The organism is Virgibacillus kimchii (assembly GCF_055379185.1).
The window spans coordinates 1,497,001-1,612,343 of sequence record NZ_AP043951.1 but is presented as its reverse complement, the minus strand read 5'-3'; the positions used below and the strand labels follow the sequence as shown (position 1 = coordinate 1,612,343).

91 protein-coding genes, 4 pseudogenes and 2 riboswitches (2 of these 97 only partly in view) are annotated in these 115,343 nt (G+C 41.5%); of the genes and pseudogenes, 66 read left to right on the top strand and 29 right to left on the bottom strand.

Translation table 11 applies throughout. The features are described from left to right. The 4 genes from ACZ42C_RS08145 to tnpA (ACZ42C_RS08130) all read right to left on the bottom strand — a co-directional run. Positions 1 to 12, bottom strand: the 5' portion of a protein-coding gene (locus ACZ42C_RS08145) for a hypothetical protein (protein ID WP_461183779.1). It extends 195 nt beyond the left edge of the window; 12 of the gene's 207 nt are visible here — the first part of the coding sequence; its start codon is at positions 10 to 12; its stop codon lies off the left edge, out of view. A 276-nt stretch (positions 13 to 288) separates the two neighbouring features. Continuing rightward, on the bottom strand, positions 289 to 1,797 hold the full coding sequence (gene tnpC, locus ACZ42C_RS08140; RefSeq protein ID WP_461183808.1) for an IS66 family transposase: 1,509 nt from the start codon (positions 1,795 to 1,797) through the stop codon (positions 289 to 291). A 136-nt stretch (positions 1,798 to 1,933) separates the two neighbouring features. Beyond that, the gene (gene tnpB, locus ACZ42C_RS08135) at positions 1,934 to 2,290 is read right to left on the bottom strand and encodes an IS66 family insertion sequence element accessory protein TnpB (RefSeq protein ID WP_461183806.1); all 357 of its coding nucleotides are present in this window, start codon (positions 2,288 to 2,290) and stop codon (positions 1,934 to 1,936) included. Next, the gene (gene tnpA / locus ACZ42C_RS08130) at positions 2,284 to 2,610 is read right to left on the bottom strand and encodes an IS66 family insertion sequence element accessory protein TnpA (RefSeq protein ID WP_461183807.1); all 327 of its coding nucleotides are present in this window, start codon (positions 2,608 to 2,610) and stop codon (positions 2,284 to 2,286) included. Before tnpA (ACZ42C_RS08130) ends, tnpB begins: the two co-directional genes overlap by 7 nt. Positions 2,611 to 2,669: 59 nt before the next feature. Here tnpA (ACZ42C_RS08130) and ACZ42C_RS08125 point away from each other — a divergent pair, with 59 nt between their 5' ends. Next, positions 2,670 to 3,074 (top strand): YcaO-like family protein, encoded by a 405-nt coding sequence (locus ACZ42C_RS08125; protein WP_461183843.1) that lies wholly within the window; start codon positions 2,670 to 2,672, stop codon positions 3,072 to 3,074. 20 nt (positions 3,075 to 3,094) lie between these two features. Here ACZ42C_RS08125 and istB read toward each other — a convergent pair whose 3' ends face one another. Together istB and istA are read right to left on the bottom strand one after the other, a co-directional pair. Continuing rightward, entirely contained in the window at positions 3,095 to 3,865 is a 771-nt protein-coding gene (gene istB, locus ACZ42C_RS08120; RefSeq protein ID WP_441163746.1) for an IS21-like element helper ATPase IstB, read from the bottom strand. Beyond that, the gene (istA, locus tag ACZ42C_RS08115; protein WP_464891327.1) at positions 3,862 to 5,448 is read right to left on the bottom strand and encodes an IS21 family transposase; all 1,587 of its coding nucleotides are present in this window, start codon (positions 5,446 to 5,448) and stop codon (positions 3,862 to 3,864) included. The genes istB and istA overlap by 4 nt, the downstream gene beginning before the upstream one ends. 67 nt (positions 5,449 to 5,515) lie before the next feature. Here istA and ACZ42C_RS08110 point away from each other — a divergent pair, with 67 nt between their 5' ends. From ACZ42C_RS08110 to sufB, 11 genes are all read left to right on the top strand, one after another. Continuing rightward, a complete protein-coding gene (locus ACZ42C_RS08110; protein ID WP_464891345.1) occupies positions 5,516 to 6,148 on the top strand; it encodes a hypothetical protein in 633 nt (210 codons plus the stop codon). Between the two features lie 67 nt (positions 6,149 to 6,215). Further along, the gene (locus ACZ42C_RS08105) at positions 6,216 to 7,436 is read left to right on the top strand and encodes a M16 family metallopeptidase (protein ID WP_461183460.1); all 1,221 of its coding nucleotides are present in this window, start codon (positions 6,216 to 6,218) and stop codon (positions 7,434 to 7,436) included. Positions 7,437 to 7,527: 91 nt separating this feature from the next. Next, positions 7,528 to 8,274, top strand: a complete 747-nt coding sequence (locus tag ACZ42C_RS08100; RefSeq protein ID WP_461183459.1) for a hypothetical protein — start codon at positions 7,528 to 7,530, stop codon at positions 8,272 to 8,274. A 59-nt stretch (positions 8,275 to 8,333) separates the two neighbouring features. Beyond that, the gene (locus ACZ42C_RS08095; protein WP_461183458.1) at positions 8,334 to 9,041 is read left to right on the top strand and encodes an ATP-binding cassette domain-containing protein; all 708 of its coding nucleotides are present in this window, start codon (positions 8,334 to 8,336) and stop codon (positions 9,039 to 9,041) included. A gap of 428 nt (positions 9,042 to 9,469) precedes the next feature. Beyond that, positions 9,470 to 11,449 (top strand): excinuclease ABC subunit UvrB, encoded by a 1,980-nt coding sequence (uvrB, locus tag ACZ42C_RS08090; RefSeq protein ID WP_461183457.1) that lies wholly within the window; start codon positions 9,470 to 9,472, stop codon positions 11,447 to 11,449. A 6-nt stretch (positions 11,450 to 11,455) separates the two neighbouring features. After that, a complete protein-coding gene (gene uvrA, locus ACZ42C_RS08085; RefSeq protein WP_461183456.1) occupies positions 11,456 to 14,332 on the top strand; it encodes an excinuclease ABC subunit UvrA in 2,877 nt (958 codons plus the stop codon). 221 nt (positions 14,333 to 14,553) lie between these two features. Next, entirely contained in the window at positions 14,554 to 15,339 is a 786-nt protein-coding gene (gene sufC / locus ACZ42C_RS08080) for a Fe-S cluster assembly ATPase SufC (protein WP_461183455.1), read from the top strand. Between the two features lie 16 nt (positions 15,340 to 15,355). Then, positions 15,356 to 16,663: a Fe-S cluster assembly protein SufD gene (gene sufD, locus ACZ42C_RS08075; protein WP_461183454.1), complete on the top strand. Its 1,308-nt coding sequence runs from the start codon at positions 15,356 to 15,358 to the stop codon at positions 16,661 to 16,663. Further along, positions 16,663 to 17,883, top strand: a complete 1,221-nt coding sequence (locus tag ACZ42C_RS08070; protein ID WP_461183453.1) for a cysteine desulfurase — start codon at positions 16,663 to 16,665, stop codon at positions 17,881 to 17,883. Before sufD ends, ACZ42C_RS08070 begins: the two co-directional genes overlap by 1 nt. Next, positions 17,873 to 18,307, top strand: coding sequence for a Fe-S cluster assembly sulfur transfer protein SufU (sufU, locus tag ACZ42C_RS08065; protein WP_461183452.1), 435 nt, complete (start codon positions 17,873 to 17,875; stop codon positions 18,305 to 18,307). The genes ACZ42C_RS08070 and sufU overlap by 11 nt, the downstream gene beginning before the upstream one ends. Before the next feature lie 40 nt (positions 18,308 to 18,347). Next, on the top strand, positions 18,348 to 19,745 hold the full coding sequence (gene sufB, locus ACZ42C_RS08060; RefSeq protein WP_461183451.1) for a Fe-S cluster assembly protein SufB: 1,398 nt from the start codon (positions 18,348 to 18,350) through the stop codon (positions 19,743 to 19,745). A gap of 126 nt (positions 19,746 to 19,871) precedes the next feature. On the opposite strand, the gene ACZ42C_RS08055 is transcribed toward sufB, so the two are convergent. Together ACZ42C_RS08055 and ACZ42C_RS08050 are read right to left on the bottom strand one after the other, a co-directional pair. Next, a complete protein-coding gene (locus tag ACZ42C_RS08055; RefSeq protein WP_461183450.1) occupies positions 19,872 to 20,900 on the bottom strand; it encodes a DUF3231 family protein in 1,029 nt (342 codons plus the stop codon). Between the two features lie 618 nt (positions 20,901 to 21,518). Next, on the bottom strand, positions 21,519 to 21,815 hold the full coding sequence (locus tag ACZ42C_RS08050; protein ID WP_461183449.1) for a DUF378 domain-containing protein: 297 nt from the start codon (positions 21,813 to 21,815) through the stop codon (positions 21,519 to 21,521). 305 nt (positions 21,816 to 22,120) lie between these two features. Here ACZ42C_RS08050 and ACZ42C_RS08045 point away from each other — a divergent pair, with 305 nt between their 5' ends. The 7 genes from ACZ42C_RS08045 (at position 22,121) to ACZ42C_RS08015 (ending at position 29,198) form a co-directional block, all read left to right on the top strand. Further along, the gene (locus ACZ42C_RS08045) at positions 22,121 to 22,933 is read left to right on the top strand and encodes a sulfite exporter TauE/SafE family protein (RefSeq protein ID WP_461183448.1); all 813 of its coding nucleotides are present in this window, start codon (positions 22,121 to 22,123) and stop codon (positions 22,931 to 22,933) included. A gap of 12 nt (positions 22,934 to 22,945) precedes the next feature. Beyond that, on the top strand, positions 22,946 to 24,343 hold the full coding sequence (locus tag ACZ42C_RS08040) for a bifunctional metallophosphatase/5'-nucleotidase (protein ID WP_461183447.1): 1,398 nt from the start codon (positions 22,946 to 22,948) through the stop codon (positions 24,341 to 24,343). A gap of 73 nt (positions 24,344 to 24,416) precedes the next feature. After that, positions 24,417 to 24,719, top strand: coding sequence for a YunC family protein (locus ACZ42C_RS08035; protein WP_461183446.1), 303 nt, complete (start codon positions 24,417 to 24,419; stop codon positions 24,717 to 24,719). 229 nt (positions 24,720 to 24,948) lie between these two features. Continuing rightward, positions 24,949 to 25,740, top strand: coding sequence for a sporulation protein YunB (gene yunB, locus ACZ42C_RS08030; RefSeq protein ID WP_461183445.1), 792 nt, complete (start codon positions 24,949 to 24,951; stop codon positions 25,738 to 25,740). Positions 25,741 to 26,272: 532 nt separating this feature from the next. Further along, entirely contained in the window at positions 26,273 to 27,268 is a 996-nt protein-coding gene (locus ACZ42C_RS08025) for a sodium-dependent transporter (RefSeq protein ID WP_464891344.1), read from the top strand. A gap of 47 nt (positions 27,269 to 27,315) precedes the next feature. Beyond that, entirely contained in the window at positions 27,316 to 28,554 is a 1,239-nt protein-coding gene (locus ACZ42C_RS08020) for an IS4 family transposase (RefSeq protein ID WP_461183818.1), read from the top strand. Between the two features lie 185 nt (positions 28,555 to 28,739). Next, complete coding sequence (locus ACZ42C_RS08015; protein ID WP_461183010.1) at positions 28,740 to 29,198, top strand: SLC5/6 family protein; 459 nt, start codon at positions 28,740 to 28,742, stop codon at positions 29,196 to 29,198. A 71-nt stretch (positions 29,199 to 29,269) separates the two neighbouring features. Here ACZ42C_RS08015 and ACZ42C_RS08010 read toward each other — a convergent pair whose 3' ends face one another. Continuing rightward, complete coding sequence (locus tag ACZ42C_RS08010) at positions 29,270 to 30,247, bottom strand: M23 family metallopeptidase (protein ID WP_461183009.1); 978 nt, start codon at positions 30,245 to 30,247, stop codon at positions 29,270 to 29,272. 278 nt (positions 30,248 to 30,525) lie between these two features. After that, entirely contained in the window at positions 30,526 to 31,080 is a 555-nt protein-coding gene (locus ACZ42C_RS08005) for a YhcN/YlaJ family sporulation lipoprotein (RefSeq protein WP_461183008.1), read from the bottom strand. A 203-nt stretch (positions 31,081 to 31,283) separates the two neighbouring features. Here ACZ42C_RS08005 and ACZ42C_RS08000 point away from each other — a divergent pair, with 203 nt between their 5' ends. Beyond that, a complete protein-coding gene (locus ACZ42C_RS08000) occupies positions 31,284 to 31,556 on the top strand; it encodes a YutD family protein (protein ID WP_461183007.1) in 273 nt (90 codons plus the stop codon). Positions 31,557 to 31,604: 48 nt separating this feature from the next. Here ACZ42C_RS08000 and ACZ42C_RS07995 read toward each other — a convergent pair whose 3' ends face one another. Continuing rightward, positions 31,605 to 31,895, bottom strand: coding sequence for a hypothetical protein (locus ACZ42C_RS07995; protein ID WP_461183006.1), 291 nt, complete (start codon positions 31,893 to 31,895; stop codon positions 31,605 to 31,607). Positions 31,896 to 31,954: 59 nt separating this feature from the next. Beyond that, positions 31,955 to 33,406, bottom strand: a complete 1,452-nt coding sequence (locus tag ACZ42C_RS07990) for an amidase (protein ID WP_461183005.1) — start codon at positions 33,404 to 33,406, stop codon at positions 31,955 to 31,957. Positions 33,407 to 33,519: 113 nt separating this feature from the next. On the opposite strand from ACZ42C_RS07990, the gene ACZ42C_RS07985 reads away from it, so the two are divergent. From ACZ42C_RS07985 to ACZ42C_RS07975, 3 genes are all read left to right on the top strand, one after another. Beyond that, positions 33,520 to 33,960: a DUF86 domain-containing protein gene (locus ACZ42C_RS07985; protein WP_461183004.1), complete on the top strand. Its 441-nt coding sequence runs from the start codon at positions 33,520 to 33,522 to the stop codon at positions 33,958 to 33,960. Positions 33,961 to 33,972: 12 nt separating this feature from the next. After that, positions 33,973 to 34,611, top strand: a complete 639-nt coding sequence (locus ACZ42C_RS07980) for a helix-turn-helix transcriptional regulator (protein ID WP_461183003.1) — start codon at positions 33,973 to 33,975, stop codon at positions 34,609 to 34,611. Between the two features lie 79 nt (positions 34,612 to 34,690). Beyond that, positions 34,691 to 35,464: a TIGR01457 family HAD-type hydrolase gene (locus ACZ42C_RS07975; RefSeq protein WP_461183002.1), complete on the top strand. Its 774-nt coding sequence runs from the start codon at positions 34,691 to 34,693 to the stop codon at positions 35,462 to 35,464. A gap of 158 nt (positions 35,465 to 35,622) precedes the next feature. Here ACZ42C_RS07975 and ACZ42C_RS07970 read toward each other — a convergent pair whose 3' ends face one another. Continuing rightward, entirely contained in the window at positions 35,623 to 36,135 is a 513-nt protein-coding gene (locus tag ACZ42C_RS07970) for a phosphatidylglycerophosphatase A family protein (RefSeq protein ID WP_461183001.1), read from the bottom strand. 89 nt (positions 36,136 to 36,224) lie between these two features. Between ACZ42C_RS07970 and ACZ42C_RS07965 the strand changes: the two genes are divergently transcribed. Together ACZ42C_RS07965 and ACZ42C_RS07960 are read left to right on the top strand one after the other, a co-directional pair. Next, on the top strand, positions 36,225 to 37,196 hold the full coding sequence (locus tag ACZ42C_RS07965; RefSeq protein WP_461183000.1) for a protein kinase family protein: 972 nt from the start codon (positions 36,225 to 36,227) through the stop codon (positions 37,194 to 37,196). A gap of 82 nt (positions 37,197 to 37,278) precedes the next feature. Next, complete coding sequence (locus tag ACZ42C_RS07960) at positions 37,279 to 38,247, top strand: 2-hydroxyacid dehydrogenase (RefSeq protein ID WP_461182999.1); 969 nt, start codon at positions 37,279 to 37,281, stop codon at positions 38,245 to 38,247. Positions 38,248 to 38,808: 561 nt separating this feature from the next. On the opposite strand, the gene ACZ42C_RS07955 is transcribed toward ACZ42C_RS07960, so the two are convergent. Next, positions 38,809 to 39,033: a NifU family protein gene (locus ACZ42C_RS07955; protein WP_164216677.1), complete on the bottom strand. Its 225-nt coding sequence runs from the start codon at positions 39,031 to 39,033 to the stop codon at positions 38,809 to 38,811. Between the two features lie 373 nt (positions 39,034 to 39,406). Here ACZ42C_RS07955 and ACZ42C_RS07950 point away from each other — a divergent pair, with 373 nt between their 5' ends. Then, the gene (locus ACZ42C_RS07950) at positions 39,407 to 39,763 is read left to right on the top strand and encodes a HesB/IscA family protein (protein WP_461182998.1); all 357 of its coding nucleotides are present in this window, start codon (positions 39,407 to 39,409) and stop codon (positions 39,761 to 39,763) included. A 374-nt stretch (positions 39,764 to 40,137) separates the two neighbouring features. Then, positions 40,138 to 40,845 (top strand): Crp/Fnr family transcriptional regulator, encoded by a 708-nt coding sequence (locus tag ACZ42C_RS07945; protein ID WP_461182997.1) that lies wholly within the window; start codon positions 40,138 to 40,140, stop codon positions 40,843 to 40,845. A 521-nt stretch (positions 40,846 to 41,366) separates the two neighbouring features. On the opposite strand, the gene ACZ42C_RS07940 is transcribed toward ACZ42C_RS07945, so the two are convergent. Together ACZ42C_RS07940 and ACZ42C_RS07935 are read right to left on the bottom strand one after the other, a co-directional pair. Beyond that, entirely contained in the window at positions 41,367 to 41,630 is a 264-nt protein-coding gene (locus ACZ42C_RS07940) for a hypothetical protein (RefSeq protein WP_461182996.1), read from the bottom strand. A gap of 247 nt (positions 41,631 to 41,877) precedes the next feature. Beyond that, entirely contained in the window at positions 41,878 to 42,864 is a 987-nt protein-coding gene (locus ACZ42C_RS07935; RefSeq protein ID WP_461182995.1) for an NAD(P)/FAD-dependent oxidoreductase, read from the bottom strand. 295 nt (positions 42,865 to 43,159) lie between these two features. On the opposite strand from ACZ42C_RS07935, the gene ACZ42C_RS07930 reads away from it, so the two are divergent. After that, positions 43,160 to 44,377 carry an NAD(P)/FAD-dependent oxidoreductase gene (locus tag ACZ42C_RS07930; RefSeq protein WP_461182994.1) on the top strand — a complete coding sequence of 406 codons (1,218 nt, stop codon included), beginning with the start codon at positions 43,160 to 43,162 and terminating at the stop codon, positions 44,375 to 44,377. Between the two features lie 155 nt (positions 44,378 to 44,532). On the opposite strand, the gene ACZ42C_RS07925 is transcribed toward ACZ42C_RS07930, so the two are convergent. After that, positions 44,533 to 46,248 carry an IS1634 family transposase gene (locus tag ACZ42C_RS07925; protein WP_461182985.1) on the bottom strand — a complete coding sequence of 572 codons (1,716 nt, stop codon included), beginning with the start codon at positions 46,246 to 46,248 and terminating at the stop codon, positions 44,533 to 44,535. A gap of 405 nt (positions 46,249 to 46,653) precedes the next feature. On the opposite strand from ACZ42C_RS07925, the gene ACZ42C_RS07920 reads away from it, so the two are divergent. Together ACZ42C_RS07920 and ACZ42C_RS07915 are read left to right on the top strand one after the other, a co-directional pair. Further along, positions 46,654 to 46,965: a YuiB family protein gene (locus tag ACZ42C_RS07920; protein ID WP_461182993.1), complete on the top strand. Its 312-nt coding sequence runs from the start codon at positions 46,654 to 46,656 to the stop codon at positions 46,963 to 46,965. A 60-nt stretch (positions 46,966 to 47,025) separates the two neighbouring features. Continuing rightward, positions 47,026 to 47,718 carry a 3D domain-containing protein gene (locus ACZ42C_RS07915; protein WP_461182992.1) on the top strand — a complete coding sequence of 231 codons (693 nt, stop codon included), beginning with the start codon at positions 47,026 to 47,028 and terminating at the stop codon, positions 47,716 to 47,718. Between the two features lie 112 nt (positions 47,719 to 47,830). Here the strand turns inward: ACZ42C_RS07915 and ACZ42C_RS07910 are convergent, their stop codons facing one another. The 3 genes from ACZ42C_RS07910 to deoD form a co-directional block, all read right to left on the bottom strand. Further along, the gene (locus ACZ42C_RS07910) at positions 47,831 to 48,304 is read right to left on the bottom strand and encodes a divergent PAP2 family protein (protein ID WP_461182991.1); all 474 of its coding nucleotides are present in this window, start codon (positions 48,302 to 48,304) and stop codon (positions 47,831 to 47,833) included. Positions 48,305 to 48,462: 158 nt separating this feature from the next. Beyond that, positions 48,463 to 49,050: a biotin transporter BioY gene (locus ACZ42C_RS07905; RefSeq protein ID WP_461182990.1), complete on the bottom strand. Its 588-nt coding sequence runs from the start codon at positions 49,048 to 49,050 to the stop codon at positions 48,463 to 48,465. Positions 49,051 to 49,465: 415 nt separating this feature from the next. Then, on the bottom strand, positions 49,466 to 50,173 hold the full coding sequence (gene deoD / locus ACZ42C_RS07900) for a purine-nucleoside phosphorylase (RefSeq protein WP_461182989.1): 708 nt from the start codon (positions 50,171 to 50,173) through the stop codon (positions 49,466 to 49,468). 206 nt (positions 50,174 to 50,379) lie between these two features. Here deoD and ACZ42C_RS07895 point away from each other — a divergent pair, with 206 nt between their 5' ends. Beyond that, complete coding sequence (locus tag ACZ42C_RS07895; protein WP_461182988.1) at positions 50,380 to 50,643, top strand: phosphocarrier protein HPr; 264 nt, start codon at positions 50,380 to 50,382, stop codon at positions 50,641 to 50,643. A gap of 85 nt (positions 50,644 to 50,728) precedes the next feature. Continuing rightward, positions 50,729 to 51,280, top strand: a complete 552-nt coding sequence (locus tag ACZ42C_RS07890; RefSeq protein ID WP_461182987.1) for a hypothetical protein — start codon at positions 50,729 to 50,731, stop codon at positions 51,278 to 51,280. A 238-nt stretch (positions 51,281 to 51,518) separates the two neighbouring features. Here the strand turns inward: ACZ42C_RS07890 and kapB are convergent, their stop codons facing one another. Both kapB and ACZ42C_RS07880 read right to left on the bottom strand, forming a co-directional pair. Continuing rightward, complete coding sequence (gene kapB, locus ACZ42C_RS07885; RefSeq protein WP_461182986.1) at positions 51,519 to 51,911, bottom strand: kinase-associated lipoprotein KapB; 393 nt, start codon at positions 51,909 to 51,911, stop codon at positions 51,519 to 51,521. A 222-nt stretch (positions 51,912 to 52,133) separates the two neighbouring features. Continuing rightward, entirely contained in the window at positions 52,134 to 53,849 is a 1,716-nt protein-coding gene (locus tag ACZ42C_RS07880; protein WP_461182985.1) for an IS1634 family transposase, read from the bottom strand. 240 nt (positions 53,850 to 54,089) lie between these two features. On the opposite strand from ACZ42C_RS07880, the gene ACZ42C_RS07875 reads away from it, so the two are divergent. The 6 genes from ACZ42C_RS07875 (at position 54,090) to ACZ42C_RS07850 (ending at position 56,505) form a co-directional block, all read left to right on the top strand. After that, positions 54,090 to 54,275 (top strand): hypothetical protein, encoded by a 186-nt coding sequence (locus ACZ42C_RS07875; RefSeq protein WP_461182984.1) that lies wholly within the window; start codon positions 54,090 to 54,092, stop codon positions 54,273 to 54,275. A gap of 93 nt (positions 54,276 to 54,368) precedes the next feature. Continuing rightward, positions 54,369 to 54,947 (top strand): superoxide dismutase family protein, encoded by a 579-nt coding sequence (locus tag ACZ42C_RS07870; protein ID WP_461182983.1) that lies wholly within the window; start codon positions 54,369 to 54,371, stop codon positions 54,945 to 54,947. Positions 54,948 to 55,153: 206 nt separating this feature from the next. Then, positions 55,154 to 55,528: a hypothetical protein gene (locus tag ACZ42C_RS07865; protein WP_461182982.1), complete on the top strand. Its 375-nt coding sequence runs from the start codon at positions 55,154 to 55,156 to the stop codon at positions 55,526 to 55,528. Positions 55,529 to 55,593: 65 nt separating this feature from the next. Continuing rightward, positions 55,594 to 55,830, top strand: coding sequence for a hypothetical protein (locus ACZ42C_RS07860; protein ID WP_461182981.1), 237 nt, complete (start codon positions 55,594 to 55,596; stop codon positions 55,828 to 55,830). Between the two features lie 81 nt (positions 55,831 to 55,911). Then, positions 55,912 to 56,175 (top strand): hypothetical protein, encoded by a 264-nt coding sequence (locus tag ACZ42C_RS07855; protein WP_461182980.1) that lies wholly within the window; start codon positions 55,912 to 55,914, stop codon positions 56,173 to 56,175. 33 nt (positions 56,176 to 56,208) lie between these two features. After that, on the top strand, positions 56,209 to 56,505 hold the full coding sequence (locus ACZ42C_RS07850) for a TIGR04104 family putative zinc finger protein (protein ID WP_461182979.1): 297 nt from the start codon (positions 56,209 to 56,211) through the stop codon (positions 56,503 to 56,505). Between the two features lie 91 nt (positions 56,506 to 56,596). Here ACZ42C_RS07850 and ACZ42C_RS07845 read toward each other — a convergent pair whose 3' ends face one another. Beyond that, entirely contained in the window at positions 56,597 to 57,775 is a 1,179-nt protein-coding gene (locus ACZ42C_RS07845) for a MalY/PatB family protein (RefSeq protein ID WP_461182978.1), read from the bottom strand. Between the two features lie 268 nt (positions 57,776 to 58,043). On the opposite strand from ACZ42C_RS07845, the gene ACZ42C_RS07840 reads away from it, so the two are divergent. Continuing rightward, on the top strand, positions 58,044 to 58,607 hold the full coding sequence (locus ACZ42C_RS07840; protein ID WP_464891343.1) for an RNA polymerase sigma factor: 564 nt from the start codon (positions 58,044 to 58,046) through the stop codon (positions 58,605 to 58,607). Further along, complete coding sequence (locus ACZ42C_RS07835) at positions 58,585 to 60,162, top strand: hypothetical protein (RefSeq protein ID WP_461182976.1); 1,578 nt, start codon at positions 58,585 to 58,587, stop codon at positions 60,160 to 60,162. Before ACZ42C_RS07840 ends, ACZ42C_RS07835 begins: the two co-directional genes overlap by 23 nt. Before the next feature lie 165 nt (positions 60,163 to 60,327). On the opposite strand, the gene ACZ42C_RS07830 is transcribed toward ACZ42C_RS07835, so the two are convergent. The 4 genes from ACZ42C_RS07830 to ACZ42C_RS07815 form a co-directional block, all read right to left on the bottom strand. Further along, complete coding sequence (locus tag ACZ42C_RS07830) at positions 60,328 to 61,677, bottom strand: glucose-6-phosphate isomerase (protein WP_461182975.1); 1,350 nt, start codon at positions 61,675 to 61,677, stop codon at positions 60,328 to 60,330. A 136-nt stretch (positions 61,678 to 61,813) separates the two neighbouring features. Further along, positions 61,814 to 62,182, bottom strand: a complete 369-nt coding sequence (yugI, locus tag ACZ42C_RS07825; RefSeq protein WP_461182974.1) for a S1 domain-containing post-transcriptional regulator GSP13 — start codon at positions 62,180 to 62,182, stop codon at positions 61,814 to 61,816. 122 nt (positions 62,183 to 62,304) lie between these two features. Beyond that, positions 62,305 to 63,303 carry a potassium channel family protein gene (locus tag ACZ42C_RS07820; protein WP_461182973.1) on the bottom strand — a complete coding sequence of 333 codons (999 nt, stop codon included), beginning with the start codon at positions 63,301 to 63,303 and terminating at the stop codon, positions 62,305 to 62,307. A gap of 642 nt (positions 63,304 to 63,945) precedes the next feature. Then, entirely contained in the window at positions 63,946 to 64,500 is a 555-nt protein-coding gene (locus tag ACZ42C_RS07815) for a thioredoxin family protein (RefSeq protein WP_461182972.1), read from the bottom strand. A gap of 125 nt (positions 64,501 to 64,625) precedes the next feature. Between ACZ42C_RS07815 and ACZ42C_RS07810 the strand changes: the two genes are divergently transcribed. The 21 genes and pseudogenes from ACZ42C_RS07810 to ACZ42C_RS07710 all read left to right on the top strand — a co-directional run bounded on the left by ACZ42C_RS07810 (position 64,626) and on the right by ACZ42C_RS07710 (position 107,963). Next, on the top strand, positions 64,626 to 65,681 hold the full coding sequence (locus ACZ42C_RS07810; RefSeq protein ID WP_461182971.1) for a M20/M25/M40 family metallo-hydrolase: 1,056 nt from the start codon (positions 64,626 to 64,628) through the stop codon (positions 65,679 to 65,681). Between the two features lie 888 nt (positions 65,682 to 66,569). After that, positions 66,570 to 69,230, top strand: coding sequence for a gamma-glutamyltransferase (ggt, locus tag ACZ42C_RS07805; RefSeq protein ID WP_461182970.1), 2,661 nt, complete (start codon positions 66,570 to 66,572; stop codon positions 69,228 to 69,230). Positions 69,231 to 69,295: 65 nt separating this feature from the next. Next, the gene (locus ACZ42C_RS07800) at positions 69,296 to 69,880 is read left to right on the top strand and encodes a TasA family protein (protein ID WP_464891342.1); all 585 of its coding nucleotides are present in this window, start codon (positions 69,296 to 69,298) and stop codon (positions 69,878 to 69,880) included. Between the two features lie 107 nt (positions 69,881 to 69,987). Then, positions 69,988 to 70,875, top strand: coding sequence for a serine hydrolase (locus tag ACZ42C_RS07795; protein WP_461183395.1), 888 nt, complete (start codon positions 69,988 to 69,990; stop codon positions 70,873 to 70,875). A gap of 120 nt (positions 70,876 to 70,995) precedes the next feature. Then, positions 70,996 to 74,505, top strand: coding sequence for an N-acyl-D-amino-acid deacylase family protein (locus tag ACZ42C_RS07790; RefSeq protein WP_461183394.1), 3,510 nt, complete (start codon positions 70,996 to 70,998; stop codon positions 74,503 to 74,505). 98 nt (positions 74,506 to 74,603) lie between these two features. After that, a complete protein-coding gene (locus tag ACZ42C_RS07785; RefSeq protein WP_461183393.1) occupies positions 74,604 to 77,444 on the top strand; it encodes a gamma-glutamyltransferase in 2,841 nt (946 codons plus the stop codon). Positions 77,445 to 77,509: 65 nt separating this feature from the next. Further along, positions 77,510 to 77,923: a hypothetical protein gene (locus ACZ42C_RS07780; protein ID WP_461183392.1), complete on the top strand. Its 414-nt coding sequence runs from the start codon at positions 77,510 to 77,512 to the stop codon at positions 77,921 to 77,923. Between the two features lie 638 nt (positions 77,924 to 78,561). Continuing rightward, a pseudogene (locus ACZ42C_RS07775) lies at positions 78,562 to 81,414 on the top strand (S8 family serine peptidase); the annotation flags it as partial. Positions 81,415 to 81,528: 114 nt separating this feature from the next. Further along, positions 81,529 to 82,179: pseudogene (locus ACZ42C_RS07770) on the top strand (peptidase S8); the annotation flags it as partial. Between the two features lie 9 nt (positions 82,180 to 82,188). Next, entirely contained in the window at positions 82,189 to 82,776 is a 588-nt protein-coding gene (locus ACZ42C_RS07765) for a hypothetical protein (RefSeq protein ID WP_461183397.1), read from the top strand. A gap of 627 nt (positions 82,777 to 83,403) precedes the next feature. Continuing rightward, a pseudogene (locus ACZ42C_RS07760) lies at positions 83,404 to 86,253 on the top strand (S8 family serine peptidase); the annotation flags it as partial. 114 nt (positions 86,254 to 86,367) lie between these two features. Continuing rightward, positions 86,368 to 87,018 (top strand): annotated as a pseudogene (locus ACZ42C_RS07755) (peptidase S8); the annotation flags it as partial. A 9-nt stretch (positions 87,019 to 87,027) separates the two neighbouring features. After that, on the top strand, positions 87,028 to 87,615 hold the full coding sequence (locus ACZ42C_RS07750) for a hypothetical protein (protein WP_461183396.1): 588 nt from the start codon (positions 87,028 to 87,030) through the stop codon (positions 87,613 to 87,615). A 466-nt stretch (positions 87,616 to 88,081) separates the two neighbouring features. After that, the gene (locus ACZ42C_RS07745; RefSeq protein WP_461183391.1) at positions 88,082 to 93,220 is read left to right on the top strand and encodes a S8 family serine peptidase; all 5,139 of its coding nucleotides are present in this window, start codon (positions 88,082 to 88,084) and stop codon (positions 93,218 to 93,220) included. A gap of 215 nt (positions 93,221 to 93,435) precedes the next feature. Continuing rightward, positions 93,436 to 93,906, top strand: a complete 471-nt coding sequence (gene tnpA / locus ACZ42C_RS07740; protein ID WP_461183836.1) for an IS200/IS605 family transposase — start codon at positions 93,436 to 93,438, stop codon at positions 93,904 to 93,906. 618 nt (positions 93,907 to 94,524) lie between these two features. Continuing rightward, on the top strand, positions 94,525 to 97,848 hold the full coding sequence (locus ACZ42C_RS07735; protein WP_461182453.1) for a S8 family serine peptidase: 3,324 nt from the start codon (positions 94,525 to 94,527) through the stop codon (positions 97,846 to 97,848). A gap of 951 nt (positions 97,849 to 98,799) precedes the next feature. Continuing rightward, the gene (locus tag ACZ42C_RS07730; protein WP_461182452.1) at positions 98,800 to 103,008 is read left to right on the top strand and encodes a S8 family serine peptidase; all 4,209 of its coding nucleotides are present in this window, start codon (positions 98,800 to 98,802) and stop codon (positions 103,006 to 103,008) included. An 82-nt stretch (positions 103,009 to 103,090) separates the two neighbouring features. Beyond that, positions 103,091 to 103,240: riboswitch (FMN riboswitch) on the top strand. Positions 103,241 to 103,391: 151 nt separating this feature from the next. Beyond that, complete coding sequence (locus tag ACZ42C_RS07725; protein ID WP_461182451.1) at positions 103,392 to 103,967, top strand: ECF transporter S component; 576 nt, start codon at positions 103,392 to 103,394, stop codon at positions 103,965 to 103,967. Positions 103,968 to 104,086: 119 nt separating this feature from the next. Beyond that, positions 104,087 to 104,271: riboswitch (cobalamin riboswitch) on the top strand. Between the two features lie 160 nt (positions 104,272 to 104,431). Beyond that, a complete protein-coding gene (locus tag ACZ42C_RS07720; protein ID WP_461182450.1) occupies positions 104,432 to 105,409 on the top strand; it encodes an ABC transporter substrate-binding protein in 978 nt (325 codons plus the stop codon). Continuing rightward, entirely contained in the window at positions 105,372 to 106,442 is a 1,071-nt protein-coding gene (locus ACZ42C_RS07715) for a FecCD family ABC transporter permease (protein WP_461182449.1), read from the top strand. Before ACZ42C_RS07720 ends, ACZ42C_RS07715 begins: the two co-directional genes overlap by 38 nt. A gap of 63 nt (positions 106,443 to 106,505) precedes the next feature. Further along, the gene (locus ACZ42C_RS07710; protein WP_461182448.1) at positions 106,506 to 107,963 is read left to right on the top strand and encodes an adenosylcobinamide amidohydrolase; all 1,458 of its coding nucleotides are present in this window, start codon (positions 106,506 to 106,508) and stop codon (positions 107,961 to 107,963) included. 237 nt (positions 107,964 to 108,200) lie between these two features. Here ACZ42C_RS07710 and ACZ42C_RS07705 read toward each other — a convergent pair whose 3' ends face one another. Further along, positions 108,201 to 108,548 carry a TraR/DksA C4-type zinc finger protein gene (locus ACZ42C_RS07705; protein WP_461182447.1) on the bottom strand — a complete coding sequence of 116 codons (348 nt, stop codon included), beginning with the start codon at positions 108,546 to 108,548 and terminating at the stop codon, positions 108,201 to 108,203. 86 nt (positions 108,549 to 108,634) lie between these two features. Next, on the bottom strand, positions 108,635 to 109,570 hold the full coding sequence (locus tag ACZ42C_RS07700) for a 1,4-dihydroxy-2-naphthoate polyprenyltransferase (protein ID WP_461182446.1): 936 nt from the start codon (positions 109,568 to 109,570) through the stop codon (positions 108,635 to 108,637). A gap of 280 nt (positions 109,571 to 109,850) precedes the next feature. Here ACZ42C_RS07700 and ACZ42C_RS07695 point away from each other — a divergent pair, with 280 nt between their 5' ends. From ACZ42C_RS07695 to ACZ42C_RS07675, 5 genes are all read left to right on the top strand, one after another. Further along, complete coding sequence (locus ACZ42C_RS07695) at positions 109,851 to 111,236, top strand: isochorismate synthase (protein ID WP_461182445.1); 1,386 nt, start codon at positions 109,851 to 109,853, stop codon at positions 111,234 to 111,236. 1 nt (position 111,237) lies between these two features. Beyond that, positions 111,238 to 112,980, top strand: coding sequence for a 2-succinyl-5-enolpyruvyl-6-hydroxy-3-cyclohexene-1-carboxylic-acid synthase (gene menD / locus ACZ42C_RS07690; RefSeq protein ID WP_461182444.1), 1,743 nt, complete (start codon positions 111,238 to 111,240; stop codon positions 112,978 to 112,980). Between the two features lie 4 nt (positions 112,981 to 112,984). Beyond that, positions 112,985 to 113,797: a 2-succinyl-6-hydroxy-2,4-cyclohexadiene-1-carboxylate synthase gene (gene menH, locus ACZ42C_RS07685; RefSeq protein WP_461182443.1), complete on the top strand. Its 813-nt coding sequence runs from the start codon at positions 112,985 to 112,987 to the stop codon at positions 113,795 to 113,797. Positions 113,798 to 113,808: 11 nt separating this feature from the next. Beyond that, positions 113,809 to 114,627: a 1,4-dihydroxy-2-naphthoyl-CoA synthase gene (menB, locus tag ACZ42C_RS07680; RefSeq protein ID WP_461182442.1), complete on the top strand. Its 819-nt coding sequence runs from the start codon at positions 113,809 to 113,811 to the stop codon at positions 114,625 to 114,627. A gap of 114 nt (positions 114,628 to 114,741) precedes the next feature. Continuing rightward, positions 114,742 to 115,343, top strand: the start of a protein-coding gene (locus ACZ42C_RS07675; protein ID WP_461182441.1) for an o-succinylbenzoate--CoA ligase. 853 nt of this gene lie beyond the right edge of the window; 602 of the gene's 1,455 nt are visible here — the first part of the coding sequence; it begins with the start codon at positions 114,742 to 114,744; its stop codon lies beyond the right edge, outside the window.

The window sequence follows — 115,343 nt, the reverse complement described above, 5'->3', positions numbered from 1 at the left end:
TGTGTTACTCATTTTTTCTTCCTCCCTCGTGTATTAACTTTAGAAAGCTAATATTCTCTACTAAGTCAACCCATGGTTGCTTATAAATCGTATAACTAGCTGGCATTTTTCTTCATTTGCGAGGCACCACCGCCTCCACTAGAACTGCAGCAACTGCAACAGCAACATAGAGTAAGATCTGAAGGTACCACTGGTTCATCACCATAGTTAATTTCTTGATTTCCGGTAAGTATTCGTAAGCGTAAAATAGTCCACACCTATTTTTCAGATGTGGACTACTGTTATAATTTATTTAGATTTATTAGGAACGCGGCATTCATCAGGGAGTGAAGCGGACCACGGCAGAAGTCGAGTCAACTGCACTTCATCAGTCGTATCTATATTGGGAAGTTCCTCAAACAGGTAGCTGAGGTAGTTAAATGGATTCAGTCCATTTTCCTTGGCCGTCTCCACAACACTATAAATGATCGCACTGGATTTTGCTCCTTTTGCGGTATTGCTAAAAAGCCAATTTTTCCTTCCGATCACAAAAGGCTTGATGGACCGTTCAGCTCGATTGTTATCAATCTCCAATCGGCCATCCTCCAAAAATGCCTCTAAACGTTCCCATTGGTTACGACAATATTTGATGGCTTGACCAAGCGCACTTTTTGGCAGTACGCGTGGTGTTTGCTCTTTCAACCATGCCAAAAAAGCCTCCAGCACTGGCTGGCTGCGTTCCAAACGCTTTTCATAGCGTTCTTGCGGACTTTTGTCCTTTAAATCTCGTTCAATATCAAAAAGCTTATTACAGAAGTCCAAGCCTTCGTTTGCCTTCACAGCCGTAGTGGCTGCGGATTCAGGAAGAGCCTTGAGTGCTTCTGTGAATTTGCGCCGTGCGTGCGCCCAACACCCAACAAGGACAACGTCAGGAAGCCCATTGTAGCCGGGATAACCGTCTACATGCAGGTAGCCCTGGAAGCCTTTCAGAAATCGGCGTGGATGTTTGGCCGCCCGTGTTTGCTGATAATCGTAAAGAACGATGGGTACATCAGTATGCCCTGAGCGATATAGCCACATGTAGGAGGTGGATGTTGCCGGCCGTTCCGGCTCGGATAAAACTTGCAGTGTCGTCTCATCCGCGTGCATCGTATCCAATTCCAATAGTTGGGCGTGCATTTTGTTATAAATGAGCTCCAGCCATGTGATGGCACCGTATACCATCCAATTGGCCAGTGTCTGCCGTGGAATGGATACACCGAAGCGTTCCAGGTGTTTCTCTTGCCGGTAAAGTGGCATGCCCTCTACATATTTTTGTGTCATGGTGTAAGCCATGGCGGATGGAGAGGCGAGGCTCCCAGGAAATACTGGCTCCGGCATCTTCGCTGTCACAATAGGTGTTTCAATTTCATGGCGTTCGCAATGCCGGCAGCTATATACGTGGCGCACGTGTTCAACGACTTTTACTTGCGCAGGAATGATTTTTAATTCTTTACGCACTTCCGTGCTCATATCGTGAAGATTTCCTCCACAGCACGAACAGACCTGTTCCTCATCGGATAAACGATATTCGATCGTTTCCGTAGGCAGGTTTTCCAGCTTTTGTTCACGCTGACCACGCTGTTTCTTGCGTTTATATGTAATCGTTTCGACAGTTGGTTCTTCCACCGTCGTGTCAGTAGTATCTTCGGCCTCATTGAAAAGAGAGAGCTGACCTGAATCGGTCTTCTCACTGGAAGATCCAAATCTGCGTTGTTGGCTCAAACGAAATTGTTCTTCGTACCATTTTAATTTTGCCTCCAACGCTTCTTTTTCCATCTCAAGCTTTTCATTTTGCGCTTTATAATATTCAATTGACTGGGTTGATGTATGCGCTGTTTTTTCCATAAAATAAGTATACGATAAAGAATTCGACTTGCCTAGTCGAATTCCCGTATTCCTATATTTCAATCTTTTAAATAATGGTACGCGCTTTCACCTCACGGTGTGCCTGCCTTTGTTCAATTGGCAAACCATCCAGCAGCCAGCGAAGCTGACGAGGACTGATATTCATAGGTGCTGTGTCCTTTTCTGATGGCCAATGGAATGTTCCCTTTTCCAACCTGCGATAATGCAGCCAAAACCCATTGTGCTCCCACTGCAGGATTTTTAACTTGTCACGTTTCCGATTACAGAACACGAACAAACAAGGAGAAAAGGGATCGAGGTCAAAGCATTCTTGAACAATCACCGCCAGACCGTCAATAGACTTACGAAGGTCTGTGCTTCCGCGGGCCAGGTAGACACGCTCAAATTGTAAGTTTGTCAACATTGATTTCGCAGGACATGGATGATATCGGATAGTAATCCAACATTGGCTCCTGGTCGCACTTCGACAGAAAGAGCATCAAAGTGGATAAAGATAGGTCCTTCTCCTTTGGAAGAAATATTTTCCTCTTCCACCTGGACGGCGAGCCATTGTGTTGGTTCCTGTTCAGAAAGATTTTCCTGGTTCTCGAATCGCTGGATCCAATAATACATCTGGTGGGCTTTGATTTCATGATCCCGACACCATTCGGCTACACTTTGCCCGCTATCTTTCCAAGCATCATACCGCGCTTCCCATTCTATTCTCTTGTCTTTTAGAGTCATCGCATAACCTCCTGAATTCATTTCTAAGAAGATTATCGCATGGATGACTTTCTGATTCTATGTGTGTTTTATTTGACGCTTACAGATATACGGAAGATGAAAAACTCTTATCATTCAACCTAACTGATGGAAAAATTCAAAAAACCAATGCCGATAGGATATTCCTTTTAGATGGTGCTATCTTTAATGATACTTGTGGTGTAGCTTCCCATTTATCATCAGAAAAAGTAATCGAATCAGCCTTCTATGAATTTTTTGAACGACAATGTCTTGTTTACCGCTGGTTAACAAAAACACCTGGAAAAAAAGTCGATATCTATTTAATTAACAATAAACAAATAGATCATTTATATAATAAAGCCTTTAACTTTGTAGACGATTTGTACATCATAGATATCTCTTTACATCATTCTGTAAAAGTAATACTAACTATAGGTATTGGGGAATATGTAACCGTCAAGTGAAAATGGACACTTTTTGCTAATTAATTCTGGACACTTTTTTCCATAAAAATGGAAGAACGATGTTTCATCCGATAACTGTCATCATTTTGAAAATGAAGTACTTCTGCACGGTGTAAAAGTCTGTCCAGGATGGCTGTTGTTAGTCCGGGATCTCCTAATAATTCTCCCCATTCATTCGGCCCTTTATTTGATGTTAATATCACGGAAGCCTTGTCATAAAGGTCGTTGATCAGGTGAAAAAATAGATTTGCTTCCCGTGTATCCATGGCCATGAACATTAAGTCATCAATGATGACGAGATTGGCGCCCCGGATGCGTTTCATCCTTGTCTGGGACTTTCTTGTAACTTCCTCCGTCTTTAACGTATGAATAAGTTGACCCATGGATATGAAGGCAACCTTATAACCCTGATGGATTGCTTCTATTCCCAATCCCGTTGCCAAGTGAGTTTTCCCCACGCCCGGAGGGCCCAAAATAATTAAATTGTACAGCTGGTCCAGCCATGTAAACTCGGTTAGTTGCTGGAGCTGTTTCTTGCTTAAGGATTGTTGTTCATCCAACTCAAACGCCTCTATCGTTTTGTAAGTAGGGAATGCTGCCCATTTCAAACGTTTTTCAATTTGTTTCTCTTCGCGGCGTTTCTGTTCATATGCAGTTAGATGATGTAAGAAAGTCCGGTATGTCCAATCTTCTGATTCAGCTTGCTGAATCAGAGAAGGCAAATGTGCTGCCGTCTCTGATAGCCTTAAAGAACGAAGTTGTTGTTGTAACTGTTCAAGAGAATATTTCATACCGTTACACCTTCTTTTAACACATTTAGATAACGATCCAATTCCCTTGTCTCTGCCTTTGTGTTTAATAATGCCGGATCAACGTAATGCAGTGTTTTGATTTCCTCACTTGCAGCTGTTTGGTCGGAATCGGATGGATGCTGCCGCTGAACGAATGCCACCACATCACGAAACTCTGTTGCGCTGTACAATCCGCGCTTTACACATTCTGATAACGCTTCGTTTCGGATGGCTTGATCCACCGACTGAGAAGCTTTTAATACCATCTTTAACTGATCTCTCACATAACGCGGATATCTTTGATGAATCTCCTCCAGGAAAGCCGTGGCTGTTTCCTTATCCTCAAACCCTTCGGAAACAGTGGCAATATAAGCTGGAATGCCTTTGGAACGATCCCGCATATGTTGGGTAGCCTGTATAAGTTTCCCTTTTTCAGTAGAAATGAGATGATCTGCAATAATCGGCCCATCCGATTGCTCTCGTATAACTAAACGGTTTCCATCTGTTACCTCGATAATGACCTCTTTATTTATTTCATAGGTACCAAGAGGAACCGAGTAGCGATTGGATTCATACATAATCGTATTGTCCTTTCGCACCGTTCTTGTTATACTTGAGGCAATACTTGTTATAGAAATTTTTTTGGTGATCGGTCTGAGGTGTTGCTTCTCTAATTTGAACACTTCAGCCGGTCTCTTTTTTGTTGTATTATGCACGTTCCCATTTCCTGTTCTCTCCAGCCATGCTAAACAATCATCATTCCATTTGTCTATGTGTTGAAATACTCGGTTTCTAGCGAAATTTTTCTTTACAAAGCCAACCACATTTTCAATTCTCCCTTTGCTCTCCGGATCGGCTTTCCTACAGATAAAAAATTTAAGTTTACGCTCATCGCGATAAGCCTGAAACTCACTTGTCAGTATTAAATCACCTGCATTCTCACTCACCACGAGCAGGGAATCCTGGTCATAGACAAGTTCATAGGGGATGCCGCCATAATATTGAAATACATGTTCATGCGCTTGAATCACATCTTTTGTGGTAAATGGCCTGTCCAACCACTCTACATATTTATATCTGGAGTGCGAAAGCACGAAACTGATAAAGTATAGCTTGATTACCTTTCCTTGAGACGTTTTCTGTTTTGTTTCCCCAAAATCAACTTGCGCCTGTTCGCCCATTGGCGGATCAGGAATAGCCTGATAGACACGTTTAGGCTCTGTTTTAGGAATACCATATTTATCTCTAAGGTCTTTGACATAACTTCTCACTGTGCTGTCTCCAACAACTAACTTGGGAAATCTCTCCTTCAGCCAGTCATGGATCTGTGATGCCGATAGGTCAGGATGTTCACTAAGCCACGTGTGAATGAGCATTTCATATGGATCCAATTTCCTGGCTCGCGTTTTGGTGGATGCCATCCACTCCGTAATTTCCTCCGGTGACTTCTCCAAATATTTATACACTGTTGTCCTTGATACCCCCAGCTTTCTGGCAATTCGTCGTATCTTAAATCCCTGTTCTTTTAATTGCTTGATCTTCATGTACATTTCTAGAATTTCCACCTTTTCTCTTTCCCCCATTACATATAATCAACATAAATGATTATATCCTAATGAAGCGAATTTTTATTGGGCAACGGCCGCCGCGATGCATTTGAGAGATGCTGCCCCTCCCCGGGGCAGCATCTCTCAAATGCAAATACTCCCCCAAAAAAGTGTCCATTCTTATCTAGCAGAAATGGTCTATTATAGTTTAGCAGTTACAGAATACTATAAAGCGATTGGATTAAGTGCTAATAAATGTATTGTTAATGCAACAATTGGTTCTTTAGAAGAATTATTTCAAAGTTTTTCGGATGATTGGACTAAACAACATTTTGAAAGTAAAGATCATTTTGATAAATTTTCCAAAAATATATTTGATGACGGTCTTGATATTTATAAAGATTACTATTTTAAAATCTCTCCTGATGATTTTTATAAGGAATATGAATTTCTTATTAAAAATAGTCCAAAACAAAATATTAATAATTCTAGATCTTATGATACAGCTTTTAAAAACATAGTTAAAGTTATTTCTGAAGAGTTAAGTTTAGAAGTATTTTGTTGCTTTATACCATGCACACTAAATCATTTAAAGACTAAAATTGTAAAAGTATACTCACCTGATGGATATCCTCATATGTTACCTAAATATTTTACAGAAGAAGAAACTAAAATAAAGTTTAATCACGATACAGTATTATTTCCTAATCAATATAGACAAATTCCTTTTCCATAAATTATAATTTTAATAGATTAAAAATATAAAGATAGAAATAAATAGTGTTAAGTGAGGGGAGGAGAATATGGAAATTATTACGCTAGATAATGGAATAAGAGTTGTTGTTGACCCAGTTAGCCATTTTAAAACTTTTTCAGTGGGCTTTTTTATAAAAATTGGTTCAAAATATGAGAATAAAGATGAGCATGGGATTACACATTTAATTGAACATATGTTATTAAAAAGTAATTTGTACCAAAGCAAAAGTAGTATTCAAAGCTATTTTGACAGCATTGGTGCAGAACTAAATGCCTTTACAACTAAGGAATATGTTTGTATATTTGCTAGATCGTTAAAACAGTTTTCCGAAGAAATTATACAACAACTTTATAATATGGTGATGTTTCCATTATTTGATAATGATGAAATTGAAAATGAAAAAAAGGTTATTTATAAGGAAATAAGTCAGCATAATAATAACTATTCAAATCTGGCAACGAATAACATAGTAAAGTGTTCTTTTAATAAGCATCCTTTATCACAGAATATTATAGGAACTAAATATTCTGTATCCAGTTTAAATAGGCAGGATCTTATGAATTATTATAAAAAAAGGCTTAACCATGAAAACCTCGTTATTTCAATGTCAGGTAATATAAATACTGATATCATAGAGGGTTTACAAAAATTGGATTTTATAAATAATAGTTGTTTTACAGAAAGACAGCTGGAGGATGTAACTTTTCATTCAGGTAAACAAATTGAGAAAAAAGAAGGATTATCTCATGCTTACATAAATATCGCATATCCTGGTGTACCTTTAAACAGTGATAAATTAACTAGTTTAAATTTAGTTAGTAGTGTCATTGGCCATGGATATAGTTCATTATTATATAATAAGTTTAGAGATGAAAAAAACCTTGTTTATTCAATATATTCTAGACCATTAATTTATAAAGAAGGTGGACTTTTAATTATTCATACATCCACTGTAAATTCTTTTTCTAATGATTTACCTAGAATGATAAATCAGGAAATTAAGAAGAAGGTCTGGGAGGGGATAAGCAGTGATGAACTAAATAAAAGTATAGCTATTTTAAAGACCAAAATATCTATAGGCTTAGAGGATTCTAAAATGCGGATGCTTGAATTAGGAAAGAAGGTTATTTTGGATATTAATAATAGTTTAAGTATTAATGATTATGAAAAACTATTAAATCAGATCAGTATTGATGATTTAAACAAATTCTTAACAGTGTTTTTATTAGAGGAACCATCCGTATCAATTGTAAAAGGGATAACTTGAAGAAAATAAAAGTTAAAATTTTCGAATGTTGTTTAAATGGGTTTTTAAGTTAATGCAACACTAGTAAAGCTAAAAAGGAATGACCATAAAAATGAAGCCGACTATTGGAATGTTTTTACTAAATATAAAGATCCTTTCATCAGAAAAGATTGTTTTCATTTGGAGCATTGTTTTGCCAACATTTATCTTTATTATGTTCGCTTTTCGATATTCTTTATCTAGCTTAAACACCGTAGAAACAATTGAATTCTTAAGTTATTTTTGGGCATTTATTATCATTAGTTCGACAAGTAATGGTATAGGAATTCATCTTTCTAAGTTGAGGAATTATGGGTTATTAAAGACATATACGTTAATTGCTGGTGGAAAACGACCTATAGTTTATGGAGTTATAATTACACAATTAGTATTTTCAGCAATTAGTTTAGGAACATTTACCGTGTTTGTCAGCATTTTATATCAATTAAACGCTCTAGTGTTAACATCAGCGGGTATATTACTATTACTGATTACTTTTATCCCATTAACGCTATTTTCTTTTATTTTAACTTATCCTCCGATGAAAGACACATCATTATCAACTATTTTTAATTTTTTACTTTACATCTTATTCTTTTTATCATTTTCAAATGGTAACATAATTATTGATATTATAAATTATATTAATCCTTTTGTGTTTGTAATGAGTATAGGCGAAATCATGTTATCTGCTAATCAATTTTCAGTTACTATAGGGTCGTTTAATTATACTAACCTAATTTTTATTTTATTATTAAGCCTGATAGGAGTTTATTGTTATAAAAAGCTTAACTTGGTATCAGAGGAATATCGTTCTTAAAAGTGTATATTAGTATGTTTAGAGATCTTTTTAAATTACTCAACCGAGGTGTAATTTTTATGTATAGTGTGGAGAACTTAAGCTTTTCTTATAAAAAGGCGAATTATGATGTCTTAAAGGATATCTCTTTTGATCTTAAAAAGGATAAAGTAAACGCAATTGTAGGAGTAAATGGTGCTGGAAAAACTACTCTGTTTGACTGTATAACAGGTATCCTACCCGCTAAAAAAGGGATCATAAATATACCACCTACCAAAGAAGTTCTGTATCAAACTCAGTCCCTTTTCTTTTCACCAGCAATAAAAACAAAGGATTTTGTAAATTTTCTCCGTCGTTTGGACAGTAAACCAGGAATCAAAAACAGTGATGAATTTGGTGAGATTTATACTGGGAAGGATTTTATACGGATCCAAGATTTGTGGAATGTCAAATTAGGTACTATGTCCGTTGGGGAGAGAAAATGGGTGTTTATGGTTATGCTTAGTGGATTAGAACGATCACTCTATCTTTTTGATGAACCGATGAGTGGTGTAGATCCATCATCTAGATTAAGGATGACAAAAAGGATAAAGGAATTAATATATGAAAGAGGAAAAATCTGTGTTATTTCAACGCATCAACTGCATGATTTGTCTTCAATGGATTGCCATATTATTATTTTACATAATGGTATGATTAAATATGAAGGGGATTTCAAAGATTGGTTAAAGGAAAGTGGTACTGATAATCCTGATCAAGCATTTGATCTTATTTGTGGTAGTGGATAGTCTATTAGAATTAAGAAAAATACAGTGGTATAAATCATTACATTATTCAAGACACGTACTTCCAATTAATAAACCAAAATCTGTTATAATAAATCTAATCAACTCTACTGCCCTTATTACCAGAATGAAAATATAAATGGAAGCAGAAAGCTAATACTACCTAAAGACTGTTGAATTAGCTAATTTAAGAATTCATACATCCTCTTATTCATCCGTTTTACAATCAACACATGTAAATATATAATAAACTGGAAAGCATTAGCCTGGGGGACGCTAATGTTTTTTCGTGCGTAATCAATGATTCCATCATCAGAAATAAGGGTAAAATAATACCAAGCGAAATCAATAGAATATTTGTTCGTTTTTTGTTAAAATAGATGTGTTGTTATGTTATAATCATAGCAGGAAAAAGAACGGAGGCATAAGCAGTGGAGAAATTTGAACTTATATCACCTTATAAGCCCGCAGGTGATCAGCCTCATGCGATAAAGGAAATTACGAAAAAAATTCTTGACGGTCAGCGTCACCAGACATTGCTTGGTGCGACAGGGACCGGGAAGACATTTACGATGTCCAACGTCGTGAAGGAAATTAACCGGCCCACCCTTGTCATGGCCCATAATAAAACACTGGCAGGACAGCTGTACAGTGAATTTAAAGAGTTTTTTCCCAATAATGCTGTTGAATATTTTGTCAGCTATTATGATTATTATCAGCCGGAAGCCTATGTGCCTTCCACGGATACGTTTATTGAAAAAGACGCAAGCATCAATGATGAGATTGATAAACTGCGCCACTCGGCAACCTCTGCCCTCTTTGAGCGGAACGATGTCCTTATTGTTGCCAGTGTATCCTGTATTTATGGGTTGGGTTCACCGGAAGAATATAAGAGTCAGGTTTTATCACTGAGAATGGGTATGGAAAAAGACCGGGATCAGCTGTTAAGGGATCTCGTTGATATACAATATGCAAGAAATGATCTCAACTTCGTTCGCGGTACCTTTCGTGTCCGCGGGGATTCGGTTGAAGTCATCCCTGCCTCCCGGGAGGAACATTGTATCCGTATTGAGTTTTTCGGAGATGAAATTGACCGGATTCGTGAAGTCGATGCATTAACAGGAGAAATCATCGGAGACAGAGAACATGTGGCTATTTTCCCTGCCTCCCACTTCGTTACCCGTGAGGAAAAAATGAAAAAAGCCATTAAAAATATTAAAAATGAGCTGGATGAAAGGCTGGAGGAGCTGCGGGGCCAGAATAAACTGCTGGAAGCCCAGCGTTTGGAGCAACGGACGAATTATGACCTGGAAATGATGGAGGAAATGGGCTTTTGTTCGGGGATCGAAAACTATTCCCGGCATTTAACTTTCCGAAATGAAGGAGATACACCGTACACACTCCTCGATTTCTTTCCGGAAGATTACCTCGTTATTGTGGATGAGTCCCACGTCACCCTGCCACAGGTAAGAGGAATGTATAATGGGGACAGGGCTCGCAAGCAAGTGTTGGTGGACCACGGATTCCGTTTGCCGTCCGCCCTGGATAACCGTCCTTTAAAATTTGAGGAATTTGAGAAGAAAACGAACCAGCTGGTTTATATATCCGCTACACCGGGACCGTACGAACTGGAACATTCCCCAAGAATGACCGAACAGATTATCCGGCCAACCGGGCTGCTTGATCCAAAAGTGGATGTCCGTCCGATTGAAGGCCAGATTGATGACTTGATCGGGGAAATTAATACACGGACGGAGCGAAATGAACGGGTGCTGGTAACCACGTTGACGAAGAAAATGTCGGAGGATTTAACCGACTATTTAAAGGAATTGGGAATCAAGGTTGCTTATTTGCATTCGGAAATAAAAACACTGGAGCGAATAGAAATTATTCGTGACTTGCGTGTAGGTAAATATGATGTGCTTATCGGGATTAACCTGCTCAGGGAGGGGCTGGATATTCCTGAAGTGTCACTTGTTGCTATATTGGATGCGGATAAAGAAGGCTTTCTCCGCTCCGAGCGTTCGCTTATTCAGACGATGGGAAGGGCAGCGAGGAACGAAAACGGGGAAGTCGTCATGTATGCCGACAATATCACCGGGTCGATGCGGGTGGCGATTGATGAAACGAACCGGCGCCGGCAAATCCAAATGGAATTTAATAAGAAACATAATATTACACCAACGACGATTAAGAAAGATGTCCGGGATGTTATCCGCGCAACAGTAGCCGCAGAGGAACAGGAAGAATATAAGGAAACAACAAAGAGTCTGACAGAGCTGTCGAAAAAGGAAAAGACAAAGGTGATCGAAAAAATGGAAAAAGAAATGAAGGAAGCGGCCAAAGCACTGGATTTCGAGAAGGCTGCCGAGCTTCGTGATATTATACTTGAACTCAAAGCTGAAGGATGATGAAGCATGCCTGCTAAAAATATACAAATACAAGGTGCACGCGCACACAATTTAAAAGACGTGAATGTGACCATTCCGAAAAATAATCTTGTTGTTGTGACGGGGTTGTCAGGATCAGGGAAATCCTCCCTGGCATTTGATACGATTTATGCAGAGGGACAGCGTCGTTATGTTGAATCTCTGTCCGCCTATGCAAGACAATTTCTCGGACAGATGGACAAGCCGGATGTGGATGCGATTGACGGTCTTTCCCCAGCCATAGCCATTGATCAGAAAACAACTAGTAAAAATCCCCGTTCCACTGTTGGGACGGTTACGGAAATTTACGATTATCTGCGCCTTTTATATGCGCGGGTCGGCCGCCCAACCTGTCCGAAGCACGACATAGAAATCAGCTCTCAGACGGTTCAGCAAATGGTGGACCGCATCATGGAATACCCGGAACGAACCAAGATGCAGATTCTTGCGCCTGTCGTATCAGGGAGAAAAGGAGAGCATGTCAAAGTATTCGAGAAGCTGAAACAGGAAGGCTATGTCCGTATTCGTGTTGATAAAGAAATGCGGGAAGTATCCGAAGAGATTAAACTGGAGAAGAACAAAAAACATTCCATTGAAGTGGTGGTTGACAGAATTGTTGTCAAGGGTGGAATTGCCGGCCGTTTGAGTGATTCAATCGAAACAGCGCTGGAGCTGGGCGGGGGAAATATTATTGTGGACGTGATTGGGGAAGAAGAATTGACTTTCAGCGAAAACCACGCCTGTCCGATTTGCGGTTTTTCCATCAGTGATCTGGAACCGCGTCTCTTTTCCTTTAACAGCCCGTTTGGTGCTTGTTCGACGTGTGATGGACTTGGTTCCAATCTGGAAGTGGATCTCGATCTTGTTATTCCTGATTGGGACCTGACCCTGAATGAACATGCCATCGATGCCTGGAAGCCGATCAGCTCCCAATATTACCCCCAGCTGCTCAAAAGTGTCTGCAGCCACTATGGCATTGATATGGATATCCCGGTTAAGGATATTCCGAAAGAGCAAATGGATGTCATTTTATACGGAAGCGGCAAGGAGAAAATACATTTCTATTATAAGAACGACTTCGGGAAAATCCGTGATACCGATATTCTTTTTGAAGGGGTAATGAACAATATTTCAAGACGATATCATGAGACAAGCTCTGACTTTATCCGCGAAACTCTGGGGAAATTTATGGCACAGAAAGCATGCCCTTCATGTTCCGGGTACAGGCTGAAAGAGGAAGCATTGGCTGTATTGATAAAAGGTCTTCATATCAGCAAAGTAACCGATTTTTCCATTGTGGAAGCAAAGGAATTCTTTGCTGATCTTCCTTTGACGGAAAAAGAAAGACAGATTGCCAAAATGATATTAAAGGAAATCGATAATCGGCTTGAATTTTTGAATAATGTCGGTTTGGATTACCTCACTTTATCAAGGGCAGCAGGGACTCTTTCCGGAGGGGAAGCCCAGCGGATCCGGCTGGCAACACAGATTGGTTCCGCATTAACCGGTGTTTTGTACGTACTGGATGAACCATCCATAGGCCTGCACCAACGGGATAACGACCGTCTGCTCAATACACTGAAGAAAATGCGCGATCTCGATAATACGCTTATTGTTGTGGAACATGATGAAGATACGATGATGGCCGCTGACTGGCTGATAGATATCGGGCCGGGCGCCGGGGAACACGGGGGCGAAATTGTTGCAAGCGGCCCGCCGGAAGAAGTGATGAAAAACAAGCAGTCATTGACTGGAAAATACCTGGCAGGCGATAAATTCATTCCGGTGCCAACCAAACGAAGAAAGAAAGGGAAAAAGAATATTGAAGTGCTCGGTGCTGCAGAAAACAATCTGAAGAATGTCCGGACCAAATTTCCGATTGGTTTATTAACTGTAGTAACCGGGGTTTCCGGTTCAGGAAAGAGTACACTTGTCAATGACATATTGTATAAATCATTATCCAAAGAGCTGTACAAGAGCAAGCTGAAACCCGGGAAGCATAAAAAAATTAAAGGGATGGAGCACATTGATAAGGTGATTGATATTGATCAGTCCCCGATAGGAAGAACACCGCGATCAAACCCGGCAACATATACGGGAGTATTTGATAATATCAGAGACGTGTTTGCCCAGACAAATGAAGCAAAAGTCCGGGGTTATAAAAAAGGGCGTTTCAGTTTTAATGTGAAAGGCGGTCGCTGTGAAGCATGCCGTGGCGATGGGATCATTAAAATAGAAATGCATTTTCTTCCGGATGTGTATGTGCCATGTGAAGTTTGCCAGGGTAAACGCTATAACAGAGAGACATTGGAAGTTAAATATAAAGGTAAGAACATTGCTGATGTGCTTGATTTAACAATAGAAGAAGCATTGGACTTTTTCGAGAACATTCCTAAAATAAAGCGTAAAATGCAGACCATTTATGATGTAGGGCTTGGTTATGTTAGACTTGGACAATCAGCAACAACTCTTTCCGGCGGAGAGGCACAGCGGGTAAAACTGGCAAGTGAACTGCACCGCCGTTCCAATGGCAAATCCTTCTATATATTGGATGAACCGACGACAGGGCTGCATGCTGATGATATCGGGCGTCTCCTTCAAGTATTACAGCGACTGGTGGATAATGGAGACAGTGTTTTGATCATTGAGCATAACCTGGATGTAATTAAAACGGCGGATCATATTATTGACCTCGGCCCGGAAGGCGGAGAACGGGGCGGCGAAATAATTGCCAGCGGGACGCCCGAACAGATTGCTGAAACGGCAAACTCTTACACCGGTCATTATTTGAAAAAAGTGTTGGAGCGTGATAAAAAGCGTATGGAAAACACACTGGAGAAGAAGGAGCGAGCTTTAACAAACTAAAGGTAAAAAGGAAAGGGATAAAGGCGGGTAAAACTTCCGTTTACATGTTTTTCACACATTGGACAGGGGAGTCCGCAGTCATTTTGCACGTTTATAACAAGGTGTATTCACAAGAGTTGATATTACTTTTGAAATGATTTAAGATTGTAATGAGAATAGATTGAGAATGAAAGGCTTCATTCATAAATCAAATATATAAATAAGTATTTGGAGGTATCGACATGGCAGGATCAACACTGGAAATCAAGAATCTTCATGTTACGATTGAAGACAAAGAGATATTAAAGGGAGTAGACCTTACAATAAAGGGTGGAGAATTCCACGCAGTAATGGGACCAAACGGTACAGGGAAGTCCACTTTGGCTTCCGCGGTAATGGGACATCCGAAATATGAAATTACAGAAGGAAGCATCCACTTGGATGGGAAAGATGTGCTCGAAATGGAAGTGGATGAACGTGCACGTGCTGGACTTTTCCTGGCAATGCAATATCCAAGTGAAATCAGCGGTGTAACTACTTCGGATTTTCTGCGTTCTTCCATTAATGCAAAGCGTGAAGAAGGCGATGAGATTCCACTTATGCAGTTCATTAAAGAAATGGATAAAACTTTGGACTCCCTGGAAATCGATAAAAATATGGCACAGCGTTACTTAAATGAAGGGTTCTCAGGCGGGGAGAAGAAGCGTAATGAAATTCTTCAATTAATGCTGTTAAAACCTGAAATTGCCATCCTGGATGAAATTGACTCCGGATTGGATATTGATGCTTTGAAAGTTGTTTCCAAAGGAATTAACCAAATGCGCAGCGAAAACTTTGGCTGCTTGATCATTACTCACTATCAGCGTTTGCTGAACTATATCGAACCGGATTTTGTTCATGTTATGATGCAGGGACGTGTTGTGAAATCAGGCGGACCTGAGTTGGCACAGCGTCTGGAATCGGAAGGCTATGAATGGATCAAGGAAGAATTGGGTATCGAAGACGAAACAGTAGGGCAAAACGCGTAAAGCAAGGAGGGATATAATGACTGTAGTAACAAAGCTGCCATACGACAAAGATTATATCGACCAGTTTTCTAAAGATAAAAATGAACCGGAATGGATGCGTGAATTCCGCCTGGAAGCTTTGGAGCAGGCTGAATCACTGAATATGCCTGAGCCGGATAAAACCAAAATTGGGAGATGGAATTTCAGCAAATTTAAACATACAGCAACAGGAGAGGCAGTAAATGCTTTAGAGGATCTGCCAAATGAACTTCAGGAGTTTTTTGATGCTGAAAAGAAGCCGGAAAACCTGCTTGTTCAGCGCAACCACTCTGTAGCCTATGCATCTCTCAGTGATGATCTAAAAGAAAAAGGTGTTATTTTTACGGATATCTTTACAGCACTCCGCGAACATGGAGACTTAGTAAAGAAATATTATATGACCGATGCTGTTTCCGTGGATGAACACCGTCTGACTGCACTTCATGCAGCATTGATGAATGGCGGAGCATTTGTGTATGTTCCGAAAAATGTCCAGGTGGATGTGCCGCTTCAGGCTATTTACTGGCAGGAAGACCCGGAAGTATCCATGTTTAATCATGTGCTTGTTGTAGCAGAAGAAAACAGTTCATTAACGTATGTGGAAAACTATCTTTCACATAATGAAAATGAAGAAACTGTAGCTAATGTTGTAGCAGAAGTGATTGCAAAAGAAAATGCAAATATTGACTTTGGTGCAGTGGATAACTTTGCGGCAGGTACAACGGCTTACAACAACCGCCGTGGTGTTGCTTACCGTAATGGTGTTGTTGACTGGGCACTCGGTGCCATGAATGACGGGAATACTGTTAATGAGAATATCACTCATTTAATCGGTGACAATTCTGTTTCCAATGCAAAAACAGTAAGTGTTGGACGTGGAAAGCAAACACAGAATTTCACATCAAAAATTGTAAACCATGGCTTGGATTCTGATGGGTATATTCTTCAGCACGGTGTTATGAAGGAAGCAGCTTCAGCTATATTCAATGGTATCGGAAAAATTGAACATGGAGCTACAAGAGCAAATGCCGAGCAGGAATCACGTGTATTGATGCTCAGTGAAAAAGCACGTGGAGACGCAAACCCAATTCTTTTAATTGATGAAGATGATGTAACTGCAGGCCACGCTGCATCTGTTGGACGTGTGGATCCTATGCAGCTTTACTATTTGATGAGCCGCGGTATTACCGAGGAGGAAGCGGAACGTCTTATTATTCATGGGTTCCTGGCACCTGTTGTTAATCAGCTGCCGATTGAATCCGTCAAGCAGCAACTGACAGAAGTAATTGAAAGGAAGGTATACTAATGGATGTGCAAGCCATACGGCAGCAATTTCCGATCTTACATCAGGAAGTAAACGGACATCCTTTAGTTTATCTTGATTCTTCTGCGACATCGCAAAAGCCACAGGCTGTAATTGATGCAGTGGAAAACTATTACCGACATGATAATTCGAACGTTCACCGTGGTGTGCATACACTCGGAACCCGGGCCACCGAAAATTATGAGGGGGCAAGGGAAAAGGTTCGACGCTTCATCAATGCAGCCAGTACGCAGGAGGTTATTTTTACAAGAGGTACGACAACAGCAATTAATACGGTTGCATACAGTTACGGAAGAGAGAAATTAACTGCGGGGGATGAGATTGTCATTACCCCGATGGAACATCACAGTAATATTATTCCCTGGCAGCAGGTTGCAAAAGTAACTGGTGCAACATTGAAATATTTGCCATTACAGCCGGATGGCACGATAAAGCTTGAAGATGTGGAAAAAACGATTACCGGCAATACAAAAATCGTAGCCATCACCCATGTTTCCAATGTACTGGGTACGATCAACCCTGTGAAGGAAATCGCAGCCATCGCCCATAAAAATGGTGCAGTGATTATGGTCGATGGCGCACAGGGGGCACCCCATTTAACACTTGATGTGGCAGAATTGGATTGTGATTTCTACGCCTTTTCCGGCCATAAAATGGGGGCGCCTACCGGGATTGGTGTGCTGTATGGAAAAAAACAGCTTTTGGAAAACATGGAGCCATTTGAGTTTGGCGGAGAAATGATTGACTTTGTAAACCTTTATGATTCCACCTGGAAAGAACTTCCGTGGAAATTTGAAGGTGGTACTCCGATTATAGCCGGTGCCATTGGCTTAGGTGCTGCGATTGATTTTCTGAACGAAGTCGGCATGGATGCCATTACTGCACATGAGGAAAAATTAGCCGATTATGCCATGCAGCAGCTGCGAAGTATTGATGGAATAACAATCTACGGACCTGAGAAACGTGCAGCGCTTGTTACATTCAATCTGGATGATGTCCACCCGCATGACACTGCCACTGCTTTGGATGCAGAAGGGATTGCAGTCCGCGCAGGTCATCATTGTGCACAGCCATTAATGAGATGGCTGGATGTCACAGCGACAGCACGAGCCAGTTTTTATCTATACAACACAAAAGAAGATGTGGATCGTCTGGTTGAAGGACTTATAAAGACGAAGGAGTATTTTGGTGATGTCTTTTAATAATTTGGATACACTATATAGACAAGTAATCATGGATCATTATAAAAATCCGCGCAACAAAGGTAAAATTGATGGTGATGTTTTAACCGTAGATATGAATAATCCGACATGTGGGGATCGTATCAAGCTGCAAATGCAAGTGGAAGAAGGTACGGTAAAGGATGCCAAATTTGAAGGGGAAGGCTGCTCTATCAGCATGTCTTCCGCTTCGATGATGACCCAGGCTATAAAAGGGAAACGCATAGAGGATGCGTTGAAGATGTCCGATATTTTTTCTCAAATGATAATGGGAGAGGACATTGATTCAGAAGGATTGGATTTAGGTGACATTGAAGCTTTGCAAGGAGTATCCAAATTTCCTGCACGTATTAAATGTGCTACACTTGCATGGAAGGCAATGGAAAAAGGTGTGAAGGAATCGTAGTTGAAACTGTCATTGGCAAACACCTAAAGGAGGTTTTATCATGGCAAAAAATTTGCCTGAAATAGAAGATTATAAGTATGGGTTTCAAGATAAGGACGTATCTGTTTTCCGCTCCGGTAAAGGATTAACCCGTGAAATAGTTGAAGAAATTTCCAGAATGAAGAACGAGCCGCAATGGATGCTGGATTACCGCCTGAAAGCGCTGGAGCATTTTTATGAGCGTCCAATGCCGCAATGGGGTGGAGATCTTTCCGAGTTGGATTTTGACGAAATTGTTTACTATGTTAAACCATCGGAAAGGCAAGAAAGATCATGGGATGAAGTGCCTGAAGAGATTAAACAGACTTTTGATAGACTTGGTATCCCTGAAGCAGAGCAAAAATATCTGGCAGGGGTTTCTGCACAATATGAATCCGAGGTTGTTTATCAGAGTCTGGAAGAAGATCTGGAAAAAATGGGTATTATTTTCAAAGATACCGATACAGCACTGCAAGAGCATGAAGAACTATTTAAGGAATACTTCGGAAAAGTTGTACCGGCAACTGATAACAAATTCTCGGCCTTAAACTCTGCGGTATGGTCAGGTGGTTCGTTTATCTATGTACCAAAAGGAGTTCAAACCACCGCCCCATTACAAGCTTATTTCCGTATTAACTCGGAAAATATGGGGCAGTTTGAGAGAACGCTGATCATCGTTGACGAAGGTGCATCTGTTCATTATGTGGAAGGCTGTACTGCACCGATCTATACGACAAACTCCCTGCATAGTGCAGTAGTTGAGATTTTCGTTAAAAAAGATGCGTATTGCCGTTACACAACAATCCAGAACTGGGCAAATAATGTGTATAACCTGGTTACAAAACGTGCAACAGTGGATGCGAACGGTACGATGGAATGGATCGACGGTAACCTTGGTTCCAAATTAACGATGAAATATCCATCAATCCTGCTGCGTGGAGAAGGTGCACGCGGAAACACACTTTCCATTGCGTTGGCAGGTAAAGGCCAGCTGCAGCACGCTGGGGCTAAAATGCATCACTTGGCACCAAACACCTCTTCATCTATTGTATCCAAGTCCATTTCCAGAGGTGGCGGAAAAGTATCCTACCTGGGACTGGTACACTTCGGAAGAAAAGCAGACGGAGCCCGTTCCAACATCGAGTGCGATACGTTAATTATGGATAATCAATCCACATCGGATACAATTCCGTATAATGAAATTTACAATGACAATATTTCTCTGGAACATGAAGCAAAAGTTTCCAAAGTTTCCGAAGAGCAGCTATTCTATCTGATGAGCAGAGGTCTGGATGAACAGGAAGCAACTGAAATGATTGTTATGGGCTTCATCGAGCCGTTTACAAAAGAACTGCCAATGGAGTATGCAGTAGAAATGAACCGTCTAATCAGCTTTGAAATGGAAGGCTCTATTGGTTAATAAGTTAAAAACCCTGTCACTACTTAGTGGCAGGGTTTTTACTTCCTCAAATAATTTAATTTCCGGAGCAGGCTTACTTAACATATTTATAGGAATAGGAGGGGAGTACCTCCCCTGTTTCAATGTTTATTTTCCTTTTTTTGCACCTTTAGCCAGCATTTTTCGGTCGATCGCTTGCGGTTGTTCTTCCAGCCAATGATTTTTAACCAAAATATTGTAAGAAAGTGCGCCGGCTTCCATGGCATGGACAAATACCTTGGAATAGTTTAGGGTGATATCTGATCTAAAGCTGGATCCAATGGAGGCACCATAATAACTCAGTGCGGCATTTACTAAAAAACCTGCATGAAACATCATTAATTTATCGGAAAAAGGACTTATGGTAGAGTCAGTAATCTCTATATCCCATTTTTCAGGGATTGTTAAATTATCGTCTTGTAATATAACATCAAAACTCTCCGCATCTTTCCTCGCCAGCTTCACATTCTTTACCATGAAATTACGCACCTCTTCTTTTTCTGCCACCTGACTGAACGCTATACTTAAACTGCTGATAAATCCGGTTTTCATGGAATTAAAAAAAAGTGTACTTATTTCTGAGCTGTATAATGGTCTCTTGTCGCCAATTAAATTGGAAACAAACCCTGGTGATTCTACGAAATTTGCCGTCCTGGGTGAAGGTATGGAGGGTACATTTTTAAATTTAGGATGTTTTTTTCCTGCTTGTCTTATTGATTGAAATAATGTTTTGGATGTTTTTGTACATTCAAAAAAATAATCTTGAATATCCTGTCTCTCGGTGTTTGTAATAGCAAGGCTATAAGCGGTTAACCCATGTATAGTCATAATATAGGCATAAAATAGTATAAATTGATCGGAAAAAAGACGGGGAGCATGCACATTTACATCCTTTTCTGTAAACCCGATTGGAATCTGGAAATTTGCTTGTCTTAAAAAACCGGTAATTTCTTTTACATGCTGTTCGGATAATTGAATGGAGCGTTCCAAAATGGATTGGATCTCTTTATCTTTTACGGTTGCAAGAAAATATCTGTATATACAAATAGCCATCGTATCACCCATATATTGGAGCCAAAGACTGGATACTTCAGCAGATGTTAACGTGTTATCTTTTGCTTTATCAAAAATTCCCAATGAAATACCTCCATTTTTCATTTGCCACTTTAGGAATTATTTTACGGTTTTTCATTAAAAACTATACAGCCTCTCGAAAAAAATAAATACCTTATGGTAAAACTGATACGTGAGTGCTATGCTTTTACAATACGCTTACTTCATATTTAATGGATGATTATAAGAGGGAAACAAGTATAAGTCACCGGAAAAGAGTATAGTATGAAGAAGCAGGCCGGAAATTGGATCAGAGATTAGTTGGACAACTACAGGAAAAACAAAAAAAGCACCTTATGAATCAAGCGGTGAAACCATTCCTGTTATTCCTGAACATCGGTGTTAACCCCTAAGAGCAGGCAATATTGCACTTATGCTGGGAGCCAATCCATTCTTAAGTCCCAATGATGTGAAAAGCATTCTGTAAACAGATGCGCCACCAAAGCCAGATGATCCTTGGGGTTATTTTGATGCAAATAAAGCTCTCACAATGACAAGAGATTATTTAAATCATAGGCAACCCAATCAATAGAGACCAGTTTATTATTGCTGTGATACAAAAATTTTTGTGTATAAAAAGAAAAGAGACTGTCTTGAAGCTCCATATAAAAATGGGACAGGTGACGGCCTGTCCCACCGTTCTTACAGATCTCTATCACGTTCTCTTTCCACGTCTGTTTCTTCACCCATCTCGGTACCGTAATTCAGCCTGCCTGTGTGACCCTGGCGTTCTGTGTTCCTTTCATCCATTGGTTCAAATAAGATGGTTAGACAATATAAACCGCTTAAACCGACAAGGGCATAAACAAGCCTGGATAGAGCAGCTTCTTGGCCACCAAAAATGGATGCGACTAAATCAAATTGAAAAAAACCAATCAGGCCCCAGTTTATGGCTCCTATAATAACCAGTGCAAGTGCTATACGTCTTAACGTTTCCATTTCTTCACCTCCTGATAAAATAGCAATGACGATAACTATTCATTTTACATTCAGCTCTATCCCATTCGCAGGAATTACTTTGAGCTGTGGAGTTCAATCCCTTTTATAAAGTTCTATAAGTCTCCGGATGAATGGAACCCAAGCTTATCTTTTGTAATGGGAGAAATATTTATCCGTATTTGACAAAAAAATTCATAACAAATGGCAACTACGTATAAAAAAATGATATAAAAGTCTTAATTAGGATTTTCCATCCAATAATGATAATATAGAAAAAGAATACATTATGTTGGAAGGCGAAATAATTGGTATTGTTCATATGTTTAGTGATTGGGATAGTTACTGCTTTTATGGGCAGTTTAATGGGATTGGGCGGAGGCGTTATTCTTGTGCCCACCCTTTTGCTTCTGCATGAGTTTTTTGATGCTTTTGCATGGGCAACCCCTCAAACAATAGTAGGGATATCCTTGATTGTCATGATTTTTACAGCTTTATCCTCTACCATCTCTTATTCAAAAGCGGGACGAGTGGATTATAAAACAGGAGCGCTTTTTTTGGTTGGGAGCATTCCAGGCAGTATGTTTGGATCGTGGCTTAACCAGTTTTTTAATACAGACGCATTTTTATTGTATTTTGGGTTTGTTATTATTTTAATATCCATGCTGTTTTTCATTAAACCGGACAGGAAGAAGGTTACCCCTCACGAAAAAGGTGTTCGTTCGTTTGACATAAATGGGGAAATATATTATTACCGGATCTCCATTCCTGCTGTAGTGGTTGTTTCTCTTATGGTAGGTATGTTTTCGGGTTTGTTTGGTATTGGCGGCGGTTCAATCATGGTGCCTGCCATGATTCTGTTATTTGGTTTTCCAATCCATATTGCAACAGCTACGTCCATGTTTATGATTTTCTTTGTCAGTATCATAGGGGCTTCCACACATATTGCGTTGGGGCATATTGCATGGGAATATGTTTTCTCTTTCATACCCGGAGCATGGATAGGCGGTAAGCTTGGAGCTATGGTTAATCAGCGTTTAACAGGCAATATATTGGAATGGGTGCTGCGAATATTACTGGTTATTATTGGTGTTCGAATGATTTTCCAGGGCTTGGCGTAAGGAGTATCAGATATGCAGGAAAAACTTTACTTATATTATACAAATGATTTACACAGCAACTTTGAACAATGGCCTCGGGTTGCTTCATTTTTAAAACGGGAGAAAGCAATGAAGGATGCTGCCAAAGATTCTTATTGGCTGATAGATATTGGAGATCATGTAGATCGTGTGAATCCTATTGCGGAAGCTTTTATGGGTAAAGCCAATGTTGCACTGTTGAATGATCTTGATTATGACATAGTGACGATGGGGAATAATGAAGGGATTACACTTCCTCATGAGGATTTGTTTCATTTATATGATGAAGCCGGTTTTCATGTTGTTTGTGCCAATTTGGAGAGCCTGGATAAAAAAGAGCCGCACTGGCTGCAGCATACGGTTCATTTAAAATCCATTCAAGGGGTAAGGGTAGGGTTTATTGGATTGACTGCGCCTTTTAATGCTTTTTATGAACTGCTGGGCTGGCATGTCTCGTCTCCGTATCGCGTGCTGGATTCTTATATTCAAGGGTTAAAGGATAAAACAGACGTCATTGTTTTATTATCTCATTTAGGGATTAGCGAAGATCAGGAAATAGCCAGAAGATTTCCGGAAATCGATGTTATTATTGGTGGACATACACATCACTTGCTGCGTACAGGCGAGTATGTGAATAATACCATGATCACCGCAGCGGGTAAGCATTGTTTCCATGTTGGGGAAGTGGTTTTAACATGGGATCATGAGGATAAAAGATTAGTCCATAAAGAAGCATACGCAACGGATATTTCACATTTGGCAAAGGATTTGCGCACGGAGCAGAGTCTGAAACAGCTGAATGACAAAGCTGCAGAAATTTTGGGAGAAGTGGTCGTTCATACGGAATCAACCGTTGAGGTTGGCTGGTTTAAGGAAACCAAAATCATGCGGGAGTTGACACGCACACTAAAAGATTGGACGGAAACGGATGTGGCCATGCTTAATGCAGGACTTCTGCTTGATGAATTTCCTGCAGGTGATATAACGTATTCAGACATTCACCGGGTATGTCCTCATCAAATCAACCCTTGTGTCGTACAATTAAATGGAGATGAATTGCTGGAAGTAGTTCGGGGTTCCCTTGCTAAATCCTTTACGGAATTAAAGTTAAAGGGGTTCGGCTTTCGAGGAGAAGTGCTCGGGAGAATGGTGTTTTCCGGTTTGACGGTGGAAACCACAATACGTGAAGATGGAGAAGAACATGTGGAAAACGTATTACTTCATAATGAACCATTGGATCCGGAGGCAATTTACTCGGTAGCAACTGCAGATACATTTACCTTTGGTCGTCTGCTGCCTGAAATAGCAAAGTCCGAATCGAAGCAATATTTTTTACCGGAGTTTTTGCGTGACCTTTTGGCTGATACTTTGCGCAGCCGTTTTTCGGCCTGATTTATCCCGGTGTGACATTGTCTTTTTTAACTGCATACATTATTACTGTACAGTTGAAGGAGGCATTGTATTCATGTTAACCGTAAATCCCCTGGAAGTGGAAGGAATGCATTTTACAGCGATTCGCGTGGAATTGCCTAAAACTAATTTACTGATGATCAGCAATGAAAAAGGCTACATTATGTGTGCAGCATTGGACGTGGATGTATTAAACGAAAAGTTGAAAGACCGGAACGTGATTGCCGGAAGAGCTTCCGGAGTAAGGACAATTGATGAATTATTATATGCTCCGTTGGAGAAGGTTACGGAAGCCTCGAGGACCTATGGATGGAGAGAAGGAATGTCCGGAAAAGAAGCACTTTTGAAAATATCCTAATGGAAAAACCTCCTTTCATAACCAGTTTTAGTTGAGGGCTTGCGATATATTGGATGCGTAACGGATAAATGTATCACAAGGATGAGAAACCAATATATTACATGAATTGCAACAGGAATCTTTGCGCTTTCTTTTTGGTAAAACAAACTTAATAAAATAATGAAGTGTATAATTTTCCCTTCTACCCCCCTTGGAACAAGCATATTCTTGATGTAAGGGGGGTTTAAGATTGATAAAAAAGAAACGCTACCGCAAGAAATTTGCATCACCTCCGGGCAAAAATATTTTCCTGATAACCATGATTGTATTTGCCTTATTTTGCGGGTTAAGTATTTGGATCGTCGACCATGGCATTAAACCGGTTCTAATGGATATTGCCGAAAGAAAAATTGATGAAATTGCTACAAGAGCCATTAATTCAGCTGTGCGATTTGCAGAAGGCTATGATTTCTCTGAAGTGTTAAATATTACGTATAATGCAGATGGAAATGTAGCTACGTATAATCATAATCCTGCAGTTGTCAGTGAAATAAATAGAGTAGCAACAGACCGGGTGGAGGAGTTTCTCCTGAACGTCAATCGTGGTGATCCGATTACATATGATTATTCCCTGCATGAACCGTATGATTATCAGGAAGGGGCAGAGGACAGGGCGATGCAGGATCCGACCCTTGTGGAAATACCGTTGGGGCAAGTAACCGGAAATACAGTCCTGGCAAATTTAGGCCCTCGTGTTCCTGTAAACCTCGAATTAATTGGGAACGTACGAACAAACATTACTCGTGAGACAGAACCTCTGGGAATTAATGGTTCCTGGGTGTCATTGTATGTGAATGTGGAAGCTGATGTTCAAATTATCATTCCTTTCTCGTCTGAAGTAACAACAGTTCAAACGGAAATTTATATTGATGGGGGAGCAATAATGGGTGATGTGCCGGACTTTTACAGTGGAGATGGTGAAGACCCGTCCATCGCGATACCAAGGGAGAATTTTGAGGATGAAAATGAACAGAATGAATAGATGATGCTCCCTGGCGAATAGAGTTGTAAAGACAATGATGGGTTATATTCCATCATTGTCTTTCTTTATTTTTACAGTAGTCTGAATAGATGGGTTGTCTTAAAGTTGAATATTCTTTGACAACGACAGAAACTCCCTTTATAATACAAGCATAAATATCTGAAAAAAATAAATTTTGTAATCCATCTTTGTAACCGGACATACATATAGGTTATGAGGAGACTTGGGGGGTGCTTGAAAGAATAAATATTAACTTCAGTGTGTTAGCCAGTTACGTTAATTTCTCAGCATTGTAGCAGGATGGTGTAAATTGTATTTACGAAATTCTCAAATAGAAAGAAAAAAGAGAAAGCCAGTGCTATTCCGGTTTTGTTTCTTTTTCCAGGTAAAAACCGGAAAAAGAGAACTGAACTTTTGGAAAGGTAATTTATTCTTTAATACTGGTATTTTTCGGAATATTATTGACGTTCCAACAAATCTTGCTTACAATTACAATGGTATTAAAAATTTTATAAATTAGGGGGTTTATGGAATGAATGGAAGAGAGCAATGGGCCACACGGACCGGTTTCATATTGGCTGCTGTCGGCTCTGCGGTTGGTTTAGGTAATATTTGGCGCTTTCCTTATATTACCGGGGAATATGGAGGCGCATCTTTTTTACTCGTCTATGTGATATGTATTTTCATTATCGGCTTGCCAACGATGATTGCGGAGTTTTCAATCGGGAAACGGGGACAGCTGGATGCAGTTGGATCTTTTGCGAAAACAGCACCTGCAAAACCATGGGTGATAGGTGGCTGGCTGGGTGTTATTACATCTTTCCTCATCGTATCATTTTATGCAGTTATTTGCGGTTGGGTCCTGTATTACATGTTCAGTTATATGATCGGAAGCATTCAGCAGGTGGAAGCTGGAGGCGTTGAAGAATATTTCGGCGGCTTCATTGGTGATGCATTCCTGCCGGTACTGTGGCAGATTATTGTTATGGCTATTATTGTTGGTATTTTATATTTCGGTGTTAAAAAAGGGATCGAGCTCAGCAGTAAAATTTTTATGCCGTTACTTGCTGTTATTCTAGTGGTGCTTGCCGTATACGGATTAACATTGGATGGAGCCGCTGAAGGGCTTGCATTTTTATTTGTTCCTGACTGGAGCGCTCTGGGTGATCCTTCTCTGTACTTAGCCGCCATCGGGCAGGCGTTCTTTACATTATCCCTTGGGATGGGGATTATGGTAACATACGGCGGTTATCTCTCAAAACAAGTTGGGAGCCGTTTACCCGGTACTGCAACAAGAATTGTACTGTTGGATACTTTATTCGCCATTGTAGTTGGAATAGTCATTTTCACTGCGGTATTCAGCATAGGGATGGATGCTGCGCAAGGACCGGGATTAGTGTTTGTCGTATTACCTGAAGTCATTAGCATTGCATTAATTTATCAACCATTTTGTCAAGCATTACATCTAGTAAAAAATATTCCCAATATAGGTAATAATACTTACAATTGCATAAAAAAAGCCTTATAATTAGGGTAGTAGTTCTTGTCCAAATCCCTAATTATAAGGAGCATCACATGGACAAGGATAACACAAAAACAACAATAAATGAATTATTAAAGATAATAAACGAACAAACTTTTACGAAATTAATCAATGTGATCGATCTTGATAAGTACGTTAAAAAACTGACAGCTCATAAATTTTTACAGTTGCTTATCATAGCCCACATAAATGAGGTTGATAGTTTAGCGCACCTTACCCAAAAGGTGAAAGATGATGACAAATTAAACCGCCATATGGGATTTGATATTAGCACCTCTCAACTTTCAAGGAAGCTGGGAGCTTTATCACCAAAAGTTTTTGAGAAGGTCTTTCACCATCTTGTTTTTAACATCCATGCTCGGCAGAAAGGGCAGCCTATTTCTCAACAAATCTCAAGACTTCATGTCATTGATTCGACAACGATGAGTATGTCCCTGACGCAATATCCATGGGCAACATTCCGTAAAACAAAAGCCGGCGTTCGGCTTCATCTTCAGGTAGTTGTTACAAAAGACATGGTATTGCCTGATAGTGGTGTACTTACACCAGCCAAGCATGCAGATCGAACACAGATGAATGAACTTATTGAAATCGTACCTGATGCTGTCTATCTATTTGATCGGGGTTACAACGATTACAAACAATTTGATAAGCTTTGCATGGAAAAAGTTCGTTTTATTACACGGTTGAAAAAGAACGCTGAAGTAAAAGTACTTCAAGAATATGAGGCAAATCCAGACTCTCTCATATTTAAGGACCAGAAAGTTATCTTAGGAAAAGGAAAAAACCAAATGACTAGATCATTAAGGTTAATTGAAACAGAAGATAGTGAAGGTAATACGGTTATCATTATCACAAACTGCTTCCATCTTTCCGCTAATGAGATTGGTGACTTGTATCGCTACCGATGGAAAATAGAGACCTTTTTCAAATGGATGAAACAGCATTTACACCTGAAAACATTCTACGGAAAAAGCGAGAATGCCGTTTACAATCAAATCTGGATTGCGCTCATTACATACTGTTTAGAACTTTTAATGCAGCGAAACTTACATCATAAAGGATCATTATTAGACGTACACCGAAAGTTGCAAACCAACTTATTTGAAGGACTGGATAAATTCATTCGTTCCCTCTTTAGAAAGCCTGAACGCACGTCAAAAGGACGGCGAGCAAATCGTTGGGAGAGAGAATTTAAGTTCATAGAGCGTCAATTTGCACTTGAGGAGGTGAGTCATTTAAACGATTTAACGTTTGATCCTTTATTTTAATTACTTTTTAATATAATTCAAATTATCTGACAAGGACTACACTTATTCCTGTATTAACTTTTTTTCACTGTTCGGAATGAGGTGCAGTCAGAATATTGCATCATATTAATGTTACTTATGAAATCTTTGCTTGACTTTAATTTTTAGGTTTTATGCAATGCTAATGACCTGAAGTATTTAATCAGATGGCCGGAGCAGGAACATTCTTTGCGATCTTTTTCTTCTTTCTTGTGTTTATCGCAGGTCTATCATCGGCTATTTCACTGTCGGAAGTCAGTGTATCTTTTGCGATGCGCCAAGTGAATTTGACCAGAAGAAAAGCGGTACTTATTGTAGGTGGACTGATCACCCTATTTGGTATTCCGTCTGCCTTAAGCCAAGGCGGACCGCTCGGTGATTTTCTCATCTTCGGTTATCCGTTCCTGGATTTCGTTGACGTTTTGACGGATAGCTATTTCCTTCCTATTGGCGGGTTAATTGTTGTTCTGTTTGTCGGCTGGGGATGGGGAAGCAAAGTTGCCCTGGAAGAAGCTGATTTCAAAAATCCGGGGCTTGCCAAAGCCTGGCTGTTTATGATTCGCTTTATTGCACCAATCATGATTATCATTATTTTACTCGCTAATCTGTTTGGCATTGAAGCATAAATATTTGGCGATGTATTTCAAAAAGTAAAGGAAGAAACCTTCACACATTGTTGTGCGGGTCTCTTCCTTTTTTAATTTTCCATCCGCTCCCATTTTCTTAAATATGGGTAAGGGTCAAAGGACCAGTCAGTATGTCCGTTATCCTTATACATGCCATAATGGAGATGCGGCGGAAATTTGCCCGAAGTTCCGGGCGGACCATAGCCGGTCGAGCCGACACTTCCGAGTACATCACCGGGTTTTACTACCTGTCCGATCTCTATATCATCTTCATATCCGCTCATATGCGCATAATAATGATAAATATTAAATATATCACGGATGCCAATTCGCCAACCGCCATATAAATTCCAGCCCATCATTTCAATGACACCGTATGTTGTTGACTTAACCGGGGTTCCATAATCGGCAAAAATATCCGTTCCTTCATGAATACGTAAGCCGCCAAAGCCACGACGGTCTCCCCAGGTATTATGAAAAGTGTAATTGTATTCTGTTGCCAACGGAAACGAACGGTCTGTCAGATGGATGTCTTGAAATTTATCAAATACCTTTGCTGTATTCATGATGGTTTGTACCGTTAAATCCCGCTTATAATAATTCCATAAAGCAATTTTTATTTCATCCCTTGTATTGCCGTACTCCAATAGAATTTGAGCCATTGTGTACAAAACATCTTCCGGATCCTCGGGGTCAGCATGTCCATTGCCGTTTCCATCTTTTCCGATACCATTATGGACCGAGATGACATGTTCATCTGTCAATTTGGAGATATTTCCTGCGCCAAACCAGACCGACGGCTCAAACTCTATGTTTATCACTTGTTCTTCATCTTCTTCTTTATTTATATTGCGCTCATAATTTTCAATAGCAGCAAAATAATACCACGGAATTTGTGTCAGTGCCTCCGTTTTTTTAAATAAAGCCATTCGTTCCTTATGCACCAATGTTTCATCTTCTTCGGCAATCACTTTGTCGGAAATACCGGCCAATGAAATAAATAATACTGGCAACAAGGCAAAAATGAAAATGTATTTGTTAGGATTCAATTTATTTCACCCTTTAATTGTTGTAACGATACGTAGTTTTTGTAAAAAATAATGCTTTATAAATAACATTTTATTCCATATAGAAAAGTGTAGGACCAGGAATATAGCAACCAGGGAAAGGGAAATCGAATTACAGGACAGCACCGCTTAAAGTTTTGCACCAGTTTACATCGTAATAAAGCTGATAAAGTGGGGTGTTTGTCTTCTATAAAATTCAGCTTCCCGGTCCTAAACGCTTACTTGAAATAGCAGCTGCTGGTCTGTCTAAATAAAATTCATTAATTATCACCCTGTGGCGAATTCTCCATTTCCTCAATGATTTTATCAATTGTGTTTTGATAGTTCGGATGAGTGGTTTCGGAGATGTGCAGACTTTGTATATCGGGAATAAGAGATGGGTTGTCTGATACAACGATATCAAAGTATCTTGGCATCACCGATTCCGCCGTTTTTCTGGCAATTTCAGCTGCATTATCTTCATCCATGCTACCCTCTATTTCATAGGCAATTAAAACTTCATCATCGGAGACGAGTGTCGCTACTTGTTCAAACTCCTCGTTATTCAGAATAATACCCGTGATCATACTGGCCATTTCGTTTCTGTCCATTGTTACAACCTTGTCTTCATCCTGGTTCCTTTCAAATTGTTCCTGTGTATAATGGACATAACCAAGTTGATCGTTTATTTCCTGATTCCCGGGTGTCTGCAGCTCTTCTCTGTTTGGGTTCAGTTCATTCACACGCTGTTCTCTTTCATCCAATGTATTATTGGCTCTATCACAACCGGCAACGAACAACAGCAAAATACATATAGTTAACATTATTTTCTTCATATGTTTCATCCTTTTTGCAGTATTTTCTCTGTTAGCTTATGTTTTTCGGTAAAATTCATACGCGAATTAATTTGTATTGCTGTCATTTTTTCCCGATAATTCGTTCATTATATCCATCAATGGGGGAAGAGCTGAAAAATATTTTCTGGTTTTCACTGCCCGGTGTATGGTAAACTGGATGCAGCAAAAGCGGAGGGATAAGCATGATTGAACTACAGGGTAAACAATATGATCTCATCGAAAATAAAAAAGATGGATTTCAAAAAGAAGCAATTGAGGAACGGTATTCCGAAGTGCTCGCAAAATATGATTACATTGTTGGAGATTGGGGTTATGACCAATTAAGGCTTAAAGGCTTTTACCGGGATGATCATAAAAAGGCTCCGATTGATTCCAGAATCGGCACACTGGATGATTATTTATACGAATACTGTAACTTCGGCTGTGCTTACTTTGTAATTAAGAAAAAAGTGTAAACATCACCTGGTTGCCTGATAAATTAAATAAGGGCAGCAGATTGACTGCTACCCTTCAAATTCTTCGTGCTGCGGATGGACATCCCCGGATTCATCATGGATTACATGCGCACCGGGAGTCTGACGCGGCAGATCCTCATGCATTTCTTTATATGGGTACACAAATGCACTTTCGCGGCGCTGTCCTTTTTCCCATGGCGTGGACTTGCCGTAAACAGCTTCCTCCTGATCGATTGGAGAACCAAATGAGCCTTCCGGAAATTCTTCCGGGATAATGCTGTTTTTTATATCATGCACATTGGAAAAGTCAGAGAACTTTTTAACATTTCTGCGCGACATAATCCCATCCCCCTTTCTCTCTATAGTCTATCCAGAAGAGAAAGGAATATCCTCACCATTCACTGGTGTTCATTTTCAATAATCGCCCGTTCATAACCGCTGAATTTTCGTTCGAGCATTTTCCCCAGGCGAAATAGGGCGTCCTCACTTCCAATATTTCCTATCACCTGAATAGCAATAGGCATATTGTTTTCGTCTCGACCTACAGGAATGGTCAGGGAAGGTAATCCCCATACATTTGCATAGGCCGCATAAGGCATATACTTCAAAAAAGTTTTGCGGATGGAGAATATTTCTTGAAATACCTTACCGTGTTCCAATGCTCCTGTATGATAGACAGGGAAAATAAGTATACGTTGGTCTAAAAAGTCCTTTAATACCTGGTCACCTTCTGCGAGAATACGATGTATTTCCCGCACCCTGCTTTTGGACGGTTTAAACAGTTTCGCACCAATGATTGCCCAGGATAAATAGGGATGGATGGCCGTTTTTTGTGTCAGCCTTTCTTTCGTGTATGCTTTCCACACATGGGATCGGTCATGATTAAAAGCTTCCTTTTCAATTAGTTTGCTGCCATCACTGGACATGATTTCCTGCCATAATAACGCACTGTCTTCAAAAAAAGGAGGCATACGCCGATTTGTCAAAAAGGAATCCATTAAAAAATTGTCGATCTTATCCAGTATTTCCTTCGTTTTTTCTGATAAAGGATAATTCAGATTGCCCGGCAAAATATCGATTTTGAACCCCTGTAATGTACTGACCCGGTTTTTTTCAGCCGAGAGGAGATGATATATAAGCTCGATATCCCGCACGGATTTTCCCATCGGTCCTGCAGTTAGCATTCTTTTCTGCAGCTCTGTGCCTGCTTTCGGAAAATGTCCTTCCATGGAAACGCGGTTCATTCCCGGTTTGAAACCGACAATACCATTAAAATGACTCGGAAAACGGATGGATCCGCCAATATCAGATCCAATACCGGCTGCAGCTCCTCCTGCAGCGAGAAGTGCTCCTTCACCGCCGGTGGACCCGCCGGCAGTCCGGTAAATGTCCCACGGGTTATTTGTTCTCCCGTATAATTTATTGTCTGTCTCCTGACAGAAACTTAAGGCAGGTGTATTTGTTTTTCCGAGTATAATCGCACCGGCCTCTTTTAAACGGGCAACCACTGCGGCATCTGTCCGGGATACCAGGTCATGCCGGTGTACAAGGCCTCCGGTTGTTCTCATGGAAGAGACATGAAAAGATTCTTTAATGCTGATGGGTACGCCAAATAAAGGTCCATCCGGCTGACGATGCTTCAGTGTTTCATCCTTTTCCCTGGCTTCCTTCAACGCTTCGGTAAATCGGGTTTCCACCATGGCATTGAGGGATGGGTTTATTCGTTTAATATGATCAATGTAAATAGAAACTGCTTCATATACCGATATTTTTCCTTTTTTAATAAAGGATGCAATATCGGTTGCATCCATCGCGAGAACATCATTTTTATGAATGGATTTTATACTCATTTTTCGCGCTCCCCTTGGAATTATTCCTTTTTCCCAACTATACCATGTTTATATGAAATACACATGCCAAATGTGGTATAATAGCATTGTAGCAAGTTATTGGGGGTAACATAATGTATTTTGTTGACCGAAGTAAAATAGAAGAGATACTGTTGTATATGGAGGAAATATTAGAGGAAGTAAAGGGAAAAAACTTTAGTTCCTCTTTGGATCAATTAGCCTTGGAGCGAGCGGTGCATGTATTAATTGAAAGCATACTTGACGTCGGCAACATGATGATTGATGGATTTATCATGCGTGACCCGGGAAGCTATGAGGATATTATAGATATTTTAATGGATGAAAAGGTATTGCCTTCCGGGGAAGAAAAGGCTTACAAACATTTTATTCAATTGAGGAAAAAGCTTGTAAATGAATATACTGCTGTGGATCATGCGTTTCTGGGAAATGCAATGTCCGAGCATCAGATGGTACTGGAAGCATTCAGTACGCATATCCGCAACTATTTAAATAATGAACTGGGAGTAGCGAATGCATTTTCAAAAGAGATATGAAGGTGAGAGGAAATGAAAAAAATTACTTCCACGAAGCAAAAACTGTTAAATATACTGAAAAAGAGCGGAGTTTGTACGATAGGCGAAATCATGGATAGTTTCACCATATCGGAAATTGCGGTCAGAAAACATATCCATGAGCTGGAACAACAAGGTTTTATTCAAAAAAACTCGGTGAAACAGCGTTTGGGCCGGCCATACCATACCTATGAACTGACCGGAAAAGGTCATGACACCTTTCCGAACCAGTATGAACAATTGCCTCTGGAGCTCCTGCAGGATCTGGAAGAACTGCAGGGAAAAGAAGCGGTGGATGCCCTTTTGGCCAAACGGATGGAAAGAGAAAAGAATGAAATGGAAAAAGAAGTTGGGAAATCCATTTTTGATGAGAAAGTAAGCAAGGTAGCAGATATACAAAACGAAAAAGGATATATGGTTGAACTTGACCAATCCGAAGATGGCAGTTATATTATCACCAATTATCATTGCCCGATCGTAAATCTTGCAACGGCCTACAATCAGGTTTGCAGAAATGAAAAAAAAGTGTTTGAAAAAGTTTTTAACACAAAGGATGTTGTTTCCGAAACATGTATTACTAAGGGGGATAATTTCTGCAAATGGTTGATTAAAAAGCCAAAGGGAACAGTCTAATGTTCCTTTTGGTTTTTTTAGCTGGGATAGAGCAGCATGTTAAATAGAAATAGATCATGGCAGAAAAAGAGGGATAAGCATGAAAAAGTATAAGGGATATTTAATTGATCTGGATGGTACGATGTATCGGGGCACTGAGCCGATTGAATCAGCGGTTGAGTTTGTAAATGAATTACATAATAGAGAAATTCCATATATGTTTATTACGAATAATTCTTCAAAGACCCGGGAAGCGATATCGCAAAAACTGAATGATATGGGAGTGCCTTCCACTGCGGAACAGGTGGTCACGTCAAGCGTTGCAGCAGCAATGTATTTAAAAGGATTAAATCAGGGAGCCAGCTGTTATTTAATTGGGGAAGAGGGGCTGCATGAGTCATTGAAGGAGGAAGGGTTTGTTATTACAGAAGACGACAATTGTGATTTTGTTGTCGTTGGGATCGACAGAAATATTACATATGAGAAATATGCCAAAGCCTGCCTGGCAATCCGAAAAGGTGCTGCTTTTCTTATTACAAACAGTGATAAAGCAATACCAACGGAAAGAGGACTATTGCCCGGAAATGGAGCTTTGTCTTCTGTGATTACCGTGAGTACAGGTGTGAAGCCGATGGCTGTCGGAAAGCCGGAATCAGTAATTATGGAAGCGGCGATAAGTAAGCTTGGTATGAATAAAGAAAATATCGCCATGATCGGGGATAATTATGATACGGATATCCAAGCTGGAATCAGGGCTGGCATTGATACGATTATGGTATTTACCGGGGTGACACAGGAGGAGGAACTTCCCGGACTGGTGGAGATGCCGACATATCATGTGGAGGACTTACGGGAGTGGGTTCATTTTATTTAGCTTGTATTACTGAAACAGCAGGAAAACTGCGTGTATTCGCCGGATAAACCATCACAACCGCATAACAATCAGTAGCCATTGCTCCCATAAAAAGACATGCTCCCAAAGCCAATGGAAGGCATGTCTTTCTTATTTCCTGTTTCTGCCGCTACAGCGGTTTAATCATCAAGCATCGCATCATCTGCGGTAGCATGGGCTAGTCTGCTTGAAGCCGCTGCTGCAATGGCACCGACAATATCATCAAGGAATGTATGACATTCGCCGGTTGACTTATCATTTAATCGCTTCAGAATGCCGGGCTTTTGTTTGTCAATGTAGCCATAATTGGTCAACCCTATGGAACCGTATACGTTTACAATGGACAATGCAATAACTTCATCAATACCGTAGAGACTTTCATCGGTATCAATTGTTTTTTGCAAAGGCTGCTTCAATTTTTTCTGTTCTGCCAGTTCGTCCAGTTGAATTCCCGTCAGGATCGCATTTTGCACCTCGCGTTTGGTAAGCACGCGTTCCACATTATATTTACAGTCTTCCATTTTTAAGTGGTCATGATATTTGGATTGCAGGTAAAAAACGAGTTCTGCAATATCATCCAACTCCACGCCGCGGTCTTTCAGCCATTTTCTTGCTGTTTGCTCCAGTTCACTTTGTTTTGTATTTTCTTCCATATAATCACCTCTATTTAAAATTTCAGTTAAAAATACTATCCATCCCTCATATACATTAATAGTAATGCAAACAAAAAGGGGGAATCCAATTGCCTTTTCGAAATATGCTTCTTGCACATTATGAAATTCAGACAGAGGATAAACGGCAGATAAACGGGAAAGAGGGATACAAACAGTCGGAATATATTTATTTTATCATTCCGGCAGACGATAGGGAAATTTTATACATGGAACAGGCCGCCTTAGCCTATTATTTGACGGAAAACGAGTATGATCAAACGGCAGTTCCGGTTCAAAATATTCATGGGGAATGGTTCACGAGCTACCAGGATAGAACGTACATGGTGATTAGGGCAAATCAGTACTCGCGGGTAGCAGAAGGATCCCCTGGTGAAACACTTGCGCATTTTCATCAGATTGGGTCCAAATATCAATTTGAACCACAGCATGTTTCCAGTTACGGACAGTGGAAACAATTGTGGATTCACAAATTAACGCAATTCGAACACAGCGCGGAGGAAAATGCCGCAAAAAACCCTACTCCATTCAATATACTTGTTATCGACAGTTTACCCTATATCATCGGTATAAGTGAAAATGCTATTCAATTTCTCCAGGAAAGCGAAAAAGATTATCGTTTTCATGAATCTGACGAAGGAACCATTGCCTTCAGCAGATACATCAATCAATTGCACCAGTCATTTATTTGGCCGCATGACCTTGTATATGATCATCCGGTAAGGGATTTGGCTGAAACTATACGTTACAGCATAACACATCGTGAACAGAAAGGAAATATTTATCAGTTTTTGCAGGACTATCAAACCGTTCGGCCGCTGTCCGTATTCAGCTGGCGGCTATTATACGCCAGACTGCTGTTCCCCGCTCATTTTTTCGATGCGGTTTACACACCTCCCGCCAATGACCCGGAAGAGAAATATTTGCATTTTAAACATCTCATCGAACAGCAGGGGACGTATGAAAAAACACTCCGAAACTTTTTTGCGGATGCCGGGATGGAAAGAGAACCATTGGGCATCCCTACCTTGCATTGGCTGTGATTTTGCACGGGTATAACATGAGAATACTGTCGGCACTGTGTTACACTGTGTGTAACAGAAGAAGTTGAATGGAGGAGGAAATATGGCAAAACCGCGTATTTATATTACAAGAAAAATTCCGGATACTCTTTTGGAACCGTATGAAGCAGCGTTCGACTTTCGTCTTTGGGAAAAAGAAGATGAGGCGGTGCCCAGGGAAATACTAAAAAAAGAAGCCGACGAGGCGGATGGTTTACTATGTGTCCTTACAGATCAAATTGATGAGGATTTCCTGAAGGAGGCACCTCATTTGAAAATCGTTGCCAATATGGCAGTTGGCTATGATAATATTGATGTTTCTGCAGCCAGGGAATATGGTGTCACCATTACAAACACGCCTGATGTATTAACAGAAACTACGGCCGACCTGGGTTTTGCGCTATTGATGGCTACAGCGAGAAGAATGATAGAAGCAAATCAGTATATTAAAAATGACCAATGGAAAAATTGGTCTCCTTATTTACTTGCAGGAGCGGATGTTCATCACAAAACAATAGGCATTGCAGGCATGGGAAGGATTGGAAGAGCCATCGCGAGACGTGCTAAAGGCTTTGGCATGAATGTGCTGTATTATAACCGGTCACGCAAGCCCCGGGCAGAAGAAGAGCTGGGAGCCTTGTATACTGATCTCGCTACACTTCTGAAGGAATCTGATTTTGTTGTCTCCGTACTTCCGCTTACAACGGAGACGAAACATATGTTTAATGCAGCCGCATTTCAGAAAATGAAAGAATCCGCCATCTTTATTAATATTTCCCGTGGCGGGGTAGTAAATGAAGCAGACTTGGCAGCGGCGATCAAGAAAAAGCAAATAAAAGGAGCGGGATTGGACGTGTTTGAAAATGAGCCGATTGCAGCGGACCATCCTTTTATGCAGCTGGAGGAAATCGTCTGTATGCCGCATATCGGGTCTGCCAGTGAAGAAACAAGGTCAGCCATGCTGAACCTATGCCTGGAAAATATTCATGGTTTATTCAGAGGAGACGGGCCAAAAACCCCGGTGGAGGAATAATGAAGACAACTGATTTTAATAAAAAAATATATTTTACAATTTGCTGAATCAGGGAACTATCTCGAAGCCCACCTGTCTAGGTTAAAAGCAGAAAATGTCTTTGACAGGGGTTCTCGAGGCCCCTCATGACAGGTAAAAAGCAGAAGATGTCCTTGAGAGTGTTTCTCACCGCCCCTCAGGCCAGGTAGAAAGCAGAAAATGTCTTCGAGCGGTATTCTCGAGGCCCCTCAGGCCAGGTAAAAAGCAGAAGATGTCTTTGAGAGTGTTTCTCACCGCCCCTCATGACAGGTTAAAAGCAGAAAATGTCTTCGAGAGTGTTTCTCGCCGCCCCTCCAGGATAGGTAAAAAGCAGAAAATGTCCTCAACAGGGATTCTCGACACCCAAACGCAATGATACTCACCAGTAAAACTCCTGGAGGAGAGTTCCAGGAGTCCAAAAGAACCGTTTATTCCTTTATAATAAACACGAGAAGTTACAGTACCCAAAATGCCCGGAAAGTTTACCGAGTAAAAAGCTGTGTACTATATTCAGTACACAGCCTTCTGTATATGTTATGTTTTTTAAAATACCTGTTCGATTTCTGTTACTCCCGGAACTTCTGTCATTAAGGCACGCTCAATGCCGGCCTTTAATGTAATGGTTGAACTTGGACAGTTGCCGCAAGCTCCCATCAAGCGAAGAAGCACAATGCCGTCTTCATCAACATCTACCAGTTCCACATCTCCACCATCACGAAGTAAGAATGGGCGCAGCTTGTTTAATACTTCCTGTACTTGCTCTTGCATCATCCATCTTCTCCTTTCTTATTTCTTATTATAAAACGAATGCTGGTAAAAATCTATCCATATACAAACATTTTCTATTTGGTTACATACATTTTATCTTTTACCAAAGATTTTGTAAAATAAAAGAGACCAGCCTTTTGAGAAAGCAAAATTAGTGTGGGCGATAAAAAGGAAAGATTATGATGACAGAATAGGCCAATTTGTGCAAGCTTTGTCGGGTACCGGATCACAAGCATCCGTAACAATGGGTGCAGGCTGTAAGGCCAAATGGTTGAATGATTGATGTCACATTAGTATACTATATATACTATAGAGAGAAATGTACTTATTCTGAAAAATGATGAATACATTTTTAGATTAGGAGGGTCCGATCATGACCATTACCATTACGGATAATGCAAGCAGACAAATTCAGGAAATGATGAAAGACGAATCAGAAGGTGTCCGCCTGCGCTTTGGAATTGAGGGTGGCGGCTGCAGCGGATTATCCTATAAATTAGGATTTGAATATGATTTTAACGATGAGCTGGAGACATTGGATGAGATAAATGACATACCGGTTGTATTGAGTAACCAGGATATTCCGATAATTGAAGGCACAACGATAGACTTTAAGCAAAACATGATGGGCGGGGGTTTTAGTATAGATAACCCGAACGCCATTGTATCATGCGGGTGTGGGTCTTCATTCCGTACGAAAGATAAGGTTGGTTCACCCGGGGACTGTTAAAGCAATACAAAGGTAAATGAAATAGAGTACCTGCGGGTGCTCTATTTTGTTTTTATCAAAAACAAATATATTCCCCTGAGCGCTTACAAATTGTCCCTGAACCCTGATAAACTTCTAAAAGTAACCCCGGATAACTATTTCAATCCAAAAAAGAGTTTCCAATCGAAAGTTTAGCATGAATCAAGTATCATGATAAGTTAATCCCAGTATTTTATAATTGTTAACCATCGAGCTGGTACTGAGCAGAGAATGTTATTGTAACTCCCCGAGATAAACATGTTAAAATGGATATGGAGAACTGAGAAAGGATTAACAATGTTACGATTTATATATAGTGCTTTAATATATAAACAGAAATAACGGGAGGGATTTACATGAGTGAAATATCTGATCGGCATAAAGAACTTATCGACAGTAAGGAATTATGTGTAGCGAAAGTGCCTTTCTTTAATCATCTGAATACAGAGGAAATGCTGGAAATTGTCATGGTGAGCAGACATTTGAACTTTAAAAAAGGGGAAGTCATTTTCGGTGATGGAGACCCTTTGGAGTATTTATATATTGTTCATTTGGGGAGAGTTAAAAATTACCAGTTATTTGAATCGGGAAAAGAACAGCTTTTACGAATATTGGAGCCGGGTGAATTTATGGGCGAACTTGCCTTATTTACGGAAAAGACGCTTGACAGCTATGCAGAAGCGATGGAAAAAACACAAATCTGTGCCATCCACCGGGATGATATGCAGGAATTGATGCGGACACATCCGTCCATTGCCGTGAAAATATTAGAGCAGTTCAGCAACCGGCTGGATGAGACGGAGCGTTTGGTAGGACAGCTCAGTTCAAAAGATGTGGAAATGAGAACAGCCGGCTATTTATTAAGACTTGCTGATGAAAAAGAATCTGCAGAAATTGTGCTTCCCATGAGTAAAAAGGATCTGGCATCCTACCTAGGTACAACTCAGGAGACGATCAGCAGAAGATTATCCAGTTTTCAGACAAACGGCTGGATTGAGCAAAAGGGCCACAGGAATATAAAAATACTGGATAGGGAGTCGCTTTCCGAATTGGCTGCGGGATAATGCAATAGCATTATTTGGAGACAAATAGCCAGATAAGGTTTTGCAGTCTGTAAACGGATTTGCCAATAATAAGGATAAATTTCCTTTACTCTGGCAAATCCTTTTTTTGATATCGGGTTTTCCAGTTAAAATAAAAATGCTTCAAATCAGGGTATGAATTAAATCCACATTGAAAACCTATCCACTTCTACCTGCATTAATACTCCTTTTTCTTTCACTGATTCAAATAATCTTCATAGGATATGATGATGTCTCATACTGGGCGTCTTCCTTGATACGACAAAATCAATATACAAAATAATGGGTGAAAAACGGGTTAAGGGAATAAAAAAGGAATGTTTAAATGCCGACGAATCGTTACATTCATTGGTGCAGACCCGGAATCTACAGGTGACATTATTTTGAGTTTCTTAAAATTGCAAAGCTTGTAAGGTGGTTCAGAAGTTTTCCGAAAAAGATCGTGAGATAGGCAATTTTATCATGTGTTTTTGTAAAGAATCGAAAAACGTTATGTTTTTTGACTAAAAAGGGAAATCTTTTCTATTCATGAAAGATGACCCTTGACTTATCTTGTAGGAAATGGATTCGGGAGAGGTACCTTCTCCAATGAAAGTAAAATTAAATACAGCTTCTATAACCCCATCTTCATTGGATATTTCAGAATAGGTGATTTTCCAGCTATCACTTGTAACCTCGATGGTATCCATTTCCCGAGCTTCACATGTAAACAGGAGTACTACCAAAAATAATAAAGTTACTTTGAGAATTTCCCAACCTCCTAACATTTTGATGACTCCATTTATTGTTTATTATAGGTAATTATAACACATTTTGTATTTACATAAATTGAATTATTTAAATATAGTGAAGATAGAATGGGGATGAATACAAAAAAACGGGGCAATTCGTGATGTGTTCTGCCCCGCTAAACATGGGGAGGTGGCTGCAACGAATGCTCGTCCTACCGTAAAGGTTGGGCTGCAATACGTACAGTGATTCCCCCATCTCTTAATAAAAAGTTGATTCATGTTATTAAAACATTGCTGTCGAATGCTTTGGCTGAATACGTGCTTTCGGATCGATATACTGTTTGGCGTTATTAATGGCTGTCGGCCCTTCGCCAAAGCCGGTGGCAATCAGCTTCACTTTGCCTTCATAAGTAGTGATATCTCCAGCTGCATAAATTCCCGGAATGTTTGTTTCCATCTTCGTATTGACTACAATACTGTTTTTTTCGATCTCCAGTCCCCAATCCTTGATTGGTCCCAGTGTAGAGACAAATCCGTAGTTACATAATACGGAGTCCACATCCAGTTCTAATTTTTTATCACCTTTTACTTCTTCCAGAATGATTTGGTTGATCTTATCGCTCGCAACGATATCTGTGGGAACATACGGCGTGAGCACATCAACTGAAGAATTCATCAGTTTTTCCACACTGTGCTCATGTGCCCGAAACTTATCTCTGCGATGGACAAGGGTTACTTTTTTGGCGATGGGCTCAAGCATCAGCGCCCAATCTACTGCAGAGTCACCTCCGCCAAGCAGCACAATATTTTGATCCTTATATTGATTCATATCATTGACATGGTAATGAAGGTTGATACCCTCAAATTGGTCACAGCCTTCAATGCCGAGTCGTCGCGGCTGAAATGCTCCGTTCCCTGCTGTAATAATAATTGTCCTGGTGAAATGGGTTTCGTTTGTATTCGACGTCAGTTTAAAAGTATCATCTTCCAGGCGTTCCAACTTTTCAATGGCCTGTCCGAGTACAATAGTCGAATCAAAAATATTTAACTGCTCTTCCAGATTATCCACTAAATCCTGTGCTCGCACCTTCGGAAATCCTGCAACATCATATATATATTTCTCCGGATAAAGGGCCGTTAATTGCCCTCCGGTATGTGGTAAGCTTTCAATAATCTTTACACTTGCCTGGCGCATGCCACCGTAAAAGGCTGTGAACAAGCCTGCAGGCCCGGCGCCAATAATAGTGACGTCATATATTTTTTCGTCCATGGAAATACCTCCGAAAATCTATTGTTAAAAAATTCACCTCTTACATCGTATCACATCAAGCTGATATTTGAATAATAATGCACTTTACGAGTAATATACAAGTTTTAAAATCCGGGGTTGAAAAATAAACTTAAAAAAGCTATGATGATGGGTGGGTATATTACAATCAGATAACAAAACTGTAATTATTTTATTACAGTTTTTGGGAGGCGAACTGTTACGCCTGTCGAAAGTTGACAACCGGATAATAGGATATTCGGTTAATATTGGAATTTTAAATGAAAGTGGTGGCACCATGAACAGGCCAAACATTGTCATTTTGGGAGCCGGATATGGCGGCATTATGACAACGCTAAAGCTGCAAAAAATGTTGAAAATAAGCGAGGCTAATATAACGCTTGTAAATATAAATGATTATCACTATCAAACAACGTGGCTGCATGAAAGTGCAGCGGGAACATTACACCATGATCAGATAAGGATCCCAATACGGAATATTATCGATTTAAATAAAGTTAACTTTGCACTGGATAAAGTTATATCCATTAAACCGGAGGAAAAAAAAGTCAAGCTTGAATCTAGTGAACTGGCATATGATATTTTGGTGGTCAGTTTGGGATTTGAAGCAGCTACTTTTGGCATAACAGGCTTGAAAGAGCATGCATTAACCATTGACAATATAAATAATGCAAGATTGATCAGGGATCATCTGAATTATAACTTTGCCATGTACCGCAAGGAAAACAAAGAAAATCAGGCCAGACTGAATATTGTAGTAGGCGGCGGTGGTTTCACAGGGGTGGAATTTCTCGGTGAATTGGCTAATCGTATTCCGGAAATGTGTGAGGAGTATGATATTGATAAGAATTTAGTGAGGATTATTAATATTGAAGCTGCGCCTGGCATTCTTCCAGGGCTTGACCCATCCCTCGTTGAATATGCGATGAATTCATTGGAAGCAAGAGGAGTGGAATTCATTACCGGGGCTAAATTGATGGCATGTCATCCGGAAAGTGTTGAATATGAAAGAAATGGGGAACATTTTGAAATCCCAACGATGAATACGATATGGACTGCCGGGGTACGTGCCAATTCGATTGTGGAAAAATCAGGGTTTGAAACGTGCAGCGGCAAGGTAGAAGTACGTGATGATTTACGGACACAGGAATTTGATGATGTGTTTGTTATCGGGGATTGTGCTTTAGTGAAAAATGCCAAAAGTGAAAAGCCGTATCCTCCAACCGCCCAAATAGCGATTCAACAGGCCGCAACAACAGCTAATAACGTTAAGGCGCTGGTGCATGATAGGGAACTGGAAGCTTTTGTGCCAAAAATGGCCGGAACAGTTGCATCCCTTGGAAGTAATGATGCTATTGGTGTTTTAATGAATGATCAAAAGCTGCTCGGCTGGAAGGCAACTTTCCTGAAAAAAATGATAGACAATCGGTATTTATTCAAGCTTGGTGGTATTAACCTCGTAATGAAAAACGGGAAATTCAATTTCTTTTATTAGTGATTTGTCAATATCGTGAAAAAAATGCAAAGGTGTTTATTTGCCTTTGCATTTTTCTGTTTTTCATTTAAAATCTCATCTTTGACACTAAAAACCGCCATAAACATTGTGATTTCAACGTTTATGGCGGTTTTAAAACACCCAAAAACTGCGTACTATTTTCCTTTTTTGGTTTGCTTTAAAATTTTTTTCATGTTTTTTTGAGTAACAATTTCAAAGTCGGTTCTGAAGCCAAATGCATCATGTAACGCATCCGTGATTTCTGTTCGGGTATATACAGGTATGTATCCTTCTCCATCCAATTCCCACATATTCATATTCCTCAATGTATTGATTATTTCCGGGCATGTAAAGCGTTCATCTAATTTTTTCTCTAAAATGCGATAAATTAATAGGGATAGGAAACATGTTAAAAAATGTGCTTTTATCCGTGAATCTCTCCGTAAATAAACAGGCCGGGCCTGAAATTCACTCTTTAATATTCGAAACGTCTCCTCGATCTCCCATCTCCTTCGATTAATCTTGATAATCTCCTCGATAGTGGATTCCAGATTGGTACATACCGCATAAAATCCGTCATACATGGATTCATTATCGATCTGCTTTTGATTCAGGGTTGCCTGGGTTTTGTCTGCAATTTCACCATCATCTGTCACATGTGTTGCTTTGATGAATCGCTTTGGGTCATTCTGATTATGCTTATTCAACGAGCTTGGATTTTCCACTTTCTTCTTCGCGCGTTCTACTTGTTTTTCCCGAATAGATGCTTGATATCGCTGGTAAACGGGGGAGTACGTGACAATTAACTTTTGTTCCAATCCATTTTCTTTTATCCAACGCTCCTTGTAATACGTTCTCTGGTCATTTTTGAGCTTGCGGACATCTTCTAAATTTACTTTTTTATTGCTTCCCGGTATTCGCCACCCCTTAGAATCCAGCGCCCACTCCTTCAAAAACTTCTTCAGTTTTTTGATTGACTGTGTGGTGACAAATGCGCGTTGTCCTTTCGTGTTATATATCCGATTCTTATTCGAAGATAGTCCGGCATCTGTACATACCACAAATTTCGAAAGGTTAAAGTCTTTTAGAATACGGCGTTCCAACGGTTTCAAGGTGGTTTGTTCATTTCTGTTTCCAGGTGTCATACTAAAGGCAAGTGGCAGTCCTGATCCATCCATGAATAGTCCCATTTGAACAATTGGGCTGGGCCGATTTTCTTTAGAAACCCCATATTGTTTCATACCGTCTTCTTCCTCGATTTCAAAGAAAAAATTGGTGCAGTCATAATATAAAACCTGCGTGTTTCGATCAACCACCTGGAGGCTGTTTTTATAGACCATTTCTTCAATGAAATCAGATTGTTCCGCAAGTACTTCAAGTGCCCGGTACATTTGATGCTCCTTAAAATGTGGGGGCTCAAGTAAGTCCTTCGAATGTTCAAACGTCCCCTTTTTAGAAGTGGGATGTAGAATGCGCAAATACAGAAGACGTGAAAGAATTTCATTAAGATCATATTCAAATTCATATTTCTGAGAGATTTTCTGACAGATTTGATCTAATTTTAGTTTATGATAAAGGGATTGTAAAAAAAGATAACCGGAATTAAACAACGTTTGTTTATTCAATTCTATCTGCTTGGCTGGACTGTATCTGGCAATGATTTTATAGTTACTCTCTTTTTCTTCCTGTGTTAATTTTTTGGCATATTCTTTTGCCCAGGTATAGGGATCTACACCGGGATGCTTTTCTAAAATTTCCTCATCGTTTCCTAAAGCCTCAACGACTTTTGAGGTTTTCTTTCCGTTCCGATAAACATCTTTAATAACAGAATAGGACGTTGACCCTTTGGAAACACTTTTTTTAATGCGCACACACATCTCCTCCGTACTGTGTTTATACTTTATATTATACAATAGTACGAAATAGTACGCAATTATTTAAAGCGGAATTTGACAAAAAAATATAAGCCTGCACTGGCTTATGATCACTTTTTATTTAATTTAGGTGTCAAACTCCCGTAATGATGCTATTGGTGTTTTAATGAATGATCAAAAGCTGCTCGGCTGGAAGGCAACTTTCCTGAAAAAAATGATAGACAATCGGTATTTATTCAAGCTTGGTGGTATTAACCTCGTAATGAAAAACGGGAAATTCAATTTCTTTTATTAGTGATTTGTCAATATCGTGAAAAAAATGCAAAGGTGTTTATTTGCCTTTGCATTTTTCTGTTTTTCATTTAAAATGAAAGCTGTATGTAATGGAGAGGAGTTTCATCATTGATCCAATTATTTGTTTCTGTATTACTTTATTTTGTTATTTTCTTTGGCATCGCCTTTATATTAAATATGCTTCTTAGAACCACCTGGCTCATGGCATTTATATATCCCGTTGTTGTACTTTTGATCGTGGATAACTTGCCTGTTACGGCATATTTTACAAGCCCGTTATCCTCTTTTTCGGAGGCGTTTTCGAGAATCATCGAGATTACTCTTGTGGATTGGGTCATTTTGTCGTCCGGTTTAGCCGGTGCGATTGTGTCCGGAATTGTTATTAAACTACTACGGAAAAGCGGTTATCAAATGTTTTAGCTAGTTTTATGAATAAAATTCTCTTAAACAGGGTATCATGACATCCAGTGAGGTGTTTAGATGAATTTAAGGAATTTTATTCAAAGAACGACAATGTTCATGTGCATTACAGCTGCTCTTTTTGTAACGTTATCATCCATTTCCAATGTTTCGTTTACACATATCGAGGCATGGGCACAGGAAACTTCATTTGGAGGGTTTTCTCCATCTGATGGTGAGGAAGCACATAGACAGATAGCATTAAATGAAAAAAGGCTTAATCATATGAAAGAAGATAAAAAGCTCATTTCCAGTGAAGATATTGAAGGTCCGCAGACACTGGAGGAAGCAGTGGCGATGGAGGATTATCCAAGTGATACTGTTGTTGCCACCGGTTATACTGCAGGAGTGGAATCCACCGGAAAGTCACCGGATCATCCACAATATGGAATAACCTATTCCGGTGTGGAAGTTACCAGAGACTTGTATTCTACTATAGCAGCTGACCTGGATGTGTATCCTCTTGGGACAGTACTCTATATCCCCGGATATGGATATGGCGTAGTTGCTGATATAGGCAGTGCCATTACAGGGAATAAAATTGATTTATATTACGAAACGGTGGAAGATGTATTTTCCCAGTGGGGGAAAAGGGAAGTTGACGTATATATAGTGGAAATGGGTGATGGAAGTATAACTGAAGAGGATTTACTTGCATTAAACGAGGATGAATCCATGCAGGTATTCCGACAGCAGGTTATTGAAGAATATTAAAGAGCTGATGTAAAAAATCCCGGGGCACAAAATGAATTGTGTCACCGGGATTTTTCATCAAAGAAATAGAAGTAAGGTAAAGCATTTTCCAAGCCTGGGTTTAACCGGAACGTTAATATAACGGATACAGTAAAAAGGCGATGGCTATACCGGTTAAACCGCCAAAGAACACTTCAATCGGCTGATGGCCAAGCAGTTCTTTTAAGTCCTGTCTGATTTCTTCTTCCTCTTTTTTATTCCAATCTTTTGATGTTTCCACCAAAAGCTGAAAATCCTTTCTCAGCTGGTTCAGTACTACTGCCTGTTCTCCGGCCTGTCTTCTCACACCAGAGGCATCAAACATGATAATGACTGCAAATACGACAGATATTCCAAACATTGTGGAGGTAACACCTTCCACGATACCGACCGCGGTAGAAAGCGCAGCAACAGCTGCTGAGTGGCTGCTTGGCATACCGCCGGTACTGAAGGCAAGCCCCGGTTTAAATTCTTTGGTAACGATTAAACGGAGCGGTACTTTGATTGCCTGGGCAAAAACAATAGCTGACAGAGCAGCCCAAAGTGGAAAATTGAGGAAAATTTCCATGGCTTGCGACATCCTTCCTGCTGAGCAACATTGATGTCATTTTATCATATTTGAGATGGAAAAGCATGCTGTTATCAAGAATCACAGCATGTTTTCAGTGGGGATAAAAAATAGGACTCATCTTTGAAAAGGTGCTCCTATTTTTTAATCCCTGCAGGCTATGCCCTGGACAGACTCGCTGAAATCCGCTTTGCCGCACCCGTCATAAACATGGCAGCTAATCCGGCCATAGCAGCATCTTTTACAAGAAATGGGACCATACTTCCCCATGCCAATCCATAGCTAATCGGGAGTTCAAGCCACATATTCATGGCCATATACATATAGCTTACACCAATACCGTAGTTGAGAATAAGACCAATTGCTGAAGCTCCAAGATAATGGGAAAAAGAGCCGTTTTTCACTTTGTCTGCAATGAACCCGGTGAAAAAAGCAATAAAAACAAAGGATATGATAAAACCACCAGTTGGGCTGACAAATGCCATAGGTCCGCCCGTGAGTCCGGCAAAAACCGGTACGCCTGCAAATCCTACAAAGATATATGTAATAATTGAAATAGTCCCCAACTTTCTTCCCAGCATAAGACCTGCTAAAATGGAAAAAAAGGTTTGCAGGGAAAGCGGCACACTTGCCCCGCCAATAGGCACAGCCAAAAATGGAAACCAAACGGTAATGTTTGCGCCGATGGCCATCAGACAGACAAATACTGCCCCATAAGTCAGATCAATTGCACGTAATTTATTCATGTTTTATTTTCTCCTCCTTGACATGATAATAAAGGGTAGCCTCTTTATTGTCAACCTATTTTATTTTTGGTTGACAATAGGGGTGAGAAGCAACTTATATGCCGCAGGCTGGAACTAAGATTATTCGAAAGTCGGGGGATGTGAAGGGGAAACAGATATTGTGCTGTCATCCTTATTTTGCGTAGTGTTTCATAAACGTAGAGAAAATCCGATGTAAATAATTTACTTTAAGAATGAAGGGGAAAGTAAGAGAAGATTGCATAAAAAGGCCATTACCCATTGTTGCAGGAGCTTCATGAAGTTAATGGACAAAAGCTGCGGAAGGGTAATTGAAGTATTTTTCGGAGACAGATTTATTCTTTAATAACATTTCCGGATAGAATAATTAAGAGGCTGAGATCAGCCTCTCCGCGATTTATTTAATAGCTGTTTCCAAAGCAATCTCCATCATTTCGTTAAAGGTTGTCTGTCTTTCTTCTGCTGTCGTCTCTTCTCCGGTTAGAATATGGTCGGAAACCGTCAGAACGGACAAGGCCTGCCGATCAAATTTCTGTGCCAGTGTGTAAAGTGCTGTTGTTTCCATTTCTACAGCCAGTACATTATATTTAGCCAGTAATTCATTTACCTCTTTGGCATCATCACGATAAAATGTATCGCTTGTGAAGACATTTCCAACACGGAGGTTTAACCCTTTATCCGTACCAGCATCGTAGGCCGCCTTCAGTAAATCAAAATCCGCTAATGGAGCATAATCAATTCCTCCAAAAATTAATCGATTCATCTGAGAATCCGTGGTGGACCCCTGAGCCAAAATGACGTCCCTCACACGGACATCTTTCTGTATCGCACCGCAAGTGCCTACACGGATCATTTTTTTGACATCATAGCTTTGGATTAACTCATTTACATAAATGGAGATGGATGGCACTCCCATTCCCGTTCCTTGAACTGAGATACGTTCTCCCTTGTATGTCCCGGTAAACCCAAGCATGCCGCGAACGTTATTGTATTGGGATACATCTTCCAAAAAGGTTTCTGCAATAAATTTTGCCCTTAAAGGATCACCGGGCAGTAATATCTTATCTGCAATTTCTCCTTCTTTTGCACCGATATGAACACTCATGATTTTAGCCTCCTTTTTAAAATTAAGTTATCATACGACATAGCTAAAAACAAATGATTGCTTTATTCTGTCTCTGGTTGTCAAAGAATGACCCTTTTTATTTCAAAAAAGATATTTTATTGTATATAATAGGTGTGATTCAGTGATAAACTACTATATAGAAGTTGTAGGATCAAATAAATTTTTTAAAAAAGGATGAGATTTTAATGAAGGAACAAACGTATAAAATCACTGCTGATACAGGGGTTCACGCCCGTCCGGCAACATTGCTCGTTAATAAAGCAGGTCAGTATGAAGCCGAACTGGAACTAACATATAAAGAAAAGACGGTAAATCTTAAATCAATTATGGGTGTTATGTCCCTGGGCATTCCAAAAGATGCGGAAGTGAAAATTACAGCAACCGGTGGCGATGAGGAAGAAGCTTTAGCCGGAGTAGATGCAGTTATTAAAGAACATCTTGGAGAATAAACGTTTGTCAAAAGAAGGCTGGGAAATAGTGTATATTTCTTATCCTTCTTTTTTAGAACGGTTTTTCAGTGAAGGAGCATAACTTATGAATAAAGAAATAGAGCAGTATTTCCATGATTTGGAGTCTGAGAAAAAAGACGTCCAATACGAGGCTTACCGAAGCATTATTGCCGAAATGGAGGATGAAGTTGATTGGGCTTACGAGGTGTGGGATCAACTGCTGGAAGATGTGAATGATACGGATAACCATAAGCGTTCCAGAGCAGCACAGTTCCTTGCACATTTGGCCATCAGTGATCCGGAAAAAAGAATCATACATGACTTTCCTGAAATATGGAAAGTAACCTATGATGAGAAGTTTGTTACTGCAAGACACACGCTTCAGGCGATTTGGAGAGTTGGTCTAGCCGGAGAAGAGCAAATGGATATGGTACTGAAGCATCTCAAAGACCGATTTAAAAACTGCGAAGACGAAAAAAATTACACACTTATCCGATTCGATATTCTTCAGGGGCTTAGGTATTTATATGATAGAGAGGAAAAGCCAATAATTAAATCTCTGGCACTGGAATTAATTGATGTGGAGGAAAATCAAAAATATAGAAAAAAGTATGCTGGATTGTGGAGGAATACATGACTTTTGGAGAGGGAGCAGGACGATTACTTTGAATCCACATATAGCGATAGATCAAGTTTCTATTAACAGCAATAGACCTAAAAACCTAAGGGTAAGTTAGGTTTTCCATAGAGGATAAGCTTTGAAATAGTGATTGGGTTATGTAATAGTAAAAGCCCATGAGTTAAAATATCATGGGCTGTTGTCTAAAAGAATGGATTAACAGTATTTAACTGCAATCTCGTCAACTAAACTTGATTTAGTAATACTTTTTTCTATATATTTTTTCTTCCAGTCCTTCGAGCCTTTGCAGTGCTGCTCTATTGAATTCGTTGTCCTTTTCCTGAAGCTTTTCTCTATATGTTTCGACAGCCTGCTTTAACGATGGACCGTATTCCGGGATGTCTTCATCATATGGGTGCACTGCAGGTTTTTTGACATTCATTTTTTCGTGGTGGGCAAGTGCTTTTCGTTCGTGAAAGAAAACACCATCGACTTGACCCGGGTTATGGATGTCACCTTGCATCGGGTGTTTATGCACAGCAAGAACCTCTATTAAGTAGCGTTCTCCTCTGTCCTCTTTTACTTCTCCTATGTACGTTCCGGATTTATAATGCGCACGAACGATATCACCAATATTCACCTCTGCCATAAAAACAACCTCCTTAGAATCATTGTGCCAAAAATGGCCAATATATGCGAATAATACACACCAATACTTTAACGCTTTAAAGGGGTGGGGGTCAGACCCCAAGATTCGTTTCTTTATAAGTTATGGTTATTTTGATATAATCTCATCTTTGACACTAAAAACCGCCATAAACATTGTGATTTCAACGTTTATGGCGGTTTTAAAACACCCAAAAACTGCGTACTATTTTCCTTTTTTGGTTTGCTTTAAAATTTTTTTCATGTTTTTTTGAGTAACAATTTCAAAGTCGGTTCTGAAGCCAAATGCATCATGTAACGCATCCGTGATTTCTGTTCGGGTATATACAGGTATGTATCCTTCTCCATCCAATTCCCACATATTCATATTCCTCAATGTATTGATTATTTCCGGGCATGTAAAGCGTTCATCTAATTTTTTCTCTAAAATGCGATAAATTAATAGGGATAGGAAACATGTTAAAAAATGTGCTTTTATCCGTGAATCTCTCCGTAAATAAACAGGCCGGGCCTGAAATTCACTCTTTAATATTCGAAACGTCTCCTCGATCTCCCATCTCCTTCGATTAATCTTGATAATCTCCTCGATAGTGGATTCCAGATTGGTACATACCGCATAAAATCCGTCATACATGGATTCATTATCGATCTGCTTTTGATTCAGGGTTGCCTGGGTTTTGTCTGCAATTTCACCATCATCTGTCACATGTGTTGCTTTGATGAATCGCTTTGGGTCATTCTGATTATGCTTATTCAACGAGCTTGGATTTTCCACTTTCTTCTTCGCGCGTTCTACTTGTTTTTCCCGAATAGATGCTTGATATCGCTGGTAAACGGGGGAGTACGTGACAATTAACTTTTGTTCCAATCCATTTTCTTTTATCCAACGCTCCTTGTAATACGTTCTCTGGTCATTTTTGAGCTTGCGGACATCTTCTAAATTTACTTTTTTATTGCTTCCCGGTATTCGCCACCCCTTAGAATCCAGCGCCCACTCCTTCAAAAACTTCTTCAGTTTTTTGATTGACTGTGTGGTGACAAATGCGCGTTGTCCTTTCGTGTTATATATCCGATTCTTATTCGAAGATAGTCCGGCATCTGTACATACCACAAATTTCGAAAGGTTAAAGTCTTTTAGAATACGGCGTTCCAACGGTTTCAAGGTGGTTTGTTCATTTCTGTTTCCAGGTGTCATACTAAAGGCAAGTGGCAGTCCTGATCCATCCATGAATAGTCCCATTTGAACAATTGGGCTGGGCCGATTTTCTTTAGAAACCCCATATTGTTTCATACCGTCTTCTTCCTCGATTTCAAAGAAAAAATTGGTGCAGTCATAATATAAAACCTGCGTGTTTCGATCAACCACCTGGAGGCTGTTTTTATAGACCATTTCTTCAATGAAATCAGATTGTTCCGCAAGTACTTCAAGTGCCCGGTACATTTGATGCTCCTTAAAATGTGGGGGCTCAAGTAAGTCCTTCGAATGTTCAAACGTCCCCTTTTTAGAAGTGGGATGTAGAATGCGCAAATACAGAAGACGTGAAAGAATTTCATTAAGATCATATTCAAATTCATATTTCTGAGAGATTTTCTGACAGATTTGATCTAATTTTAGTTTATGATAAAGGGATTGTAAAAAAAGATAACCGGAATTAAACAACGTTTGTTTATTCAATTCTATCTGCTTGGCTGGACTGTATCTGGCAATGATTTTATAGTTACTCTCTTTTTCTTCCTGTGTTAATTTTTTGGCATATTCTTTTGCCCAGGTATAGGGATCTACACCGGGATGCTTTTCTAAAATTTCCTCATCGTTTCCTAAAGCCTCAACGACTTTTGAGGTTTTCTTTCCGTTCCGATAAACATCTTTAATAACAGAATAGGACGTTGACCCTTTGGAAACACTTTTTTTAATGCGCACACACATCTCCTCCGTACTGTGTTTATACTTTATATTATACAATAGTACGAAATAGTACGCAATTATTTAAAGCGGAATTTGACAAAAAAATATAAGCCTGCACTGGCTTATGATCACTTTTTATTTAATTTAGGTGTCAAACTCCCGCGCTTTAAAGGGGTGGGGGTCAGACCCCAAGATTCGTTTCTTTATAAGTTATGGTTATTTTGATATAATGTTCGGTGAAGGATGTGAGTGAATATGATGCCGTTTCTCTATTTTCCGGAAGATAAATCGGAGTACTTGCCGGCAATTATTGTATTAATCATCTTTACCATATTGGCAGGGGTAGCAATGTACCTGGTTATAAAGAAGTCCAAAAAGGATGAACAAAAATTTAAAGAGCAATTTGATCAGCGCATTAAAGAAGCGGAAGATCAAAATTAAGAAAAAAACCTCCTCTATTTGAGAGGTTTTTTTGATTAGCAAGACTTTATTTGTAAATACTAACAGGAAAAGTACTGTAAAGGAGAAAGTGTTATGCGTCTTATTTTTTTCCTTAGTGTTCTTTTCCTGGCTTCCTGTCAGATGGACGACCAGACGGCAAGAACAGTGGAAATGTATAATACCTCTGGAGATATGGTTGGAACGGCCAATTTATCAGAGCAGCCTGATGGTGTACAGGTTGAACTTGAACTAGAAGGTCTGGAGCCCGGATTTCACGGAATACATGTGCATGAAAACCCAGTATGCGAACCACCGGATTTTACAAGTGCAGGTAATCATTTGAACCCGGAAGGCAATGAACATGGGTTGATGCATCCGGAAGGGAATCACCTTGGTGATTTGCCGAATATTGAAGCGGACGATGGAGGGCTTGTGGAAGCGGAGTTAATGCTGGCCGAAGCTACGATGCTGGATGGTTCCAATTCCATTTTGGAAGGGGAAGGGAGTTCTTTGGTTATTCATGCTGGGCAGGATGATGGTGTCAGCCAGCCTGGCGGAGATGCTGGCGAGCGGATTATTTGCGGTGAAATCCTGGCTGATCCGGACGCAGAAGAAGAAGCAGATGATGAACCGACAGACCCGACACAGTTTAATGAGGATCAGGGCGAGTAAAGGATATTGCAGGACTTTTGAGAAGCTCGGGTTTATCTGCAAAACTTAATGATAAATTGCCCCATATTGTAAGCTTAATACGGCATACGATAAATTCTGAATAGGGAGTTGTATGTATTTCAACAAGACGATTATTAAAGTAATCGTCTTTTTTAAAAAGTTCAATACATTTTCGGAATATTATGTTAGTATGGAGTGTAATGATATTGAACTATAGTTTAGTGGACTTCAACTTATGCAATAATGAACCGGGCGGTGATAAGTTGAAAATGGTAAGCAAGACCCAAGAAAAATATAGGAAAAGTAATAAGTTAATTTTAGGTTTGAAAGCACTTTTTAGTGTTTTAACCATTTATTTTGCGGGTCGAGTTATTTTTATTACTATTTCCGGATTAATGGGTTCTGGTCCTGCGCCTGCAGTTTCGGGTAATTTATTTTTTGGTATGATGTTTTTTCTGGGGTTATCCAATGTTGTTTACCTTGTCGAAATGTACGTTAACGGGAAAAAGAAACATTTCAGGTTATTACTTATAACGACCAGCTTTCTTCTGATAGGCTCCGCATATATGTTGCTGGCGTGAGCTCTATCTTAAATAATCGATTCAATACATCCGAAGAAATGACGCACTTGGGGGAGGCTTTTTGAATGACTTCCTGGGTTTCCTGGGTTTCCGTAGGACTTATCATTGCTGTATTTCTTTATGCCATATTTAGTGTATTTTTAAGGAAACCGACAGGCTTGTATATTGCTGCAGCTTTCCATATTGTTTTGGGGGTTTTGTCACTGCCCTCCATTGGATTATATGTATTAGGATTAGCCATTCTTGAGGTGATCGTTGGGATAAAAATGACGGTAAAATATCGCACTTCAAGGCGCTATTAATGGAGTAAAAGCCGAGCTTATTATGTTAATGGCTGCTTTAACTGGATTAATTGTTGGGCAGTTTTCGCGGAGGTATACAAAATGGTACTGGATATTTTATATATAATACTTTTAGTCGCTATTTTCATTGCGATACCAATTGCCATCAGGAGAAGAAAAAAGGCAGGTGTTACCGGAATAAAAAGTGCGCTAACTCCTATTTGTTTCTTTCTTTTAGCTATAACCAACCTGTTGGCTTATTGGCTTGATTTAATGGGATTGATAAGTTGGGCAATTAGTGTTGCACTGTTAATTGCTGCCGGTTATTTCACAAAATATATGCCAGTACTACAAAGCAGGGGTTAACCGGAGCAAAAATAAAAACGAGGAGTGATTTAAATGCCGATCTGTCAGAACTGTCATCATAAGTGGACCTGGAAACAAACTTTTAAAAAATCTTTTACTTTAGATACTGGTATGAAATGTCCGAATTGTGATATAAAACAATATATGACTTCGCGTGCGAGAAAAAGAAGCACATCAATTCCTTTTATCGTTCCCTTAATCATGCTTGGTAATCTTATCTTCGGTACTACCTACTTTGCCTTAATCGCTCTTATAATCTTAATCCCAGTCATTTTCGGAATTTATCCCTTCATTATAGAACTATCTAACAAAGAAGAAGCCCTTTGGTGATTTTTTTCAATCAGACAAAAATCTGTAGAAAGCCCAGATTGAAAGCTGAGCTTTCTACAGTTCGTTAAACACATGAGGATATTTAATTAATTTAGTTTCCTCGACGTACAGCTACAGCATCAACTATTCTCCTTACCCCTTCTTCCACCGTAGCTTTCGGACAGCCTAAATTCATGCGCATGAACTGTCCGCCTTCATCGCCGTATTCAGCACCGGCGTTCAGCCCGACTTTTGCTTCTTCAATCATAAACTTTTTCAATTCCTTGTTATCCATGTTTAAACCGCTGCAGTCAATCCAAAGCAGGTAAGTGCCTTCCGCGTTGATTACTTTTAATTCCGGCGTATTTTTTGCAAACATATCCATGACGTATTTTTTATTTTCATCAATGACAGTGAGCAACTCATCCAGCCATGCTTCTCCATGGTTATAGGCCGCTTCAATTGCCGCATTTCCCATGGTGTTAAGGAAGTGGAATCCCTGCTTGCCTAAGAAATCTTTTAATTTTAATCGCATATCCTTGTTTTTTGTAACGATAAATGAAGCCTGCAATCCGGCCAAATTAAATGTTTTGGAAGGCGCCATCGTTGTAATGGTGTTTTCCGCAATTTCCTCGGATAAAGTTGCGATCGGAATATGCTTATTCCCTGGTAAAACAAGGTCAGCATGAATTTCATCTGATATAATGAGCACATCGTATTTTAAACAGAGTCGGGCCATTTCCTCCAATTCCTCTTGTTTCCAGACACGTCCGACCGGATTATGCGGGGAACAGAGTATAAATGCTTTTACGCCTGTTTTTAATTTTTCTTCAAAATCCTGAAAATCAATCGTGTAGTACGCGTCTTTATATACAAGTTCGTTTTTTACCAGCTCACGTTCATGACTCTCGATCACTGAATAAAAAGGACCATAGACCGGTGTTTGCACAAGGACTTTATCCTGCGGTTCTGTAAATGCCTGTATCGCCATGTGCAGGCTGGTTACCACACCTGGAGAAAACGTCAGCCAATTTTGGTCAATTTTCCAGTTATGGCGCCGGTTCAGCCAGTTTACGATGGCATTTTTCACATCATCGTCAATGATGGTGTATCCGTAAATACCGTGCTCAGCTCGTTGAATGAGGGCATTATTTACCGCTTCCGGTGCCTTGAAGTCCATATCGGCGACCCACATCGGTAGTACATCGGAGGTCTGGAAAACCGGTTCCAGCATGTCCCATTTGACGGAGCGTGTATTTTTTCTATCATGTAATTCTGAAAATATACTCATTTTTATCACCCTGCCTTTCTCTACTTCAGCTATTATATCAAATTATCGGAAAGGCATGCAGAATAAGGCACGGGAAAAATGGCAAAAAAAAAGCAAAGCGTTATACGCCTTGCTTACAGGGGGAATACGAGAAAGTCTTACAGTTATAGTTATACCCCGGTAAACAAAATATAAACATGTTTTTATAATTTTTTTTATAAAACTTGAAACAAATTGATCAACAGGTGGCGTTTTATATATGAAAGGCGGTTTGGAAGGGGGGTTCCATGTGGAAAAAGAAGTAATTCTGCGTGCCAAAGAAAAAGATGAAGCTGCTTTTGAACAAATTATTAATACATACCAACCGACGGTAGAACGGTTTGCTTTTCAGTTTGGAATAGATCAGAGCAATCTTGGAGATATCGTGCAGGAAACCTTTATTAAAATTTACCGGAAACTGCATCAGTATCAACGAGGAAAATTTTCTACATGGATCTATCAGATTACCTTAAATACGACAAGAGATTTTTACCGAAAGCAGAAGAGGGAACAAGCACTGGTTCAAAAATCCATGGAACGGGAAAAAGAAAATCTTCCTGAAGGATATTTTTTTGAGAGAGAAGAGCATTTACTTTTGCATGAATGCATGCAAAAGCTGGAAATGAAATATAGAGAACCTTTAATCCTATTTTATTTTCACGATAGATCCTATGAGGAAATAGGAGTGATTTTACAGATTAAACTGGCATCCGTTAAAACACGAATACACCGGGCGAAACAAAAATTAAAAGAGCTGTATGAAAATGAAAATGGAAAGGAGGAAATAGGCAATGAGCGACAAAAATATGGATGAATTGCTCACCGGATTAAAGAAGGAGTACGAAAGAATGCCTGAACAGGTGGATAAGCGAACAGTCATGCAGCGTATATTCCGCAAAGAAAAGAAACCGCATTTTGGAAAAGCAATGCCGCTTGTTGCAATTGCCGCCGGGTTATTCTTTTTTATGCTTGTAATTCTTCCTTATGTTGGTGACTATGATCAGGCAGACAATAATCCAAACTATTTGGAAATGTATTACTCGAATGCGTTGGAAGACTTTAAGGAATCGCTTGGAATGGAAGATGTAGAGGATTTTAACGAGGTGATACAGGCGGAGTCGGTTGTAGAGAACTACAGTTCATCATCTGGTTCAGCGGACTATGAGGCTGCCAAAGAGCAAATCGATCATTATTTAACGACGCCTAAAGAAATGGTCGAGGAAGCGAAAAGTGAGGGTGAATTTTTCGCTGATGATGAGCAATTTAACAGGAAAATGACACAAATGCTTTATTCATTTCAGTCTTATTTTTCTGATTTGCTGGTGGAATATGGCATACAACGAAAAGATCAAGATGCGCTTTTAGACGCACGGGAACATCCAGAGACATATCAGGGGCCGCAGGAAATAAAGGATTTTCTTATCGTACTGGGTGAGCAGGGCTATACGGTGGTGAGACAAGAAGGTGTTGATCGATTAAGTGTAGGATTGGATTTTTCCTGGCAGCTTGAGCAGAGTGAGGGATTAGCCGGAAGAGAAGGATATATGCATTATCTGAAGCTGATGGATGATATGTCAGAAAACTATTATGATATAGAATGGCATGAATTAGATGCCATACTTTTGGAAGTGGAGGAAATATATGATGCGTATCCGGACGAACGGGAAGCTATTTTTGAAAATACATCTCTTCTTACACATGTAAACAATTTTTTAAGAGAATATTTAGCTTTATCTTTAGTTGACGGTGAAATTGATCAGGAAGTGATGCTAGCAGAATACTACAGCTTTTTGGAAGCGCATGAGAATTCCCGTTTCTGGGAAATTGTAAAAGCCAGAGCCGATTCGCTGGAAGGGAGCTCAACGATCTATACGAATCTTCATCTGGACAGAGAAATACATCTACTGTTTAAAGAAGAATTTGAGGGCATTTCGTTTAATGATATTGTGAATTTAAACTATGATGAACGCTACCCGGCTCGGGGGATACAGGAAAACTATGTGGAGTACAGTGAAAAGGAAGGCGAAAAGGTGCTGGGAGATCTGGATCCTGCTGAAATGGTGCTGTTATACAAATATGCATTTGAAAGAAGTAATGGAGAGCTTTATTCCAGACTTTATGCAGCTGAAAGCCAATGGATGGAACATAACCCAGAAGAATTACATCAAATGTTACTGGAAGAACACTGGATGGATATTTTTGATCATTCCGGACACATGGTAATACAGGAAGAAAGAGGCAGGTTTACTGTTACTTTCATCGCTCACAATGAAGCAAGTGCAAAAATGGAATGGCAGAAGGAAGAAGGTACCTGGAAATTGCTGGATCAGTCGGTGGAAGATATCCCGCATATGGAAATGAGTTTTTAAAAAATTATCATGATCATTAACGGACTATCCTTATCCTTGAAGTCTTGCTGGGAGGCTAAGGTGTTTCCATGATTAAGCGAGCCGGCTGAAAAAATAAGCATGTGAAATCCATCGTTTCACATGCTTATCATTGTCAATTCAGTCCTAAACAGACCACCAGGTCATTTATTCAAGCCGCTTCTTTAAAGATTCCTGCTCTGCTTCAAACCCGGGTTTCCCCAGCAAAGCAAACATATTCTTCTTATACGCCTCGACTCCCGGCTGGTCAAAAGGATTCACGCCGAGTAAATAGCCGCTCATGGCACATGCTTTTTCAAAAAAGTAGACAAGGTAGCCGAATGTATAGGTGTCCAGTTTTGGGATTTCAATAATCAGGTTCGGCACGTCTCCATCTGTATGTGCCAGCAGCGTACCCTGATAGGCCATATCGTTAATTTCATGCATTGTCTTCCCTGATAAGTAGTTTAATCCATCAGCATCCTCAGCTGTTTCTTCCATGACTACATCTCTATTCGCTTCACCCACATGCAGCACCGTCTCAAACAGGTTGCGGCGGCCGTCCTGAATATACTGACCGAGGGAATGCAAATCAGTCGTAAAGTTGGCCGAAGCGGGAAAGATACCTTTTCCGTCTTTGCCATCACTTTCTCCAAATAATTGCTTCCACCACTCGGAAAAATAATGGAATTTTGGATCATAATTTACAAGCAGCTCCGTTGTTTTCCCTTTTTCGTATAAAATATTCCGAACAGCGGCATATTGATAAGCCGGGTTATCAGTAAGCGAAGGAGCAGCCAGTTCTTTTTTTGCCCGTTGTGCACCTTCCATCATTTCCTCAATCGAAATACCGCTGACAGCGATTGGAAGCAAACCGACTGCTGTAAGAACGGAATAACGCCCGCCGACATTGTCCGGAATCACGAAGGTTTCGTATCCAGCCTGGTCACTGGCAGTTCTCAATGCACCTTTTTCCTTATCCGTTGTGGCGTAGATTCGTTTTGCCGCTTCTTTTTCTCCGTATTTCTCCTCAAGCCATTTCTTAAAAATACGAAAAGCAATCGCCGGTTCCGTCGTAGTACCACTTTTGGAGATGACATTGATGGAAACATCTTTATCTTCCAACACATCAAGCAGGTCCCGGATATAGTCGGAGCTTAAATGATGCCCGGCAAAAATAACGTGTGGTGAATTTCTCTCATTTTTGGAAAGCATGTCCGAAAATGAATGGGTAAGCATCTCTATCGCGGCTCTTGCACCAAGATATGATCCTCCGATTCCGATTACCAGCAGTACATCCGAATCCTTTCTGATCTTTTCCGCGGCTTTTTTAATTCTGGAAAACTCTTCTTTGTCATACGTTTCAGGCAAATCCAGCCAGCCAAGAAAATCGTTTCCTGGTCCACTTTGTTCGTGCAGTTCTGCCTGTGCAGTGCGCACGTAGGGGGCTATATGTTCCAGCTCATGTTTCTGAATAAAAGATAACGCTTTGCTATAGGAAAAATCAATATATGTCATTGGGATCCTCCTTTATATCACTCTTTTCATTATTATATTATCCCTTTCAAATTATACTGGCAAAAGAAAAGGGGTGATTTTAAATAAAAATAAAGAAACAGCAAACCCAAATCGTTTACTGTTTCTTTATGACAACCTATTTTTTTGATTGTTCAATCCATTCTTCCAGCTTGTCTTTCAGTGTGTTAAAGCCTGTGGACTGATTATCCTGCTGTTGTTTGGCAGCCGGCTTTCTTTGCGGCTGGGCGGTTTTTTTAGGGGCTTCTTCTGTTGCGCGGATGGATAAAGACACCTTATTTTGCTCCGCATCCACATTGAGTACTTTTACCTTTACATCATCTCCGACAGCTAAATGCTCATTAATATCTTTAACATAGCCGTGTGTAACTTCTGAGATATGAACTAATCCTTGCGTGTCTTCATCTAAAGCGACAAATGCGCCGTATGGCTGAATTCCGGTTACTTTTCCTTCCAATATCTGACCAGCCTCGTAATTGCTTGTCATGGTGACCAACTCCTATTAACATATATTCGATTCTTTTTACACAATTAACTATTTTAGCATATAAGATATGATGAAGCAAAAGATATATTTGCTTTTTATATTGTACATACCCTGTAATGGAATCAAATATTTATAAATGAGAGTAATATATCACCTTTTTTTACCCGGAAACTGGACGGTGGATTTATATGATATTGTTCATTTCTAATGACACCGATCAAAATCTGGTCCTTTTCCGCATGAAGCCGGGATAGATCGTGAAAAGGGGTATGATCCATTTCGTCCGGCAGCTTTGTATGATAAAATTGCTGCGTTTTGAGCAACTGATAAATATCTTCAAATGGTGTGGCATTTTTTAAATGGGAAAGTTCGTGAAACAGTAATTCACTCATAAAATCATTCGGGCGGACAATCGTGGTTGCTCCCGCCCGCAGTGCATTGTCGATTTGTATCTTGGAAAAAATTTCAGCAATAATTGGTATTTTTTTATTGTTGCCCCGAATGGCCACCGTCGTAAGAATAGTCATATTATCTGCCTGACGTTCGCTTTCCGAAACATCAGCTGTGATCAGCACCCGGTCTGCCAATTTTATATTTGCCTTTTCCAGTGTTTGGTCCTCTGTCGGGTTTCCTTGGATAAAATGAACCGGAAAGTCCCGAAAGGAAATATGCCGGAGAGACTGGTCAATTAAAACAATTCGATATGAGGGCTTGTTTTCCAGCATAATTTCAATGAGCTGTCTTGTTCTCTCATTCCACCCAATCATAATAATATGGCTGTTTCCTTTAAAAGCCAGCTTCCCTTTCTCCAGATCGTGTTCATGCTGTACGGCAGCGGATGATAAAGAAGAAATATAAAATGCAATAAATGCACCGCCGGTCAAGATGAGTAAAATGGCAACAATTTTTCCAGTCATGCTTAAAGGAACATAGTCACCATAGCCTACGGTTGCCCCGGTAACAAATGCCCACCAAATACCATCAAATATAGTGGGAAATTGTGCAGGTTCAACTAAATGAATAATTACGCCAAACAAGAGCATCAGGAGGCTGATCGTAAAAAGCAGACGAATAATAATCGGGAGACGGTAGTAAATTTGTTTCGCATATCTTATGTTCATACGTTCACCTTGAATGTTTTTTACCTAGTATGGACATAGAATTAAGAAAACTATACAAAAAAGCTCTTACTCTTATAAGATGCTATCTGTCATGTTAAACAAATTAGTATTAGACTCTGCTTTCCCGTGTATCCTATTTACTTTAGCATTTTTACGGTACCTCATTTTGCTTAAAGTCTCGGATGAGCTACCATTGATTTCTTCTATGGTACTTCATTTTGCTTAAAGTCTCGGATGAGCTACCATTGATTTCTTCTATGGTACTTCATTTTGCTTAAAGTCTCGGATGAGCTACCATTGACGTATTCTATAGTACTTCATTTTGCTTAAAGCCCCGGATGAGCTACCATTGATTTCTTCTATGGTACTTCATTTTGCTTAAAGCCTCGGATGAGCTACCATTGATGCTTTTCATTATAAGATAGGAACGTTTATCGTTTCGAGGGGATTTCAGCTGTTAAAAAGTTTTGCCAATCTGATTCCTTTGTGCCTGAATGCAAGAGGTCATCCTATTTGGGAATCAACGCAAAAAAAGACCGGAACTGCTCAGTGCCGGCCGTTATTTATTAATTAAATCACTGTTTACTCCCAATCTGGCTTCCTGCTTCTGACTTCTAAAAGTCGTGGTCTCAGCCAAGTTTTTTATATATTCTGCAATGTCTGTTTCAGGCTTTGATACACATCATTCCAGAAGTCTGTGTTATCTCTGAATGATTTCGTTATAAAGAAAAGCATTTCCTTGAATTTTTCATCGTAGTCATCCGCATCTTTATCCGGCAGCTTTGCTTTGGCATCTTCAAAAAATTTCTGGAGTTCTTCTGCACGCGGACCCCATTTTGCTGCTTCATTTCCATCCTGATCTATAAATATAAAAATAGGGATGGACCGGGATTTTCCGTTTGTTAAGTACTGATCCATTAATTCGAGATTATCATCCCTGAGCAGCATGCGTACATCCATATTGCCGGCCTCTGCCAATCTCAGCAGGATGGGAATGTTGAGCATCGCGTCTCCGCACCAATCTTCAGTAAGGACAATTACTCTTAAGTTATCCTCCTGCAGTTTTTGAAAAAAAGCGTCGTCTGAAGGAAGTTTAAATTCGTCATAAATATGAAGCAGATTTTCTTTATGTTTTTCCATGGATTCAATATAAACATCCGGGGACATCGCTTTTTCAAACCATTGATTTAATTCCATTGATCACTGGCTCCTTTTATACTTACTTTAATCAGATTTTACCAACTAACCTTTTATCCGTAAACAAAAGTGTATTACACTATGGTAAGATAGGAAAGGATATTCATGCATGAGGAGGAGTGTATATGGCTGATATAAACAGAGATTTTTTAACGGAGCTTTTGAAAACCCCATCTCCATCGAGTGATGAAGTTTTAATTCAGAAAAAATGGATTAATTATGTGAAGGATTTTGCTGATGAGATCCGAACGGATAATGCAGGAAATGCCATTGGTGTTCTCAACCCTGAAGCACCATTTAAAGTATTGCTGGCAGGACATTGTGATGAGATAGCTCTTGTTATAAATCGCATTGATGAGGAAGGATTTTTGCATTTTGATAAAATGGGCGGCATTAATCCGAAAGCGGCTGTTGGCATGAAAGTGACAGTGTTGGGACATAACGGAAGTGTTACTGGTGTAATTGGTGTGAATGCCCAGCATCACGGTGGGCTGAAAGGTGATTTTGGCCTGGAGGATTTATTTATTGATTGTGGATATAAAACAAAAGGAGAAGCGGAAGAGTACGTGCAGATTGGTGATCTGGCTGTTTATAAAACAGACCCGGAGATTCTATCTGACCGCTATATTGCCGGAAGAGGGCTGGACAATCGAACAGGTGCCTTTATTGTGGCTGAAGTGTTGAAGCGGCTTAGTGAGCAAGGGACTGCCGTAGGTGTGTATGCGGCAAGTACAGTAAATGAAGAAACAAATATGGGAGGCGCCTATTTTGCTGCGGCGGGGATTGAACCGACGATGGCTATCGCATGCGATGTTACCTTTGCTACGGATTATCCGGGTGTAAATAAAAACAAACACGGAGATGTCCGATTGGAAGGTGGACCAGTTTTGGCAAAAGGAGCACCAATCAATAGTAAGATGAATAAACTGCTGGAAAATACGGCCAAAAAATTAAAAATGGACGTGCAGTACGAATTAACACCAAGAATGACAGGGACAGACGCAGATAAAATGCGCCTCACCGGCCGCGGTGTTCCCATTTCCCTCGTATCCCTGCCATTACGCTACATGCACTCGCCGGTAGAAACAGCAAGCTTTAAAGACATAGAAGAGGAAATAGAACTCCTTACCACCATGATCAGTGAATTAACAGGAAAAGAAAGTTTGAACCCGCTCGAGTAAAACAGTGAGCGGTTCCCCTGCTGCAAGAAGTTTATATATGAAATTAGGATACAGAGGCTACCCCAGATGTCTCTGTATCTTTTTTTAGCTGGTATGAAAGAACAGCTTTTTAACTTGCATAAAGCTTGAACTTCATATAATGAGACTTTTGGAAATACAACAATACACCCTATGGCAAGCCGGGTTTTTTAGTAAGCCAAAAGGAGTGTTCTTCTTCGTTGAGAGTGTGAAAAAGTGATTAAATAGCTTGCTTTTCGTGAGGAATTTTGTTTATTTTTTGTCCTGTGGAACTGAAATTTGTGGATTATTTGCCGTGATTGTAAAAAAACTTTCTGTTATCGGTCTTATTAATCATTTTCATGATCGGGGTTATAAAAATGAATATATAGTACTTTTTTAGCTGCCGGGATGTCAGCTTTTTTTATTTCCGCTCCTTATCTACAGCGTTTCTGTTCAAAATGCTTGAGTAAGATAAAAGAAGCTGAGGGAATCAATTAAAAAAATGGTAAATCAGTCTAATAATAGTATGGCATATTTCCGCGACCTTTGTAACTGATATAAAAATTTTGTTGGGGAAAAAGAATTACTAGTTATCTTTTAATTTATAATATTTTAATGTTTGTAAGATTTCACTGTTTTACTAATACTTAATCAACGTTTATAATCTGAAATAAACCATTGATGTATCTATTAGGTCAGGGCAACGTCTCTCCAATTTCTATTGCACTATGGAAATGTTCCATTCTATTTCATTTGTTTTATAGATTCACAGCGTGATGGAGAAATAAGAGATTTTAATAATATATCGGGATGGGGGTGACAAAAATTTAAATAGAAAGGGAACTAGTGGATAATTTTTAACAAATTATAAAATTGAGGAGGTATAAAATGAAGGGAAAAGTGAAGCTGTTATCCGTCTTGTTTTCTATTATGCTTTTATTCCAGATAACTGTGCCGGCTGCATTAGCTGATAATACTGGCAGTGAACCGGATAACCCGGGGATCAAGGATGAACAAACGGATGAAGGAGATCTTGGCATGGTAGTAAGTGCACATCCAGCTGCCTCCGAAGTCGGTGCGGAAGTATTGGAGAATGGAGGAAACGCTGTGGATGCTGCTGTAGCAATGCAGCTTGCCTTAAATGTGGTCGAACCACAGATGTCAGGTATTGGCGGTGGAGGTTTCATGATGTATTATGATGCCGAAACACAGGATGTTTCAGTAATTAACAGCAGGGAACGTGCTCCTGCTGGTGCTGAGCCTGACATGTTCATTGATAAGAGTAATACTGTTACCGGGGAAGGAACTTTTCTGCTCGGTGCAAATGAACTGAATAATGATGGGGGCGGCGAATTCCATATTGATGAAGTAAGTGTTTTTCATGTGGATGCAAGCGATGAGGAGCCTGCTTTTCATTATGATTTTACCGGGGAGGAAGGCGCAAGCTGGGATGCTGAAAAATTCGCCCTGGATGAGCGTGGAACAACCTTTACTATTGCTGAAGAAGGGGGGAAAGTTACATTTGGTCCGCCAGTCGGAAATAATAGTACATCATTTGGAAGGACAACTTCCACAATGGAAGAAATGGAAAATGGTGAATTGCACATGCGTTTTCGTACAGATGATCCGGGCGATGATCGGCGCTTGCGTATATGGCTGCGGGCAGATGATTTCAGGCCGGGAAGTACTTTTGCCCAAAATGGGTATGGTGTGGAAATAGAAACAAGATCTAATACGGTGAAGCTGATCCAATCAAAGGATTCCAGTACTTCCACTCTGTCTACATTTAATTATGATAGTACGACAGATTGGCAGTCATTGCGTTTTCAAGTAAACGGAGACGAACTAAAAGTTAAATTATGGGAAGATGCAATCGACGAACCTGATCAATGGAATATCGATACTATAGCCGGAAGTGTGATGCCATTTCAAGAACGGGTGCGCAGCGGTTTATCCGTTGGAATCCCCGGTACATTAAAAGGACTGGAAACAGCCTTGGATGAATGGGGTACGCTACCATTGGAAGAATTAATAGAACCTTCCATTATATTGGCGGAAGATGGAGTAGAAGTAAACTGGGCAGTAGCCAACTCGATTGCCAGTAATGCTGATAAATTATCCCAAACAGCTGCAGCAGATGTGTTTCTTCCTGAGGGAGAACCTTTGGAAGAAGGGGATCTGCTCGTTCAGGAGGATTTTGCCAATACGCTTCGATTAATCGCTGAACAAGGTACATCAGCTTTTTATGAAGGTGAAATTGGTGAAGCACTCGCTGAAGTAGTACAGGAAAATGACGGCAGTATGATACTTGATGACCTCGCAGGTTATGATATAACACATGATGAGCCGGTCTGGGGAGATTATCTCGGTTATGACATTGCTTCCATGCCGCCCCCAAGTTCAGGTGGGTTAACAATGCTGCAAATGCTTAAAATGTTTGAAGAGCTCGATCTAACCCAGTATGACATCAAGTCTGCTGAAAAATATCATTACATGGCTGAAGCAATGCACCTTGCTTATGCAGACAGAGGAGAGTACATGGGTGATCCGGAACATGTGGAGGTTCCCGGGGAAGGACTGCTTCATCCGGATTATATCAGCGAGCGGGTAGATCTTATCGATCCTGAACAGGCCAATCCAAATGTACAGCCCGGTAACCCATGGGATTACCAGGATGGCGAACCTTTCCAAGGTGTGGAACAAATGGATGATAAAGTGGATGGGGAAACTACACACTTTACGGTAGCAGATCAATGGGGGAATCTTGTATCCTATACAACAACGATTGAACAGGTGTTTGGTTCCGGTATCATGGTCCCGGAATATGGCATTATGCTGAATAATGAACTGACGGATTTTGATGCGATACCAGGCGGGGCCAATGAAGTGCAGCCGAATAAGCGCCCATTAAGCAGTATGACACCAACCATTGTACTGAAAGATAATCAGCCATTCCTGACAGTCGGGTCTCCTGGCGGCACAACAATTATTACTTCCGTCCTGCAGACCATTGTCAATGTAATTGGTTATGAAATGGGCTTAAAAGATGCTATAGAGGAGCCGCGCATTTTCAGCAGTGCTTATCCATCGATCCGGTGGGAGTATGGCATTCCCGGTGATGTAAGATCACAGCTTGAAGAGATGGGGCATGTCTGGGAGTCCAGTTCACGAGAAATAGGAAATGTAAACAGTATTTTGCTGGATGAGGAATCAGGTATATATTATGGTGCTGCAGATTCAACAAGGGAAGGGTCCGCCATAGGAATATCTACATTGGAAGAAACCCTGGATCAAATGCTCATACTCGTTGAGGAGTATCGGGAAGATGGAAATATCACAGATGAAAATGTTGCTCGCCATTTCCAAACGCACCTGATGGCAGTAGACATCTATGAAAATGCAGGTCAGCTGGATAAAGCGACCCGCCATATGGAAAGCTTCCAATTGCTGCTCCAGTTTCAATTGGACAATGAAGCCATATCTGAACAGGCTTTTAACACATTGGATTCTATTGCTGAGGCGCTAATTAAGGAATGGAGTAATAACTAATTGATTTTCTCTGACAAGAGCGATCTTGTCAGAGGTTAAAAAATATTAAAATGGGAGGAATAAACGTGAATATTAAAAAACAATTAAGTATGGGAATTATGTCAGCGGCTTTGGGGATTTCACTCATCGGCGGAGGAACTTTTGCCTATTTCAGTGACACGGTAACAACGGAAAATACGTTTGCTGCGGGTACATTGGATCTTTCAGCAGAGCCGACGACCATTATTGATGTAGAAAATATGAAACCGGGTGATTCCATGACACGCACGTTTGAACTGCAAAATAACGGATCACTCGATATTGATCGGGTTTATCTCGATACCGAATATACCGTGGATGACGCGGAAGGAAATAATACCGAAGACTTTGGCGAGCACATCGAAGTGGAGTTTTTATACAACGTGGACAAGCTTGATGAAGTGGTTTTCAGCACGACGCTTGCTGAATTACGGGATATGACACCGGAAGCAGTTGGAGAACACGCATTGGATCCAATTCTTGGTGAAGGTTTGCCGGTTGATGACTATGACGATCTGGTAGTGAAATTTAACTTTGTGGACAATGGCGAAGATCAAAACCAGTTCCAGGGAGATGCACTGAATCTCGAATGGACATTTACTGCAACACAAACAGATGGTGAAGATTTGTAAAAAGTAAATAATGCGTTCTCCCATAACACCTCAGTGGCACAGACATTGTTTTTACCACTGGGGTGTTTTTATCTACCAAATAAAAATACTGAAAAGAGGTTTTTCATATGACTTACAAGCCTTTAAAAAATAAATTATTGCTTGTATTTTCAGCAGTCTTGTTTAGTTTAATTTTAGGATTGTCAATAAATTCCTTTGCAGACGGAGAAGGTAACAGCTTCTCATCCCTGGAAGAAGAAATTAAAACAATTGTAGATGAAGACGAAAACATCTCAGTGTATGTCAGCACCATTGATGGTGATATAGGTATTGGGGAAGAAGAAGTTTATTCTTCTGCAAGCACTATTAAGGTACCGATTTTAATAGAAGCTTTGCGCCAGGGAGAGCAAGGAATTCTAAATTTGGATGAAAAAGTTACAGTGACCGATTCCGATATTACTTCCGGCGGAGGGATCATTCGTCATATGTCTGATCATCAGTTGTTGTCGATAAGAGATTTACTTTTTTTAATGATCACCTTATCAGATAATACAACAACAAATATGGCTATTGAACGAGTTGGAATGGGTTCTGTAAATAATGCCATGGAAGAAATGGGAGCAGAAAATTCAATACTTCAAAGATATATGCTTGAATCCGTTACACAGGGAGATAATCTAACTACAGCTAAAGATATGGTTCAGATGATGAAAGAAGCGTATGAAGGAGATATTTTAAGTGCTGAAAGCAAAGAGGAATTTATTAGAATCATGGGAGAGCAAAAACTTACCGGAAATTTACCGTCCTATCTTGACACCACACTTCATAGTGGTGTGAGTACACACACGAAAGGAGGAAGCTTAGGGAGTACGGGAGTGAGACATGATGTCGGTTTTTTCACTCATAATGATGAAGTGGCATTTGTATCTGTCATGACACAGGACGTAACGAAGAAAACATCTCAAACGACCATGGCTGAAATCGGCGAACATATTGCTGAATATTTAATTGATTAAAGAATAAGTTTTGCGTGTTATTGACAAGAGGGACGGGTTCAGCAACGCCCTTGAAAGATTGTCCCAAACTAAAATGGGAGAAGCTAGCTGTTCCTCTGTATCATAAAAGGAGGGTTAAAAATGGTTAAAAAGACAAAAAGATATTTGCATATGTTTGTTATTTTCACTTTGCTGATAAGTTTTGGGATTATTGATCTTCATCCAGTCAATGCGCTTACAAGTGATAGCTTTGACACTATTATACGAAATGGAACAGTAATAGATGGTTCAGGATTGGAAAAGTATGAAGCCGATGTAGCAATTAAAGATGGGTATATAGCAGAAATTGGTGATTTATCAAATACTAGCGCAGATCAAGAAATCAATGCAGAGGGAAATTACGTAGCGCCTGGATTTATCGATGTACACAGTCACGCTAACCTGTCTGCATTAAGGCAAGCCGAAAGCTCATTGTCACAAGGTGTTACGATGGAAGTATTAAGTCCTGATGGTGGTGGGCCAGTTGATCTCCAGTCTCGTATTGACCTGGAAGACGGAGGTTTAGGAATAAATATTGGGTCCTATATTGGATTTAATTCTGTTTGGAGCAATGTAGTTGGCAATGAAGACAGAAGAGCAACGGATGCTGAAATTGAGGAAATGAAACATCTAATTACAGAAGCGATGGAATTGGGAGCTGCAGGTGTTTCCGCAGGTTTGTTCTATAGACCGGCTTACTTTGCGGACACAGATGAAGTGATTGATGTGGTCAGTGCAGCCCGGGAATGGAGAACGAATTTCCCCAACCACCAAAGAAATGAAAACAATGAAGTAATTGAAGCTACAGAAGAAACAATTGAAATTGGTGAAGAATCAGGATTAGCCCCGGTGATTACCCACATTAAAACGATGGGACCAAATAACTGGGGGAAATCGGAAGAAATGATGCAGCTAATCAATGAAGCAAATGACAGAGGTGTTTATACAGCTGCGGATATTTATCCGTATCTCAGAAGCCAGACCGGACTGACAGCTATTGTTCCGCCATGGGCGGAAGAAGGCGGAAGAGAGGCTATGCTTGATAGGTTCGCAGATCCTGAACTCCGGGATATTATTGAACAAGAAATTGAGGATATCATGTACAGCCGGGTCCAAGGGCCTGAAGGCGTTTACTTCCCAACAAAAAGGATGACACTTGCTGATTATATGGAAACGGGAGTTGGTAATCCCCGAAGCAGATCTTTACTATCTTTTTTAAACTTGAACTATGAACAGGAATTTGATGTTGACATCGAGGAGATCACCGTTAAAAACGCAAGTGAAGATGTAGTTTGGAATTATGAATTTCAAGGGGAGGATGGAGAAGAATGGGACAGATCCATTTTTGATGAATTGCATTCTTATCCATCAGACGCAGTAAGCCATACAATCAATAACAACACAGGACATATAAATATTGAACCAAGAATAAGTGGAAACTCAAGTGCTTACAGCAGGGTTACTCCCTCTATGCCTGATGTGGGAGATGAAAGTGAAACCTTTATGCGTTTTAAAGTAGGAGATACGATGGGGGCCAATCAAATTATACGTGTATGGATTAATTCCGATAATTTTGGCTCAGGCAGCTCCTTCGCAATGAATGGTTACGGTGTAGCGGTACGCCTTGATCAGGATCGGATTCAAGTATATGAAAGGGAAAATAGTTCATCCACCATTCATGAAACCGTTTCCAATGCCGGGCTTGAACCGGATACATGGCAAGATTTAAAAGTAAAATTGGAAAACGATACGTTATTAGTAAAAATGTGGCCATCCGATGAAGAGGAACCGGAGGAATGGGATTCCAGTATAGACGTCTCCAAAGAAGAAGTGGTGGAAGATCAAAAAGCAATGGTAAGTGTTACAAATCTTGATTCTGCCGGTAACACCTTCTACTTCGATGATTTCAAGGTGGAATCGGCATCCGGAGAGGAAGTTTATTATGAATATAACTTTGAAGGGAGTGACGGCGATAACTGGGATGAAGAGAAGTTTACCGAAATCCATCCCTTTCCGGAAGGCAGTGTCGAATTTACCATTCAGGATAATACGGGAAGATTAGGTCTTGATGGATATAATCCCGATTTATGCTGCAGTACGTATGGCAAATTTACTCCTGACATGGAAGATGTGAAAAACAGTGATGTTTTATTACGCTTTAAAGCTGATGAAATTGGTGGAGATCAGCAACTGAGAATTTTTACTAAAGCGGATGAAATCAAATCCGGTATGGCTTTGCCTGCAAATGGATTTGGAATTGAAATAGACATGAAAGACAATGAAATGTCATTCATTAATAGAAATGACAGTACTACACAGGTGCTTGACACAGCTGAAGCTAATTTGGATACGGGGTGGCATACGATAAGAATTCATGCTGAAGACGAGGAAGTCAGCACCCGTATCTGGAAAGATACTGAGGAAGAGCCCGAAGAATGGGATTTCACTTATGTGGAGGAAGAAAGAGAATTAACGATTGGGGAAACAACAATGCAAATTCTGGAAACGGAAGGAAGCTTGCGAACCATTTATGACTTTGGGCACGAAGATGACTTTAGGAGATTTATTGAATCTCCGGTAGTTGCGATAGCTTCTGATGGTGGAGCAAGTACATCCAATGAAGTTCATCCGAGACGTTATGGCACACAACCAAGGGTTTTAGGCCATTATGTAAGGGAAGAAGGACTCCTTGACTGGGAAGAAGCAGTACAAAAAATGACTTCATTACCTGCTGCATTGATTGGTCTGTCTGACAGGGGATATGTTGCAAAGGGAATGAAAGCCGATATTACTATTTTTGACCCTGAAACGGTAATAGATAATGCAACATTCGAGGAACCGAGACAACTTGCTGACGGTATTGAACAAGTTCTGGTGAACGGTGAATTAGCCTGGAACAATGGGGAACTGCCTGGAATTCAACCTGGAGAGTTTGTAAAAGTGGAAGCAAATATGCCAACTCGTCCTGTGACCCAGGGTGTAAACGTGGAAGTAAGTGAAAACCGTGAAATACTGGCATTGGATGGCTCAGAGACGGGGTCTGCCATTTTCTTCGATTTGGAGCAAGGAGAAAGCGATTATGATGCTTTGGGGAGTATGACCTTTACCAGTGATGGAATAGAGTTAATGGCCGATGAGTTTGGCAGAATCCAGACTTTCGATGGTTGGATAAGCTTTACCGGAACTGGAATATTAAATGGCAAATTTACAAGTTTCCGAGTAACCGTGGATGAAAACGATCCAACTATAGATGATGATAGACCGGTCTTAACGATGGATATTCCTGGAGAGGACCAAATACAGGGGTTATTGGGTGAAGAAGCTTCTGAACCTCCTTCAGAGCCAATAAGTATTGAAGAAATCAAGCTTCTCATTGAAGAATTCAAAGAGACGGAAGACATAGCCGATGATGAAACGGTAAGAGTGTTACAAACTCACCTGACTGCTGTTCATCAATATGAAGAAAATGATGAATTGGACAAAGCTATTAGTCATATGAACAGCTTTAAAGATGAATTGCTTGTTCATTATAAGGGAGATGGATTGATCTCTGATGAAGCAGCTGCCACATTAACTTCCCATGCAGAAAATCTGATTGAGTTTTGGGAATGATTTGAGCTTGGATGAAGACTAGTTTAACAGAAGCCTGACACTCCCTGTGACACAATAGTCGGTCACAGGGAGTGTATAAAAGTGAGAGGGGAACTATCATGCAACGAAAACGAATGAGACAATTATCTTCAGTATTTTTCATCATCCTTTTAACTATGACCATGCCAATGACTGGGTTTGCAGGAGATTCAGGAGATCCAAGACAAACGCCTACAGCTGTTGGTGATGGTGGAGCTGTGTCTACAGAGCATCCGGAAGCCTCGAATGCAGCCATTGAGATACTTAAAGCAGGCGGTAATGCAGTGGATGCAGCAGTTGCAGCAGCAGCGGCACAGGGTGTTACCCGCCCGTTTTCCGGAGGAGTTGGCGGTGGCGGCTTTATGAATATTTACCTTGCTGATGAAGCCAGATCTGTGATTTTGGATCATGTTACTGAGACAAGTGAAAACTTTGGGCCGGATTCCTATATTGATCCGGAGACAGGAGAACTGTATCCTGCAAATGTCCGGAGTGCAAGTGGAATGGCCACAGGTAAACCCGGCATGGTGAAAGCCTGGGAGGAAGCATTGGAAGAACACGGAACAATGAGCCTGGATGAAGTACTGCAGCCGGCAATTAAAGTTGCGGAAGAAGGATTTCCGGCCGATTCTAATTTCATTCGAGAGTTAGAAGAACACAGAGATAAATTTCGCCTCTTTGATAGCTCAACAGAACTTTATCTTGACGAAAATGGAGAGGTGCCGGAACCGGGGACAGTTATGAAAAACCCTGATCTTGCTGAAACATATCGTCTAATTGGGGAACATGGCAGTGCAATTTTCTACGAAGGGGAGATTGCTGAGGCAATTATTGACACCATTCATAACCCGCCAGTTGTGGATAATCCAGAAAGGGAAGTTTTGCCGGGAAATATGTCCATGGATGATCTGAAAAATTATGAAGTAATCCATAAAGAACCGACTCATACGGCATACCGTGATTTTGACATTTATAGTGTGCCTCCTACATCAAGTGGTGTAACGATCAGTGAGATATTAAATATATTGGAGGCTTATGACCTGGGTGATATGTCTAAAGCTGAAGCCTATCATTACTTTTTGGAAGCTTCCCGATATGCATTTGCCGATCGCAGTATGTACATGGGGGACCCTGCACATACCCTAATTCCGGTAGATGGCTTAATGTCAAAAGGTTATGCTGCTGAGCGAAGATACAACATATCTGATGATCATGCAACGATAGGCCAAGTTGCACCAGGAAACCCATGGCCATATGATGAAGATCCGGAGAAGCAGCCGGAGCCGCCGGAAGAAGGCATTGCTTTCCATCATGATTTTGAAGGAAATAATGGAGAAGGATGGGACTCGACTGCTTTTGCAAATCTCCATTCATGGCCGGGAACACCTCCTGGAGCAACATTTAGCATCCAGGGTAACACTGGGCAGGTAGTAATGGATGAGCGGCTTCAGGGCAATGGCAGTGCTTACGGGTTGATTACGCCGGATATGGGGGCTGTGAATGAGAGTGAGCTATTGGTAAAGTTCCGGTTTAATGAACTTGGTAACGATCAGCGTTTACGTCTTTGGATTCAGGCGGATCGGTTCAGTTCCGGAAGTTCCATGGCGGAAAATGGGTATGGAATTGAATTGAGAGCTAATAATCAAAATTTGATTTTACGGGGAAGAGAGGATGGCAGCTCTACCACATTTGGTAGTGTGAATACGGATTTATCCACTGACTGGCATTGGTTAAGACTCAGAGCGGAAGGTGATCACCTTGGCGTTCGCCTTTGGAATGATGATATGGAGGAGCCGGATGACTGGGATGTTGCGCATGAATTTTCTGAAGATGAGAAAGAAAATAATGCTCTAGGGAGAGCACTATTGAGTATTATTAATTTTGATCACGATAGTGGCAACACAGTTCAATTTGATCAGATTACTGTCAATGATTTGGCTGATGATACACAATTGATGACCTTGCAACAAAATGCTGCAGCACCGTTGACACTACTGGAGCAGGATGCAGCTGATTCCCAGGAAGCGGAAGAAGAAATACCAACAGAAACCATCCATTTATCTGTTGCTGATGGTGATGGTAATGTTGTGAGCTATACGAAAACAATTAACAGTATTGCAGGAAATGGTATGGTTGTTCCAGGTTATGGGTTTATTTTAAACAACGGTTTTTCCGGAAGAACACCAATGCAGGATCCGGATCATCCAAATGCACCTAGACCGAATCTTCGCATGTTGAGTGCCATGACTCCTACAATTGTGGCAAAAGATGGAGACCCGGTAATGACGATTGGTTCACCTGGCAGCAACCGAATTATTACAACAAATTTACAGATTATTATCAGTCTGCTTGATTTTAATATGACATTGCCTGAAGCAATTGACGAGCCCCGTTTGTCCCAGCGTAATTTAAGTCATGCCAGTACGCAATATGAAGGGGTTTATCTGGATAAGTATGGAATGCTCCTCGACGAGTTGGAAAATATGGGACATACTTTTATTGCAGATAATGCTGTACAGGGAATTAGTGCAGCAAATGGTCTTGAATTCTTGGAGGATGGAAATATCCGGGCAGCTTCAGAGCCGGAAAGAAGAGGTGGAGGGAGCGCCATGGCAATAGATAAGGATGACATAGAAGATCCAAGTCCTCCAGAAGAATCCAGTGTTGCTTTGATGAAGGAACTGGTTGAAGCGTATGAAACGAATGGGGAAATTACTGATGAGGAAACAGCCCGATTGCTTAGTACACATTTGACTGCGATAGAGCAATATGAACATGCTGGAACAATAGATAAAGCTATTAAGCATATGAAAAGCTTTATACTACTGGTGGACCATCAGCAAGAGAAAGGTTTAATTGCTGGAGGTGCTGCCGAGGAGTTGAAGATGCATGCGGATCATTTGCTTGATGTGTGGGAGTAGATTAATAGATTAATTTATCCTTATACCTTGGCGGCAGGTATAAGGAGAATCGATTGTAGGAAGAATTGTTTTCAGAAAAGGCTTATAACGCTATAGAGACTGAAGCAGATATGTTACTAAAAATAAAGTATGCTTACTATCATAATTTTAAAGGAGGAGCATCATGGTGCTCCTCCTTTTTTTCCAATCTTCATACATGGCCAAGCAATCCGGCTGGAGCAATCTACAGCATAGAAGACAATATTGGTAAAGTCATGATCGCCGAACGAATGCAGGGTAATGGAAGTGCATTTGGCCGTGCTACACCGGTTATGAGGGATTGGATCAATAAGAAGTTTGCTCCCTGTGACAGTTTTTGCATCACAGGGAGTATCTCTTTAATAACAATATGGACATTCTTCAAAACAGTTCTCGTCCTGTGTGTCAAAAAATCCAAACCCCTCCAAAGCACTGTTATCTTTTTTAATATTCATGGTTAGAAGATGTCGGATGGGTAAATATTCGTTTATCTATTAATCGAATGGTGCTAAATGGGTTGAAAGTTGAATTGCATGACTAAATTGCTTTTGTTGCACTAGAAGAACCGTTCCGGTGTTAAATTTGTGATTCGTGATTCTTTCATCCTGTTTTCTTTTATTACTGATAGAAAAGTATTATTGAATCTAGCCGGTTTGGTGGTAATTAACGTGTAAATTAACCCAGTTTAAACTTCCATTAGTAATTCTTTGTAAATATTTAGTCATTTACTCTCATTTTAAACTTTCTTATATATTCTCATATAATTTTCATATTCTGACTTCCAGTGAAAAAACCAGTAATGACGCTTTCTAACTAAAATGGTCTTCCTGCTTCCTTCCTATTTTTCAGTAATTTAAAACTAGTACTTACTTATCAATTTGGAATCATTAGAAAATTATAGGCATATTTCGACACATCCTTACTGCTTTTTTTATTATATTGAAACTAGCATCAGGACAACCTGGCAGATTGCCAGAGTTGAAATAAATTGGAAAAGGAGGGCAGGTCAGTTTCAAGGGGTTCATAATCGAAGGGAGGATAAAGTTTGAGAAAAAAACAAAGACAGGTTCGGGCATTTAGTATTTTTGCATCGCTCATCATGATTTTTTCATTAATAACACCAGGTTTAGGCTTTGCGGAATCAAATGGAAAAGTGAGTCAGTCACTGAATGATTCAAAAGTAAATGTTCAAAATAAAATGTCTGGCAGCCTGCAAAATCAATTTGAAAATGAAGACAAAGTAACATTTCTAATTAAGTTTGCGGAAACAGCAGATGTTATGGAAGCAGCTCAAGAAGCGAGAGAGCGTGCCCAAAATGCAAATCTTTCCGCGCTGAGCCAGGAACATGTACAGCGTTCTGCGGTGATTTCCGAATTAAAATCTACTGCAATGGAATCACAGCAAAAGGTAAAGCAGTTCCTGGAAGATCAAGAGAAAATAGGTAATGCAGCGGACATTCGTTCCTACCATATTGTGAACGGTATGGCCGTTACTGCGACGAAAGAAGTTGCTGATAAATTGGCTTCTTTCTCCGATGTAGAAAAGCTTTTGCCTAATGAGAAGCGGGAATTGATCGAAGTGGCTGATGCCGATGCGGATGTACCGCAAAATGACCCAGCGGAAATTGAATGGAACATTGACCGCGTTGGTGCACCGGCTGTATGGGATATGGGCGTAGATGGTCAGGGAACGGTAGTAGCGAGCATTGATACCGGCGCTGACTGGGAACATCCTGCACTGCAGGACAAATACCGCGGCTATGACCCTGCAACCGGAGAAGTAGATCATACGTACAGCTTCTATGATCCAGTTAATGGAGAAGAGGAGCCGTATGATGATCAGGATCATGGTACGCACGTGACCGGTATAATGGTCGGAAGTGAAGCGGATGGTTCGAATCAGGTAGGTGTAGCACCTGGTGCTCAGTGGATTTCTGTCCAGGCATTTACCCCTTCTGGAGCCTATGATGCGGATTTGCTCGATGCAGCGCAGTGGATACTGGCACCTGGTGATGATGTAACAAAAGCACCGGATGTTGTCAATAATTCCTGGGGCGGCGGACCGGGACTGGATGAATGGTACCGTGATGCGGTTACTGCATGGAGAGCAGCGGAAATTTTCCCTGCATTTGCAGCCGGGAATACAACGCTGACCAATCCGGGAGGACCTGGGTCCGTTGCAGTTCCTGCAAATTATCCGGAATCATTTGCAACTGGTTCCACCAACTCAAGTGATGCACTTTCCAGTTTTTCATTAGAGGGGCCATCTCCTTATGATGAAATTAAGCCGGATATCTCGGCTCCTGGTGAAGGTATACGTTCTACATTGCCGGGTGGCGGATATGGTGGCATGAGTGGTACTTCCATGGCCTCACCAGCGGTTGCCGGCGTAGTAGCACTCTTGAGGTCAGCTAACGCAGGTCTTGATGTGGACACAATGGAAGAAATTTTAATGGAAATGGCAGATTCTGAAACAGGAACAGATGATTCATTCCCTGAGTCTCCGAATAACGGGTATGGATACGGGCTGGTTGATGCGTATGCAGCTGTGTCATCTGTAATTTCCGGATTGGGTACGATTGAAGGTCAGGTGACGATGGACGGGGAGGACACTGAACCTCCGACCTATAACCATGATGCGCCCGCCGAAACCTATGAAGGCATGGACTTGGATCTAGTCATCGAAGCAAGTGATAATATAAGTGTTACTTCTGTTGAACTGCATTATGATGACGAAGTGGTTGACATGCCGAGAATTTCCGGGGATTTCCGATCCGGTGAATATGCTGTGACGGTACCTGGAGAGGATATTGCTGGCGATGAATTCACGTATCATTTTGTCATAAATGATTTTGGAGACAATGAAGTTACGACAGAAGAATATGTCGTAAATGTAGAGCCGGGGATTACGGTTGGCTACTTTGAAGACTTTGAAGGAAGCAGTCCACCAACTGGATGGACGTCCTATGGAGATATTAACACTTGGGAATGGGGCATACCGACTTCGACTTATGGACCGGATTCAGCTTACTCAGGTGAAAATGTGTATGCCACTATTCTGGACGGAGATCATGGTCCGAATAGCGATGCGATGTTAGAAATGCCTCCGATTGATTTGCCTGAGGGTGATTCGTATCTGCAGTTTATGCATTGGCATAATACGCATGCAAGTTGGGATTATGGACAGGTGATGATCTCCACTGATCAGGAGAATTGGGAAGAGCTTGCGCTTGTTGAAGGAGAAAGTGATGGTTGGGAAGCTTTTGAATTAGATTTAGGCGATTATGCTGAACAACGTGTATATATTGCTTTTTATTTCTACAGCACTGCAGTTGTTCATTATGATGGATGGTATATAGACGATGTAGCTCTATCCGATGAATCATTGGACCAGGACGCCGCAAATATCGGATTATTCAATGCTACCGGTGAAATGACGGATGAAAGAAGCAAGGCAAAAAGTGAATCTGAAAGTACTTCTGCTGTAGAGACTGCAGTTACAACAGAATTATCTAATCAGAGCGGACTTCCATTGGAGGCACAGGTAAGTGTACTTGAAACTGGTCGCTCCACCAACACGGATCCACAGGATGGTTCCTATTCATTAATGAATGCTGCAGGTGAGTTTACTGTAGTAGCTGAAGCATACGGATTCTATTCTGAAGAGCAAACAGTAACAGTGGAAGAAGATCGTACGACCGAAGCAAACTTTACATTAGAAGAGCTTCCGGAAGGTACTGTAAGCGGAACTGTTACAAGTGAAAATTCTGGTAATCCGATTGAAGGAGCCACACTGCTTCTTGTAGAAGATGCCAATGTGGAGCCTGTAGAAACGGATGCTGATGGAAATTATGACATTACCGGATATGAAGGCGACTACACATTGAGAGTGATTGCTCAGGACTTCTACTCTAAAGATGTAGAAGTAACAATTGACGGGGATGTATCCCTTGATATTGAGCTGGAGCCATTCTTTACTGTACCGGGCGGGGAAATCTATTATGATGATGGTACAGCGGAAAACGCACGTGCATTCTTTGACGCAGGCAACAAATGGGCAGTAAAAATGAGCTTGCCTGAAGACAGGGATTCTGCACTTGTAACAGATGGCGTTTTCCAATTCCATGATACAGACTTCCCTTCACCGGGCGGTACACCATTCGCGGTTGAGGTTTGGTCAGCCGGCGATGACGGTATGCCAGATGAAATACTGGCAGGACCGGTCGAAGCAGAGGCAATCCGTGATCTGGATGAATGGACTGTTGTTGATCTGCGTGAAGAAAGTATTCAAGTCGACGGTGACTTCTTCATGGTCTATCATCAATTACAGGACAACACGGGCTCACCTGGACTGGCGACAGATGAAGATGGACCGAATGCCGAAAGAAGCTATCAGGAAGTCGGCGGCGTATGGTCACAATCTCCGCTTGATGAAGGTAACTATATGATCCGTGCCCGGGTAGCTTATGAAGTGGAAACGCCTGAAATCACTTCTCCGGAAGATGGATTGGTTACCAATGAAGCAGAGGTCACTGTAGAAGGTGATGCAACTCCGGAAACAACGGTAGAAGTACTGCATGATGGAGAAGAAGCCGGTACTGTGGAAATCGGTGAAGATGGAACATTTGCTGTAGATGCGGAATTGACAGAAGGTGAAAATGAATTCACCGCTGTAACGTATGTTAACGGAGAACAGGCTGATGAATCCGATCCGGTAACAGTAACGCTGGATACCGAAGCACCGGATCTGACAGTTACCAGTCCGGAAGACGGTGAAAATACGAACCGTGAAACCGCAACAGTGGAAGGAATGGTAAGTGATGACCACCTTGACACCGTTACGGTGAATGGCCAGGAAACAGCTGTTTCCAACGGTGAGTTCTCACAACGTATCCTGCTTGATGAAGGGGAAAATGTGATTGAAGTTGAAGCTACTGACCTGGCTGGAAATACAACAACCGAAACAATGACGGTGTACGCAGACTACACAGCACCGGAAATTTTCAACTTAACACCGAATGAAGACAAAGATCTTGAAACCGGTCAAACTGTGACGGTGGAATTTGAAAGTGAGCCTGGCCTTACTGCAAGCTTTGTCGTTCACATGCCATTAACAAACTTTGGTATACAAGCAGACAATGCTACCGAATTACCGATGATGGAAACAACAGAAGGAAAATATGAAGGTTACTGGACCATTCCACGCAATGCTTATGCTGACGGAGCAGTAATCGAAGTGATAGCAAAAGACAGTTTTGGCAACGAAACCCGTGAAAAGGCAGATGGCAAATTGTTTATAAACCTTGAAGATTAACCTGAAAGAGGTTTTTGTGTTGGGGCATGGTTACAGGAAGAATGCAGGGACATTGCTTTATGTCTCTGCATTCTTTTTTGCGTCTTAGCAGGAAACTATTCCGCCTTTCCAACTGGGCCTTATCTAATGATGATTCTTTTATCCCGGTTTCTTTGTTATATGATAAAAAAGTATGAATTAATTCAGAGGGTTCTATACTGTTTTATCATAATCACTAAATTATTTGTAATTAATTGTATATGTTTAGTAATTTATAATCATTTTTTTATCCCAAATACCTACGTAAAAATAATTTTAATTTTAAAAAAATCTGCCAAAACCTTTGTTGCCGGAATTCTACAATACTTCAAAACTAAAATGTGGTTATTCTTTCCTATTATAAGATTAGTACTAATTATTCAATTTTGAATTATTGAATTTTTATCGACATAATTCGACATCATTCTACTAGCATCTCTACTATAGTGAAACTAGCAACGCAGACCAACCTGATAGATTAAAGGATTGGTAAATGAGGTTGGGAAAGGAGGATCAAATCTTTTAAAGGGTTTAAAATCGAAGGGAGGAAAAAGTTTGAGAAAAAAACAAAGACAGGTTCGGGCATTTAGTATTCTTGCCACGATCATCATGATATTTTCATTAATTACACCAGGATTGACTTTTGCAGAAACAAATGGGAAGGTGAGTCAATCTCTTAACGATTCAAAAGTGAAAGTGCAGAATAAAGTCACGAGTAGCTTACAAGATCAACTGGAGAACGAAGAGAAGGTAACGTTCTTAATCAAGTTTACGGAAAAAGCAGATGTAATGGGGGTTGCCCAGGAAGCGAAAGAAAGTGCACAAAAAGCAAATCTTTCTGCCATGGGCCAGGAACATGCTCAGCGTTCTGCCGTGGTTTCCGAGTTGAAATCAACAGCGATGGAATCACAAAAGAAAGTAAAGCAGTTCCTTGAAGAACAGAAAGAAATAGGGAATGCTGAAGATATTCGTTCCTATCATATTGTTAACGGAATGGCAGTTACCGCCACAAAAGAAGTAGCTGAAAAATTAGTATCCTTCTCTGACGTGGAAAAGCTATTGCCGAATGAACAGCGTGAATTAATTAAAGCGGTAGATACAAATGTGGAGGTTCCACAAAACGATACAGATGAAATTGAGTGGAATGTGGACCGTGTAAGTGCACCGGATGTCTGGGACATGGGTATTGACGGTCAGGGAACGGTAGTAGCGAGCATCGATACCGGTGCTGATTGGGAGCATCCTGCACTGCAGGACAAATACCGTGGTTATGACCCTGCAACCGGAGAGGTTGACCATACGTACAGCTTCTTCGATCCGGTAAATGAAGAAGAAGTACCATATGATAACCAGGGACATGGTACACACGTAACCGGAACCATGGTTGGAAGCGAAGCGGACGGATCTAACCAGGTAGGTGTGGCTCCGGGTGCACAGTGGATTTCCGTACAGGCGTTTACTGATTCAGGTGCTTATGATACAGACCTGCTGGCTGCAGCCCAGTGGATTTTGGCACCGGGTGACGACGTAACAAAGGCGCCTGACGTAGTAAATAACTCCTGGGGCGGCGGACCGGGACTGGATGAATGGTACCGTGATGCGGTTACTGCATGGAGAGCAGCAGATATTTTCCCTGCCTTTGCAGCTGGAAATACAACGCTGACCAATCCGGGTGGCCCGGGATCTGTAGCCGTACCTGCAAACTATCCGGAATCATTTGCTGCAGGTTCCACCAACAACAGTGACAATAAATCAAGCTTTTCATTGGAAGGACCTTCTCCTTATGATGAGATCAAGCCGGATATAGCAGCACCGGGTGAAGGAATTCGATCTACCGTGCCCGGCGGTGGATATGATGGTATGAGTGGTACTTCCATGGCATCTCCGGCAGTTGCTGGGGTAGTAGCATTATTAAGGTCTGCAAATGCAAGCCTGGATGTTGATACGATGGAAGATATTTTAATGGAAATGGCTGATTCGGAAGCCGGGACAGATGATTCTTTTCCTGAGTCTCCAAATAACGGTTATGGACATGGAATTGTTGACGCATATGCAGCAGTTTCCACTGTTATCTCAGGGCTTGGTACGATTGAAGGTCAGGTGACCATGGATGGGGAAGATAATGAAGCTCCGACCTATGAACATGAAGCACCTGCAGAAACATACGAAGGTATGGATCTGGATCTGACTATTCATGCAAGTGATAACGTAAGTGTAACTTCCGTGGAACTACATTATGGCGACGAAGTAGTGGAAGCCAATCGTATTTCCGGCGATTTCCGTTCCGGTGAATATGCTGTAACTGTTCCTGGAGAGGATATTGATGGTGACGAATTCACTTATCACTTTGTAATTAATGACTTCGGAGGGCATGAAGTTACAACCGAAGAATATACAGTAGACGTACACCAAGGTATTACAGTTGGGTATGAAGAGGATTTTGAATCCTATCCTGCAGGCTGGACTTCATTTGGTGAAAATGACAGCTGGGAATGGGGCGAACCTACTTCCGGTCCTGGTGAAGCAGCTTCAGGAGATAACGTGTATGCCACGAATCTGGATGGCGAATATCCGAACGACTCTGATGCGATATTAATGATGCCACCAGTGGACTTGCCTGAAGGAGAGGCATATTTACAGTTCAATAATTGGCATGACATCGAGAACAGCTGGGATAATGGATATGTCGTAATTTCCACAGACCAGGAAGATTGGGTGGATTTAATGACATTTACTGGTGCAACGAATGGTTGGGAAACAGCCGAAGTGGATCTATCTGATTATAGCGATCAGCGCGTATATATCGGTTTCCACTTTGATTCCGATTTTTCCGTCACCTACCCAGGTTGGTATATTGACGATGTGGCACTGTCTGATGAGTCTTTAAATCTTGATTCACAGAAAGTGGATCTTACTAAACAGCCAGCACCAAAAGAAAAAGAGAATTTAAATAGCGAATCTGCAAATGCGGAAACTGCTGAAAAAGCAGAGGCTGCTGATGAAGTGGCTGATGGTATACAGGATGCCGGAGGACTTCCGTTGGCTGCACAGGTTAGTGTGCTGGAAAGCGGTCGTTCTACGAATACAAATCCACAGGATGGTTCCTATTCATTAATGAATGCTGCAGGTGAGTTTACTGTAGTAGCTGAAGCATACGGATTCTATTCTGAAGAGCAAACAGTAACAGTGGAAGAAGATCGTACGACCGAAGCAAACTTTACATTAGAAGAGCTTCCGGAAGGTACTGTAAGCGGAACTGTTACAAGTGAAAATTCCGGTAATCCGATTGAAGGAGCAACGATTCTGCTGGTGGAAGATGCAAACGTTGATCCAGTAGAAACGGATGCTGATGGAAATTATGACATTACCGGATATGAAGGCGACTACACATTGAGAGTGATTGCTCAGGACTTCTACTCTAAAGATGTAGAAGTAACAATTGACGGGGATGTATCCCTTGATATTGAGCTGGAGCCATTCTTTACTGTACCGGGCGGGGAAATCTATTATGATGATGGTACAGCGGAAAACGCACGTGCATTCTTTGACGCAGGCAACAAATGGGCAGTAAAAATGAGCTTGCCTGAAGACAGGGATTCTGCACTTGTAACAGATGGCGTTTTCCAATTCCATGATACAGACTTCCCTTCACCGGGCGGTACACCATTCGCGGTTGAGGTTTGGTCAGCCGGCGATGACGGTATGCCAGATGAAATACTGGCAGGACCGGTCGAAGCAGAGGCAATCCGTGATCTGGATGAATGGACTGTTGTTGATCTGCGTGAAGAAAGTATTCAAGTCGACGGTGACTTCTTCATGGTCTATCATCAATTACAGGACAACACGGGCTCACCTGGACTGGCGACAGATGAAGATGGACCGAATGCCGAAAGAAGCTATCAGGAAGTCGGCGGCGTATGGTCACAATCTCCGCTTGATGAAGGTAACTACATGATCCGTGCCCGGGTAGCTTATGAAGTGGAAACGCCTGAAATCACTTCTCCGGAAGATGGATTGGTTACCAATGAAGCAGAGGTCACTGTAGAAGGTGATGCAACTCCGGAAACAACGGTAGAAGTACTGCATGATGGAGAAGAAGCCGGTACTGTGGAAATCGGTGAAGAAGGCACATTTTCCGTGGATGCTACGTTAACTGAAGGTGAAAATGAATTCACTGCTGTAACGTATGTAAATGGAGAACAGGCTGATGAATCCGACCCGGTAACAGTAACGCTGGATACCGAAGCACCGGATCTGACAGTTACCAGTCCGGAAGACGGTGAAAATACGAACCGTGAAACCGCAACAGTGGAAGGAACGGTAAGTGATGACCATCTTGATACAGTTACTGTAAACGGTCAGGAAACAGCTGTTTCCAACGGCGAGTTCTCACAACGTATCCTGCTTGATGAAGGGGAAAATGTGATTGAAGTTGAAGCTACTGACCTGGCTGGAAATACAACAACCGAAACGGTTACTGTATATGCTGATTATACTGCACCGGAAATTTTCAACTTAACACCGGATGAACATGTAGAGCTTGAAACAGGTCAATCCGTGATGATAGAGTTTGAAAGTGATCCGGGACTGCGTACCAGCTTTGTGGTGCATATGCCATTAACGGACTTTGGTATGGGTATCATGAATGCCACAGAATTACCAATGATGGAAACCACACCTGGTAATTATGTAGGCTACTGGACGGTACCACGCAATGCTTATGCTGACGGAGCAGTAATCGAAGTAATCGCCAAAGACAGCTTTGGCAATGAAAGCCGAAAACAGGCAGAAGGTAAACTATTTATTAATCTTGAAGATTAATTCAAACATGGAACGGTTTACCTTTTACTAAAAGAATAAATAAACAAAAGTTGCAGAGACACTGATTAGTCTCTGCAACTTTTTTGATTCGTGAAATACTAAATGAGTGGCAGTTGATCAGTTAGTTGTGTTTTGCAAATTATAGCTGGTACAAATGTATCATTTTTTATTTTATCTTTATTATATTATTCAAAGTCATATGGATAAACTCCTGTTTTTTGCATTTTATCAGATGATCAGTGGTTCCGGGGAACTATTTTTCTGACCGGCGCTAATTGGAAAAGCGATACTTCCTGCTCAATTTTTAATTGCAGGTTTAATTGTGACAATATTCGCCATTATTTTCACTCTCTATCTAATATAGTTATATATAGCAGCCAAGATTTTCCTGGTAGATTTTTAGAAAAATAGCAGGAAAGGAGGCCGGGAGCTTTAGTTTAAAGGTGTCATATCGAAGGGAGGATAAATGTTGAGAAAAAAGCAAAGGCAGGTCCGTATGTTTAGTATTTTGGCAACGATTGTTATGATATTCTCATTGATTGCACCGGGAATTACTATCGCCGAAACGAATAATGGGAAAGTAAGTCATTCTCTCCGTGATTCAAAGACGAATGTACAAGCAAAAGTAAATAGCAGTTTGCAGGATCAATTGGAGAAGGAAGACAAGGTTACGTTTTTAATCAAGTTCAAAGAAAAAACAGATACGATGGAGGTCGCCCGGGAAGCAAGAGAGACTGCGCAAAAAGCAAATCTTTCTTCTATGGCTCAGGAGCATGCACAGCGATCGGCTGTTATTTCAGCATTGAAGCAGACGGCAATGGAATCTCAGCAACCTGTGCTGGAGTTTCTTGAAGAAGCTGAACGGGAAGGGAAGGCAGAGGATATTCAAGCTTATCACATCGTAAATGGGGTAGCTGTAACTGCTACAAAAGAAGTGGCTGAAAAGCTGATTTCATTTCCTGAAGTGGAAAAGCTGCTACCAAATGAACAGCGTGAATTGATTAGAGCGGTGGATACGGATGTGGAAGTTCCGCAAAATGAAACAATGGATATTGAATGGAACGTAGACCGTGTTGGAGCCCCGGCTGTGTGGGATATGGGTATTGACGGTCAGGGAGCGGTCGTAGCAAGTATCGATACAGGAGCAGAATGGGAGCATCCTGCGTTAAAAGATAAATATCGTGGGTACGATCCGGCAACCGGGGAAGTTGATCACACGTATAGTTTTTTTGATCCGGTAAACGGGGAAGAAGAGCCGTATGATGATGATAGCCACGGCACACATGTAACCGGAACCATGGTAGGAAGTGAACCGGATGGATCCAACCAGGTAGGTGTTGCTCCGGGTGCACAGTGGATTTCTGTGCAGGCCTTTACAGCAGCAGGGGCATATGATACAGACCTGCTGGCTGCAGCCCAGTGGATTTTGGCACCGGGTGATGACGTAACAAAAGCACCGGATGTGGTGAATAACTCCTGGGGCGGCGGACCGGGACTGGATGAATGGTATCGTGATGCGGTTACTGCATGGAGAGCAGCAGATATTTTCCCTGCTTTTGCAGCTGGAAATACAACGCTGACCAATCCGGGTGGCCCGGGATCTGTAGCCGTACCGGCAAACTATCCGGAATCGTTTGCAGCAGGATCCACGAACAGCAGTGATAATAAATCATCCTTCTCATTAGAAGGGCCTTCACCATATGATGAGATTAAGCCGGATATTGCAGCTCCGGGTGAAGGAGTCCGCTCTGCCATTCCTGGAGGCGGATATGGCGGGAAAAGCGGTACTTCCATGGCTTCTCCGGCAATCGCGGGGGTTGTGGCGTTATTGAAATCTGCGAATGCCGGGTTGGATGTGGATACTGCTGAAGAAATTATTATGGAAATGGCAGATTCGGAAGCCGGAACAGACAGTTCTTTTCCTGAATCACCAAACAATGGATATGGATATGGTATTGTCGATGCCTATGCTGCGGTGTCCTCTGTTGTTTCCGGTCTTGGTACAATTGAAGGACAGGTAACGATGGACGGAGAAGATACGGAGCCTCCAACGTATGAACATACAGCACCTGCGGAAACTTATTCTAATATGGATCTGGATTTAACGATTCATGCAGCAGATAATGTAAGTGTGACTTCTGTAGAGCTGCATTATGGGGATGAAGTGGTGGAAGCCAACCGCACTTCTGGAGATTTCCGGTCCGGCGAGTACACCGCTACTGTACCTGGTGATGCTGTAGAGGAAGGAACATTCACGTATCATTGGGTTGTTAATGATTTTGGTAATAATGAGGTTACAACGGAAGAATATCATGTTGAAGTAATGTCCGGCATTTCAATTGGTTACTTTGAAGATTTTGAAGGAGATCAAGAACCGGCCGGTTGGGATCAAACCGGAACGAATAATGTATGGGAATGGGGAGAACCAACCTCGGGTCCAAATGCAGCATTTTCCGGTGAGAATGTGTATGCTACTAATCTGGCTGGGGATTATGTGAACAATATGGATGCAGAGTTAGTGATGCCACCTATCGACATGCCGGAAGAAGGAGAAGCTTATTTGCAATTTAAGAGCTGGCATAACTTTGAACAAGGCTCATCAACCGGAACCAATTTTGATTATGGACACTTAGTAATATCCACGGACTTGGAAGAATGGACTATTGTCCGTGATTTCTATGGGGAAGAGGAATACTGGTCCAGCGAGGAAGTGGACTTAAGTGACTACCTTGGTGAACGAATCTATGTCGGATATTACACGTATTCCGATGGCAGTGTTACAAGACCAGGCTGGTATATCGACGATGTGGCATTAACGGATGAATCCCAGTATGCCGATGATGATGTACCTCCTACGTATGAACATGAGTCACCGCTGGAAACGTATGCGGGAATGCCATTATTTTTGAGCATTGACGTCTATGATGACTTACTGATAGGTGATGCTGTCTTGCATTATTTGGATGAAAATGATGACTGGCAGGATCTTGAAACAGAATTGGCAGAGGATAATGCTACACATGGTCTATTTACAGTAACCGTACCGAGTGACGTAATTACCGGCGATACCTTTACGTATAAATGGACGGTTAGTGACTATGCCGGCAATGAAGTGGAAACAGCTGAATATGCAGTTGAAGTAAGCGAGCCAATTACAGTCGGCTATTTTGAGGATTTTGAAGACACACCTGCAGGTTGGACAACCTTTGGTGATAATGACGTCTGGGAAAGAGGTGTGCCGACTTCCGGTCCGGATGAAGCTGTATCTGGGGAAAATGTATATGCAACCAATCTTTCCGGCGATTATCCTAATAATATGGATGCGACGCTTCTTATGCCGGCAATCTCGCTGCCTGAAGGGGAGTCCTATTTACAATTTAAAAGCTGGCATAACTTTGAACAGTCTTCTTTGGGTACGGCCTGGGATTATGGGCATGTAGTTATTTCCACCGATATGGAGGAATGGACTGAACTGCAGGCATTTGAGGGAGAAGAAGAATACTGGCAGGATGTTGAAATTGACTTGTCAGCATATGCAGGTCAGCAAGTTTATGTCGGATTTTATGCTTATTCAGACGGAAGCATTACAAGGCCGGGGTGGTATATTGATGCTGTTGCACTTTCCGATACAATGCTTGGTGATGAACCAACAAATATGAAACCGGAAGAAATTCAGCAGAATATCCCGGATCAAACGAAGGATGAACTGGAAAAGAAAGTGGCGGAGAAAGCTATGGTAACGCAAGCATCTGCTGCAGCCGATCAAGCCGGCAGCAAATCAGATGAAGCAGAAGGAAATGCGGAAGTCCAGTCAAGCGGAATTCCACTGGACGCACAGGTCAGTGTACTGGAAACCGGCCGTTCCACGAGCACTAATCCGCAGGACGGGTCGTACACGCTGATGCATGCAGCTGGAACATACACTGTGTTAGCAGAAGCATATGGCTTTTCTTCCGGAGAACAGACTGTGGAAGTAGAGGCTGATGAAAGTGTTACAGCTAATTTTGTACTTGATGAGCTGCCACAGGGAACGATCAGCGGAACAGTAACAAATGAGCGCACGGGAGAACCGGTTGAAGGGGCTACTTTACTGCTGGCAGAGGATGCAAATGTAAGCCCGGTGGAAACGGATGAAAATGGGAGTTATGAGCTGACCGGTTATGAAGGAACGTATACCTTGAAAATCGTTGCAACAGACTATCATTCCAAAGATATTGAACTTGAACTGGATGGAGATATGACACTGGACATTGATCTGGAACCATTCTTTACGGTACCCGGGGATGAAATTTACTATGATGACGGTACAGCGGAAAATGCCCGGGCTTACTATGATGCGGGGAACAAATGGGCAGTCAAAATGTCTCTGCCTGAAGACAGGGAGACGGCTCTGGTCACAGATGGGGTCTTCCAGTTTCATGGAACAGATTGGCCTGTGCCTGGTGATACACCATTTGCTGTAGAAGTATGGTCCGCAGGTGATGATGGCATGCCTGATGAAAAACTGGCAGGTCCAATCGAATCAGAGGCAATCAGGGACCTGAATGAATGGACTGTGGTAGACCTGCGCGGAGAAAGCATCCAGGTGAATGGAGACTTTTTCATGGTGTATGTGCAGACCCAGGACAACCCGAATGTTCCTGGTCTGGCTACAGATGAGAGCAGCCCAAATGCCGGCAGAAGCTATCAGGAAGTCGGCGGAGTTTGGTCATCATCCCCTGCTGACGAAGGTAACTATATGATCCGTGCCCGGGTGGCTTATGCGGTAGATGCACCTGTTATCACCACACCGGATAGCGGGTTAATTACCAATGAAAGCGAAATTATTGTAGAGGGAACTGCGACACCTGAGACGAGTGTGGAATTGCAGCAAAATGGAGAAACCATTGGTACCGAGGAAATTGACGGAGATGGAAGCTTTGCCATAGAAGCAGAACTGGAAGAAGGAGAGAATGAGTTTCTTGCAGTAACGTATGTAGATGGGCAAGACGCTGCAGACTCCGAACCTGTTACCGTCACGCTCGATACCGAAGCACCGGAACTGACGATTGCCAGTCCTGAAGATGGCGAAATGACCAATCGTGAAACAGCGACGGTGGAAGGAACGGTATGGGATGCCAACCTTGATTCAGTTACTGTCAACGGGCAGGAAACAGCTGTCACGGATGGAGCGTTTTCACAACGTATACTGCTGGATGAAGGCGAAAATGTAATAAACGTTGTGGCTACCGATTTGGCAGGCAATATAACGGAGGAAACAATTACCATTTATGCCAAATATACTGCACCGGAAATAATGAATTTGACGCCGGCAGAAGATCAGCACCTGGAGACAGGTCAATCGGTAAAAATTGAATTTGAAAGTGAGCCTGGATTGCGTACCAGCTTTATGATCCATATGCCGCTGACCGACTTCGGCATGCAGATGGCCAATGCTACCGAATTGCCGATGATGGAAACAACGCCAGGAAACTATGTGGGATACTATACAGTCCCGCGCAACACTTATGCAGACGGAGCGGTAATTGAAGTCAAAGCTATAGATGAATTCAGAAACGAAACAAGACAGCAGGCAGAAGGAAGATTGTTTATAAACCTGGAATAAACAGAGGGGGGTTTCTTCTGTTGCAGATTGGTTAAACGTGAAAGAGTGCAGAGATTTTACAGTCTCTGCACTCTTTTTATGATCTTTGAAAACCCCCGGCTATGCCGGGGGTTCCAGAGAGCTTCTAGCGTGGGGTCAAAAAAAGCCTCGCTTCATGGTAAGATTAGGTAGGTTTCCCGACCACCAAAATCTCACCATAGAAGGAGGCACGTCCAATGAAGGACAAGAATAGTTTAGCACACACGCAGTGGAGATGTAAGTACCATATAGTTTTTGCACCAAAATATAGAAGACAAATCATATATGGAAAATATAAAAGAAGTATAGGAGAAATAATCAGAGAACTCTGCGAAAGAAAAGGCGTTGAAATACACGAAGCAAATGCATGCAAAGACCACATTCATATGTTAGTTAGTATACCACCAAAATTGAGTGTGTCTCAATTCATGGGATACTTAAAAGGTAAAAGTAGTTTAATGATCTTTGACCGTCATGCGAATTTAAAGTATAGATATGGTAATCGAAAATTCTGGTGTCGAGGATTCTTTGTGGATACGGTGGGAAGAAATAAAAATCAAATTCAAGAGTATATACGAAATCAGCTTAGGGAGGATTACATGAGCGATCAATTAACATTATTTGAAGAATTTGATCCGTTCACCGGTAAGAAAAATAAAAAGAAATAAGAGATTCTTTAAGAATCAGTGAGTAAGTGTGGTGCAAAAGGGAAACCCATTCAGTGGGCCTTTTAGGCCGAGGCCGGTAACATAGGCTTTCAGCCGCAGAGCAAACCACCAGTTCACACTGGTGGTTTTGATTAATAATGATAGAAAACTGTTCTGAAATGATTTCATAAAAACGAAAAACTGCAACTTTTCACCCATTAATTTTTCTTGCTGATAGGAAAGTAATGTCTAAGAGAGAATTACATCAGAATGATCTGAGGAATTTCTATCAAAATTAATTGCAGGCTTCCATACATTGTAAATGTATGAATACTATTTCCTGTTTTTATTTTTATTTAAAACAAACATATATTTTAAGTGCGGTTAAATGCTGAATGTTTATCTATCAATCTCACTTTATACCTAACTTTTACATAGTACTAATTTATCATTTTGTTATTAATGGATTTTTGTCGACGTAAATCGACACTACTGCAATGACCTATCTACTATAGTAGTGATAGGTAAGTCAAGGGGCGTCTATGCTTTTTCACCATTTGAACAGTCCCTGGATTTCAAAAAGGAGGAGATTATTTGGGAACGAAGGGGTTATATCGTATAAAGTTTTTAAGTTTTTTGATGATCGCACTAATGATTTTTTCAGTTATTACACCAGGCTTTGCAGAGGAAGTGCAAGAGAAACGGAATGTGTTGCATGAGTCGAATAAAACTCCGGCAGCAAAAATGGATGAACGCTTATTGACTCAATGGAATGACCAGGAAGAAGTGACTTTTCTTGTTAAGTTTCAAGAAAAAGCAGATACAAATAAAGCAGTAAAAGATGCAAGAAATCATGCTCAAGTAAATCAGCTGTCGGCTCATGAAGCAGAATTTCAGCAACGCTCCTCTGTTGTTAATGCGTTAAAAGAAACTGCATTAAAAGAACAGAAAAATGTACGTAGCTTTTTGGAGGAAGAGGGCTCAAGCGGAAATGCTGAACACATCCGCTCTTATTTTATTGTAAATGCAATGGCTGTAACGGCAACGAAAGAAGTTGCAGAAAAAATTGCCGGCTTTTCAGAAGTAGAGAAGCTGGTGCCGAATGAAACAAGGTATTTGACTGTACCGGTGACCGATCCAGAACTCCTCTCGCTGTCTGAAGGTGAACCACAAGCGATACTGGAGGATGTGGAATGGAATATTGAAAGAGTGAACGCCCCATATGTATGGGAAATGGGCTATGATGGTTCAGGAACCGTGGTAGCAAGTATTGATACCGGTGTTCAATGGAATCACCCTGCATTAAAAGATAAGTATCGTGGGTATGACGAAGAAACAGGAGAAGCGGATCACGATTATAACTGGTTTGATGCCACTGAAGCAGTACCGGAACCCTATGATGATCAAGGACATGGTACCCATGTAACAGGAACAATGGTTGGCAGTGAAAAAGATGGCAGCAATCAAATTGGGGTATCTCCCGGAGCAAAGTGGATTGGTGTTAAAGCATTCGCGTCAGATGGCACAGCTACTGATGCTGACCTACTCGCTGCGGCGGAATGGATTTTAGCACCAACAGATGGAGATGGAAATACCCGGGTGGATCTTGCGCCGGATATTGTTAATAACTCTTGGGGCGGAGGACCTGGACTGGATGAATGGTATCGTGATGTTGTAACTGAATGGCGAAATGCAAATATTTTCCCTGTATTTGCTGCTGGAAATGTAGACAATAATAACAGCGGGGGACCTGGTTCCATCGCAACGCCGGCTAATTATCCGGAGTCTTTTGCTGTTGGTGCACTGGATGTCGGTGATGACGTGGCGAGCTTCTCACTTCGGGGACCGTCTCCATATGAGGAAATCAAACCGGACGTAACGGCACCCGGACAGGGAATCAGATCCTCCATTCCCGGCGGGGAATATACGGATAACAGCGGTACCTCCATGGCAGCACCTGCCGTATCCGGTGCAGCTGCATTATTGCTGCAGGCAAATAGCAATCTTAGTGTTGATGACATAGAGGAAATTTTATTGGATACTGCATTGCCTTTGACAGATGAAGAATATCCTGATACTCCAAATGATGGGTATGGTTATGGAATGATAGATGCAGAAAATGCAGTACTGGCTGTAGATGCAGGTGTATCAACGGTAGAAGGCAATGTTACTGATCAAGGCTCGGAGCTTCCGCTTCAAGCTGAGGTGAGTGTTATGGGAAAGAACCGTTCGGTGAAAACAGATCCGGATGATGGCTCCTATTTGATCAGATATGCAGCAGGTGAACATGTTCTGCAGGTAGGATCATATGGTTATTACACGGTGGAGCAGGAGATAAACCTTATTGAGGATGAAAGTTTGGAATTAGATTTTTCATTGGAAGAAATCCCAGAGGAAACAGTTACTGGAACAGTGACAGACGCCAGGAATGATGAAGCTGTTGATGGAGCTTATGTACTATTGGTCGAGGATGCCAATATTGAGCCTGTTCAAACAAATGAAGATGGAGAATATGAATTTACAGCTTACGAAGGTGACTATACACTGCGGGTTTCTGCTGGAGGATATGTCACGAAAGAAATAGAAGTGACAGTTTCAGGCGATAGCAATATATTTAATGTGCAGCTTGATCCATTTTTCAGTTATCCCGGCAGTGAACTTGCTTATGACGATGGTACTGGCGAGGGGGGGAGCTGGTTTTTGGAAGCAGGCAACGCCTGGGGGGTAAGAATGTCACTGGATGATGGACAGGAAAGGGCATTGGTATCGGAAGGTAAATTCCTCTTTTCTGCAGGTGGCGGTGATCAATTTCAAGTTGCAGTATTCGATGCGAACGGTCCAAACGGAGAACCGGGAGAAATGATTGCCGGACCATTTGATGCAACTGCAGTAAAAAATGGGGAATGGACTACTGTGGATTTGAGAGATTATGGGATTATGGTAGATGAAGAGTTCTACATGGTCTATATTCAATCTGAAGACCGGGAGACAGCGCCAAGACTGCAAAATGACAAGGATGAGTTTACGTATCGAAGCTGGGAAATGTACAAAGGATTTTGGTATCAATTGGAACCGGATTTTCTGACAGGTAATAAGATGATACGTTCTGTTGTCGAATATGAGGTGGATGATCCGGTTATTACCTCTCCGAAAGACGGATTGATTACGAATGAAACGGAAACAGCTGTCGAAGGCACCGCTACTCCGGAAATGAGTGTAAGTGTATTGAATAATGGAGAGGAAGTTGGAACTGCTGAGATTGGTGAAGATGCTGCTTTTTCCATAAACACCGGACTGACGGAAGGTGACAATGAAATTACTGCCATTACGTTGGTAGATGGTGAAGAAGCTAAACAATCCGAACCTGTTACCGTCACGCTCGATACCGAAGCACCGGAACTGACGATTGCCAGTCCTGAAGATGGCGAAATGACCAATCGTGAAACAGCGACGGTGGAAGGAACGGTATGGGATGCCAACCTTGATACAGTTACTGTCAACGGACAGGAGACAGCAGTGACGGATGGAGCGTTTTCGCATCGCATACTGCTGGATGAGGGCGAAAATGTCATTGAGGTTGTGGCGACGGATTTGGCAGGCAATATAATGGAGGAAACAATTACCATCTATGCCAAATATACTGCACCGGAAATAATGAATTTGACGCCGGCAGAAGACCAGCACCTGGAGACAGGTCAATCGGTAAAAATTGAATTTGAAAGTGAGCCGGGATTACGTACCAGCTTTATGATCCACATGCCGCTGACCGACTTCGGCATGCAGATGGCCAATGCTACCGAATTGCCGATGAAGGAAACAACGCCAGGAAATTATGTGGGATACTATACAGTCCCGCGCAGCACTTATGCAGACGGAGCGGTAATTGAAGTTAAAGCTATAGATGAATTCAGAAACGAAACAAGACAGCAGGCAGAAGGAAGATTGTTTATAAACCTGGAATAAACAGAGGGGTGTTTCTTCTGTTGCAGATTGGTTAAATGTGAAAGAGTGCAGAGATTTTACAGTCTCTGCACTCTTTTTAATATTTAGCGATCCAACACCGAACAGCTCCACTAGGGTTAAAGCATACTTGGTGATTGATGAAATCAGAGCCTTAGTGGCACTTATACCATATAAGTGAACATCAACATCGGCTGAGTAGTTGAAGAAAGGGCGGTTATAACATCCTCAATGTTCGACAACTTCGTTCCATCTGTCATGACACAGTTTGTGAGTTGCTAAGTTGGAACTTACACCTTTTTTATTGATATAGAAATGAGAATATTCTTTCCGTATTATTTCAAGACCAAAGCGCTAATACCAATAGATTCAGATTGGTTGTAATGAAATCTGGAACTTTTACCAAATTGTATTCTTCTAAATTCTTAAATCTAACGACCTTCCGATAACCGAAATTACTTCGAGACTGACTGCAAAAATGATTCCATTGACCTGGTGCAAAAATTTTCTAATAGGAAAGTTCCAAGGGCCCAAAGATTTTTCATAGGAATATTATCCCCATATTTATTCTTCATTCTATTTGTTGTAAAAAAATAGTAGTAAATAATCATTTTATTTTTTTGATAGTCTGATTAAGTTTTATAGTGTATAACACTTAACTTGTTGGTAATGCATTTAGTAAATTTTCTACATACTTTTTACCTATTAAACTCTACTAAAAAAAGTAGTACTTATTAATTATTTTGAATTATTAAGTATTTATTGATATATTTCGACACAACCTGATTTGGTTTTCTACTATAGTTAAACTAGTAAACTGGAAGATTGCCAGTGTGAAAAAGTAAAAAAAGGGGGAGTTTTTCGATTGTAGTGTTTCAAAATCGAAGGGAGGATAAAGTTTTGAGAAAGAAACAAAGACAGGTTCGTGTTCTTAGTATTTTGGCAGCCTTCGTCATGATTTTCTCGTTGATTGCACCGGGGATATCTTTTGCGGAACCTAATTGGAAAATAAGTCAATCTCAAAATGCAAAGAAAGACCTTCAGCATAAAGTGAGCAATGGTTTACAGGATCAATTAGAAAATGAAGAGAAGGTAACATTTTTAATCAAGTTTAAGGCAACAGCAGACATAAGGGAGACAGCACGGGAAGCGAGAGATCGTGCAGAAAAAGCAAATTTATCAGTGATGGAGCAGGAGCATATCCAGCGATCTGCAGTTATATCGGAATTAAAATCTACAGCGATGGAATCCCAGCAAAATGTGCTTGAATTTCTTGAAGAAGCGGAGCAGGATGGCATTGCTGAGGATGTCAATGCTTATCATATCGTAAACGGTGTAGCTGTGACAGCTACGAAAGAGGTTGCAGAAAAACTGGCTTCATTTCCAGAAGTTGAGAAGCTATTGCCGAATGAACAGCGGGAACTAATCAGAACGGTGGACACGGATGCGGAATTACCTGAAAATAAAACGGCTGACATCGAGTGGAATGTAGACCGTGTGGGCGCACCGGCAGTCTGGGATATGGGAATCAATGGGCAAGGAACAGTTGTCGCAAGTATTGATACAGGTGCTGATTGGGAGCATCCCGCATTAAAAGAAAAATATCGCGGTTACGACCCATCAACCGGTGAAGTGGATCATACGTACAGCTTTTTTGATCCGGTAAATGATGAAGAAGTGCCATATGATGATAACAGTCATGGTACACATGTCACCGGCACCATGGTTGGCAGTGAGGAAGATGGATCGAATCAGATAGGTATGGCACCAGGTGCTCAGTGGATTTCTGTGCAGGCATTTACGGATGCCGGCGCCTATGATACAGATCTGCTTGATGCAGCACAATGGATTTTAGCACCGGGTGATGACGTAACGAAAGCACCGGATGTTGTCAACAATTCCTGGGGCGGTGGCCCGGGCCTGGATGAATGGTACCGGGATGCGGTTACGGCATGGAGAGCCTCTGGAATTTTCCCTGTATTTGCGGCTGGAAATACAACGCTGACCAATCCTGGCGGGCCCGGATCAGTTGCTGTTCCTGCCAATTATCCGGAGTCTTTTGCAGTCGGTGCTACAGATGCCAATGATTATTTGGCAAATTTCTCATTGCGTGGACCTTCTCCGTATGATGAAATTAAACCGGATATTTCTGCACCTGGCGTAAATATTCGTTCAGCCATGCCAGGCGGCGGTTATGATTATAAAAATGGCACATCGATGGCAGCACCGGCTGTAGCGGGTGTCGTAGCCTTATTAAGGCAATTGGATGCAAACTTATCCGTGCAGGAAATTGAGCAGGTACTGATGGACACTGCTGTGGAAAGGACTGATAATGAATATCCTGATGCGCCTAATAATGGCTATGGTCATGGCCTTGTAAATGTATTTGATGCTGTTTCTGCCATGGTTGATGGCCTTGGCTCTATAAGCGGTAATGTGTTGAAAGAAGGGGAGGATAATGAAGCTCCGACCTATGATCATCAAATGCCGCTGGAAGTTTATGAAGATATGAATACGACATTATATGTACAGGTTCAGGATAATGTCAGCGTCCTTTCGGTAGAGCTTGAGTACCAAATAAATGACGGTGATTGGCAAACGATCGACGCCTCTCTTTTATCCGGCGACTTTTTGGATGGTGAGTATTTTGCCGAAATAGCCGGTGAAGCGTTGGAGGAAGGGACACTTACTTATAAGTGGATCATCAACGATTTTGGGAATAATGAAATCGTTAGCGAAACATACGAAGTTCCTATTGGCACAGGCGTAACAATTGGGTATTTTGAAGACTTTGAAGAAGAACCGGTTGGATGGACCTCATTTGGCGAAGAAAATGAATGGGAATGGGGTGTGCCGACATCCGGCCCGGAAAGTGCCGCATCCGGTGAAAAAGTGTACGCTACCAACCTGCATGGCAGTTATACAAAAGGTGCAAATGCTACGTTGGTCATGCCGCCTGTTGAATTGCCGGAAGGGGAAGAAGCTTATTTAAATTTCGATGTATGGTATGATTTCGAGGCGATACACGATGTCGGATATGTTTACGTTTCTACAGACCAGGAAGAATGGAGATCGGTACGGCTCTTGTTTAACGATTCAGGTGGATGGGAAAACAGGGAAGCCGATTTATCGGACTACAGTGGTGAACGTATATTTATTGGCTTTAACATTACCTCGAATACGCCAAATGAAGTAACAAAACCGGGAATGTATTTAGATAATGTCAGCATATTGGAGGCAAATGAATCGAGTTCAAATCTCTATCATGAAGACATCCCTGCAGATATGAATATGGAAAAAATAAGTGATAATCAACCTGAAACGAACAACGCGATAGAAGATTTGCAGGTACATCAGATTGGATTACCACTGGATGCCCAAGTAAGTGTTCTGGAAACAACACGTTCAACGAGGACGCATCCTGCTGATGGGTCCTATTCATTAACTTCCCTTGCACCAGGGGAATATACGGTAGAAGCAGAGGCGTATGGTTTTTACCCGGCCCAGAAAACAATAGATATCGAGGGTCATGAAACGGATGAAATACATTTTCTGCTTGAAGAAATTCCTGAAAGAAGCATTTCAGGTACGGTAAGTAATGCTGCTAGAGGTGAAGGGGTTGAAGGCGCAAGATTACTTTTAATGGAAGACGCCAACATTACCCCTGTAGAGACAGATGAGGATGGAGAATACAACCTGACAGCCTATGAAGGTACGTATACGATGAAAGTGATAGCCAGAGGGTATCATTACGGGGAAAAAGAAATTACGATTGATGAGGAAACAACAGAAATAAATATAGCGTTGGATCCATTTTACAGTTATGAATATGAGGAAATCGGATATGATGACGGTTCCGGGGAGATCGGGCGGACATTTTATGATATCGGGAACCGGGCAGCCGTAAAAATATCTTTGCCCGAGGACAGAGATCAAGCGCTCATTACGGATGGTGTTTTCCAATTTGAAAATGAACACCTTCCAAGGCCCGGTCCAGGCAGTACTGAATTTGCTGTAGAAATATGGGATGCAACCGGTGAGGATGGATTGCCGGGAGAAAAACTTGCCGGACCCTTTGAGGCAGAAGCAATAAGGGATATTACAGAATGGACAGTCATTGATTTGCGGGATGAAAACATTATTGTCGATGATGATTTTTATATCGTTTATGTACAAACAAGAGCAGATCAATATTCGCCTGCGCTGGCTAGTGATGTGGATGGTGATTATGCAGGAAGAAGTTATGAAAATATAACCGGGCTTTGGAGACAGGCTAATGAGATAGAAGGGAACTATATGATTCGTGCCCGGGTAGCATATGAGGTGGAAGATCCTGTTATAACTTCTCCGTCAGCGGACTTTATAACGACGGAAACGGATATTAGCATTGAGGGAACTGCTTCTCCTGAAACGACGATCCAGTTATTGAATAACGAAGAAGAAGTGGATAGCGCTGTTGTTGATGAGGATGGAACATTTGAATTCCAGACAGCATTATCTGAAGGGGAAAATGACTATCGAGTTGTTTCTATAGTTGAAGGTGAATCCACCAAACAATCCGAACCTGTTACCGTCACGCTCGATACCGAAGCACCGGAACTGACGATTGCCAGTCCGGAAGATGGTGAAATGACCAATCGTGAAACAGCGACGGTGGAAGGAACGGTATGGGATGCCAACCTTGATACAGTTACTGTCAACGGACAGGAGACAGCAGTGACGGATGGAGCGTTTTCGCATCGCATACTGCTGGATGAGGGCGAAAATGTCATTGAGGTTGTGGCGACGGATTTGGCAGGCAATATAATGGAGGAAACAATTACCATCTATGCCAAATATACTGCACCGGAAATAATGAATTTGACGCCGACAGAAGACCAGCACCTGGAGACAGGTCAATCGGTAAAAATTGAATTTGAAAGTGAGCCGGGATTACGTACCAGCTTTATGATCCACATGCCGCTGACCGACTTCGGCATGCAGATGGCCAATGCTACCGAATTGCCGATGATGGAAACAACGCCAGGAAATTATGTGGGATACTATACAGTCCCGCGCAGCACTTATGCAGACGGAGCGGTAATTGAAGTTAAAGCTATAGATGAATTCAGAAACGAAACAAGACAGCAGGCAGAAGGAAGATTGTTTATAAACCTGGAATAATAGAGGGATGTGTTGAAAAACTTTTCCCTTGAAATCAGAATAATATTATGTATAATGAAGATAAGTAAATTAAATATTCGATTCCAATCTTCGGGGCAGGGTGAAATTCCCGACCGACGGTAAGGAGCTGCATGGCTCTAAGTCCGTGACCCGTGAAAGCTTGCATGCTTGAACGGTGGATCCGGTGTAAGTCCGGAACCGACAGTTATAGTCTGGATGGGAGAAGATGTTGAGCCAATCGGTGCATTTTTGTGTACCCGGTTTTCCATTGACGTATTATTCCCTAAAGCCCCCTATGGCTTTAGGGTTTTTATGTTTTAATGGAGTGAAAGGCTTTTCCTTCATCACGAGATCGGAATCGAAAAAGATGGAGGAGAAAGATTATGAAAAACAGAAATCTATTAAAACTTATTATTCTGGCATTACTGGGAACAATATCTCTCGTACTATTTTTCTTTAATTTTCCGCTGCCGTTTTTGCCGCCGTATTTGAAAATTGACTTTAGCGATATACCTGCACTGATGGCATCCCTTATATTCTCGCCGATGGCCGGTGTAATCGTAGTTGGAATCAAAAATCTGCTTTATATGGCAATTGGCGGTGGCGAACCGGTTGGCGTCATATCCAACTTCCTGGCGGGAGTTATGTTTGTCGTACCTGTAGCACTTCTTTACCATAAATTCAGAAAAGGCGTAAAGAGCGTCGTTTCAGGTCTGATTGTTGGTACGATCGTGATGGCGATAGGGATGAGTATACTAAACTATCTTATTATTTTACCAGTCTATGCATGGTTTATGGGAATGGAAGAAATGCATATTACGAGTGTGAAATTTTATGCTGTACTGTACGGTATCCTTCCATTTAATATTATAAAAGGTATTATCGTCGGGTTAATGTTCATTCCATTGTTTATAAGAATGCGGCGTTGGATTGAGCAAAAGAGCGTTGAAATTGCTTAACAAAATCATAAAATAGCAGAAGCCGGTCTCAGAAGAGGCTGGCTTTTTTGTCATATTATGTTGTATTTTATTTTGCTATTTTAGAGCGGTGGTGTATACTTTAATTAGCGTAAAAATTAAATAATGACTAAGAATAAGGTGTCTTTTAAAAACAAGACTTAAAAGGGAAGTTTGGTGAAAATCCAACATGGTCCCGCCACTGTAATTGGTAAAAAGATTGTAAAAATCCACTGTACCTCGTGTACGGGAAGGAACAATCCATATAGCCATAAGTCAGGAGACCTGCCTTGTTCCAGCGCCATTTAGACCTACGCGGATAGGGAGGTGTGTGAAAAGATAAACGAGGAGTCTTTGTGGATTCCTATTATACTTATTCAGCATCTCTGTTTTAAGAGATGTTTTTTTAATGGGCAAAAACCCATGAGCGAATCAGGAAAAGAACTCAAAAATAGGGGGATTAAAAATTGAGAAAATTGCATGTGTTATTATTCACCACCCTGCTTCTGGCTGGGGTTCTGGCCGGATGTGGCGAAGATACAGAGAATGAAGAAACAGAAAATAATGAAGCAGAATCAGAACAGACCGAACAGCCGGAAAGTGAGGCAGAGGAATTTCCTGTAACGATAGAAGGAAGTGATGGAGAGCAAGTCACCATTGAAGAAGCACCGGAAGCTATCGTTTCACTGATCCCAAGCAACACGGAAATCGCATTTGCACTTGGACTTGGTGACAGAATAGTTGGTGTCTCCGACTATGATAATTATCCGGAAGAAACATTGGAAATAGATAAAATTGGCGGTTTGGAATTGAATTTAGAATTGATACTTTCGCTGGAACCGGACTTAATATTAGCTCATCCCGGAAATACACCGGAGGGTATTGATCAGTTAAGGGAATCCGGTTTGAATGTATTAATGGTCAATGACGCAGCTGATTTTGACGGTGTCTATGAATCAATTGAAATGATAGCTGAAGCTACAGGAACAAGAGAAGAGGCTGAGGAAATAATTGCTGCCATGCAGGATACATTTTCGAAACTGGAAGAAAAAGCAGCGGAAATTGCTGAAGAAGAAGTAAAAAGTATATACATTGAAATTTCTCCGGAGCCGGAAATATATAGCCCGGGAAATCATACCTTTGAGAATCAAATTTTAACGATGATCAATGCGGAGAACATTGCAGCCGACCAGGACGGCTGGGTGGAGTTAAGTGAGGAAACAATTGTAGATCAAAACCCTGATGTCATCATATTGACCTATGATTATATAGAAGATCCGGTGGGGCAACTGATGGACCGGGATGCATGGCAGGAGATCGCAGCAGTTCAACATGAGCAGGTAATTCAAGTGGATACTGATCTGATCAGCCGTCCGGGACCTCGTCTGGCAGAAGGAGCGGATACGCTTGCAAAATTCATCTATCCGGAAGTTTTCGAAGACTAGTAAATTATTTCCATATGTTTTTCTCGCTGTTTTGGCAATCTTGACGATTTTATTGGGAACATCAATGGGAACAGTTTCTGTCCCCTTCTCCACGATTATCCATATTGCAGCAGCAAACATCCTTCCTGGGGTATCGGGAGAATCTATAGATGCTACACATGCCAATATTGTATGGAATATCCGTCTGCCAAGAGTAATGCTTTCCGGACTGGTCGGCGCCTCCCTTGCCATTGCAGGGGCGGCCTTCCAGGGGCTGCTGCGCAACCCGCTTGCAGATCCCTACACACTGGGTGTATCCTCCGGGGCTTCCCTTGGGGCCGTCGTAACCATCTTTTTCGGCCTGTCATTGCCGCTCCTTGGAGCATTTACATTGCCAGTACTCAGTATCCTTGCATCATTTATGACCGTATTTTTTGTGCTGTTTTTTGCGCAACGTATTGATCGGACGTTGAGGGTAGAGACGATTATATTGACAGGAGTTATTTTCAGTTCATTTTTAGGTGCCCTGATTTCGTTAATGATCGCATTAACAGGAGACGAACTAAGGCAAATTATCGGCTGGTTGTTGGGCAGTGTTTCTATGCGGGGCTGGGACCACATCCAGATTATTTTGCCGTTTTTCCTGCTAGGTTCCGTATTATTAACCTTTCATGCAAGAGAGCTGAACGCCATGTCATTTGGAGAGGAACAGGCACAGCACCTGGGAGTCAATGTGGAACGGAAGAAAATAAGTATTTTGATTGCCGGCTCCATACTTACAGGTGCAGCAGTAGCAGTATCCGGGACGATTGGCTTTGTCGGCCTGGTGATCCCGCATTTCGTTCGTATTCTTTGGGGCCCTGACCATGTGCATTTATTGCCTTTATCCGCCATTGCGGGCGGAAGTTTTCTTATTCTCGCAGACCTGGTCTCCAGAATGATTATCGCGCCTTCGGAATTGCCGATTGGTGTCATTACTGCGCTCATTGGTGCCCCTGTATTTGCAATTATATTAATGCAAAGACGCAGGAGGCTTCTCACTGGAGGAAGGTGAAGCAGACAGGGTTTAAAGAAACGGAAATAACAGTGAAAATCGGAGGAAAGAAGAGGATAGTATATGATCGAAGTGAATAATATCTCCGGCGGCTATCAACAGGCAGAAGTGTTAAAAAATATTACCTTTACAGTGAAGAAAGGCGAGCTGTTTGGCGTGATCGGACCAAATGGGAGCGGAAAAACTACGCTGTTAAAAACAATCAGCCGTATTCTTGATGTCAAGGAAGGAGAAATCAGGATAAAAGGAAAATCGGTGTCGGGCTACAGTGCAAAATCCTTTGCACAGCTGGTCGCTGTCCTGCCGCAAAATAGTGTTCAAACATTCAGTTACACAGTGAAAGAAACAGTATCCCTGGGAAGATATGCACATCAGCGCGGCTTATTCCAATCCATGACCAGGAAAGATGAGGAAATGATAGAGGAAGTCATGAAACAGACGGGAGTGGCAGCTTACCGGGATATGCCGATTGATGCATTGTCCGGAGGAGAACGGCAGCGGGTATTTCTTGCCCAGGCACTGGCACAGGACCCGGAAATACTTTTACTGGATGAACCGACAAACCATCTGGATATTGCCTACCAGAAAGAACTGTTGGATGTACTGAAAACATGGACAAAAGAGAAAAGCTTAACGGTGATTTCCATCTTCCATGATTTAAATTTAGCCGGGTTATACTGTGACAGAATTCTCCTGTTGCAGAACGGGAAAAAAGTAATTTGTGACAAGTCCAGGGAAGTGTTAAAGAAAGAAGGGATTCAGGAAGCCTATGGTGCTGCCATTGAAGCACACCCTCACCCAACGGTGGCAAAAACGCAAATGGTACTTGTCCCCACTGTTATGGAAAAACGCCGGGACGTACTTATTACGCCGGAACTTCTGCATATCACTGAAGATAGAATCACGGTGAAAACGGAACAGCCATTGCGGACCATGTCATCAGGCGTAACCGGATCCGGCGTGGGTTGGCACAGCGCTCTTGTCAATCGGCATGTCGAACAGAATTACGATTGCGCAGACCATAAGCAGGAGATGAGAGATTATTTGGCGGATAATGGTTTTGATCCAAATGATACGGTCGGGATGATGACTGCCGTTCGGCTGGCTGACGTGGAATACCGATTTTTGGAGAGGGGCGAATGCTCTGCTCTGATAGTTGTTACGGCAGCACCCGGACATGCCATAGATGCTGCTTCCGGGGTGGGCCGAGACCTGGCATATAAGCCGGGAACCATTAACATTTGGGTGCTGGTAAACGGGACCTTGGGAGAAGAAGCCTTTATCCAGTCCATCATGACAGCAACAGAAGCGAAAGCCAAGGCTCTGATGGACATGGGGATTAAAGATATGGAAACAAATACAACTGCAACCGGGACATCCACAGACAGTATACTAATTGGCTCCACTCAGCAGGGAAGGTTCCAGCCTTACGCCGGAACTATTACTCCGCTGGGCCAGCTGATCGGGCGAGGTGTGTTTGAATGTACAAAAACAGCGTTGGAAAAGTACCTCCAAAGGTGAAATGCTGAATGATATACCATTATATCAATAATTTTGGCACATATCATTGATCGTCTGACCGGCGACCCACCACGCATTTCCCAGCCGGTTAGAGATTTGGGTATAAAAGTATAATCACTTATCTCCTAACAAACTAAAAAGCATGTGTCTTTCATGTGGCTACAAATGTATTCTTCCCACAACAGCAGCATAAGTGTGCGGGAATCCAAGCCTTAGAAAGACGACATGCTTTTATGGTTATTCTTCTTCTACTAAATATTTAGCTGTGGGTTGTGCTTCCAATCGTTCAAAGGGAATCGGCTTGCCCGATTTTTGACTGTAACCGTATGACCCATCCTCAATTCGTTTAAGCGCATCCTCAATTTCCTGGAGCTGTTCCTGACGCATCATTTCCAGTCCGGCATCCCGTTGCTGCTCAAATTGCTCTGTTCCAATATCGCCGGGGTGGTTATCATAATTGGCGAGCTCTCCCAGTGAATCATTCGGCCCTTCATTTTCATCTATTTGTTCCTGGTTTCGTTCTCTCATCATTTGCAGCCGCTGCTTAAAATACTCTAGGTCTTCTTTACTAAGATGTTCACTCATCAAGATCTCCTTTCCGTTCTGATGCTTTGGAATGGGTCCTATGGGTTCCTTCGATTAAACAGTCGCCTGTGGTTACAATATGATTGTTAGAAAAACGCGCTGATTAAAAGAGACAGTCCCAGCAGCAACCCGTAAATGGAATTTGTTTTTCCGGTTCCGGCCATGGCGGGCATCATTTCAATCGGTTCTGTTTTTCCTCTGAATTTCTTAATGACATCCACAGCCTTAATTATCGCTATAAACGTAATCATTGACCATATCGGCAAAATTCCGGCAAGAATGTAGAGGAGCGTCAGCAAAAATGCTGCGCTGAACATTCCGGCAAGGAGAACAATGGCTTTTTTTCTGCCAAGTAAGATTGCGATTGTTTTACGTCCGCTTTCCTTATCCCCGTCCAAATCACGGATGTTATTCGATAACATAATGGTACCGATAAAGATGGCAATCGGTATGGAGACGAGTATCACTTCCCGGGTAACGGTTGATGTTTGAATAAAATAGCTGATACCTACGATTACCGGTCCCATAAAAAAACCCGAGAACAGTTCGCCGAATGGTGTGTAAGCAATGGGTATTGGCCCGCCAGTATACAAATAACCGAATAACATACAAATTAAACCAATGGCCGCAATCCACCAGCTGGACTCCATGGAAATATAGATACCAAGCAAGATGGATATACCGAAAAATGCAAGAGCCAGATTCAATACTGTTTTAGGCCTGATCCCATCTCGTACAATTGTACCGCCGATGCCGACTGAGTCTTCCGTATCCAGTCCAAGGACATAATCATAATATTCATTGAACATATTTGTCGCTGACTGAATCAAAATAGAAGCGAGCATCATGGCGAGAAAAAGCATGATATGAATGGAGCCTTCAATAAACGCTAACATTGTACCTGCAAAAACAGGTACAAATGAGGCGGTTAAGGTATGAGGGCGCAGCAGACGCCACCAAACCTGAAACCCTCCTCTTTCATTCAAGGCTTGTTTTATATTCACTTTATTGGATGATTGCATGACAGTTCCCCCTAATTTCACTGCATCATACTTATTTTAGGCAAATCAGCATAACGTGTCAATTTTTCGGGAAATGTGGCAGTGATGTCGGGAAATATAGATTCCACCGGCAAAGTTAAAAAATATATGAAGGTGCGTGACTCCCTGTGGGGTCTCATCAATACCTTTCTCCTGCTGGTTAGTTATTTCCAATTATTATGAACAAATAGGATTTCCTTGAGAATCGGGCAAAAAGAGAATAGAATAAGAAATGGGAGTTTGCCATTTTGGAGGTATACACATGATTGAATTGAATGAAAGAGAGTTGGAGGCATTGCTGGATCAGGCAATAAAGCGTGTTGCCTCCGGTGAAAATTTTCAGCTCGTAAGTATAACTAAAAAAGTAAAACATACAGATCCGCTTCATTTTTTTGAAGCTGCCAAATATATGAATAAAGACCGTGTATACTGGACAAGCACGGTGGATGAATTCACGATTGCCGGTGTGGGAAATGTCCACGAAATAACGGCAAACCATGACCGCTTTCGGATGACAGAGGAAGCGTGGGAAAAAATCCGTAATGAAGCAATGATTCTTCAGGAGGAAAAAGTGCCCGGCACTGGTGTCGTAACACTTGGCGGGATGTCCTTTGATCCCCGTAAAGAACAGACGGAATTATGGAGACATTACCAGTCAAGCCAATTTGCCATTCCAGCCTACATGCTTACCGTTTATGAGGGAAAACATTATTTTACAATGAATATCCTTGTAAATAAAGACGATCATTCCATTCAGCTTGCCAATGAACTGAGAAATGCAGAAGAGATGTTATTTACAAACAGATCCATCCCGGAAGGCCCCTTATTCATTTTGGATAAAACAGAAATAGAACCCGAAACCTGGAAAAAATCCGTTATGAAAGCTACCGAGGAAATTGAATCCAATCAGGCGCAAAAAATTGTCCTTGCCAGGGAGCTTCGCCTAAAGCTGAATAAAGAAGCCAATATCAGCAGGGTGTTGCAAAAGCTGCTTTCCAAGCAGCCGAACAGCTATGTCTTTGCGTTTGAAAAAGAATCCGATTGCTTTGTAGGTGCTACACCGGAGCGTCTCGTCAAAGTGGAACAGGATCATCTTCTGTCCACTTGTCTTGCCGGTACGGCTCCAAGAGGTAAAACGAAAGAGGAAGATAAGCAAATTGGCCATTCCTTGCTGCATGACTCGAAAAATCGGGAGGAGCATGACTTTGTTGTCCGGATGATTAAAGAAGGGATGAAAAAGTATTGTACCAATGTTGATATTCCGGGCGAACCTGTCTTATATCCGTTAAAGAATCTGCAGCATTTATATACACCGGTTACGGCTACTTTAAAAGATGGCTACAGTATTTTTGATATTATCGGGGAGCTGCATCCTACGCCGGCTTTAGGTGGAACACCGACGGAAGCATCATTGCAGTTTATCAGGGATAATGAGCTGTTGGACCGGGGCTGGTATGGTGCACCTGTCGGCTGGCTGGACAGCAACCGGAACGGGGAGTTTGCTGTCGCCATTCGTTCCGGGTTGATTCAGGGAGATGAAGCATCCCTGTTTGCCGGTTGTGGGATTGTAAAGGATTCGGATGCTGAAAAAGAATATGAAGAAACAAATATTAAATTTTTGCCGATGCTGACAGTATTTGGAGGATAATATGGATCATACAGAGGTTTTAACACGCTACACAGCAAATTTTATAGATGAATTAACGAAAAATGGGCTGACCGACGTAGTTATTTCACCGGGTTCCCGGTCGACCCCGCTGGCACTTCCTGTTGCAGAGAATGAAAACCTCAGGGAATGGGTAATTATTGATGAACGTTCGGCGGCGTTTTTTGCGCTGGGTATGGCCAAGAAAACGAATCGGCCTGTTGCGCTCATATGTTCATCCGGGACAGCAGCAGCCAATTATTTTCCGGCAATTGTCGAAGCGAAATACAGCCGGGTGCCGTTGGTCATTCTTACTGCCGACCGGCCGCATGACCTGAGGGATGTCGGCGCACCACAGGCAATCGAGCAAATAAAGCTGTACGGGGAATATGTCAAATGGTTCCATGAAATGGCCCTGCCGGAAGCAACTCCCGAGATGTTAAATTATGTGAGAAGCAAAGCAGCAAGGGCTGTTTTCAATGCTAGTGAAGGGAACCCCGGACCGGTTCATTTAAATTTTCCTTTTCGCGAACCACTATCCCCGGATTTTTCATTGGATAACATTTGGGGAGGTCCCGATGCAGGAAAATCATTCAGTCCGGCGATGGACGGGGAAAAACGTTTATCACCGGATCAGCTTGAAGGTCTGATGGACCGGTTAAAGGATAAAGAAAAAGGAATTTTTGTATGCGGTCCGCAGGTGAACGAGACATTTACCCGTCATCTTACAAAACTTGCCGCTAAATGGGGCTGGCCGATACTTGCAGACCCTTTGTCACAGCTGCGGAGTGGAGACCATGCTAAAGCGGAAATAATTGAATCATACGATGCACTGCTTCGCCATGAAGAAATCCGTGAAACGCTGAAACCGGATGTTATCATCAGATTTGGAGCGATGCCTGTTTCAAAAGCCTATTTGTTCTATGTAAAGCAGCATAAGGATGTACAGCAATTCATTGTAGAAAATTACAGCGGGTACAGGGAGCCAGCCGGAAACCGGACGGAATTTATTTTTGCTGATGCTTCTCTATTATGTGAGGATCTTGAAGCAGCGCAGCAGACCGTACATAAGCAGGAAGAATGGCTGGCAAAATGGCAGCATATGAATCAGGTTGCAAAAAAACATCTGCTCAAAAAAGATCAACAGGATATCACCGAGGGGGAAGCAGTTAGAGGTTTGATGGAAGTAATTCCCGACAACAGTTCCATTTATGTTGGCAACAGTATGGCTGTAAGGGATCTGGACACATTTTTTCTCTCTACCGAAAAAAAGCTTTCCGTATTAGCCAATCGGGGAGCGAACGGCATTGACGGCATGGTTTCCAGCGGGTTGGGAGCAGCAGCGGCAGGTCATCCTGTTACACTCGTCCTTGGGGATTTATCATTTTTCCATGATATGAATGGACTTTTAGCGGCAAAACATTATAAGCTGAACATAACAATTGTAGTCATCAACAATAATGGGGGAGGAATTTTTTCCTTTTTGCCGCAAGCAAAAGAGCCGAAACATTTTGAGGCGTTGTTCGGCACTCCGCTCGATATTGATTTCAGGGATGCAGTTTCCATGTACGGAGGAGAATATGCGGAAGCCAAAACAGAAGAGGAATTAAAAGAAGCATTGAAGACAAGCTATCAACATAAAGGTCTGTCTGTAGTGGAAGTGAAAACAGATCGGACGGAAAACCTCCATTGGCACCGGGAGAAATGGCAGGCCATTGAAGAGGAAATTCTGTCGGAATGGAGGTGAGGGGATGTATCAATCCATCGGGAGCAATACGTATTGGTATGAAATTCATGGGACCGGAGAACCTCTTGTTATGTTGCATGGCTTTACGGGCAGCGGTGAGACATGGGCCGACTTCATTACTGAGGAAAAAAAAGATTTTCAGATCATTACAGTGGATCTTCCCGGACATGGAAAAACCGATGCTCCCCATATTACTTCCATGGAGGAAGCGTGCCGGGATTTGGATCAATTATTTTCCCGCCTTAAGCTGGGAAGTTTTCATCTGCTTGGTTATTCGATGGGAGGAAGAACAGCTTTATCCTATGTGATGCTATATCAGGATAGAGTAAAATCTCTGATTTTGGAAAGTGCTTCACCTGGTCTCGCTTCTGAAAAGGAGCGAATAGATCGGCAGGCAAGGGATGAAAAGCTTGCAGTGCGTATCGAGAGTGAAGGAATAGATCAGTTTGTTGATTTTTGGGAGAATATCCCGTTATTTCATTCACAGAAAAGACTGCCTGCAAATAAAAAAGGCGCCATCCGAAAAGAGCGGCTTGCCCAAAGTAAAACTGGACTTGCCGCTTCACTGCGCTCGATGGGGACGGGAAGCCAGCCATCCTGGTGGGATCAGCTGACTGAATTTAAAATACCCGTCTTTTTACTAGCGGGGGCGTTGGATGAGAAATTTACGAGTATAAATAAACGGATGCATAAACGTATGCCACACAGCAGGTTGAACATTATTGAAGATGCCGGGCATGCAATTCACGTGGAACAACCCGAGGTTTTTGGTAAAATAATAAAAGAATTTATTTTTCAAAATGACGAATACATATGAGGAGGAACAGTATGACAGTGCAATGGGAAAAAGTAAGAGATTATGAGGAAATTATTTATGAGAAATATAATGGAATTGCAAAGGTAACGATGAACCGTCCGGAGAAGCGAAACGCGTTTACTCCTTTAACAGTGAATGAGATGATTGATGCATTTGCGGATGCCAGAGACGATTCTTCCATTGGAGTCATTATTTTGACAGGTGCCGGCGATCAGGCATTTTGTTCCGGTGGAGACCAATCAGTACGCGGGCATGGCGGTTACGTCGGGGATGATCAGGTGCCACGTTTAAATGTATTGGACCTGCAGCGGTTAATCCGTACAATTCCTAAGCCTGTTGTTGCTATGGTTTCAGGCTATGCGATCGGTGGTGGCCATGTATTACATGTGGTTTGCGATTTGACCATTGCGGCGGATAATGCCATTTTTGGTCAGACAGGTCCGAAAGTGGGAAGCTTTGATGCCGGTTATGGAGCCGGGCTGCTTGCGCGGATGGTTGGCCATAAGCGTGCCCGGGAAATCTGGTACCTGTGCCGTCAGTATAATGCAGAGGAAGCTTACGAAATGGGCTTGGTGAACACGGTTGTACCGTTGGAAAAGCTGGAAGAAGAAACATTGCAATGGTGTGAGGAAATGCTGGAAAAATCTCCAACAGCACTACGTTTCCTGAAAGCATCCTTTAATGCAGATACTGATGGACTAGCAGGGCTGCAGCAAATGGGTGGGGACGCAACCCTTCTCTATTACACCACGGAGGAAGCAAAAGAAGGAAGAGATGCATTTAAAGAAAAGAGAAAGCCGGACTTTAAAAAGTTCCCGCGCTTCCCTTAAGAAGAAAAACCTTTGTTTGTGTGCAGATTCGTCTCATCACCATGAAATTAGGCGATGAGGCCGATCACAGGCAAAGGTTTTTTCTATACCGACACGTAGAAGGAGATTGGGAAAATGCAAGATGTAATTCCACATTGGTTAACGAAACAGGCAGACACTTCACCGGATCAAACAGCGGTGGAAGTTCCGGATGGTAATATAATCACATTTAAGCAGTTAAAGGAGGAAAGTCAGCAATTTGCGAAAAAACTTGCATCACTGGGTGTGGGTAAAAACAGTCATGTCGGTATTTTGTCTTCCAACGAATTATCGATGGTAATTGCCATCCACGCTCTCAGTTATCTTGGCGCTGTTGTCGTATTGCTGAATACGAGATTAACGAAGCACGAGCTGAATTTCCAAGTGAAAGATGCCGATGTGTCTGTTTTATTGACAAATGGTGATATGAAAGAAAAAGGAAAGGCCTTGAACGTACAGACGGTGAATACTTTTACAGAAATAGATCGGCTGCAAGAAAAAAAACAGGTGCGGCTTAAAACTGAAATCACATTAAACGAGCCTTTTACCATCATGTACACATCAGGTACGACCGGGTTCCCCAAAGGCGTTATTCATACATATGGCAACCATTGGTGGAGTGCTATAGGCTCCCTTCTGAATCTTGGGCTTTCTGAAAAGGATAAATGGCTTGCTGCATTGCCTATTTTTCACGTGAG

Bases quoted from the DNA above. Each gene is read 5' to 3' on its own strand.
- ACZ42C_RS07945 (WP_461182997.1), top strand. From the start codon at position 40,138: ATGAGTGAAATATCTGATCGGCATAAAGAACTTATCGACAGTAAGGAA.
- ACZ42C_RS07835 (WP_461182976.1), top strand. From the start codon at position 58,585: ATGAGCGACAAAAATATGGATGAATTGCTCACCGGATTAAAGAAGGAG.
- ACZ42C_RS07845 (WP_461182978.1), bottom strand. From the start codon at position 57,775: ATGAGTATATTTTCAGAATTACATGATAGAAAAAATACACGCTCCGTC.
- ACZ42C_RS07910 (WP_461182991.1), bottom strand. From the start codon at position 48,304: ATGGAAATTTTCCTCAATTTTCCACTTTGGGCTGCTCTGTCAGCTATT.
- deoD (WP_461182989.1), bottom strand. From the start codon at position 50,173: ATGAGTGTTCATATCGGTGCAAAAGAAGGAGAAATTGCAGATAAGATA.
- ACZ42C_RS08050 (WP_461183449.1), bottom strand. From the start codon at position 21,815: ATGGAAACGTTAAGACGTATAGCACTTGCACTGGTTATTATAGGAGCC.
- ACZ42C_RS07980 (WP_461183003.1), top strand. From the start codon at position 33,973: ATGAAAAAAATTACTTCCACGAAGCAAAAACTGTTAAATATACTGAAA.
- menB (WP_461182442.1), top strand. From the start codon at position 113,809: ATGACAGTGCAATGGGAAAAAGTAAGAGATTATGAGGAAATTATTTAT.
- istB (WP_441163746.1), bottom strand. From the start codon at position 3,865: ATGAAATATTCTCTTGAACAGTTACAACAACAACTTCGTTCTTTAAGG.
- menD (WP_461182444.1), top strand. From the start codon at position 111,238: ATGGATCATACAGAGGTTTTAACACGCTACACAGCAAATTTTATAGAT.
- kapB (WP_461182986.1), bottom strand. From the start codon at position 51,911: ATGGCAGAGGTGAATATTGGTGATATCGTTCGTGCGCATTATAAATCC.
- tnpB (WP_461183806.1), bottom strand. From the start codon at position 2,290: ATGTTGACAAACTTACAATTTGAGCGTGTCTACCTGGCCCGCGGAAGC.
- ACZ42C_RS08020 (WP_461183818.1), top strand. From the start codon at position 27,316: ATGGACAAGGATAACACAAAAACAACAATAAATGAATTATTAAAGATA.
- ACZ42C_RS08035 (WP_461183446.1), top strand. From the start codon at position 24,417: ATGTTAACCGTAAATCCCCTGGAAGTGGAAGGAATGCATTTTACAGCG.
- ACZ42C_RS07960 (WP_461182999.1), top strand. From the start codon at position 37,279: ATGGCAAAACCGCGTATTTATATTACAAGAAAAATTCCGGATACTCTT.
- ACZ42C_RS08105 (WP_461183460.1), top strand. From the start codon at position 6,216: ATGGAAATTATTACGCTAGATAATGGAATAAGAGTTGTTGTTGACCCA.
- uvrA (WP_461183456.1), top strand. From the start codon at position 11,456: ATGCCTGCTAAAAATATACAAATACAAGGTGCACGCGCACACAATTTA.
- ACZ42C_RS08095 (WP_461183458.1), top strand. From the start codon at position 8,334: ATGTATAGTGTGGAGAACTTAAGCTTTTCTTATAAAAAGGCGAATTAT.
- sufC (WP_461183455.1), top strand. From the start codon at position 14,554: ATGGCAGGATCAACACTGGAAATCAAGAATCTTCATGTTACGATTGAA.
- ACZ42C_RS07860 (WP_461182981.1), top strand. From the start codon at position 55,594: ATGACTTCCTGGGTTTCCTGGGTTTCCGTAGGACTTATCATTGCTGTA.
- ACZ42C_RS08040 (WP_461183447.1), top strand. From the start codon at position 22,946: ATGCAGGAAAAACTTTACTTATATTATACAAATGATTTACACAGCAAC.
- ACZ42C_RS08070 (WP_461183453.1), top strand. From the start codon at position 16,663: ATGGATGTGCAAGCCATACGGCAGCAATTTCCGATCTTACATCAGGAA.
- ACZ42C_RS08000 (WP_461183007.1), top strand. From the start codon at position 31,284: ATGATTGAACTACAGGGTAAACAATATGATCTCATCGAAAATAAAAAA.
- ACZ42C_RS07975 (WP_461183002.1), top strand. From the start codon at position 34,691: ATGAAAAAGTATAAGGGATATTTAATTGATCTGGATGGTACGATGTAT.
- ACZ42C_RS08015 (WP_461183010.1), top strand. From the start codon at position 28,740: ATGGCCGGAGCAGGAACATTCTTTGCGATCTTTTTCTTCTTTCTTGTG.
- ACZ42C_RS07970 (WP_461183001.1), bottom strand. From the start codon at position 36,135: ATGGAAGAAAATACAAAACAAAGTGAACTGGAGCAAACAGCAAGAAAA.
- tnpA (WP_461183836.1), top strand. From the start codon at position 93,436: ATGAAGGACAAGAATAGTTTAGCACACACGCAGTGGAGATGTAAGTAC.
- ACZ42C_RS07950 (WP_461182998.1), top strand. From the start codon at position 39,407: ATGACCATTACCATTACGGATAATGCAAGCAGACAAATTCAGGAAATG.
- ACZ42C_RS07785 (WP_461183393.1), top strand. From the start codon at position 74,604: ATGCAACGAAAACGAATGAGACAATTATCTTCAGTATTTTTCATCATC.
- ACZ42C_RS07875 (WP_461182984.1), top strand. From the start codon at position 54,090: ATGATGCCGTTTCTCTATTTTCCGGAAGATAAATCGGAGTACTTGCCG.
- ACZ42C_RS08125 (WP_461183843.1), top strand. From the start codon at position 2,670: ATGTGTGTTTTATTTGACGCTTACAGATATACGGAAGATGAAAAACTC.
- ACZ42C_RS07930 (WP_461182994.1), top strand. From the start codon at position 43,160: ATGAACAGGCCAAACATTGTCATTTTGGGAGCCGGATATGGCGGCATT.
- ACZ42C_RS08005 (WP_461183008.1), bottom strand. From the start codon at position 31,080: ATGAAGAAAATAATGTTAACTATATGTATTTTGCTGTTGTTCGTTGCC.
- ACZ42C_RS07745 (WP_461183391.1), top strand. From the start codon at position 88,082: ATGTTGAGAAAAAAGCAAAGGCAGGTCCGTATGTTTAGTATTTTGGCA.
- yugI (WP_461182974.1), bottom strand. From the start codon at position 62,182: ATGACAAGCAATTACGAGGCTGGTCAGATATTGGAAGGAAAAGTAACC.
- ACZ42C_RS07905 (WP_461182990.1), bottom strand. From the start codon at position 49,050: ATGAATAAATTACGTGCAATTGATCTGACTTATGGGGCAGTATTTGTC.
- ACZ42C_RS07915 (WP_461182992.1), top strand. From the start codon at position 47,026: ATGAATTTAAGGAATTTTATTCAAAGAACGACAATGTTCATGTGCATT.
- ACZ42C_RS07890 (WP_461182987.1), top strand. From the start codon at position 50,729: ATGAATAAAGAAATAGAGCAGTATTTCCATGATTTGGAGTCTGAGAAA.
- ACZ42C_RS07815 (WP_461182972.1), bottom strand. From the start codon at position 64,500: ATGGAATTAAATCAATGGTTTGAAAAAGCGATGTCCCCGGATGTTTAT.
- ACZ42C_RS07810 (WP_461182971.1), top strand. From the start codon at position 64,626: ATGGCTGATATAAACAGAGATTTTTTAACGGAGCTTTTGAAAACCCCA.
- istA (WP_464891327.1), bottom strand. From the start codon at position 5,448: ATGGGGGAAAGAGAAAAGGTGGAAATTCTAGAAATGTACATGAAGATC.
- ACZ42C_RS07935 (WP_461182995.1), bottom strand. From the start codon at position 42,864: ATGGACGAAAAAATATATGACGTCACTATTATTGGCGCCGGGCCTGCA.
- ACZ42C_RS07725 (WP_461182451.1), top strand. From the start codon at position 103,392: ATGAAAAACAGAAATCTATTAAAACTTATTATTCTGGCATTACTGGGA.
- ACZ42C_RS07735 (WP_461182453.1), top strand. From the start codon at position 94,525: ATGATCGCACTAATGATTTTTTCAGTTATTACACCAGGCTTTGCAGAG.
- ACZ42C_RS07790 (WP_461183394.1), top strand. From the start codon at position 70,996: ATGGTTAAAAAGACAAAAAGATATTTGCATATGTTTGTTATTTTCACT.
- sufD (WP_461183454.1), top strand. From the start codon at position 15,356: ATGACTGTAGTAACAAAGCTGCCATACGACAAAGATTATATCGACCAG.
- ACZ42C_RS07710 (WP_461182448.1), top strand. From the start codon at position 106,506: ATGATCGAAGTGAATAATATCTCCGGCGGCTATCAACAGGCAGAAGTG.
- ACZ42C_RS07830 (WP_461182975.1), bottom strand. From the start codon at position 61,677: ATGACATATATTGATTTTTCCTATAGCAAAGCGTTATCTTTTATTCAG.
- tnpC (WP_461183808.1), bottom strand. From the start codon at position 1,797: ATGGAAAAAGAAGCGTTGGAGGCAAAATTAAAATGGTACGAAGAACAA.
- ACZ42C_RS07985 (WP_461183004.1), top strand. From the start codon at position 33,520: ATGTATTTTGTTGACCGAAGTAAAATAGAAGAGATACTGTTGTATATG.
- ACZ42C_RS07695 (WP_461182445.1), top strand. From the start codon at position 109,851: ATGATTGAATTGAATGAAAGAGAGTTGGAGGCATTGCTGGATCAGGCA.
- tnpA (WP_461183807.1), bottom strand. From the start codon at position 2,610: ATGACTCTAAAAGACAAGAGAATAGAATGGGAAGCGCGGTATGATGCT.
- ACZ42C_RS07855 (WP_461182980.1), top strand. From the start codon at position 55,912: ATGGTACTGGATATTTTATATATAATACTTTTAGTCGCTATTTTCATT.
- ACZ42C_RS08110 (WP_464891345.1), top strand. From the start codon at position 5,516: ATGCATTTGAGAGATGCTGCCCCTCCCCGGGGCAGCATCTCTCAAATG.
- ggt (WP_461182970.1), top strand. From the start codon at position 66,570: ATGAAGGGAAAAGTGAAGCTGTTATCCGTCTTGTTTTCTATTATGCTT.
- ACZ42C_RS07820 (WP_461182973.1), bottom strand. From the start codon at position 63,303: ATGAACATAAGATATGCGAAACAAATTTACTACCGTCTCCCGATTATT.
- ACZ42C_RS07870 (WP_461182983.1), top strand. From the start codon at position 54,369: ATGCGTCTTATTTTTTTCCTTAGTGTTCTTTTCCTGGCTTCCTGTCAG.
- ACZ42C_RS07705 (WP_461182447.1), bottom strand. From the start codon at position 108,548: ATGAGTGAACATCTTAGTAAAGAAGACCTAGAGTATTTTAAGCAGCGG.
- ACZ42C_RS08100 (WP_461183459.1), top strand. From the start codon at position 7,528: ATGAAGCCGACTATTGGAATGTTTTTACTAAATATAAAGATCCTTTCA.
- ACZ42C_RS07990 (WP_461183005.1), bottom strand. From the start codon at position 33,406: ATGAGTATAAAATCCATTCATAAAAATGATGTTCTCGCGATGGATGCA.
- ACZ42C_RS07940 (WP_461182996.1), bottom strand. From the start codon at position 41,630: ATGTTAGGAGGTTGGGAAATTCTCAAAGTAACTTTATTATTTTTGGTA.
- ACZ42C_RS07895 (WP_461182988.1), top strand. From the start codon at position 50,380: ATGAAGGAACAAACGTATAAAATCACTGCTGATACAGGGGTTCACGCC.
- ACZ42C_RS07795 (WP_461183395.1), top strand. From the start codon at position 69,988: ATGACTTACAAGCCTTTAAAAAATAAATTATTGCTTGTATTTTCAGCA.
- ACZ42C_RS07955 (WP_164216677.1), bottom strand. From the start codon at position 39,033: ATGCAAGAGCAAGTACAGGAAGTATTAAACAAGCTGCGCCCATTCTTA.
- ACZ42C_RS07995 (WP_461183006.1), bottom strand. From the start codon at position 31,895: ATGTCGCGCAGAAATGTTAAAAAGTTCTCTGACTTTTCCAATGTGCAT.
- sufU (WP_461183452.1), top strand. From the start codon at position 17,873: ATGTCTTTTAATAATTTGGATACACTATATAGACAAGTAATCATGGAT.
- ACZ42C_RS08025 (WP_464891344.1), top strand. From the start codon at position 26,273: ATGAATGGAAGAGAGCAATGGGCCACACGGACCGGTTTCATATTGGCT.
- ACZ42C_RS07730 (WP_461182452.1), top strand. From the start codon at position 98,800: ATGATTTTCTCGTTGATTGCACCGGGGATATCTTTTGCGGAACCTAAT.
- menH (WP_461182443.1), top strand. From the start codon at position 112,985: ATGTATCAATCCATCGGGAGCAATACGTATTGGTATGAAATTCATGGG.
- sufB (WP_461183451.1), top strand. From the start codon at position 18,348: ATGGCAAAAAATTTGCCTGAAATAGAAGATTATAAGTATGGGTTTCAA.
- ACZ42C_RS07700 (WP_461182446.1), bottom strand. From the start codon at position 109,570: ATGCAATCATCCAATAAAGTGAATATAAAACAAGCCTTGAATGAAAGA.
- ACZ42C_RS07850 (WP_461182979.1), top strand. From the start codon at position 56,209: ATGCCGATCTGTCAGAACTGTCATCATAAGTGGACCTGGAAACAAACT.